The sequence below is a fragment of the Pseudoflavonifractor sp. AF19-9AC genome (assembly GCF_003478995.1).
Taxonomy (GTDB): domain Bacteria; phylum Bacillota; class Clostridia; order Oscillospirales; family Oscillospiraceae; genus Lawsonibacter.
On record NZ_QUGI01000004.1, the window covers coordinates 1 to 108496 of the forward strand.

General features: G+C 58.6%; 102 protein-coding genes, 1 tRNA gene, 1 pseudogene and 1 riboswitch. Of the genes and pseudogenes, 80 read left to right on the forward strand and 24 right to left on the reverse strand.

The window, feature by feature from the left end:
- Positions 1-193, forward strand: a pseudogene (locus tag DWX58_RS15470) (hypothetical protein); the annotation flags it as partial.
- Between the two features lie 469 nt (positions 194-662).
- Here the strand turns inward: DWX58_RS15470 and DWX58_RS07730 are convergent.
- From DWX58_RS07730 to DWX58_RS07745, 4 genes are all read right to left on the reverse strand, one after another.
- Positions 663-1319: an RloB domain-containing protein gene (locus tag DWX58_RS07730; RefSeq protein ID WP_118642621.1), complete on the reverse strand. Its 657-nt coding sequence runs from the start codon at positions 1317-1319 to the stop codon at positions 663-665.
- Positions 1312-2625, reverse strand: a complete 1314-nt coding sequence (locus DWX58_RS07735; RefSeq protein WP_118642623.1) for an ATP-binding protein — start codon at positions 2623-2625, stop codon at positions 1312-1314. Before DWX58_RS07735 ends, DWX58_RS07730 begins: the two co-directional genes overlap by 8 nt.
- A 514-nt stretch (positions 2626-3139) precedes the next feature.
- A complete protein-coding gene (locus DWX58_RS07740) occupies positions 3140-4009 on the reverse strand; it encodes a hypothetical protein (protein ID WP_118642625.1) in 870 nt (289 codons plus the stop codon).
- Positions 3999-7076 (reverse strand): hypothetical protein, encoded by a 3078-nt coding sequence (locus tag DWX58_RS07745; protein WP_243093332.1) that lies wholly within the window; start codon positions 7074-7076, stop codon positions 3999-4001. The genes DWX58_RS07740 and DWX58_RS07745 overlap by 11 nt, the downstream gene beginning before the upstream one ends.
- Before the next feature lie 96 nt (positions 7077-7172).
- On the opposite strand from DWX58_RS07745, the gene DWX58_RS15890 reads away from it, so the two are divergent.
- The 6 genes from DWX58_RS15890 to DWX58_RS07770 all read left to right on the forward strand — a co-directional run bounded on the left by DWX58_RS15890 (position 7173) and on the right by DWX58_RS07770 (position 11996).
- Positions 7173-7295 carry a hypothetical protein gene (locus tag DWX58_RS15890; protein WP_279229859.1) on the forward strand — a complete coding sequence of 41 codons (123 nt, stop codon included), beginning with the start codon at positions 7173-7175 and terminating at the stop codon, positions 7293-7295.
- Positions 7292-7753, forward strand: coding sequence for a helix-turn-helix domain-containing protein (locus tag DWX58_RS07750; RefSeq protein ID WP_118642627.1), 462 nt, complete (start codon positions 7292-7294; stop codon positions 7751-7753). Before DWX58_RS15890 ends, DWX58_RS07750 begins: the two co-directional genes overlap by 4 nt.
- A 305-nt stretch (positions 7754-8058) precedes the next feature.
- Positions 8059-8493 carry a hypothetical protein gene (locus DWX58_RS07755; protein ID WP_118642629.1) on the forward strand — a complete coding sequence of 145 codons (435 nt, stop codon included), beginning with the start codon at positions 8059-8061 and terminating at the stop codon, positions 8491-8493.
- Positions 8481-10421, forward strand: coding sequence for a MobP3 family relaxase (gene mobP3, locus DWX58_RS07760; RefSeq protein ID WP_118642631.1), 1941 nt, complete (start codon positions 8481-8483; stop codon positions 10419-10421). Before DWX58_RS07755 ends, mobP3 begins: the two co-directional genes overlap by 13 nt.
- 69 nt (positions 10422-10490) lie before the next feature.
- Positions 10491-10709, forward strand: a complete 219-nt coding sequence (locus DWX58_RS07765; protein WP_087188798.1) for a helix-turn-helix domain-containing protein — start codon at positions 10491-10493, stop codon at positions 10707-10709.
- A 57-nt stretch (positions 10710-10766) separates the two neighbouring features.
- Positions 10767-11996: a site-specific integrase gene (locus DWX58_RS07770; RefSeq protein WP_118642633.1), complete on the forward strand. Its 1230-nt coding sequence runs from the start codon at positions 10767-10769 to the stop codon at positions 11994-11996.
- A gap of 76 nt (positions 11997-12072) precedes the next feature.
- Here DWX58_RS07770 and DWX58_RS07775 read toward each other — a convergent pair whose 3' ends face one another.
- Positions 12073-12606 carry a helix-turn-helix domain-containing protein gene (locus DWX58_RS07775; protein ID WP_347559162.1) on the reverse strand — a complete coding sequence of 178 codons (534 nt, stop codon included), beginning with the start codon at positions 12604-12606 and terminating at the stop codon, positions 12073-12075.
- Between the two features lie 324 nt (positions 12607-12930).
- Here DWX58_RS07775 and DWX58_RS07780 point away from each other — a divergent pair, with 324 nt between their 5' ends.
- A complete protein-coding gene (locus DWX58_RS07780) occupies positions 12931-13572 on the forward strand; it encodes a hypothetical protein (protein ID WP_118642635.1) in 642 nt (213 codons plus the stop codon).
- Positions 13573-13933: 361 nt separating this feature from the next.
- On the opposite strand, the gene DWX58_RS15970 is transcribed toward DWX58_RS07780, so the two are convergent.
- Together DWX58_RS15970 and DWX58_RS07790 are read right to left on the reverse strand one after the other, a co-directional pair.
- Positions 13934-14272: a helix-turn-helix transcriptional regulator gene (locus tag DWX58_RS15970; RefSeq protein WP_347559163.1), complete on the reverse strand. Its 339-nt coding sequence runs from the start codon at positions 14270-14272 to the stop codon at positions 13934-13936.
- A gap of 1003 nt (positions 14273-15275) precedes the next feature.
- Positions 15276-15351, reverse strand: a tRNA-Pro gene (locus tag DWX58_RS07790).
- Positions 15352-15607: 256 nt separating this feature from the next.
- On the opposite strand from DWX58_RS07790, the gene trmB reads away from it, so the two are divergent.
- On the forward strand, positions 15608-16348 hold the full coding sequence (gene trmB / locus DWX58_RS07795) for a tRNA (guanosine(46)-N7)-methyltransferase TrmB (RefSeq protein WP_118643188.1): 741 nt from the start codon (positions 15608-15610) through the stop codon (positions 16346-16348).
- 292 nt (positions 16349-16640) lie between these two features.
- Here trmB and DWX58_RS07800 read toward each other — a convergent pair whose 3' ends face one another.
- Positions 16641-17075: a MarR family transcriptional regulator gene (locus DWX58_RS07800; protein ID WP_118642637.1), complete on the reverse strand. Its 435-nt coding sequence runs from the start codon at positions 17073-17075 to the stop codon at positions 16641-16643.
- Between the two features lie 187 nt (positions 17076-17262).
- Between DWX58_RS07800 and DWX58_RS15675 the strand changes: the two genes are divergently transcribed.
- The 18 genes from DWX58_RS15675 to mgtE all read left to right on the forward strand — a co-directional run bounded on the left by DWX58_RS15675 (position 17263) and on the right by mgtE (position 36165).
- Positions 17263-17484, forward strand: coding sequence for an MFS transporter (locus tag DWX58_RS15675; RefSeq protein ID WP_243093334.1), 222 nt, complete (start codon positions 17263-17265; stop codon positions 17482-17484).
- Between the two features lie 12 nt (positions 17485-17496).
- A complete protein-coding gene (locus DWX58_RS07805; protein WP_347559164.1) occupies positions 17497-18444 on the forward strand; it encodes an MFS transporter in 948 nt (315 codons plus the stop codon).
- A 550-nt stretch (positions 18445-18994) separates the two neighbouring features.
- Entirely contained in the window at positions 18995-19843 is an 849-nt protein-coding gene (locus DWX58_RS07810; protein WP_118642639.1) for a F0F1 ATP synthase subunit A, read from the forward strand.
- A gap of 180 nt (positions 19844-20023) precedes the next feature.
- Positions 20024-20245 (forward strand): ATP synthase F0 subunit C, encoded by a 222-nt coding sequence (gene atpE, locus DWX58_RS15975; protein ID WP_347559166.1) that lies wholly within the window; start codon positions 20024-20026, stop codon positions 20243-20245.
- A gap of 13 nt (positions 20246-20258) precedes the next feature.
- Positions 20259-20759: an ATP synthase F0 subunit B gene (locus DWX58_RS07820; protein WP_118642641.1), complete on the forward strand. Its 501-nt coding sequence runs from the start codon at positions 20259-20261 to the stop codon at positions 20757-20759.
- Complete coding sequence (atpA, locus tag DWX58_RS07825; protein ID WP_118642643.1) at positions 20743-22503, forward strand: F0F1 ATP synthase subunit alpha; 1761 nt, start codon at positions 20743-20745, stop codon at positions 22501-22503. The genes DWX58_RS07820 and atpA overlap by 17 nt, the downstream gene beginning before the upstream one ends.
- Positions 22504-22508: 5 nt before the next feature.
- The gene (gene atpG, locus DWX58_RS07830; RefSeq protein ID WP_118642645.1) at positions 22509-23420 is read left to right on the forward strand and encodes an ATP synthase F1 subunit gamma; all 912 of its coding nucleotides are present in this window, start codon (positions 22509-22511) and stop codon (positions 23418-23420) included.
- Positions 23417-24817, forward strand: a complete 1401-nt coding sequence (gene atpD, locus DWX58_RS07835; protein WP_118642647.1) for a F0F1 ATP synthase subunit beta — start codon at positions 23417-23419, stop codon at positions 24815-24817. The genes atpG and atpD overlap by 4 nt, the downstream gene beginning before the upstream one ends.
- The gene (gene atpC / locus DWX58_RS07840; protein ID WP_118642649.1) at positions 24817-25227 is read left to right on the forward strand and encodes an ATP synthase F1 subunit epsilon; all 411 of its coding nucleotides are present in this window, start codon (positions 24817-24819) and stop codon (positions 25225-25227) included. The genes atpD and atpC overlap by 1 nt, the downstream gene beginning before the upstream one ends.
- Before the next feature lie 297 nt (positions 25228-25524).
- Positions 25525-26430: a UDP-N-acetylmuramate dehydrogenase gene (murB, locus tag DWX58_RS07845; protein ID WP_118643192.1), complete on the forward strand. Its 906-nt coding sequence runs from the start codon at positions 25525-25527 to the stop codon at positions 26428-26430.
- A 40-nt stretch (positions 26431-26470) separates the two neighbouring features.
- Positions 26471-27334, forward strand: coding sequence for an RNase adapter RapZ (gene rapZ, locus DWX58_RS07850; protein WP_118642651.1), 864 nt, complete (start codon positions 26471-26473; stop codon positions 27332-27334).
- Positions 27335-27367: 33 nt separating this feature from the next.
- Positions 27368-28408, forward strand: a complete 1041-nt coding sequence (locus DWX58_RS07855; protein WP_118642653.1) for a gluconeogenesis factor YvcK family protein — start codon at positions 27368-27370, stop codon at positions 28406-28408.
- Positions 28409-28411: 3 nt separating this feature from the next.
- Entirely contained in the window at positions 28412-29308 is an 897-nt protein-coding gene (gene whiA / locus DWX58_RS07860; protein ID WP_118642655.1) for a DNA-binding protein WhiA, read from the forward strand.
- Positions 29305-29991 carry a restriction endonuclease gene (locus tag DWX58_RS07865; RefSeq protein WP_118642657.1) on the forward strand — a complete coding sequence of 229 codons (687 nt, stop codon included), beginning with the start codon at positions 29305-29307 and terminating at the stop codon, positions 29989-29991. The genes whiA and DWX58_RS07865 overlap by 4 nt, the downstream gene beginning before the upstream one ends.
- A gap of 64 nt (positions 29992-30055) precedes the next feature.
- Entirely contained in the window at positions 30056-30541 is a 486-nt protein-coding gene (locus tag DWX58_RS07870; protein WP_118642659.1) for a GNAT family N-acetyltransferase, read from the forward strand.
- A 13-nt stretch (positions 30542-30554) separates the two neighbouring features.
- Entirely contained in the window at positions 30555-31148 is a 594-nt protein-coding gene (locus DWX58_RS07875) for a hypothetical protein (protein ID WP_118642661.1), read from the forward strand.
- Positions 31149-31199: 51 nt separating this feature from the next.
- The gene (locus tag DWX58_RS07880) at positions 31200-34676 is read left to right on the forward strand and encodes a DNA polymerase III subunit alpha (protein ID WP_118642663.1); all 3477 of its coding nucleotides are present in this window, start codon (positions 31200-31202) and stop codon (positions 34674-34676) included.
- Between the two features lie 61 nt (positions 34677-34737).
- Positions 34738-34900, forward strand: a riboswitch (M-box (ykoK) riboswitch).
- A gap of 239 nt (positions 34901-35139) precedes the next feature.
- On the forward strand, positions 35140-36165 hold the full coding sequence (mgtE, locus tag DWX58_RS07885) for a magnesium transporter (protein WP_118642665.1): 1026 nt from the start codon (positions 35140-35142) through the stop codon (positions 36163-36165).
- 35 nt (positions 36166-36200) lie between these two features.
- Here mgtE and DWX58_RS07890 read toward each other — a convergent pair whose 3' ends face one another.
- The gene (locus DWX58_RS07890) at positions 36201-36716 is read right to left on the reverse strand and encodes an ECF transporter S component (protein WP_243093346.1); all 516 of its coding nucleotides are present in this window, start codon (positions 36714-36716) and stop codon (positions 36201-36203) included.
- A 135-nt stretch (positions 36717-36851) separates the two neighbouring features.
- Here DWX58_RS07890 and DWX58_RS07895 point away from each other — a divergent pair, with 135 nt between their 5' ends.
- Positions 36852-38240 carry a PLP-dependent aminotransferase family protein gene (locus DWX58_RS07895; RefSeq protein ID WP_118642669.1) on the forward strand — a complete coding sequence of 463 codons (1389 nt, stop codon included), beginning with the start codon at positions 36852-36854 and terminating at the stop codon, positions 38238-38240.
- Positions 38241-38293: 53 nt separating this feature from the next.
- On the opposite strand, the gene DWX58_RS07900 is transcribed toward DWX58_RS07895, so the two are convergent.
- The gene (locus DWX58_RS07900) at positions 38294-38773 is read right to left on the reverse strand and encodes a pyridoxamine 5'-phosphate oxidase family protein (protein WP_118642671.1); all 480 of its coding nucleotides are present in this window, start codon (positions 38771-38773) and stop codon (positions 38294-38296) included.
- Complete coding sequence (locus DWX58_RS07905; RefSeq protein ID WP_118642673.1) at positions 38770-39318, reverse strand: DUF4364 family protein; 549 nt, start codon at positions 39316-39318, stop codon at positions 38770-38772. Before DWX58_RS07905 ends, DWX58_RS07900 begins: the two co-directional genes overlap by 4 nt.
- A gap of 219 nt (positions 39319-39537) precedes the next feature.
- On the opposite strand from DWX58_RS07905, the gene DWX58_RS07910 reads away from it, so the two are divergent.
- Entirely contained in the window at positions 39538-40380 is an 843-nt protein-coding gene (locus DWX58_RS07910; RefSeq protein WP_118642675.1) for a hypothetical protein, read from the forward strand.
- Positions 40381-40619: 239 nt separating this feature from the next.
- On the opposite strand, the gene DWX58_RS07915 is transcribed toward DWX58_RS07910, so the two are convergent.
- From DWX58_RS07915 to DWX58_RS07925, 3 genes are all read right to left on the reverse strand, one after another.
- Positions 40620-40847 (reverse strand): hypothetical protein, encoded by a 228-nt coding sequence (locus DWX58_RS07915; protein ID WP_118642677.1) that lies wholly within the window; start codon positions 40845-40847, stop codon positions 40620-40622.
- A 164-nt stretch (positions 40848-41011) separates the two neighbouring features.
- Complete coding sequence (cls, locus tag DWX58_RS07920) at positions 41012-42538, reverse strand: cardiolipin synthase (RefSeq protein ID WP_118642679.1); 1527 nt, start codon at positions 42536-42538, stop codon at positions 41012-41014.
- 31 nt (positions 42539-42569) lie between these two features.
- The gene (locus DWX58_RS07925) at positions 42570-43028 is read right to left on the reverse strand and encodes a YfcE family phosphodiesterase (RefSeq protein ID WP_118642681.1); all 459 of its coding nucleotides are present in this window, start codon (positions 43026-43028) and stop codon (positions 42570-42572) included.
- 44 nt (positions 43029-43072) lie between these two features.
- Between DWX58_RS07925 and DWX58_RS07930 the strand changes: the two genes are divergently transcribed.
- From DWX58_RS07930 to DWX58_RS07940, 3 genes are all read left to right on the forward strand, one after another.
- Positions 43073-43369 carry a hypothetical protein gene (locus DWX58_RS07930; protein ID WP_243093348.1) on the forward strand — a complete coding sequence of 99 codons (297 nt, stop codon included), beginning with the start codon at positions 43073-43075 and terminating at the stop codon, positions 43367-43369.
- A 35-nt stretch (positions 43370-43404) separates the two neighbouring features.
- Positions 43405-43839: a hypothetical protein gene (locus tag DWX58_RS07935; RefSeq protein WP_118642683.1), complete on the forward strand. Its 435-nt coding sequence runs from the start codon at positions 43405-43407 to the stop codon at positions 43837-43839.
- A 181-nt stretch (positions 43840-44020) separates the two neighbouring features.
- Positions 44021-44224: a hypothetical protein gene (locus DWX58_RS07940; protein WP_118642685.1), complete on the forward strand. Its 204-nt coding sequence runs from the start codon at positions 44021-44023 to the stop codon at positions 44222-44224.
- Between the two features lie 46 nt (positions 44225-44270).
- Here the strand turns inward: DWX58_RS07940 and DWX58_RS07945 are convergent, their stop codons facing one another.
- From DWX58_RS07945 to trpS, 4 genes are read right to left on the reverse strand one after another with little or no spacing between them, the layout of a single operon-like run.
- Positions 44271-45023 carry a hypothetical protein gene (locus tag DWX58_RS07945; protein WP_118642687.1) on the reverse strand — a complete coding sequence of 251 codons (753 nt, stop codon included), beginning with the start codon at positions 45021-45023 and terminating at the stop codon, positions 44271-44273.
- A 32-nt stretch (positions 45024-45055) separates the two neighbouring features.
- A complete protein-coding gene (gene wecB / locus DWX58_RS07950) occupies positions 45056-46207 on the reverse strand; it encodes a UDP-N-acetylglucosamine 2-epimerase (non-hydrolyzing) (protein WP_118642689.1) in 1152 nt (383 codons plus the stop codon).
- Entirely contained in the window at positions 46204-47358 is a 1155-nt protein-coding gene (locus tag DWX58_RS07955) for an MraY family glycosyltransferase (protein WP_118642691.1), read from the reverse strand. Before DWX58_RS07955 ends, wecB begins: the two co-directional genes overlap by 4 nt.
- A gap of 33 nt (positions 47359-47391) precedes the next feature.
- On the reverse strand, positions 47392-48390 hold the full coding sequence (trpS, locus tag DWX58_RS07960) for a tryptophan--tRNA ligase (RefSeq protein ID WP_118642693.1): 999 nt from the start codon (positions 48388-48390) through the stop codon (positions 47392-47394).
- A gap of 173 nt (positions 48391-48563) precedes the next feature.
- Here trpS and sigK point away from each other — a divergent pair, with 173 nt between their 5' ends.
- The 8 genes from sigK (at position 48564) to spoIIR (ending at position 54908) form a co-directional block, all read left to right on the forward strand.
- A complete protein-coding gene (gene sigK, locus DWX58_RS07965) occupies positions 48564-49259 on the forward strand; it encodes an RNA polymerase sporulation sigma factor SigK (protein WP_118642695.1) in 696 nt (231 codons plus the stop codon).
- A gap of 237 nt (positions 49260-49496) precedes the next feature.
- Positions 49497-49976, forward strand: a complete 480-nt coding sequence (locus DWX58_RS07970; RefSeq protein WP_118642697.1) for an Lrp/AsnC family transcriptional regulator — start codon at positions 49497-49499, stop codon at positions 49974-49976.
- Positions 49973-51160, forward strand: coding sequence for an aminotransferase class I/II-fold pyridoxal phosphate-dependent enzyme (locus DWX58_RS07975; protein ID WP_118642699.1), 1188 nt, complete (start codon positions 49973-49975; stop codon positions 51158-51160). The genes DWX58_RS07970 and DWX58_RS07975 overlap by 4 nt, the downstream gene beginning before the upstream one ends.
- A gap of 23 nt (positions 51161-51183) precedes the next feature.
- Complete coding sequence (thrH, locus tag DWX58_RS07980) at positions 51184-51783, forward strand: bifunctional phosphoserine phosphatase/homoserine phosphotransferase ThrH (RefSeq protein ID WP_118642701.1); 600 nt, start codon at positions 51184-51186, stop codon at positions 51781-51783.
- A gap of 40 nt (positions 51784-51823) precedes the next feature.
- A complete protein-coding gene (locus tag DWX58_RS07985) occupies positions 51824-52039 on the forward strand; it encodes a hypothetical protein (protein WP_118642703.1) in 216 nt (71 codons plus the stop codon).
- Positions 52029-53327 (forward strand): DUF1015 domain-containing protein, encoded by a 1299-nt coding sequence (locus DWX58_RS07990; RefSeq protein ID WP_118642705.1) that lies wholly within the window; start codon positions 52029-52031, stop codon positions 53325-53327. The genes DWX58_RS07985 and DWX58_RS07990 overlap by 11 nt, the downstream gene beginning before the upstream one ends.
- Before the next feature lie 27 nt (positions 53328-53354).
- Positions 53355-54206, forward strand: a complete 852-nt coding sequence (gene ispE / locus DWX58_RS07995) for a 4-(cytidine 5'-diphospho)-2-C-methyl-D-erythritol kinase (protein ID WP_118642707.1) — start codon at positions 53355-53357, stop codon at positions 54204-54206.
- A gap of 81 nt (positions 54207-54287) precedes the next feature.
- Positions 54288-54908 carry a stage II sporulation protein R gene (gene spoIIR, locus DWX58_RS08000; protein WP_118642709.1) on the forward strand — a complete coding sequence of 207 codons (621 nt, stop codon included), beginning with the start codon at positions 54288-54290 and terminating at the stop codon, positions 54906-54908.
- 91 nt (positions 54909-54999) lie between these two features.
- Here spoIIR and DWX58_RS08005 read toward each other — a convergent pair whose 3' ends face one another.
- Positions 55000-55509, reverse strand: a complete 510-nt coding sequence (locus DWX58_RS08005) for a hypothetical protein (RefSeq protein ID WP_158579236.1) — start codon at positions 55507-55509, stop codon at positions 55000-55002.
- A gap of 282 nt (positions 55510-55791) precedes the next feature.
- On the opposite strand from DWX58_RS08005, the gene DWX58_RS08010 reads away from it, so the two are divergent.
- Positions 55792-56520, forward strand: coding sequence for a TIGR01906 family membrane protein (locus DWX58_RS08010; protein WP_118642713.1), 729 nt, complete (start codon positions 55792-55794; stop codon positions 56518-56520).
- Positions 56521-56590: 70 nt separating this feature from the next.
- On the opposite strand, the gene DWX58_RS08015 is transcribed toward DWX58_RS08010, so the two are convergent.
- The 4 genes from DWX58_RS08015 to DWX58_RS08030 all read right to left on the reverse strand — a co-directional run bounded on the left by DWX58_RS08015 (position 56591) and on the right by DWX58_RS08030 (position 60830).
- Positions 56591-57031, reverse strand: a complete 441-nt coding sequence (locus DWX58_RS08015; protein ID WP_199648733.1) for a GtrA family protein — start codon at positions 57029-57031, stop codon at positions 56591-56593.
- A complete protein-coding gene (locus DWX58_RS08020; RefSeq protein ID WP_118642715.1) occupies positions 57003-57974 on the reverse strand; it encodes a glycosyltransferase family 2 protein in 972 nt (323 codons plus the stop codon). The genes DWX58_RS08015 and DWX58_RS08020 overlap by 29 nt, the downstream gene beginning before the upstream one ends.
- Before the next feature lie 3 nt (positions 57975-57977).
- The gene (locus tag DWX58_RS08025) at positions 57978-59573 is read right to left on the reverse strand and encodes a glucosyltransferase domain-containing protein (protein ID WP_199648735.1); all 1596 of its coding nucleotides are present in this window, start codon (positions 59571-59573) and stop codon (positions 57978-57980) included.
- Positions 59574-59783: 210 nt separating this feature from the next.
- On the reverse strand, positions 59784-60830 hold the full coding sequence (locus DWX58_RS08030) for an aldose epimerase family protein (RefSeq protein WP_118642719.1): 1047 nt from the start codon (positions 60828-60830) through the stop codon (positions 59784-59786).
- 134 nt (positions 60831-60964) lie between these two features.
- On the opposite strand from DWX58_RS08030, the gene DWX58_RS08035 reads away from it, so the two are divergent.
- The 35 genes from DWX58_RS08035 to DWX58_RS08205 all read left to right on the forward strand — a co-directional run bounded on the left by DWX58_RS08035 (position 60965) and on the right by DWX58_RS08205 (position 100882).
- Positions 60965-62002 (forward strand): LacI family DNA-binding transcriptional regulator, encoded by a 1038-nt coding sequence (locus tag DWX58_RS08035; RefSeq protein ID WP_118642721.1) that lies wholly within the window; start codon positions 60965-60967, stop codon positions 62000-62002.
- 129 nt (positions 62003-62131) lie between these two features.
- Positions 62132-63433 carry a galactokinase family protein gene (locus DWX58_RS08040; protein WP_118642723.1) on the forward strand — a complete coding sequence of 434 codons (1302 nt, stop codon included), beginning with the start codon at positions 62132-62134 and terminating at the stop codon, positions 63431-63433.
- 35 nt (positions 63434-63468) lie between these two features.
- Positions 63469-64458 carry a UDP-glucose 4-epimerase GalE gene (gene galE / locus DWX58_RS08045; protein WP_118642725.1) on the forward strand — a complete coding sequence of 330 codons (990 nt, stop codon included), beginning with the start codon at positions 63469-63471 and terminating at the stop codon, positions 64456-64458.
- 30 nt (positions 64459-64488) lie between these two features.
- Positions 64489-65979 (forward strand): UDP-glucose--hexose-1-phosphate uridylyltransferase, encoded by a 1491-nt coding sequence (galT, locus tag DWX58_RS08050; RefSeq protein ID WP_118642727.1) that lies wholly within the window; start codon positions 64489-64491, stop codon positions 65977-65979.
- A gap of 410 nt (positions 65980-66389) precedes the next feature.
- The gene (gene aroF / locus DWX58_RS08055; RefSeq protein ID WP_118642729.1) at positions 66390-67403 is read left to right on the forward strand and encodes a 3-deoxy-7-phosphoheptulonate synthase; all 1014 of its coding nucleotides are present in this window, start codon (positions 66390-66392) and stop codon (positions 67401-67403) included.
- Between the two features lie 2 nt (positions 67404-67405).
- A complete protein-coding gene (aroB, locus tag DWX58_RS08060; protein ID WP_118642731.1) occupies positions 67406-68482 on the forward strand; it encodes a 3-dehydroquinate synthase in 1077 nt (358 codons plus the stop codon).
- Positions 68483-68487: 5 nt separating this feature from the next.
- On the forward strand, positions 68488-69723 hold the full coding sequence (locus tag DWX58_RS08065) for a 3-phosphoshikimate 1-carboxyvinyltransferase (RefSeq protein ID WP_118642733.1): 1236 nt from the start codon (positions 68488-68490) through the stop codon (positions 69721-69723).
- Positions 69713-70825, forward strand: a complete 1113-nt coding sequence (aroC, locus tag DWX58_RS08070) for a chorismate synthase (protein WP_118642735.1) — start codon at positions 69713-69715, stop codon at positions 70823-70825. Before DWX58_RS08065 ends, aroC begins: the two co-directional genes overlap by 11 nt.
- A 36-nt stretch (positions 70826-70861) precedes the next feature.
- Positions 70862-72013, forward strand: coding sequence for a prephenate dehydratase (gene pheA, locus DWX58_RS08075; protein WP_243093350.1), 1152 nt, complete (start codon positions 70862-70864; stop codon positions 72011-72013).
- Positions 72013-73245, forward strand: coding sequence for a shikimate kinase (locus tag DWX58_RS08080; RefSeq protein ID WP_243093352.1), 1233 nt, complete (start codon positions 72013-72015; stop codon positions 73243-73245). The genes pheA and DWX58_RS08080 overlap by 1 nt, the downstream gene beginning before the upstream one ends.
- Entirely contained in the window at positions 73242-73685 is a 444-nt protein-coding gene (gene aroQ / locus DWX58_RS08085) for a type II 3-dehydroquinate dehydratase (protein ID WP_118642737.1), read from the forward strand. The genes DWX58_RS08080 and aroQ overlap by 4 nt, the downstream gene beginning before the upstream one ends.
- A gap of 209 nt (positions 73686-73894) precedes the next feature.
- Positions 73895-75379, forward strand: coding sequence for a threonine synthase (gene thrC, locus DWX58_RS08090; protein WP_118642739.1), 1485 nt, complete (start codon positions 73895-73897; stop codon positions 75377-75379).
- 4 nt (positions 75380-75383) lie between these two features.
- Positions 75384-76070, forward strand: a complete 687-nt coding sequence (locus DWX58_RS08095) for a metallophosphoesterase (RefSeq protein ID WP_118642741.1) — start codon at positions 75384-75386, stop codon at positions 76068-76070.
- A 141-nt stretch (positions 76071-76211) separates the two neighbouring features.
- Positions 76212-77567, forward strand: a complete 1356-nt coding sequence (tig, locus tag DWX58_RS08100) for a trigger factor (RefSeq protein ID WP_118642743.1) — start codon at positions 76212-76214, stop codon at positions 77565-77567.
- Between the two features lie 171 nt (positions 77568-77738).
- Positions 77739-78320 (forward strand): ATP-dependent Clp endopeptidase proteolytic subunit ClpP, encoded by a 582-nt coding sequence (clpP, locus tag DWX58_RS08105; RefSeq protein WP_118642745.1) that lies wholly within the window; start codon positions 77739-77741, stop codon positions 78318-78320.
- A 36-nt stretch (positions 78321-78356) separates the two neighbouring features.
- Positions 78357-79673, forward strand: coding sequence for an ATP-dependent Clp protease ATP-binding subunit ClpX (gene clpX, locus DWX58_RS08110; RefSeq protein WP_118642747.1), 1317 nt, complete (start codon positions 78357-78359; stop codon positions 79671-79673).
- 106 nt (positions 79674-79779) lie between these two features.
- The gene (lon, locus tag DWX58_RS08115) at positions 79780-82197 is read left to right on the forward strand and encodes an endopeptidase La (protein ID WP_118642749.1); all 2418 of its coding nucleotides are present in this window, start codon (positions 79780-79782) and stop codon (positions 82195-82197) included.
- Between the two features lie 10 nt (positions 82198-82207).
- The gene (yihA, locus tag DWX58_RS08120; RefSeq protein WP_118642751.1) at positions 82208-82804 is read left to right on the forward strand and encodes a ribosome biogenesis GTP-binding protein YihA/YsxC; all 597 of its coding nucleotides are present in this window, start codon (positions 82208-82210) and stop codon (positions 82802-82804) included.
- 257 nt (positions 82805-83061) lie between these two features.
- Positions 83062-84411 carry an MATE family efflux transporter gene (locus DWX58_RS08125; RefSeq protein WP_118642753.1) on the forward strand — a complete coding sequence of 450 codons (1350 nt, stop codon included), beginning with the start codon at positions 83062-83064 and terminating at the stop codon, positions 84409-84411.
- A gap of 283 nt (positions 84412-84694) precedes the next feature.
- Positions 84695-86026 carry an MBOAT family O-acyltransferase gene (locus DWX58_RS08130; RefSeq protein WP_243093386.1) on the forward strand — a complete coding sequence of 444 codons (1332 nt, stop codon included), beginning with the start codon at positions 84695-84697 and terminating at the stop codon, positions 86024-86026.
- Between the two features lie 3 nt (positions 86027-86029).
- Positions 86030-87553, forward strand: a complete 1524-nt coding sequence (locus tag DWX58_RS08135) for a hypothetical protein (protein ID WP_118642757.1) — start codon at positions 86030-86032, stop codon at positions 87551-87553.
- A gap of 171 nt (positions 87554-87724) precedes the next feature.
- Positions 87725-88525: a segregation/condensation protein A gene (locus DWX58_RS08140; protein WP_243093354.1), complete on the forward strand. Its 801-nt coding sequence runs from the start codon at positions 87725-87727 to the stop codon at positions 88523-88525.
- A gap of 19 nt (positions 88526-88544) precedes the next feature.
- Positions 88545-89180 (forward strand): SMC-Scp complex subunit ScpB, encoded by a 636-nt coding sequence (scpB, locus tag DWX58_RS08145; RefSeq protein ID WP_118642759.1) that lies wholly within the window; start codon positions 88545-88547, stop codon positions 89178-89180.
- On the forward strand, positions 89177-89812 hold the full coding sequence (locus tag DWX58_RS08150; protein ID WP_147382249.1) for a DUF2953 domain-containing protein: 636 nt from the start codon (positions 89177-89179) through the stop codon (positions 89810-89812). Before scpB ends, DWX58_RS08150 begins: the two co-directional genes overlap by 4 nt.
- Before the next feature lie 2 nt (positions 89813-89814).
- The gene (gene ytfJ, locus DWX58_RS08155) at positions 89815-90240 is read left to right on the forward strand and encodes a GerW family sporulation protein (protein ID WP_118642763.1); all 426 of its coding nucleotides are present in this window, start codon (positions 89815-89817) and stop codon (positions 90238-90240) included.
- Positions 90241-90339: 99 nt separating this feature from the next.
- Positions 90340-91440 carry a D-alanyl-D-alanine carboxypeptidase family protein gene (locus DWX58_RS08160; protein ID WP_243093388.1) on the forward strand — a complete coding sequence of 367 codons (1101 nt, stop codon included), beginning with the start codon at positions 90340-90342 and terminating at the stop codon, positions 91438-91440.
- A 26-nt stretch (positions 91441-91466) separates the two neighbouring features.
- Positions 91467-92186 carry a pseudouridine synthase gene (locus DWX58_RS08165; RefSeq protein ID WP_118642765.1) on the forward strand — a complete coding sequence of 240 codons (720 nt, stop codon included), beginning with the start codon at positions 91467-91469 and terminating at the stop codon, positions 92184-92186.
- A 128-nt stretch (positions 92187-92314) separates the two neighbouring features.
- The gene (locus DWX58_RS08170) at positions 92315-93178 is read left to right on the forward strand and encodes a MurR/RpiR family transcriptional regulator (protein WP_118642767.1); all 864 of its coding nucleotides are present in this window, start codon (positions 92315-92317) and stop codon (positions 93176-93178) included.
- Positions 93175-94449 carry an NAD(P)/FAD-dependent oxidoreductase gene (locus DWX58_RS08175; RefSeq protein ID WP_279229860.1) on the forward strand — a complete coding sequence of 425 codons (1275 nt, stop codon included), beginning with the start codon at positions 93175-93177 and terminating at the stop codon, positions 94447-94449. Before DWX58_RS08170 ends, DWX58_RS08175 begins: the two co-directional genes overlap by 4 nt.
- 23 nt (positions 94450-94472) lie before the next feature.
- Positions 94473-95150 carry a (d)CMP kinase gene (gene cmk, locus DWX58_RS08180; RefSeq protein WP_118642769.1) on the forward strand — a complete coding sequence of 226 codons (678 nt, stop codon included), beginning with the start codon at positions 94473-94475 and terminating at the stop codon, positions 95148-95150.
- A complete protein-coding gene (locus DWX58_RS08185; protein WP_243093357.1) occupies positions 95147-95794 on the forward strand; it encodes a lysophospholipid acyltransferase family protein in 648 nt (215 codons plus the stop codon). Before cmk ends, DWX58_RS08185 begins: the two co-directional genes overlap by 4 nt.
- Positions 95791-97758, forward strand: a complete 1968-nt coding sequence (locus DWX58_RS08190; protein WP_118642771.1) for a bifunctional 4-hydroxy-3-methylbut-2-enyl diphosphate reductase/30S ribosomal protein S1 — start codon at positions 95791-95793, stop codon at positions 97756-97758. Before DWX58_RS08185 ends, DWX58_RS08190 begins: the two co-directional genes overlap by 4 nt.
- A gap of 329 nt (positions 97759-98087) precedes the next feature.
- Positions 98088-99449 carry a potassium transporter TrkG gene (locus tag DWX58_RS08195; RefSeq protein ID WP_243093358.1) on the forward strand — a complete coding sequence of 454 codons (1362 nt, stop codon included), beginning with the start codon at positions 98088-98090 and terminating at the stop codon, positions 99447-99449.
- Positions 99450-99476: 27 nt separating this feature from the next.
- Complete coding sequence (locus tag DWX58_RS08200; protein WP_118642773.1) at positions 99477-100127, forward strand: TrkA family potassium uptake protein; 651 nt, start codon at positions 99477-99479, stop codon at positions 100125-100127.
- Positions 100124-100882, forward strand: a complete 759-nt coding sequence (locus tag DWX58_RS08205) for an RNA methyltransferase (protein ID WP_118642775.1) — start codon at positions 100124-100126, stop codon at positions 100880-100882. Before DWX58_RS08200 ends, DWX58_RS08205 begins: the two co-directional genes overlap by 4 nt.
- On the opposite strand, the gene DWX58_RS08210 is transcribed toward DWX58_RS08205, so the two are convergent.
- Positions 100879-102117, reverse strand: a complete 1239-nt coding sequence (locus DWX58_RS08210; RefSeq protein WP_118642777.1) for an MFS transporter — start codon at positions 102115-102117, stop codon at positions 100879-100881. The two genes, DWX58_RS08205 and DWX58_RS08210, sit on opposite strands and share 4 nt — an antisense overlap.
- An 87-nt stretch (positions 102118-102204) precedes the next feature.
- Between DWX58_RS08210 and dprA the strand changes: the two genes are divergently transcribed.
- The 4 genes from dprA (at position 102205) to plsX (ending at position 108440) form a co-directional block, all read left to right on the forward strand.
- On the forward strand, positions 102205-103428 hold the full coding sequence (gene dprA / locus DWX58_RS08215) for a DNA-processing protein DprA (RefSeq protein WP_118642779.1): 1224 nt from the start codon (positions 102205-102207) through the stop codon (positions 103426-103428).
- 92 nt (positions 103429-103520) lie between these two features.
- Positions 103521-105920, forward strand: a complete 2400-nt coding sequence (gene topA / locus DWX58_RS08220; protein ID WP_243093359.1) for a type I DNA topoisomerase — start codon at positions 103521-103523, stop codon at positions 105918-105920.
- A 119-nt stretch (positions 105921-106039) separates the two neighbouring features.
- A complete protein-coding gene (trmFO, locus tag DWX58_RS08225; RefSeq protein ID WP_118642783.1) occupies positions 106040-107344 on the forward strand; it encodes a methylenetetrahydrofolate--tRNA-(uracil(54)-C(5))-methyltransferase (FADH(2)-oxidizing) TrmFO in 1305 nt (434 codons plus the stop codon).
- Positions 107345-107396: 52 nt separating this feature from the next.
- On the forward strand, positions 107397-108440 hold the full coding sequence (plsX, locus tag DWX58_RS08230) for a phosphate acyltransferase PlsX (RefSeq protein ID WP_118642785.1): 1044 nt from the start codon (positions 107397-107399) through the stop codon (positions 108438-108440).
- Positions 108441-108496 lie beyond the last annotated feature (56 nt).

The following is a 108496-nucleotide window of genomic DNA, read 5'->3' on the forward strand; positions in this document are numbered from 1 at the left end:
ATGTCTCTTTTTATCCACTTTTCAATTTGCGAAACTTATTCTACCTTATCAAACCTCCCTCGACAGCTTTATCGCCGGATTTGAACTGGCGTGGAGGCTTTCGGCGGAAGTACACAACGACGAAAACGAGCGCTCAGTCTCCTGTCGAACCAGGAGAGCGGGCGCTCGTTTCGTATCTGAGGAGTCTGAATGAAAAAATGAATGCTCATAGCTGCTCAGGGGTGCGAGAACTCGATCCCCGGGCATCCTTTTTCCAAGCAGCTGGGCTAAAATTTTTCGGGTACTTTCTAATGGCTTTTAACTATTTCCGCTCCATTTCAATTACTCTTTGACGCACTTAATCCCATTGGTTTCAAGTGCTCCGGTGCCGCCTGTTCAGAAGGACTCTTTTCAGGTTTAGATTCGGGCTATTGTACCTCTGTCAAAACCTAAATACAAGTTACAAGTTATTTCTGTTCCTCGAGTACATCAGTTTTAGCACGCCTAAACAAAGAACTTAACGCTCTCTTATGAGTTGAAAATTTGCTTCTAACATAAAATGGAGATACTTCTGTCAGAATATCCAAAGGTTACATAAGTTTTTAAATTACATCATAATATGTAGTTATTAATTAGCCGCACTATATAAGCGATGAGTTTCATTAGTGGTTTAAATAAATTCTTTAACAAATCGCACAGTCTTTCAAAATTTGAGCAATAGGTTCCCAAATTGTAAGGGCCGGGTTATCCGGATAGTATTTAAATCTACAATGCTGTATTTCGCGTTTTTCATCTTCTCGATTCTTTTTCATAATTGCTTGAGCCCTTTGGATGGCATCGCGGACGTCTGCTAATGTTAATTTACTTAGGCAACGCTTAAACTTACGTTCTTCTTTGTATTCCTTCAAACTGTCAAAGTCTTCTCCAAAAATTCTATTGATTCGGGGAAGATACTGTGTTCGGTCTACAAGCGCACCATTGCAATTCTCTTTGTGTAGAATTATCCAAAGTTCAAAGGTAAAATTGCTATACCCAAGAGAATATTGAATTTTTTTCGATTTTTTAACTTCAGCCATCTCAGAAAGAATATTTTTGAATTTGTTTATATGCTCACATTCGTTACTTTCTATATCACAGAGATGGGTTATATTTGGAGTTGATTTTGCGTTAACAGTTTTGGAGTAACTCCTTGGGCTTTGCTGCACAGATGCAACGATGGAAACATTATATGTTGCTTTTTCACAAGCATTAATTTGATCCCTAAGCCAGTATAAATACCATTGCTCTGTTTCACCTTCAACCGTAAAAATATATTTTTTTGTTTCTTTTCTATCAGCCATTATTTTTCACCTCATTTTCATGGATAATTTCTTTCAAAATGGATGAAAAATCGACCTCTTCAATGGCTCCGTATCTGCTAACAAAATAATTTTTCATGTAATCTTCGCCTTTTCGCACACCGTTAGCTGTTTTAAAATCAGATAGTGCATAATGAATACTCCGATTTGTTGCCTTATTCCGTTCAACAAATTTGATTTCATCTCTTCTGAACAAAGATGCATCCAAAAAAATGGGGTTATGAGTATTGAAAATTAATTGTGCGTGATTAATATTGATCTCATCGTTGTGAAAGATGTTAATAATACTCATGAGTGCCATAGGATGAATCGATGCATCAAATTCATCCATTATTAGGGTGGCCCCTTGGAGTAAGGCTCGAATAATCAATGGAAATTCGTTGATAAATCTAATTGTTCCATAAGACTCAAAATCTTCCGCAGGAATAGCAATTTTTTTATCATCAAAAACTGAACATAAGACAACATCATCTTCATCTGCTCTATATCCCAATGCGTTTGCAGTAATACCAAATTCTTTAGCTACTTCAGTGAGAGTTTTTTCCACATAAATAGTATGATCTGCTGGATTCGCAAATTTGCGCATGGATTGAATAGAATCGGCACGATAAATTACGATAAACTTATTTTCAAACCAATCAAGAATAGTTGAAACAAGTTCTTTTGAAAAAATGGATTTGAATCCGTTGCACAGGAAAAGTTCGTCAGCGCTTAAACTATCAAGAGCAATTTCAACTGAAGAAGATATATTTTTAGAAAAAGAGGAATTAATATAGTTTTTTATAACTTTAGGTGTATCTAACTTTAATCCGTCATTGTCTCTTTCAAATACTAATTTCTCATTAATATATAAACTCTCTCTGAGAATCCATCGCTTGCAATCTTTTTCTAAAAAATTTCCGAATATAGCGGAAAAAGAATAGTTAAAAACCATACCTTGGTCAAGGAAACAGACAGAAAAACTTACAGGAATATCTATGGCGTCGCAATTTGGGATTAACTCCAACATAAACGCAGCTTGGTTGGGCGAAGAAACAATATTCGAATTTTTAATATTTCCACGCAATACAATTGCTCTCATAGTATCCATCGCACCAATCAAATTGGTTTTTCCCGATGCGTTAGGACCATATATAACAGCGGAGGACAAACCGCGATATTTTTTTGCTCCAATTTTTTCGGATAAAATGCTATAGTCCAAACCCGTCTGCTGAGGGGCAGGCGTCATAGAAAAATTCGTTTCATCGTAAAAGGATTTATAATTGCTAAACTTAAAATCAAGTAGCATAATAAAAGCCCCCTTCTGCAGTAAAATGTAACTCCATTATAGTAGTATATAAAAAGCTTTGTCAACATTATACCCGCTCTATTTGCGAGATATTCGCAAATAGAGCGGGTATAATGTTGAACAATATATTTCAAGAGATGCTGTGCATACAACAGATATGAATAAAGATTGGATTTGCTTCTTTAGAGGCAGCTAAAATTGTTTTTATGCGTAATTTCCTTGCGACTTTCTCGTAAATGTGCCACTGTTTGGGATATCTTGGAAGCTCCTTGAATCGGTCACTGCCTCACGTTTGTAGAATCCGAAAGGTTTGTTCGCCTGACCGGACACTGCAATCTCAACAATACCGTCCTCTGCTTGAGGTTGATTTCATACACGCAAATGGATGTATGTCATTCCTTCCCTCTTTTAAGTATTTGCGAGAGTAGAAAGCACAGCAGGAATGATTAGATGCTAAAATATGCGCCGCCTAAACAAAGAATACGGGACTGGCCGCACTGGCCAGTCCCGTCGCTTATTTTGGCAGATATTCCTCCCTGACCCGGTACCGGCTGATGCCGAAACTGTTGCTTCGCTCGATGACCTCTTGGGGAAGCTGGTTCAGATATTTTCGGCCAAAATTGGTGTTGCCGAAGTAGCAGTCGAAATTGGTCACAGGGAGCACCACCCAGTCGCTGTCTTCCGGGCGGTTGGCCAGGTAGTAGGCAACCAGGGTGGGCAGGATATTGGAAGGCACTTTCTCAGGGCGGATCTGCTCAAGCCGTTCCGCCAGTTCCGCCGGCAGCTCCGGATCCGTGCAGCGCAGGGGGCCCAGCTCCAGGGCGTCGGCAATCATATCGTCAAAGCGGATCGTCCACGCGCCCTCTGTCAGGGTGGAGAGGCTCTCCGTCTGATACTGAAGCACTTTGCTGCGCCACTCATGGCCAAACAGCTTGTCCAGCTTCCCGGCGGAAGCTGCGTAGTTCTTATGGACTAAGTCCGGGTGCGCCAAAGCAAACTGCATGGCCCTGTGAAAGTGGCGGCTGAACCAGCCCCAGCCCTCTGCGTCCACCAGCTTGGGGAACTGCTCGTGGAGCGGCGCAAAATCGGTGCGGTGCTGCCACTCCTCACGGGGCGTACCGCGGCGCTCGGGAATACTGCACCAGGCGCACAGGCCGTCGTAAGCAAAACCGATCCGCTCCCTCGGGTCGCCGGGCAACAGGGTGCCGTCCGGAGCGTGAAATAAAAGGCCACGGGCCAGGATGGTCAGAATGCGGTTCATGCCGCTGAAGTCCCGCAGGGCCTCGAAGGTGAACCGCCCCAGCCAGGCGGTGTCCTTTTTGCCGGAAGCCCGATATGCTACCGGCTCCGTATAGTCCAAAAACTCCTGCCATTCATTCAGCATGGCGCACCTCCAACACATTGGGCTCGAGTGCATCCAGCAGCAGATCCCACAACAGGTTCCGCTTGCCCAGGGCCTCCACATAGCGCACCGCAGTCTGCGGACGAACGATCTTGTTCATCAACTGGCGGCACCGGGCGGATACCGCCTTCCGGTAATGCTGGGAATTCCGCTTGCTGAGATACGCATCCATCAGGTCATCAAATGTCGCCGAGTCTCCGGGGCGGTGCAGCTGTCGCTTTCTCTGCTGTTCATTCTCCTGCTGGATATCAAAGAGCAGGTCGCTCAGGACCCGGTATCCACCGCTGCGGAAATCAGGAAACAGGTCAAAGAGCGGTTCAAACTCCGGCAGCCAGGTGAGAAGAAATTGCATCCGTTCATCTTCCCGCAGAAACTGCCACCTGGCCTCATTCAGCGCCGCCCAGATCTCTGCCACCCGCTCCGGAGGCAGGCTTCCCAGCTGGGCGTACAGCTCATCGGTGTCCCAAAGCTCCTCCTGCCCCCGGGCAAAGAGGATGCGGGCGATGTCGCTCTTTCGTTTCTTTTCGCTGGGCTCCACCCGGCAGGCCCGGATGCGGGACAGGCAGGCTTCATAGTCCCGCAGCAGGGCGGAGATCTGCTCTAAAATTTCCCCGTCGAGATGTTCCTTCCAATCGGGCTGCTGGGCGAAGGTGAAAATCTCGTGATCCCTGGCGGGCTTGGCTCTGGCGGCCGGCGTGTGCTTTTTCAGCTGAAGCGCCAGATAGGGCAGGCGCTCCAGATTGGAGTCTACCTTGTCCCAATCGATTTTTTTGAAAAAGGCTTTGATGCGCTGCTGGTGGGTCTCCTCATACCAGGCCCGGCGTGTCTCCTCAGCGTCCTCCACCAGATTTTTATACTGTAGGAAAGGCGTCCGCCGCACCCGCCGCTTTTTCAGATACTCATCCAGATCCGGGCGGATGCCGCTCTTGGCCGAGTCGATCTCCAGCCCGGTCAGAATGGCCAGCACTTCGGTCTCGTCCTGAAGGCGTTTGCGCTCCTCTGCGTCTGAGTTTTCGTTGTAGGCGATGATGCTGCGGTCCAGGGCGGCGTTGCAGATCTGCCCCACCCGGGAGGAGAAGGTGCCCCGCACCACTTCAAACCGGGCTTCCCAATCCTCTGCGCTGCGGATCAGGGGTGTTGCGGATGGGATCATCAGCAGCGGGATGTTTGCCTCGTTGGAAAGCGCATCGTCCGCGCTACCGCGCGATGCCTCATAGTTTCGGCGGACGCACTCGTTCAAAATGGGGTCGGCGATGGTCTTGACCATATCTCCGTCATAGTCCGCGCCGCCCAGCCGCTCCGCCGCCAGCATGGTGGAGTCCACCATGACCAGATCGGTGAGATGCCGGAAATAGAAATGCCGCATCTGCCGCTTTTCTTTCTTGGCGTCGTAGGAGGAGAGTTGCAGTTCCTCATTTCTCGCAATATGGGGATTGCGCAGCAGGGTGCAGGTGTCTCCGGGCTGATAGGCCGCGCCGGGAGCGTAGAAGGCGCTGGTTTTGAATCGTAAGCTTTTGGTCACATCATAAAATGCCTTGTTCCGCTTCTTCTGCGGAAGCGTCTCCAGCAGATAGCTTAAAAAGTCCATCAGGTCGCCGGAGAGATAGCGGTTGTCCCCGGCCACGATCAGCCGTCCCAGAGAGTAGTTCTTCAAAATCTGTTTCGCCCTGCCGGCCAGCTCCTGCTGGTAGATCGGTTCGCCGATCATGCGCGGATTTTTGCGCAGGATCTCGCCCAGCAGATGCTCCCGGTTTTTGCGAAAGGGCAGGATGCCCCAGCGGTTCATCCGCTGCAGAAAGTATTTCTGCTGGAAGGCCCTGTTGGCGCAAAAATTGTAGTAGGCTACCTCGGTCTGCTTGGTGAGCCAGTTCCGCTCGTCCTCCTCCGGGCTGTGATCCCAGCCGTCGGGCAGATCCCGGGGACGGAACTCCTCCTCCCGGATGGATACCGTGTTCAAAAACTGGTAGTTCAGTTCGGTGTGGGTCTCCGGTTTCACCTTGCTCACATTGGTGATGTACAGAGCGTGGCGGTAGCGCCGGAACGCATCCCAATAGTCCGCCCAGGTCATCCCGCTGTCCTTCAGCCAGCCAAACCCCTTGAACATGCTCTTGGTGAGAATGATGTCCACGTCCTTGACGTTGTGCTCCTGCCCCCAGCTGTCCCGAATCACGGTCTGACCGCACAGGTCCAGAATCTCCTGGAAGTCTACCTGATGCACCATCCCCTTGATATAGGGCAGACGGATCTGAAAAGAAGTGTGGACGACCGCGCCGCAGAGCGCCCGGTCGATGACCTTGGCGTACTGCTTGGAGATAAGCCCCTCTCCGTCAAAGCAGGTGATGGGAATGTCCATCCGGCGCTCCACCCGGTGATACTTCCGGGTGCTGTTCCGGGTGCCGTCGTCTTCCACCGTGACGACCGGGACGCCCCTGGTCATCACCACCGGGTTGTCCACTACAATGACGCGGTGGGGCTTGTCGATGTCGATCCTGTCCAGCCGTGTGCCGCTGGAAAGCATCAGGCCGTTGTAGGCGTAGAGCTTGCTGAGCTGACAGTCGCCGATGGTCATGTCCATCTGGATGCGGCGGCGCACCTGGTCATACACATCCGCCCGGAGAAAGGACAGCTTGCTCTGGCGGCTCATGCTGCCCGAGCGCTCGAAGGCGAGATAGCGGTGCATCCCCGATCCCAGATCCAGCTGCACACCCTCCGGGCGGAACATATCCCGGGCCTTCTCCTGACGGATCTGCTGGCGGGGCAGTGTGCTGCTGCGGTCAAAGATCCCGGAGAAGTCCATGTAAAAAATCACGTCGGATAATCCGTCAATGGGCCGGTCGTCTGTCGGCTCGAAAAAGTCATCTCCCTGCACGACGCACATGATCTGAAAGAACAGCGCGTTGCCGTCCTGCTCATGAAGAGCGGACACCCGCTTGCACTTTTCCGTCGCCGCACGGTCAAGGGCAAAGTGCCACTGCCCGTTTTCCTGCGCGGCATAACTCATCACTGCCCGGGCGGATAGTTCAAAAATACGGTATTTGCTCTGGCCCATCTTCTCACCTCCGGATGGTCTCATTCTATCACAGAGAAGTGAAAAAAGAAATATAGACACTGCTCCCACAAATTTTGCGGGAGCGTTTTATTTTGTGTGAGAAAGGAGGATGGAAGTGATGAAGATTTGAATCTGTGTTGGTCTGCCGCTGCTCTGCGCGGTGGTGCTCAAAGAGAAATTCGTTCCGTGGAGATGAAAAAGAAAGGTGGTGCAAAATGAAGTTTCAACAGTGGCCCAAACGCGATCCACGCAAAAACTATTTTCTGGTTCCCAACGAAGTGTTTCACATCGGTCTAAGTCACCCGGAGATCTCGATCTACTGCTACCTGCTGAGCATCGAGAACAGAGAAACCTATCAGTGCTGGCCCAGCTACAAGACCATCGGCAAGGCGCTGGGGATGTGCGAAAACACAGTCAGCAAGTATGTGCGCAGCCTGGAGGAGAAAGGTCTCATCCGCACTGAGCCGACCATGATACGGAGCAAAGACGGCAGGCCGCTCAACGGAAACCTGCTCTACACCATCTGCCCCATCCAGGCGGCGGTGGAATCGTTCTACGAGCGGCAGTTCCGGCAGCTGGAGGAGGATGTCGCCCGTCAGAGGGCGGCGGAGCGTCTGGCGGAATCCGCCCGCAGAAGCCCCGAGAACGCCCTGTGTGCGCCTTTGGGGGGAGCGTGAGGGGGGGGATACCCCCTCGAGCGTAGCGAGCGGATTTGGGCCGCTTTCGGGGGCGTTTCCAGATCTGGCTTCTGAATCGCTTCCGGGGGCGGAGGAAAAAGCGGGGACGAAGGAAAAAGCAGGATAAAACCCTGGCGCCGCAAGCGCCGCCCGGCCGGTCACGTCTGCCCGCAGTGCGGGCAGTTTCGGGGAGCGTAGGCTGGCGTCTTTGACGGGCAGAAAAGATGCCGTTGGCGTCAGCTTTCCCCCAAACCCCTGTGTTGCAGGCTTTTTGCCAATGTCTGTTTGGAAAAAAGGAGGATTTTATGGGTAGCGAAACGAAGGAGCGGCTCCCGCTGCGGATGAAGCCGGAAACTAGCCGGAGGCTGGAGCAGTGGTACGCCGCCGACAACTGCCGGAGCAAAAACGAGTTCGTGGAAAAGGCAATCAACTTTTATGTGGACTACCTGGAGGCCCAGGACAGCCAATCCCTGCTGCCCACGGCGCTCCTGGCCGCGCTGGACGGCAGGCTGGGCCGTCTGGAGGACCACATCGCCAGGCGGGAGTTCACCCGGGAGGTGGAACTGGATCTGCTCATCGGGATCATTGCGGACGTGGTGGAGGTAGACCGAGACGATCTGAAGCGCAAACGGGCGCAGAGCGTTCGGAACGTGAAAGCCACCAACGGACTTATCTCGCTGGAGAAGCGGGCACGCTCCGCCGGGGAGCCAGACTGGGACGGTGACGAATGGCAAGACTGATTCTGAAAAGCCCCTACATCAAAAGCACCGGCGGCGCTGCCGGGTACCTCCGCTACATCGCAACCCGAGAGCGGGTAGAGATTCTTCCGGATGATCGTCCGCCCACGCGAAAGCAGGAGCAGCTCATCGCCAAGCTGGTGAAGGACTTCCCGGACACCAAAACCCTCTACGAGTATGCGAGCTACCAGGCCAAGCCCACCAAGGCGGCGGCCTCCGCGTTACTCACGCTGGCACTGGAATCCAACTGGGACGCGCTCCGTCAGTCGGAGCAGTATCTGAAGTATATCGCCACCCGGCCCCGAGCGGAACGTCTCGGTTCCCACGGTCTGTTCGGGGACAGCGACGGCGTGTCGCTGGAAAAAGCGATGAAAGAACTGGAGCAGTACACCGGAAACGTGTGGACGCACATCCTCTCTCTCAAGCGGGAGGACGCGGCGCGGCTGGGCTTCGACAACGCCGCGGCGTGGAGAAATCTCATCCGCGCCCACCGCAATGAGATCGCGGCGGCGATGAAAATACCGCCCGCAGACTTCCGCTGGTACGCGGCCTTCCACGACGAGGGCGAGCATCCTCACGTCCACATGATGGCCTGGTCGGCTAAATCTGGACAGGCCTACCTCTCCAAAGAGGGCATCCGCCAGATCAAGTCCAGGCTGACCAACGACATCTTCCGGGACGAGATGCTCCACCTCTACGAGCAGAAGTCGGCGTCCCGGGACGAGCTGGTGCGGCAGGCGCGGCGGGCCATGCTGGAGCTGGTACAGGCGATGCAGGACGGCCTGTGCGACCACCCGGAGGCCGAGCGGCTCATGCAGGAGCTGGCGGTGCAGTTGGGGACGGTCAAGGGAAAGAAAACCTACGGCTACCTTCCCAAGCGGCTCAAGGGGCTGGTGGACGAGATCGTGGACCAGATGGAGCGGCTTCCTGTCATGCGCCAATGCTACGACCAGTGGCTCTTGCTCCAGGGAAAGGTGGATGGCTACTACCACGACAAGCCCCGTGAGCGGCTCCCACTCTCCAGAGAAAAAGAATTCCGGCAGATCAAAAACGCCGTCATCCGGGAAGCGGAGCGGCTGCGGCTGGGCCAGATCACCTTCGAGGACCAGGACATGGGCCAGTGGGACGAGCCGGAGCAATTCCAAAATGCGCCTCATGCGTACTGGACACTGTGGGAAGTCATCCGCAATGAAGAGCTGACGCTGGAGGAACGGAGCGGCGCGGTATCGGAGCTGGAGAAGCTGGCCAAGGGCGGCGACCGATACTCCCAATACCTGCTGGGCAAGCTCTGGCGGGACGGTCCTCTGCTGATCCCCGATGGGGCAAAAGCTCGGTATTGGTTCGAGCAGGCCGTCCGGCAGGGTCATCCGGCGGCGCAGTATGCCCTCGCCAAGCTGTTTCTTTCTGATGATCTGGAGGTGCGGAACACCGCGCGGGGCGTGGACTTGCTGCGTACGGCCGCGGCAGGCGGAAACAGCTGGGCCATGTACCGCCTGGGCAAAGAGCTGCTCCGCGGCGAGATCATAGAAAAGGATACGGCGGGCGCGGTGGAGTGGTTCACCCGTTCTGCCGAGCAAGAGAATTCCTACGCCCAGTATCTGCTGGACAAGCTGTATCTCACAGGAAAGGAAGTGCCCCGGGATGAGGCGCAGGCTGCTCTCTGGCTGACCCGGTCGGCGGAGCAGGGGAACGAATACGCCCGGTACCTTCTGGACCACAGGGAGGAACAGCGCCCGCCCGATGTGATGCTGGCGGTGACACGGCTGCTCTACCACACGAGCCAGATCTTCCAGGATAACTCCCTGCCCAGGTCCCGCCCCGGCGGCATCCAGATCGACCGCAAGCGGCTCAGAAAGCTGCGGGAGAAGAAGATCGCTCAAGGCCACAAGCCGGATGACCATGAGGAGCAGTGGCCTGAAATGACCGTGTAAGCGGCGCAGAATATGGGCCGCAAAACAAGGAATAAAATCCCTTCCGCGGGAAGGGTGGAAAGGAATCTGATGAAACGATCCAAGTATAACTCGTTCAACGAGCTCCCTCTGATGCTGACCGTGCAGGATGTGGCCGATGTGTTGGGTATCGGCCTGGCCCACGCCTACGAGGTGGCGCACCGGAAGGATTTCCCCACCATCACCCTGGGCAGCCGGATCATCGTCCCCCGGGATAAGTTCATGGCGTGGATCGAGGAGCAGGCGGCTCAAAAGACGGAAATATTTTAGTAGCTATTTCCGGGATTCTGTGGTATTTGTTTGTGTTGCCGAAAGGAGGGACAACCAATGGCAAAGAAACGAGCAAACGGCGAGGGCAGCATTCGCAGAAAGCCCAACGGCCGCTGGGAGGGCAGATACACCCTGGGGATCGACCCCGCCACCGGCCGTGCCATCCAGAAAAGCGTGTCCGCCAAGACGCGGGCCGAGTGCAAGGAAAAGCTGGACCGGGCCATCCGGGACAACCGGGGCATCCCGATGGACCACAACGAGGACTACACCGTGGCGGAGTGGTGCAGGCTGTGGTTCGAGACCTACAGCAAGCCGGTGATCCGCCCCAACACCGCCAAGAACTACAGGAATATCATCGAGAACCACATCGTGCCGGCCATCGGGATGGTCAAGCTCAAGCGGCTCACCGCCATCCAGATCCAGCAGATGTACAACGATTCCAAGGCCCGCGGGCGGGTGCAGCGGTTTGAAACGCAGACCAGCACGGCCCTGTCCGGTAGCACGGTCCGGCGCATCCACATGGTGCTGTCCTCGGCGCTCAAGCAGGCGGTCAAGGAGCGGATTATCCCCTACAACCCCTGCGACAACTGCCGCATCCCGCGCAAAGAGTACCGGGAGATGACCATCATCCCGCCGGAGAAGCTGGGGGTGTATCTCCGCGAGGCGGAGAAGTATGGCGTCCTGCCCATGTTCTTCCTGGAGCTGTCCAGCGGCCTGCGGCGCGGGGAGCTGCTGGCGCTCCTGTGGGATGACCTGAACGTGAAGGACCGTATCCTCTCAGTGAGCAAGCAGGTCACCCGCATCGACGGGGAGCTGGTGGTGACCGAGCCGAAAACCAAGAACTCCATCCGCAGGGTGGCGCTGTCCCAGCAGGCAGTGGACATCCTGGTGCGGGAGCACGAACAGCACCCGGACAACCCCATCCTGTTCCCATCGCCCCGCACCGGCGGCTACTGGAGCCCGGACGCAGTGTCCAGGATCAACCGCAAGCTGCTGGAAATGGCCGGCATCGAGGAGCACGTGCGCTTCCACGATCTCAGGCATACGTTTGCAACCATGGCCCTCTCCAGCGGCGTGGACGCGAAGACCCTGTCCAGCATGCTGGGCCATTTCAGCGCCGGGTTCACCCTCGACACCTATACGCATATCACCAATGAGATGCAGAGGGGCGCGGCGGAGAAGATCGGCGGCTTCATGGAAACGGCTACGGCCAAGCCGGAACCCGAGCCGCCCGACCCGCCGGAGGAGAGCCGGTGCAAGGTGATCCCGTTCGAGAGAGTGGGGTAAAGGAGCTCTATATAAACAGACAGAGTGCATCCCTTGCGGATGCACTCTATCTGCGCTTCGCGTTTATCGCACCTGGTTATCGGATCTGCTTCACCATCAATCCGTGGCGGTTGCAGTAGCAATACAGGTATCCTCGACCCCGGAGACGAAATCTGCACTCTGCGTTTCCTTCCGGGTACAGCTTGATCATCTGAAACTTTTCGGATGTCACATAGGCCAAAAAGGAAATGTAGTGGGATTTTGTCATGGGATGATGGACGGTGATGAAGTGTTCGTCTTCTACCGGCTCGATCTGGATCTCGTGGTGTTCGTCCGGTGCCTCAGCCTCCAAAGCTGGAAGAGACACACCACAGCAGCTGATGACCGTATCCCCCAGGGTGTGGATCACGTTGCCGCAGATGGGGCAGACGTACAGCTTGGAGCGAAGCAGATTGGCGGATCTGTTTTGATTGATGACAGCATCGCCTTTCATCAGTTCCATGACGGAGACACCGAGAGCGGCGGAAAGCGGCTCGAGGAGCGAGATATCCGGCAGCCCTTTGGCGGTCTCCCACTTGGAAATGGTCTTGCTGCTGACATCGATCTTGTCTGCGAGCTCTGCCTGCGTCATTTTTTCTGCTCCCGCAGCTGCTTGATGGTGTTGCCGGTGACATATAAGTTCATGCGTTTGGTCTCCTGTACAAAGATTGTATCGAGATTATAACAGGAGGAGTGCGGCTCCACAACCTACGCAGCGTAGACATGCAGCCAGGAACGGCGGAGAATACCGGTGGCTTCGTGGAAACGGCCACGGCCAAACCGGAACCGCTTATAATGCACGAAAAAGCAAACCTCTCCATATTCAACCAGCAGTTCAATGACAACTGATCAAGTTTGGAGTATGCTTGACCCATCAAATCGTTCCGCCGGGGAGTGATATAGGGAGGTATGATCCATGAATATGAAAGATGCGTTTCGATTCCAGAATAAACTGAAAGGCCTGATGTGTGAGGCCACTGCCATCCTTCAGGACCGGCGCAATATCGTCAAGGTCAAGACCACTCATCTTCGGAGCAAGGTCATGTCCGATACTCAGGATGCCGTAGTGGAGGAAGCTGCTCCCAGTGAGTATGCCGGCCACGCCAACGAGGTAGCCGCCTTCCTCATGTCCCTGCTGGAGGAGCGGGAGAAATTGTGCCGGGCTATCCACGCCGCCAAGAACGCATTGGATTTGGATATGGACAGCGAGGTGGGCCTGAACCGGCAGCGTCAGGAGTTGGCTGAGGTATTCCGCCACATGACTATGCTCCGTAACAGTGAAAAGACCATTGCCGGCGGAGGCTCCGGCTTCCGATTCAACGGCGAGGGAAACCAGGTCTCCTACCGCTGTGATGCCACGCAGGTCACCACCATCGACTTTGACCGGAACAAGATCCGAGGTATGGCCACGGCGCTCAGCAAGAGGGCCGACGAGATCTCCATGTCCCTGGACAAGTGTCTGGTCAACACCGAGGTATCCTATGAGCCGCCCTTTGACATGAATGACAGCTTTGAGGACATCCTCAGCGACTTTATCGAAAAGAGCACGGCCGCATAAATGCCATCACCACACCTTTAGGTGTGGTGGGCGTGGCAGAATGGATAGGCAGTGATGATCGGTTCAGGCGCAGATGAATTATGATGCTGCGCATCCCCCGGCAAAGAATGGACTGCATCTGATGAATGCAACATGAGCTCATAACTCATTGTGAAAGGCTCGTCAGTCGCCTCCATCCTCGTCCACCGAAATACTGCCATTTCTAACACACATCCATTATCAAAAGCAGGATTCGACCTTACGCTTCTCTGATACTTGCCATAATGGCGTGATATTCTATTTATGAAGTCGCTTGTTCACCCAAGGGCTGCGGCCGTCCAGCAGGATCGCGGCAGGCCTATGGACACAGGCGGATAAGGATCTAAGCGGTTTTGAAATTCTGCCATGCCCACTGTACCTGAAGAAAGTTCCCCATAAAAAGACCTGAGCAGCAGGCGGCTGCCTGCTGCTCCCAAGAAACAATATGAGAAGTGGAGATGATGATCTCGTTCATTGGCACCTGGAGCAAAGCGCTCAGTGCATAGAGGTTATCTACACTGGGAAGGCTCTGGCCCCGCTGCCATTTGTAGATGGCTTGCGGCTCCTCAAATCCGAAATAGTGCTGGAGATCTCGGACTGTCAGGCCGCGATCCTTCCGGAGCCGGCAGATATTCGCCCCGGTAGCCACAGGATCGATGACAGGAAACTGAATCATGGACATATGGATCGCCTCCATTCATCAGGATGATCTCCGCCTCAGCGGAGTACTTCAGCATACCTGATATGTTCTGAAATAGCAAGCGATCTTTGACATTTGTAATGAGATTGTTATAGAGGAGTCTACAATCTGAACATCCTCGGTGCCATCCGTATATCAGCCAGCGAATGCTGTGCTGTGCCCTCTGGGGTGCTCATACCAAGACAAAAGAAGGAGATGATCAGCTGTGACGCAGTTGGTTCCATTGGACAAACGCAGTAAGAAAGCCCGGCGGGAATACCACGCGAAACAGCGTGGCTCCTGGCACGGGGTCAACCCAATCACCCGAACCGTACAGAGCAGGAAGACTTATGACAGAGCAAGAGTTAAACAAGCGGATCGCCGAGATCTTGGGATCTACTAAAAACGAGCCCGGATGCGGCCGGCGTTCCGGCCGCCAATATCGCCGTACCCAATGTGTCAAGCACTCAGACCATCTTCTGTTTCTCATTCAGCACAGCAGGTATGCACCAAACATGGGGTATATCAGGGGAGACTATGAGGGATTAAGAACATTACTTCATTCCGGACTGCACATTCAGTATATGAAGTCCAGCAATTGTCAACGGTATCTGAAGCGAAGATCCAATCGAAAGGTCCGTAAGTATTTCGGCCTATCGAAGAAGGGCAACCAGTATCGCAAAGTGTTCGAATACTGGTGGACGCTCTATTGAATTTAAGATTGGTCAAAGATCGACTTATAGCAAGAGAAATCCTGCTTCACGACCTACGCAGCGTAGACATGCGATCAGGAGTAGCCGACAACGGCACCGATATAACGGAAAAATGCGGAAGTTTCCCCGTTAGGGATGGGTTAGGGATTTGGCGTTTTCGGTGGCTATCCTCGCTCATGCGCCTGCCGCTGTTCTGCCCCTGGGATCGCCGCAAAACAGCAATCAGCAAAACCTCAAAAATCAAACCAAAAACGCAGAAAAACCGCCTATTTAGGCGGTTTTTCTAAGGAAAATGGTCCGAGTGACAGGATTCGAACCTGCGGCATCCTGCTCCCAAAGCAGGCGCGCTACCAACTGCGCTACACCCGGATATGAAGTTGTGGGGTGGCCTGGGCGGATTCTCCCAAAGCAGGCGCGCTACCAACTGCGCTACACCCGGATATGAAGTTGTGGGGTGGCTTGGGCGTACTCTCCCAAAGAGTGGATATACCAACTGGATGGGAAAAGGAAAGTATGACTTTGATAGTATAGTATATTTTTGAAAGGATTGCAAGTATTCCTTTGGTATGGTAGGATAAGAATCTAGTTGGAAACAGAGTCTAAGGATGGAGTGATTCCTGTGAGAATGAGAAAAAAGCCAAACCTGGATCTGCGCATGGAGCAATGTGCCGATTTTTTAATTCAGAATCCGAAGGAGTATCGTGGACGGTGGAGAACACTTAAGCCGGATGCGAAAGAGGTGCGGCTGGAACTTGGCTGCGGTAAGGGACGATTTACGGCTGAGACAGCCCGCCAGAACCCTCAGGCCCTGTACATAGCGGTGGAGCGAGTGCCCGACGCCATGATTGTCGCGATGGAACGAGTGCGGGATCTTGGTTTGAACAATGTCTATTTTATTGATGGGGATGCTGCGCAGCTTCGGGACTATTTTGCACCGGATGAAGTAGATTTGCTGTACATCAATTTCTGTGATCCGTGGCCGTCCAGCCATCACGCCCGCCGCCGGTTGACCCATGAGAATTTCCTGGTGTTATACCGGGGAATTTTGCGGGAGGGAGGCGAGATTCACTTCAAGACGGATAACAAACCTCTGTTTGAGTACTCGCTGTTCCAATTTCCAAAGGCAGGCTATGAACTCTCGCAAGTCACAAGAAATCTGCATGAATGTGGGATCCAGGGCGTTATGACGGACTACGAAGAGAAATTCCACAGCATTGGAACTCCCATTAACCGCTGTGTGGGCACGAAGCTGGCCATGGATCCGGAGCCTGAGTTTAAGCCTATTCCAGGTCCAGATCGTTCCAGACGCATTCCTCGGGAGGCGGAAGAACAAGATACTCCAAAGGAATCGGATAAAGAAGACTGAGCTGCTGGGTAAAGAAGAATGTGGCACACAAGTAAGGGAAAATGTGAGCGCATTTAGGATAGTTTAGAGATGTGCATACTGCGAACCAGTAAATGAAGAAATAGGAAGTATCCAATGCGATAACAGGCGTCGGCACAAAGTGGTGCCGGCGCCTGTTTTTATATCCGCCAGAGGTAAGAACAAAAAATTCCGATAAATAGTGGGAAAGTGTTGGAATGCTTTGGGGGCTGCGGTATGGAAGAAAAGGGGAGAAGACCAAAGAGGCTCGAAATATATGGAGTACAGGTCTGGTTTAATCGTCCTGGTCGATTGTGGATTCAGCGGCCAGCAGGAGAAGACGTTTAAACTCGGCTCGTTCCATGTCAGTCATGCTTTGGGTCATGCGCTGGAAGCATACGTCAATTTCTTTTTTTACAGACGGATAGACGGTCCAGGATTTCTCAGTAGGCTGAATCAGATAAGTTCGCTTGTCCTTGGCGTTGGTGGTGCGCACCAGAAACCCTAGATCCTCCAATTTGGTGACAGTTTTGGCGATGACGCTTTTGTCCAGACCAAGGCGTTTAGTAATGTCGTCCTGGGTAAGGGCCTCGAAATCACAGACAATCAAAATCACCACAGCCTGTGCAGCAGTGAGAGCATACTGGGCACAGCTGTTGTTAAGCCAAATATGCGACTTTCGATACAAGATTGAGATGGATTTAAAGGGGCTGTTCATAATATCGGCCATAACGCGCGCCTCCTTTTGCGATAAAACTATTATAGTCTAACAGGGAGAGCTTTGCAAATTCGTTTGGGCTACAAAAAGAAAAGGTGGCAATTGCAACTTGATATTGACGGGGTGGATGCCTTGCGCTATATTTAAAAGGTGGCAATTGCTACTATTTTATTGCCGAAATAAAGGAGCCTTGTTTAATATGGAAAAGATTGAAAAAATTTGGAACAGGAGATTCGTACTTCTGTTTATCACAAACCTGCTGGTATTAGCGGCATTTTACGCTTCCATTCCCATCATTCCGGTCTATTGTGAGGAGATTGGGATTACGGGGGCCAAGGTAGGCATTGTTTTGACTGCAATGTCGGTGGCTACGGTTCTGTTTCGGCCAGTGGCCGGTTACTTGTTGGATAATTTCAACTGATACCACGTATATTTGCTATTTTTAGCTATGTTTTGTCTGTCTTTCCCGGCGTTCATTGCCTTTCCTGTGTTTGGCCTGCTGATCCTGGTGCGCCTTTATATGGGAGCGGTTTATTCGGTATGTGCTTCTGCCACCATGACTATGGCGGGGGATGTGCTGCCTGTGACTAAGATCACTGAGGGCATCAGCCGCTTTGCGTTCACTGTATCCATCGGTATGGCGGTGGGCCCCTATGTTGGACTGCAGGTGCAGAGCAACATGAGCAGTAAAGCATCCTTCCTTACCATCTTCGGCATTACAGTGGCAGCCTTGATCTGCGTGTCCTGCTGTCGCCTGAAGTACCCCAAGGTGGAGCGAAAGAAGTTTTCCCTCAAAGAATCTCTCTACGGCCCTGCCGCTCCCTTTATGCTGAACATGATGTTCTTGATGATCCCCTATGGTGCGGTTATTGCTTACTCCTCCATCCTGGCACAGGAAAAGGATATTATGGGGTATCTGCCTTATTTCTATATCTGCCTTGTGGTGGGGATGCTGTTGTCCAAAACCTCTACACAGAAGGTCATCGACGCGGGAAAACACGGCCCGCTGGTCTATGTCAGTCTGGCAGTGCTGATTGTCACTATGCTTAGCTTCCTGTTTTTGACCTCGGGTGTGCACCTGCTCATTGCGGGGTTTTTCTTTGGCCTGGGTTACGGCATTCTCCAGCCGCTTTTTCAGTCCTTTGTTACCGGCACCACGCCAGCGCCTCAGCGGGGCGTAGCCAATTCCACTTATATGCTCTCCTATGACATTGGCATTGGAATTGGCTCCCTGCTTATGGGTTTTATGCAGGAGTCCATTGGTCTGACCAACGGCTTTGCGCTGACCGCCATTTTCTATGTAGTGGGCGGTGCAGTGTATCTTGTCTATGTGGACCATTATTACTGCAGATTGAAGCGGGATGCTGACCACAGGGGATAATCTGTGCAGGGTCGAAAACAAAACGGAAGGCAATCTGAAATTCAGTAAAGAGGGAGAAAATCCCAATAAATTTCAGGTGCGATCAAATAAACTGTACACGGGGCGGTGTGGAGAGTAGAGAGGGGAAAATGTTAGGAAATTCCTTGGCTAGAGAGGGCTCGATGCAGGAAATGCTGCATTTTTGGTGAGGCGTGAAATAAATTTTGTGTCAAAAAAAGGGATTAATCTTTGACTTTCCCTTTTATGAAGCTTATAATCTAGGCACGCGTGGCCCATCCATTATTTGCAAGGCGTGTCATGACTATAGTGGGGATGACACGTCGTTTCTTTTTCAGGGAGGATGGAGCCAAGTTGCCAGAGGGAGAGAATAAGGAAAGGGGGCGGATCCCGAGCCGAAGCGGCTCCTTCTGCCAGAGGCGGATGAACCTGGTTTTATCAAATGCGGACACTGGATTTGTGTGAAATTTGATTGGCTGCCTCGGGGGTGAGCCGCCCATACTCAGACGGACAGAGTGGCCGTCTTACATTTCAGAGATGAAGAAGGGATGACATGAAACAGAACAAAAAGCGCTTTCTTCTGCTTTGGCTGTGCATCTGTGTGGTACTGCTGGTGAGTGCTTTGGTGGTACCGGGAGGAGGAGAGAGCGAGACCATACAGGAGGCTATGCGGGATGCGGTGCTGCATGAGACCAATCCAATCAGTCTATTTGGTCTGTGCACGGTGAATCCGGGCTATATCTCCTCGCTGGTGGTGACTGTGGTGCTGCTGGTGGCTGCACTGCTCATCCGTGTCTTTTTCATTCCCAGGTTTCAATATGTGCCAGGGAGGTTCCAGATGCTGCTGGAGCAGGCAGTGGGCATGTTTGATGGCCTGGCTAAATCCAACAGCCCCTGGCGCAACGGCTTTTTGGGGGCTTATGTCTTTGCCGCCGGTGCTTACATTTTTACGGGGACGCTGTTTGAACTCTTTGGGTTTCAGGCCATTGCTACAAATGGCAACTCCGTTACGCTCCCCGCGCCCCTGTCTGATGTGAACGGGGCCATTATGCTGGGTGTGCTGTCCTATCTGGTCATTTTCTCCGGCGCCATTGCTGGAAATGGTATTCGGGGAATCGGCAGCGCCCTGAAGGAAATTTCCCTGCTCATTTCCATGAGCTTCCGTCTGTTCGGCGCTCTGCTCAGCGGTCTTTTAGTGACGGAGCTGGTTTACTACTATATTCAGCTCAGCTTTGTCCTGCCGGTGCTTGTGGGAGTGCTGTTCACACTGCTGCACGCGCTCATCCAGAGCTACGTGCTGACGATGCTGACTGCGCTGTTTTACGGCGAGATGTCTGAACGCAAGGAACGCCGCCCCAAGGCCGGGAAAAAACAGGCCGGGGAGCCGCTGCAGAATGTTTAAAATGATTTGGAGGTCTTTCTCATGCGTTTCGTAAAAAAGGTTCCGGTAGTACTTCTGATTCTGATGCTGACTGTGGCTCTGGCGGCACCTGCCTATGCCGCCGGCAGCGACCAGACCGCTGAGACCACTCAGACGACTGCCGCCGAGAATAATACAGCCTCGAGTGACAAGAGCGCTTCCGTGGGCCTGAAGGCGATTGCCGTGGGCATTGCCATCGGACTGGCCGCTGCCGGCGGCGCCGTGGGCATGGGTATTGTGGGCGGCAAGGCGGCCGACGGTATCTCCCGCCAGCCCGAGATGGAGGGCAAAATCCGTACCACACTGATGCTGGACCTGGTATTTATTGAGACCGCTATTATCTATGCGCTGCTGGTAGTCATTCTGGTCATCTTTGTTCTGTAAAGGTGGTGTGGTTATGAGTATTCCACTGAATATTGACTGGCAGCAGATTCTGCTGCATCTGTTCAATTTCGCGATTCTGGCCGGTGGGCTGTATCTGCTTTTGTACCGCCCGGTCAAGAATTTTATGGAACAGCGCCAGAACCACTATGAGAGCATGCATCAGCAGGCCCAGCAGGACCGGGAGCAGGCGGAGAAGCTGAAGGCGGAGTATGAGGACAAGCTGTCCCAGGTTGAGGCCGCTATCACCCAGCGCAAGACCGAGGCGGAGCAGGAGCTTAGCCAGCTTCGGAGCCAGAGGGTAGCCGAGGCCAAGCAGGAGGCGGAGGCCATTCTGGCCAAGGCCCGGGAGAGCGCAAAGCGGGAGCAGGAGGAGCTGGTGTCCAGCGTCTCCAAGGAACTGGTAGATATGGCGGTCACCGCGGCGGAGAAAATTGCTCTGGGCGCTGACGGCGATCCCTACGAACAGTTCCTGAACCTGGCAGAGAGGAGGACCTCCCATGAGCAATCCCGGTGAAAGAATCGCGGTTCTCCGGGGCGGAACACCGCCCAGTGAGGAGAACCGGAAGCGCCTTCTGGACTTTTTGCAGCAGACCTATCATCAGGAATTTGACCTGAAGTGGGAACAGGACGATGCCCTGGCCGGCGGGTTTACCCTGCAGGTGGGTACCGATGTGTACGACTGGAGCATCGAGGGACGGCTGCGTCAGTTTGAAGAGCGGATGCGGCAGCTCAAGCCCTCCCGGGAGAATCTGCTCCCCCTGATTCGGGAGACCATGGTCAACTGGTCGCCGGAGGTGTCTGCCCAGGAAGTGGGGCAGGTGCTGACAGTAGGTGACGGAATTGCCACCGTGTCCGGCCTGGAACACGCCGTCTACGGCGAAATCCTGCTGTTCTCCTCCGGAGTCAAGGGCATGGTGCAGGAGCTGCGGGAGGACGAGCTGGGCTGTATCCTCTTCGGAGACGAGGAGGAAATCGTCCAGGGCAGCGAGGTGCGCTGCAGCGGGAAAATGGCCGGCACCCCGGTGGGTGACGCATTTCTGGGCCGGGTGGTGGACGCGCTGGGCACGCCCATCGACGGCAAGGGTGAGATTGCCGCCAAGGAGTACCGCCCCATTGAGACTCCCGCTCCCTCCATCATTGACCGCCAGTCGGTGAATCGCCCCATTGAGACGGGTATTCTGGCGATCGACTCCATGTTCCCCATCGGCCGGGGTCAGCGTGAGCTGATCATCGGCGATCGCCAGACCGGCAAGACAGCCATCGCCCTGGACACCATTCTGAACCAGAAGGGTAAGGATGTGATCTGCATCTATGTGGCCATCGGTCAGAAGGCCAGCTCGGTGGCTCAGGTGGTGCAGACGCTGGAGAAATTCGGCGCTCTGGACTACTCCGTGGTGGTCAGCGCCTCGGCCAGTGACTCGGCCACCTTGCAGTACATCGCCCCCTATGCCGGCTGTGCTCTGGGGGAATATTTTATGGACAAAGGCCGGGACGTGCTGATTGTGTATGACGATCTCAGCAAGCACGCCATCGCCTACCGGGCGCTGAGTCTGTTGCTGGAGCGGTCCCCCGGACGTGAGGCCTATCCCGGAGACGTCTTTTACCTCCACTCCCGTCTGCTGGAGCGCTCCGCCCATCTGTCACAGGAGCGGGGGGGCGGCAGCATGACCGCCCTTCCCATTGTGGAGACCCAGGCCGGCGACGTGTCTGCCTATATCCCCACCAACATCATTTCCATCACCGACGGGCAGATCTTCCTGGAGAGCGATCTGTTCTTTGCCGGCCAGCGCCCGGCCGTCAACGTGGGCCTGTCCGTGTCCCGTGTGGGCGGCGACGCCCAGACCAAGGCCATGAAGAAGGCGGCGGGCTCCCTGCGTCTGGATCTGGCCCAGTTCCGGGAGATGGAGGTGTTTACCCAGTTCTCCAGCGATCTGGACGACCTGACCCGCAGTCAGCTGACCTATGGCCAGGGGCTTATGCGCCTTTTGCGTCAGCCTCAGTACCACCCCATGAGCCAGCACCAGCAGGTCATCCTTCTGGTGGCGGCCCTCAGCCACGCCTGCCAGGACATCCCGGTCCGGCAGATGGACCAGTTCCGGAAGGAGTTTTTGGACCATATGGAGAAGAACGCGGGGGCGCTGTGCCACGGGATTGACCGGACCGGACAGCTCACGGATCAGGACATCGCGTCCATTCAGGATCTGGCCCGGGCTTTTGTGAAGCAGTATCAGAGCACCGGGTCCGCGGCGGAGGAGTAAGCACCATGGCAAGTACCGCGGAAATCAAAAGCAGAATTGACAGCATCATGGAGACCCGGAAAATCACCAATGCCATGTACCTCATTGCCTCCACCAAGCTGCGCCGGGCCCGCAGCGAGCTGGAGCAGACCCGGCCCTATTTCGCCGCCCTGCGCAGCGAGATCAAGCGGGTATTCCGCACAGCCAACGATGTGGACAGCCACTACTTTTATCCTCCCGACCAGGAGCCGGAGATGCCCGGCACCTACGGCTGTCTGGTCATTACGGCGGACAAGGGTCTGGCGGGGGCCTACAACCAGAACGTGCTGAAAAAGGCCCAGCGGCTGCTGGAGGCCCATAGTGACACCAAGCTCTTTGTAGTGGGGGAGTACGGGCGGCGCTTTTTTACCCAGCACCACGTCCCCATCGAGCAGATGTTTCTTTACACGGCCCAGAATCCCACTCTGGACCGGGCCCGGGAAATCAGTTCCCTGCTGCTGGACCAGTATGACCGGGGCCTTCTGAAGAAAATCTTTGTCATTTACACGGACATGGAGAACGGGCTGACCGCCCGTGTCCGTTCCACCCGGCTGCTGCCCTTCCACAGAACCTATTTCGCGCCGCCGGAGAAGGAAAAGAAGATCATGGTGCCCTTTGAGTTTGAACCCTCCGTCTCGGCGGTGCTGAACGGCATGATGCACAGCTATCTCACTGGGTTTATTTACAGTGCCCTCATTGACAGCTTCTGCAGTGAGCAGCAGGCCCGGATGACGGCCATGGATTCGGCCAACCGCAACGCGGAGGAGCTGCTGGCGGACTTGTCCCTGCAGTATAACCGGGTGCGCCAGGCGGCCATTACCCAGGAGATCACCGAGGTCACCGCCGGGGCCAAGGCCCAGAGGAAAAAAAGGAGAAAAAAAGAGGTGCAGGTATCGTGAAATACGGAAGCATCGTTCAGATATCCGGCCCGGTGGTGGATGTGCGGTTTGAGGCCGGCAGCCTGCCCCGAATCCGGGAGGCGCTCACTGTCTGTGTGGACGGGGAGAAGCGGGTCATGGAGGTTGCCCAGCACATAGGGAGCGACATGGTGCGCTGTGTCCTTCTGGCGGGCAGCGAGGGGCTGTGCCGGGGCATGGAGGTCAGCGCGCCGGGCAGCAGCATCACCGTTCCGGTGGGCACCGCTACCCTGGGGCGCATGTTCAACGTCCTGGGCGAGGTCATCGACGGGGGAGAGCCCCTGACCGAGCCGGTGGAACGCCACAGCATTTACCGCAAGCCCCCTGCCTTTGAGGAACAGCGCCCCATGGGCGAAATTCTGGAGACAGGCATCAAGGTCATTGATCTGCTGGAGCCCTACCCCAAGGGCGGCAAAATCGGCCTGTTCGGAGGCGCCGGCGTGGGCAAGACCGTGCTCATTCAGGAGCTCATCCACAATGTGGCCATGGAACACAACGGCTACTCCGTGTTCACCGGCGTAGGTGAGCGGAGCCGGGAGGGCAACGATCTGTGGAATGAGATGCGGGGCAGCGGCGTGTCGGACAAGACCGCCCTGGTCTTCGGACAGATGAACGAGTCTCCCGGCGTGCGGATGCGGGTGGCTCTGGCGGGCCTGACCATGGCCGAGCACTTCCGGGACCAGGAGCACAAAGAGGTGCTGCTGTTCATCGACAACATCTTCCGCTTTGTTCAGGCGGGCAGCGAGGTCTCCACCCTGCTGGGGCGGATGCCTTCCGCCGTGGGTTACCAGCCCACTCTGGCCAATGAGATGGGCGAGCTGCAGGAGCGGATCACCTCCACTCAGAACGGCTCCGTCACCTCGGTCCAGGCGGTGTATGTCCCGGCCGACGACCTCACCGACCCGGCTACCGCCACCACCTTTACCCATCTGGACGCCACCACTGTTCTTAGCCGAAAGGTGGCGGAGCAGGGCATCTACCCGGCGGTGGATCCCCTCCAGTCCAGCTCCCGTCTGCTGGAGCCGGACAAGGTGGGGGAGGAACACTACCGCATTGCCCGCAGCGTCCAGGAGATTCTGGAGAAATACAGCGAGCTGCAAGATATTATCGCGATTCTGGGTATGGACGAGCTCAGCGACGAGGACCGGACCACGGTCATGCGTGCCCGGAAGATCCAGCGTTTTCTGGCCCAGCCCATGCATGTGGCGGAGAAATATACCAATAACCCCGGCGTCTATGTCCCCCTGAAGGAGACTCTGCGGGGCTTCGCCGCTATTGTGGACGGCGAGATGGACGAATATCCCGAGATGGCCTTCTTCAACGTGGGTACCATTGACGACGTGAAGAAGAAGGCGGAGAGCATGGAGGCGAACAGCTGATGGAGCCATTTCAGGTCCATATCCTGGCCGCAGACCACCCGTTCTATGAGGGGCCATGTTATTCTCTGGTGCTGCCCACCTCCGATGGCATGCGTGGGATTCAGGCACGCCACAGCAATATGATTACCGCTCTGGTCCCTGGCACCATGTACTATCAGATCGAGGAGAACGTCTCTCTGGAGGCGGCGGTCTCCCATGGCCTGGCCAAGGTGGAAAACGGCGAGGTCTTGATTCTGGTGGATACGGCGGAGCGCCCGGAAGAGATTGACGCCAACCGTGCCAAGCGCGACGCGGATGCCGCCAAGGAGGCCCTTCTCCAGAAAAAGAGCATCCAGGAGTACCGCGCAGCCCAGGCTACGCTGGCCCGGGCGGTCAGCCGTTTGCGAGTCAAGCACCATTATGATCTGTAAGACAGGCGGAAGTGGGGGACCCCACTGTCCCCTGAACGGAGAGAGGACCTCCGGCGGAACGGCCGGGGGCCTCTCTCTTTTTTGCGCGGGAGCGGAAAAAAGCGGATGATTCAAAGGGGCAAGAACCTGGACCGCAGAATGGAGCACCGCAGACAAGAAAGCTGGTGGGCGGATTTTCTGTTTCAGACTATTCTATTTCCAAGAGAAATTTGCTATAATTATATTCTGCTGAATAATACCCATGCTGTCCCCTGGGCCGCTCTGGAACACGGACAGCAAACTGTGGGAGGTCTATATATGGATCACTTTGTACACCTGCGGGAAAAGCTGTCCCGCTGCTGCCCCTCTCTGGAGCTGCGCATTCAGGAGCCCATGGCACGGCACACGTCCTTTCGAATTGGCGGTCCGGCGGCGCTGATGGCTCTGCCCCGTACAGAGGAGGAGGCTGTTGCTGCCGTAAAAACGGCGGCGGAGCTGGACATTGAGCCCTTTTTCATGGGCAATGGGTCTAATCTGTTGGTCGCTGATGAGGGCGTGGACCGTTTTCTGATCAAAACGGTGCCGGGTCTGGAGACCTGTCGGCTGCAGGGACAGGAGATCTGGGCGGACAGCGGTGTGCCCCTGGCCCGTCTGGCGGTCTTTGCCCGGGACCGGGGGCTGAGCGGGCTGGAGTTTGCTCACGGCATTCCCGGTTCCCTGGGGGGCGCGGTGACCATGAACGCCGGCGCCTATGACGGTGAGATGGCTCAGGTGGTCCGGAGCGTAACCTGTCTGACGGCCCGGGGAGCGGTGGAGACGGTGACGGACTGCGGCTTTGGCTACCGCAGAAGCTGCTTTTCCGATGGAAAACGGCTGATTTTAGGGGTGAAGCTGGCCCTGAAGCCGGGAGATACCGAGGAAATCCGCAGTAAAATGGAGGAGCTGTCTGCCCGCCGACATGATAAGCAACCCCTGGAATACCCCAGTGCCGGGTCCATGTTCAAGCGTCCGGAGGGCTACTATGCCGCTGCACTGATCGACCAGTGTGGTCTGAAGGGGCTGACGGTGGGCGGAGCCCAGGTGTCGGAAAAGCACGCGGGCTTTGTGGTCAACCGTGGAGGAGCCACCTGCCGGGATGTACTGGAGCTGGTGGAGCAGGTCCGCACCCGGGTGCTGGCACAGACCGGTGTGGAGCTGGAGATGGAGGTACGTGTACTGAAGTAATGGCCCCGTGGCGCGGTGCGCCGGAGGAGAGGAAGAGAGAATGGAATTTGTAATTATCTCCGGCTTGTCCGGAGCTGGCAAGAGTAAAGCAGCCTCCATCATGGAGGATCTGGACTTTTTTTGTGTGGATAACCTGCCCGCCCCTTTGATTACGAAGTTTGCTGAGCTGGGCATGGCGGGCGCCGGGGAGTACGACCGGGTGGTGCTGGTCACCGATGTCCGGGGCGGAACCAACTTTGAAAGTTTGTTCCAGGCCCTGGAGGACTTAAAAACCATGAAGTGCTCCTACCGCATCCTGTTTATGGAGGCCTCGGACGAAGTCATTATCAAGCGCTACAAGGAGACCCGCCGGAGTCATCCTCTGGCGGAGTCCTGCGACAGCCTGGAGCAGGCCATCGATCTGGAGCGGAAAATGCTGGCGCCTCTGCGGGAGCGGGCGGAGTACATCATTGACACCTCCAACCTGTCCACCGCCAAGCTGAAAGGGGAACTGCGCCGCCTGTTTGCCAAGAGCGGAACGCTGGAAGGGCGGATGGACGTGCGGGTGACATCCTTCGGCTTCAAGCATGGGGTGCCCATGGAGGCGGATCTGGTCTTTGACGTGCGGTTTTTGCCCAATCCCTACTATGTGGCGGAGCTGAGGCCCCTGACCGGCCTGGACCAGGGGGTGCGGGACTACGTGTTTTCCGGCGGACAGACCCAGGAATTTTTAAACCGCCTGGGGGACTTTGTCACCTGGCTGCTGCCCCGGTATGAGGAGGAGGGCAAGACCGCTCTGGTCATTGCCGTGGGCTGTACCGGCGGACACCACCGATCGGTGGCCATTGCCCACGCGCTCACCGGCATCATTGGGGAGAAGGGCTACCCGGTCTCCGAGAGCCACCGGGATTTAGGACGCAATTAGGCCGCGGAATTCTCCGCGGGAAAGGAGCATACCATGTCAACTACCCTGCCCAGTTTGCAGCAGTGGGAGCGAGGTCCGAAGATTGTGGCCGTCGGCGGCGGCACCGGGCTGTCCACCATGCTGCGGGGTCTGAAAAAGTACACCAAAAATCTGACGGCTGTGGTCACCGTGGCCGATGACGGCGGCGGGTCGGGAATGCTGCGCCGGGACATCGGTATGCCCCCGCCGGGGGACATCCGCCACTGCATGGAGGCTCTGGCCAACACCGAGCCCATCATGGAGCGCCTTCTGACTTACCGGTTTACCGAGGGGTCACTGGCGGGGCAGTCCTTCGGAAACCTCATCCTGGCCGCCCTCAACGGGGTGACCGGCTCCTTTGAGGAGGCGGTGAGCCAGATGAGCCAGGTTCTGGCCATTACCGGACGGGTCATCCCCGTCACCAGCGCGGATGTGCAGCTGGAGGCGGTGTTTGAAAACGGAGCCCGTGTGGTGGGAGAGTCCAAAATATATAACTGCAAGAAGGAGCAGGACTGCCGCATCGACCACGTCAACCTGATCCCGGAGAACCCGGAGCCGCTGCCCGCCGCCCTGGAGGCCATTGGGGAGGCGGATTTGATTTTGCTGGGTCCGGGCAGCCTCTATACCAGTGTCATTCCCAATCTGCTGGTGCCCGGAGTGGCCCAGGCCATTGCCAAGTCCCAGGCACCCAAAATTTATGTCTGCAACATCATGACCCAGGAGGGGGAGACGGAGGGCTATACCGCCGCCGACCACGTGGAGGCGCTGCTCACCCACGGGGTGCCGGATATGGTGGACCTTTGTCTGGCCAACTCCGCCCCGGTGCACCCCGGCCTGGTGGAGCGCTACCGTCAGGAGGATGCGGCGCCCCTGGTAATGGACCGGGAGCGCATTGCCGCCATGGGCCTGGAGCTGGTGGAGCGGCCGCTGGCCTCGGAGGGAGGCAACTATGCCCGTCACGACCCGGATAAGCTGGCTGAGGCCATTCTGGACATCTACCGCCAGCGGGCCGTCCGAATTTTCCGGGGTGCGCGGCGGTACATACTGGAGGAGTAAACCATGTCCTTTGCCGGAGAGGTTAAAAATGAGCTGTGCCGCACCGCACTGAGCCGAAAGTGCTGTGCTCAGGCGGAGTGTTATGGAATATTACTTTACAGCAATACCTACACCGCGGAGGAGATCCGCATCATTACGGAGAACGATGCCTTTGCTCAGCGGCTGCCCGCCCTGTTCAAAAAGGCCTTCAAGCTGACCTTTGACCGGTTGCCGGAGGGGGAGGGGAAGCATATTTTCTCCATCACCCAGCCCAGAAAGCTGGAGGCCATCCAGCAGGTCTTCGGAGGCGATCCCAGCGCACTGGCGCTGCACATCAATTTTGCGGTGCTGGAGGAGAGCTGCTGTCGGTTTTCCTTCCTGCGTGGCGCCTTCCTGGCGGGTGGGTCGGTGACCGATCCCAGGAAGGGGTACCACCTGGAACTGGCTACCTCCCACCTCAGCGTCAGCCGGGAGATGCTGGCCCTTATGCGTGAAATGGAGCTGGAGCCCAAGGCGGCCCAGCGCAAGGGCAACGCAGTGATCTACTTCAAGCAGAGCGACCGGATTGAGGATTTCCTTACCTCCATCGGGGCGCCTCTGTCCGCCATGGAGATCATGAACGCCAAGCTGGAGAAGGACCTGCGGGGGAGTGTGAACCGGCGGGTCAATTGCGACGCTGCCAACCTGGACAAGGCCGTGGAGGCGGCCATGGCCCAGCTGGGAGCAATCCGCCGTCTGGAGGAGAGCGGAAAGCTGGCCCTGCTCCCGGACAAGCTGCGGGAGGCGGCGGCCCTGCGCCTGGCCCACCCGGAGGATACCTTGTCCCAGCTGGCGGAGCAGTGCGATCCTCCTGTGACCAAGTCCGCCCTGAACCACCGGCTGCGGAAGCTGGTGGAGCTGGGGAAAGGAGAAGGAAAATGAAACTGTTGAAAGGCTCCTCTGATGATAAGATATCCAAGCTGGTTATCGGTGAAAAAGGTTTAAGAATAATACTTATTGCTTTTGGATCGTTGTTTGTCTCAGTTTGTATTTTTTTCCCAGCGATAGTATTGGCCGGATCAGAGAATCAGACTGTACTTTATTTTCTTGTCCCACCTATATACGGAGTAGCTGCGCTGATATTCTTTATTCTGTACAGGCGCGATAAGAGAAAAAATACAGCGATTTATAGTCAAACATTTTTTAAGAGAATTCAGTGTGCGCAAGTTGAGAGTGATAACAAAAAGCAAATGAGCAGTCAAATTACTTACACTTTGACGAATGTAGATGATATGGACGGACATAGTTTTGAAAAATTTTGCGCACTAGTAATGGAGCGTAATGGCTTTAAAGATGTCATAGTAACTCCTGGTTCTGGGGATCAAGGAGTAGACATTGTTGCAAAAAAAGACGGAATTCAATATGCAGTGCAATGTAAATGCTATTCTAGTAAATTGGGCAATACACCCGTACAGGAGGTCTGTGCGGGAAAGTTTATGTATGGTTGCCAAATTGGTGTAGTAATGACAAATAGTTATTTTACGGAGAACGCTCGGGCACTTGCTGAGAAAACAGGAGTATTACTTTGGGATCGCAATGTGCTTGCTGGGATGATGCAAAAATAGTTAATCCAATTACACAACACGTTGTATTCAAATTGCTTAACCAGTAGTGATAGGAGAAAAAATTATGGAAAACTGTACCTTTCGCCTGGCCCAGCCGGGAGACGAAGCGTTGATTTTATCCTTTATCCGCGCTCTGGCGGAGTATGAGCACATGGCCGACCAGGTGGTGGCTACGCCTGAACTTCTGCGGGAGTGGATTTTCGAGAAAAAGAAGGCAGAGGTCATCTTTGCCCAGGCAGGAGAGAAGACGGTGGGCTTTGCCCTGTTCTTCCACAATTTCTCCACCTTTCTGGGCCGGGCGGGCATCTACCTGGAAGACCTGTTCGTTCTGCCTGAGGAGCGGGGCCACGGCTATGGCAAGGCCCTCTTGAAGCACCTGGCCCACCTGGCGGTGGAGCGAGGCTGCGGCCGGCTGGAGTGGTCCTGTCTGGACTGGAACACCCCCTCCATCGAGTTTTATACCAAAGGCATGGAGGCCGTTCCCATGGACGAGTGGACGGTGTACCGCCTGACGGGGGAGACGCTGGAAGCGGCAGCTAGTGAAGAATGAGGTAGGCTAGGGTATGAAGCGTATCTTAGCCGTAATGCTGGTGCTGATGCTGCTCATGGCGGGTTGTTCCATAGGAAACGACACAGCGGACACCTCGGAGGAGGCGGCGAATCCGCTGGGGGGCCAGCCCCTGGAGTTCTATTATTCCAACGGAGCGGGGGGCTGGAGCACTCAACTGGTGCTCCAGCCGGACGGCTCCTTTACCGGTCATTACGAGGACCGGGACCTGGAAGCGACGGGGGAGGAGAACCCCAACGGCACCCTCTACTACTGTGACTTTTCTGGTAGCTTTGCTGCACCCGGAGAGGTGAATGAGTACCAATGGACCATGGTGCTGGAGTACCTGCAGACGGAGCAGGAGGCCGGAGTGATCCACTATGAGGACGGAGTTGCCTGTGTCTCCACCGGGCCGGTGGGGCTGGAGCACGCCGGAGAGGTATGGTTGTATCTGCCCGGGACGGAGACTGATACACTGCCGGAAGAGTTTCTGGCCTGGACCACCTCAGCCTTTTCCGGGGAAATACCCGACCAGCTGCCCTTCTACGGCCTTTACAGCCCCGGGGACGAGAGCGGCTTTGTGGGCTATCCTCAGCAAGAGCAGGGATAAGGCGTCGTTCGCCGACATCTGTGCCTAGTAAAAATAAGAAGGAGGCTTCTTATGTCCTTTGTCCACTTACATCTGCATACGGAATTCTCCCTGCTGGACGGAGCCTGCCGCATCAAGAAGCTGGTGGAGCGGGTAAAGGACCTGGGCCAGGAGGCGGTGGCCATCACCGACCACGGGGTCATGTACGGGGTCATTGACTTCTACCGGGCCTGCAAGGCGGCGGGCATCAAGCCCATCATCGGCTGCGAGGTGTATGTGGCCCCCCGGGGCCGCACCCGGTTCCAGAAGGTCCACGAGTTTGACGCCGAGTCCCGCCACCTGGTGCTGCTGTGCCGGAATGAGGAGGGCTACCGCAACCTGTCCTACATGGTGTCCCAGGCCTTCCTGGAGGGATTTTACATCAAGCCCCGCATCGACATGGACCTGCTGCGGGAGCACTGCGGCGGCCTCATTGCCTGCTCGGCCTGCCTGGGCGGCGAGCTGCCCAAGCTGCTGTTGGCGGGGGAGTATGAGCAGGCCAAGGCGGTGGCCCTGGAGATGCGGGAGCTGTTCGGCGAGGACGGTTACTACCTGGAGCTGCAGGACCACGGCATCGCCGCCCAGCAACAGGTGAATGCTGGACTCATGCGCCTCCACGATGAGACGGGGATCCCCCTCATCGCCACCAACGATGCCCACTACCTGCGACGGGAGGACGCGGAGACCCAGGACATCCTCATGTGCATCCAGATGGGCAAGACGCTGGACGACCCGGGGCGGATGAAGTTTGAGACCCAGGAGTTCTACGTGAAGAGCGAGGAGGAGATGGCCGCCCTCTTCCCCAACTGCCCCGAGGCCCTGGAGAACACGGCGAAAATTGCAGAGCTTTGCAATGTGGAGTTTGAATTCGGCAAGTATCACCTGCCCCACTTCCAGCTCCCTGATGGCTACACCGACGGGGACGCCTACTTCGAGAAGCTGTGCATGGACGGCTTTGCCCGGCGCTACCCGGATGGCCCCGAGGAGTATCTCAAGCAGCTGCGCTATGAGATGGCCATGATTCGGAAGATGGGCTTTGTGGACTACTTCCTCATTGTCTCCGATTTCATTGCCTTCGCCAAGGGGAACGGCATTCCCGTGGGCCCGGGCCGCGGTTCCGCTGCCGGCTCCATGGTGGCCTACTGTCTGAACATCACCGACGTGGAGCCCATGAAGTACAGCCTGTACTTTGAGCGATTCCTTAACCCGGAACGGGTATCCATGCCGGATATCGACATTGACTTCTGCATCCGCAGGCGGCAGGAGGTCATTGATTACGTAAACCGGAAGTACGGAAACGACCACGTGGCCCAGATTGTTACCTTCGGTACCATGGCTGCCCGGGGTGCGGTGCGGGACGTGGGCCGGGTGCTCAACTTCCCCTACGCCGAGGTGGACGCTCTGGCCAAGCAGATCCCCAGCGGGCCCGGGGCCCTGCACATCACCCTGGAGGAATCCCTGAAGCTGTCCAAGCAGCTGCGGGAGTCCTACGAGGGAGATGAGCGCATCAAGAAGCTCATCGACACTGCCATGGCCATCGAGGGCATGCCTCGGAACACCTCCACCCATGCCGCCGGCGTGGTCATCACCAGTCGGCCGGTGTGTGACTATGTCCCTCTGGCCACCAACGACGGTCTGCCCGTCACCCAGTACATCATGACCACGCTGGAAGAGTTGGGCCTGCTGAAAATGGACTTTTTGGGCCTGCGCAACCTGACTATCCTGGATGACGCAACAAAAATGGTTCAGAGCAAGGAACCTGGCTTTACAGTGAAAAACATTCCGGAGAACGATCCAGAGACCATGGCTATGCTGTCGGAGGGCCGCACGGCGGGCGTGTTCCAGATGGAGTCGGCGGGTATGACCGGTGTATGTCTCAGTCTGAAACCCCAGAACATTGAGGACATCACCGCTATCATCGCCCTCTATCGCCCGGGCCCTATGGAATCCATTCCCCGGTTCATCGCCTGCAAGCAGAACCCGGACAAGATCACCTACAAGCACCCTGCTCTGGAGCCCATTCTGTCCAACACCTACGGCTGCATCGTTTACCAGGAGCAGGTCATTCAGATCTTCCAGCAGCTGGGCGGCTATTCCCTGGGTCAGGCCGACATGGTGCGCCGGGCCATCTCCAAGAAGAAGGCCAAGGAGATCGAGAAGGAGAAAAACACCTTCATCCATGGCGATCCCGAGCGGAATATCGCCGGCTGCGTGGCCAATGGTATCCCGCAGGTCACGGCCGAGGCCATCTACCAGGAGATCTACGACTTTGCCAATTACGCCTTCAATAAGGCCCACGCCGTGTGCTACGCCGTGGTGGCCTATGAGACCGCCTGGTTCAAGTGCCACCATCCCAAGGAGTACATGGCCGCTTTGCTCACCTCCGTGTTGGACTCCACCGAGAAGGTGGCCGAGTACATTGCGGAGTGCCGGTCCATGGGCATCCAGCTGCTGCCTCCCGATGTCAACGAGTCCCACGCCGACTTTACCGTAGTGGGGGAGGGCATCCGCTTTGGCCTGGTGGCCCTGAAGGGAGTGGGCCGATCCTTTATTAACGGCCTGCTCACAGAGCGTGAAAAGGGAGGACCCTTTACAGATTTTATGGACTTCTGCGACCGGATGTTCGACCAGGATCTGAACCGCCGGGTGGTAGAAAGTCTCATCAAGTCCGGCGCCTTTGACCGCATGGGCTGCCGCCGCTCTCAGCTGATGCAGGTCTACGGGCAGGTGCTGGACGGCATCGCCGCCAGCCGCAAGCGCAACGTGGAGGGGCAGCTGGACCTCTTCGGCTTTGGCGGGGGAGAACAGGAGGCAGCTGCCGCCCTGCCTGCCCTGATCTTGCCTGACCTGCCGGAATACACCCCTCAGGAGCTCATGAGCATGGAGAAGGAGACCACTGGGCTCTACCTCTCCGGCCATCCAATGGACCAGTACCGGGAGATGGCCCGGCTGAAGGGGGCTGTGCCCATCGGCTCCATCCTCACCGACTTCGACCGGGAGGACGGTCCCCGGGAGTACCGGGACAACCAGCGTGTATCCATCGCAGGAGTGATCTCCACCTATAAGACCCGCACCACCCGGAACAATACGCTGATGGCTTATGTCAACCTAGAGGACGACACCGGCGGCATGGAGCTGCTGTGCTTCTCCCGGGTGCTGGAGGAGAGCGGCAGCTATATCCGGGAGAATAATGCGGTCCTGGCCACAGGCAAGATCTCGGTCCGGGACGAAAAGGAGCCTCAGCTGATGGTGGATTCCATCCGTCCCCTGGGAGAGGCCGGGGAGGCGCCTGCTCAGCACCAGCAGACCCTGTATCTGCGCCTGCCCAGCCGGGAGGACCCGCGCCTGCGGAAGGTACGTCTGGCCCTGTCTTTCTTCCCGGGGGAGAGCCAGGTGGTGCTCTACTTTGCCGACTGCAAAAAGCGGGTGGGCTCCCGGTGCCAGATTCATCCTGCCCTGCTGGAGGATTTGCGGGTGCGCCTGGGGGAGGAGAACGTGGTTTTAAAATAATCTTAAGAATTCCCATGCAAGTTTCAGGGTTGACGAACTGCAAATAAGCAGGTATAATAACCTTGTAATCCGGTAGGTAAGGCTACCACAGGGATATGGGTCGCTGCCGCAAAGAGATGGAGACATCTCACGTTGGTTTGAACAGGTCCTGTCGAAAAACAAGGCAGAATCTAACGCGACTTCACCGCCCTGTGATGCTAAAGCTTGAACGGTGGCATGAAAAGGGCGTAACTGACACGCGTGCCGCTGTTCGGCACGCGTGTTTTTTTGCTAATCTCAGCAAAATTTTGAAAAACGAGTGAGGTGAACATTCCATGGACAGCGGCAGTCGAGGTTCCGGCAAATCAGACTATGACCCTGGCATCGGTGTCCATAGGAGTGGACGCTGAGCTCCGGCGTGGTCTGCCGGACCTCCTGTCACGAAGGGCAAACCCCATACTTCGACGACAAGGAGGAACCAAACATGATGAACAACATGACCAACCTGAACAAGGATACCATTCAGGCTGCAAAGGCGGCCATTCCCCAGACCGTGGGGGCAATCATGTCCCGGGAGCCCATGATGCTCGCGCCCAAGATGCGGGCCCGGGAGGCACTGGTGCGGTTGCGCCAGGTGGGCGTGCCCAAGGACTTTATGACCAACTGCTATGTGGTGGACGAGGACTACACCCTGCTGGGAATCATCACCGTCCGGGATCTCATTATGGCCCAGGAGAGCACCCGGCTGGAGCAGGCCATGAGCAAGCCTGTGGGGGTGCTCTCGCCCCGGGATGACCAGGAGGAAGCAGTGGCCCTGATGGACCGGCTGGACCTGGTGGAGCTGCCGGTGGTGGACGACGAGAACCGTCTGGTGGGCACGCTCACTGCCGAGGATGCCATGGACGTGCTTCAGGACGAGGCCACCGAGGATATGGAGCGCATGGCGGCTATGGCTCCCTCGGAGCGTCCCTATTTTCAGACTAAGATCTGGGACGTATATAAGAACCGGGTGGTATGGCTGCTCCTCCTGATGGTGTCCGCCAGCGTGACCGGCGCTATCATCACCCACTATGAGGCGGCTCTGGCTGCCCAGGTGGTGCTGACCGCCTTTATTCCCATGCTCATGGACACCGGCGGAAACTGCGGCAGCCAGTCCTCTGTGACGGTCATCCGTGGACTGTCCCTGGGAGAGATCCGTTACTGTGACTGGCTGCGGGTGGCCTGGAAGGAGATCCATGTAGGCCTGCTGTGCGGCGTCACTCTGGCAGTGGTCAATCTGGCCAAGCTGATGCTCCTCAACCACCTGGAGTTCCAGGTGGCCTTGGTGGTGAGCCTGACGCTCATTGTCACTGTAGTGGTGTCCAAGCTCCTGGGCTGCTTCCTTCCCATTCTGGCCAGCCGGATCCATCTGGACCCCGCCGTCATGGCCAGCCCCCTTATCACCACCATTGCCGACGCCATCTCTCTGGTCGTCTATTTCCGCATCGCAGTGGTGCTGCTTGGCGTATAAGAAAAGCGTGCGTTCCATGGGGAACGCACGCTTTTTTACAGATGGGCCAAAGCGCGGCTGCGGCTGAGCAGGGCGTAGACCGTGATGGCGGCGGCTAGGCCAAAGACTCCCTGCACCACGTTACCGGGAATGGAGGCTGCAGCGGCCAGTCCGTTTCCCAGCAGGAGCCCGGCGTAGCCGAAATAGCCCACAACCATGATCGTCTCTCCAACCGCCGCGCTGATGAGCTGGGCGGGCAGCAAGGAGCGGGTGTGGTCCTTGATGCCTTCAAAGAGGAGGCCGGCTGCTGCGGCCATAGCCAGCTTGATGAGAAGGGTTCCTGGGGCATAGTGTGCATAGCCGGATAGAAGATCAGCCAGCATAGAGCCGAGCCCGGCGGCGCCCGCCCCATAGACAGGCCCCAGAATCCAGGCGGAGAGCAGAACGCCGCAGTCCCCCAAATTGACGTACCCCTGCATGGGGGAGGGAACCTGAATCACCAGTGTCAGGATGGTGCACAGCGCTGCAAACAGGGCACCCAGAACTAATTTGTGTATCCTTTGATCGGCCATCGCCATTCGCTCCTTTGCGCGGAGGGGCTCCGCAAAACTTTTGCTTGCTTTTTCGTCTGAACTGTATTTTAATCATATCTGGTATGAAGAAAAGAACCAATTTAAAACTTTTTTACCAGACCAGATGGAGGGGCCATGCTGACCTATGCGATGAGCGGTCGGGGAAACCTGACACTATATGCGTACTTGTACAAATGCATCAAAGAGGATATCCTGGAGGGGCGGATTCAGGCGGGGGAGCGGCTTCCGTCCAAGCGGACGCTGGCGGAGCATCTGCAGGTCTCGGTGGCAACGGTGGAAACCGCCTACGCGCAGCTGGCCGCGGAGGGATATTTGGATGCCAGGGAGAAGCGAGGGTATTTTGTGAACCCGGTGGAGGTCCGCCGGGCGGCGGCTGAGGCCCCCGAACCGGCAGAGGGGCACCATCAGGAGCAGAATTGGTTGCTGGACCTGAAGGGCAGCGGCAGCGGAACGGAGGGATTCCCGTTCTCCGTCTGGGCACGGCTGATGCGGCGGGTTTTGACGGAAGAAGGGAAGCAGCTGCTGCAGGCGACGCCTCACAACGGGGCCCTGTGCCTGCGGCGGGCCATTCAGCGCCATTTGTATCAATTTCGAGGGATCTCTGTCTCTCCGGACCAGATTGTGGTAGGGGCGGGGACGGAGTATCTCTATAACCTGGTGGTGCAGCTGCTGGGGCGGGAGCGGTGCTACGGGGTGGAGGACCCGGGCTACTCCAAGGCGGCAAGGATTTATCAGCTCAACGGAGCAGGGGTGGAGCCTATCCGGGTGGACGCCCAGGGACTGGTCCCGAAGCTGGTGGAGCAGTCGGGGGTACAGGTCATTCACAGCTCGCCAAACCACCAGTTCCCCACAGGTTCCGTCATGCCCATTGCCCGGCGTCAAAGCCTGCTGCGATGGGCGGCGCAGGAGGAGGGACGGTATCTCATTGAGGATGACTATGACAGTGAATTTCGCTTTACAGGCCTTCCCATTCAGACGCTGAAGAGCATTGATACCATGGAACGCGTGCTCTATCTGAACACCTTTTCCCGCACGCTGGCGCCATCGTTTCGTATCAGCTATATGGTGCTGCCCGCTCCGCTGCTGAAGGAGTATCGGCAGCGCCTGGGGTTTTATTCCTGTACTGTTCCGGCCATTGAGCAGTACACATTGGCCAAATTCCTGGATGAGGGACACTTTGAATCCCACGTAAACCGAATGCGCGTGTACTATCGGGAGCAGCGGGACGCGGTGCTGGCGGCCCTGCGGAGCAGCGCGCTGGGCAGCCGCTGCCAGGTGCTGAGAGAAGAGGCAGGCCTTCATTTTCTGCTCCGACTGGACACAGAGCGGGGGGATCGGGAGCTGGCAGAGCAGTGTGAGAAGCTGGGAATCCGGCTGTCCTTCCTCAGCGACTATCAGCTTGAGCTGGGGTCTGCGCCCAGTCATATGCTGGTACTCCATTACCCGAGTATATCCGTAGAGCAGCTGTCTCAGGCGCTGGAACTGCTGGCGGGCTGCATATAAGAAGAGGGAGGAGGGACCCATGTCGGGTTCCTCCTCCCTCTTGTTGGGTAATCTCAATCGTGAAGCTTGGCCTTAGCTGTAATTTCCTCCATATCGATACGCCAAACACCGGTGGCGGCCAGACTGCCGGCCATCGCCCGCTCAAAATTATCCCCGGTCATACCCTCGGGCGTCATTTTCGTGCACAGGGCCCGCAGTGCTTCCAGCTTTTCGTCCTCCTCCAGCACTTCAACGGCGGTGCCGGTCACCATGGCGGACTGGAAATAATCGGTGTACATATTTTTCTCTGCCACGTAGGCAGGTTCACTGGCACCCACAAAGGTGACACACACTCTGGGATTGCGGCGCAGCAGGTCCAGCTTGCGGCCCGCCTTGGCGCAGTGAAAGTAGAGCCGGTTGTCTACCCGCACCAGGGAAAGGGGCAGGCAGTAGGGGGTATTCTCTCCGGTGGAGATGGAGACCACGCCGTAGGTGCAGCGATCCATCAGCTCCAGGGCAAATTCCCGGCTCTGGGCCCGGTCGGAACGTCTCACTTCAAGTCCTCCTTTGCTTTGGAAGGTGTTTGAGATTGGAGCAGGGCAATGACGCCGTGGTAGACACTGGCCGGATCTGCCCGGAAGGTCTCCGCCATGGAAAGGGCCATGGCCCGGTCAGGAACCAAAAGGCTGAGGTTCAGCAGGGGGCTGGCCGAGTCGCTGAAGTGCAGGGTGAGGGTACAGGTGCCGTCCTCCCGGTCCTGGACAAAGGACTGGACCTGGGCCTCACGGCGCAGGGCGTCATTGGCCTTGACCAGGTTTTCATCGCAGTGCATGCGCACGGAGTAGGGGAGACTGCTCTGGCAGATCTCACTGTTTCGCTTGCCCTTTTCCGTGATGGAGTAGCGCTCGCCATCCTTGGCCAGCTGCCCGGTGGCCACCATGTGATCCACCGCCTGCGTCAGAGAAAAATAATCCACGCCCGCATCACAAAGCGCCAGTTCCAGCAGTTGGGGGAAGGTAACCGGCTGGGCAACCCGGGCCATAATATAAAGGACCAGCAGCTTCAGGTCCAGTTCATTTTGAATAAAGCCGACGGACATAAGGTCCTCCTTTCATGTTAGGGAAAACAGGTTGTGAGGCGCAGGACAGAATGACCTCAACAGAGGATATTATAGCCAGAAATTTCGCAAAGAGCAAGAGTGATTGTCAGAAAAGAGCCATGCACCAAACCCGAGGCCGGTCATATGATAGGGGTGTAAGCAAACCCAGAGTGGCTTAACACGCCGCTCACGTTACCCAAATATTTAGGAGGGAGCCATATGCCAGAAATGGTCACGCCCGGCCCCGTCTGCAATGCAGAGCGCAGCATCCGGGAGGCCGTGTGCATACACACCAGTAAAATTTTTGATTCCTGCAAAGACAAGGACTGTATTGAAGACCTGAGAGTCTATCCCACTCGGGGATCTCAGGAGGCCATTGATCGGGCCACGTCTGTCAAGGCGGGCTGTGCGGAGCTTCTGTACGCGTACATCGATGTGGAGCCGGTGAGCTTTAACCGCGGCTGCTACACTGTGGATGTGCGATACTTCTACCGCATTACTGCCGACGCCTTTGTAGGCGCCGCCCGGCCAGTGGAAATCAGCGGTCTTGCCGTGTTTGACAAGCGGGTTGTGCTCTTCGGCAGCGAGGGAAGCGCCAAGGTCTTTACGTCCACCGGAACCAAGTGTGGTCCCGATCCCCAGGGCCTGCCCGGCACCACCGCGCCCACCGCTGTGGTGGAGGCGGTGGACCCCATCATTCTCAATCTGAAGCTGGTGGATGTGTGCCAGTGCCATCCCTGCGAGTGCGGCTGTTCGGAGATCCCCTCAGCGGTGGCCGCCTGCTTCCCCGAGGAACTGATGACCAGTGGAGACGTCCACCGTCTCTATGTGACCCTGGGCCAGTTCTCCATCATTCGGCTGGAGCGGGATACTCAGCTGCTCATGCCGGTGTACGACTACTGCATGCCCGAGAAGGAGTGCACCTGCGGCCATGATGACTGCAAGGAAGATCCCTGCGACTTGTTCCGCAAGGTGCAGTTCCCCGTCAACGAGTTCTTCCCGCCCAACTGCATCGACCGCAAGGATAGCTATCAGGAAGTGCGCTCCGGCTGCTGCCGCTGAGCGCTCAAATGGAACAGGAGGCTCCCGGAGAGAGAGCCTCCTGTTCAGAAGAGATAATTGCTCCAATGAGGTTTTGAAAGCCGCCTGGAAAGGGCGGCTTTCTTTGTGTCCGATTTGGACACATGAGCAGGAGACCTTTGCAGGCTGTGGCATTCCGTTAAAAAATGCGGAGGAGCCATTGGCTCCTCCGCAAGAGGGGAGGGATAAGTAGGGCCCACCTTCCGGCAGGCCCCGCGGTCTTAGCCGCACATCCGGGAAATACACAGAGCGGTGATCTGAGGCGGAAGACTCATGGACATCATGCCGCTGTACACAATCCGCACCCGATCGTCGCAGGAAAAGCAGCAGGCCTGGTCTGTGTGGACCAGTACCTTCTGCTGTGTGCTGCAGTCGCAAACCATCAGGCTGGAGCTCTGTACACACAGGACCACGGCGCACATGCTGGTGGTCATATTGGTGTTCTCCAAAGGAATCCCTCCTCTCCAAACTCAGTGTATGCTGCATGAGGGAAGAGGGTGCAAAAAGAGAATGCGTTTCACGGGCCAGGCGGAAAGGTACCTGTTAAGCGTGAAGTGAGAGGACAAAAAGAATGCCGCCTGACCAGGCGACATTCCCTTTGCAATTAAAATGGTTACATCAGAGGAGCAAAGACGCGGAGAATGCTCCGATAGAGCTGGAGCAAGATGTTAAGGTGCTTGAACCGGCGCAGCGTAATGGGCTCACATACCCGCAGAGTCTCCTCAAAGTCCCGGCGGATGTCCTGAATGCAGGGGGCCTCGCACATCCAGATGCCGTTTTCAAAGTGGAGGAACAGGCTGCGGTAATCCAGATTGACAGTGCCCACGGTGGCAAAGCGGTCATCCACCACAAAGTTTTTGGCGTGAATAAAGCCGGGGGTGTACTCATAAATCTGGACGCCGGCGTTGAGCAGGGGAGGATAGTGGGCGCGGGTCACTTCAAACACATAGCGCTTGTCAGGAATGTGTGGAGTGATGATGCGCACGTCCACACCCGCTTTTGCTGCGTTACACAGGGCGGTGTTGGTGGCCACGTCAATGACCAGATAGGGAGTGGTGATATAGATATAGTTCCGCGCCTTGGCAATCATGTTGAGGTAGACCGCCTGGCCCACGGTTTCATAGTCCAGAGGAGTATCCGTGTAGGGCTGGACATAGCCGGTCCAGGGCCGTACGGGCGCTGCAGGGGGACGGAACCGGTCAAAGTCCTCGTCCCAGCCGCAGCAGTGGTCCCACATGGTGAGGAACATCACCGTCATGGACCACACCGCGTCCCCCTCCAGGAAAATGGCGCTGTCCTTCCAGTGGCCGAAGCGCTCCCGCATATTGATATACTCGTCGGCCAGATTGATGCCGCCGGTGAAGCCCACCTTGCCATCAATGATCATCAGCTTGCGGTGGTCACGGTTATTCAGGCGCAGGGACATGACGGGTACAAAGCGGTTGAAGACCCGACACTGGATGCCCTTGGCAGTGAGCTGCTCGTCATAGTCACGGGGCAGGGTGAACATGCAGCCCATATCGTCATAGATTACCCGGACCTCTACACCCTGAGCCGCTTTTTCCTCCAGAATGGCCAGAATACTGTCCCAGAAGGTGCCAGGCTGGATGATAAAGTACTCCAGGAAAATATAGTGTTCCGCCTTTTTCAGCTCCTCCAGCATCCGGGGGAAGGCGGCGTCGCCCAGTGGGAAGTACTGGGTCTCCGTGTTGGTGTAGGCGGGGCAGGCGGCGTATTGTTCCAGATAGTGGGCCTGGCCGGCGGCGTCCCCTCCCAGGGGGAAGAGGTCGTCGGCCTTAAAGTCCTCCCGCAGGGTGAGGGCAGACTTGTCCAGAATGCCTTGCATCCGTTTGCGCAGCCGCCTTGGAATGTGTCCGCCGCCAATGAGCAGATAGAAGATGCCTCCGAAGACGGGGAAGGGGAGGATCACCAGCAGCCAGGCGATTTTGTAGCCGGGCTCCATCCGGCTTCCCACAATGGCCAGAGCGGCGGCCACGCTGAGCAGGATGCAGCACCAGTAGAAGGTGTCCATGTGCTCGGAAAAGGTGGCGACCATAAACAGCAGCGTGCCGATCTGGGCCAGCAGAGAAAGTCCCACAAAGACGGAGCGGTGGAAGAGAAGGTATAGTAGCTTTTTCAACCGGGATCAGGCTCCTTTCCGGAAGGAATGCTCATTCCTGGGGCAGGACGGTGCAGTGAATCTGCCCGTTTTCCAGCTCAATGAGGCCGTAGCTGGACCGGCTCATCCCCGGGTTCATCACCCACAGCCCATCCTCCAGCTGTTCGCACAGGGCCTTGTGTGTGTGGCCGAAGAGCAGAATCTGGGCGCCGCAGGCCCGGGCGTCGGCGTAGGCGGCATGGTAGCTCTGTTTGACGCCCCACACATGTCCATGGGAGAGGAGAATGGAGACGCCCTCCAGCGTAATCTGCTTCTTGAGCGGCTCCATGGTCCAGCCGTCGCAGTTGCCGGGCACCATGCAGAAGGGGAGCTTGGGGTAGGCGTAGGCTACCTCTTCGGCGTCCTCCATCAGATCGCCCAGATGAATGATCTGTTGGGGCTGTTGGCGCTCAATGGCGTGATACATGCCGGCCAGCGAGCGGTGAGAGTCGGAAAAAACAAGGATTTTCAAAATTGTCACCTAACCAATCCGTTTGCATATACTGGAGTGAAATCATGTTGGGAGTGATTGCTGTGCAGAACAAGCAGGAACCGGAAAACCCCATGAAGCGGGCCGCCCGGGAGCTCAATCAGAACCGTGACGCCATCACCCGCATGGCCCGGTCCGAGGATGCCCAGAAACTGATGGAGCTGCTGGGAGAGAGGGGGGGCGTGCAGCAGGCCGCCAAGGCGGCCGCGGCCGGAGACCCCAGTCAGCTGATGGCCATGATGAATCAGCTGATGCACACCAAGGAGGGGGCCGAGCTGGTGGAACGAATTGAGCACCAGGCAAAGAAGGCGGGGCTGCAGTAAAAGCGGTTCCGCATGGGACATGACAGGGGGCGCACATGGCAGAATTTGAGGAAAAATTAAACTCGATCCTGGGCAATCAGGAGGCCATGGGACAAATTATGGCGCTGGCGCGCTCCCTGTCCGGAGAAGGGAAGGACACCGCTCCAACGGCTCCGCTCTCTGAGGAGAACAGCGGCGAGGCGGAGGAGGCCGTCACACGGGATGTCTCCGAAACCAGCGCCCAGGGTCCCGACCTCACCCAGCTCCTTGGAGAGGTAGACCCAGGTATGCTGCAGATGGGAATGCGCCTGTTCCGGGAGTATCAGAGCACCGACGACCGAAACGCAGCCCTGCTCCAGGCCCTCCGCCCCTTCCTGAAGGAGGAACGGCGGGCAAAGCTGGACAAAGCGGTTCGTCTGGCCCGTATGACCCGGCTCATCCGGGCAGCGCTGGGGAGCATCGGGGAAAAGGGGGATGGGGAGGGTGTATAACCGCTATATTCCGGAGGAGACACAATACGTTCCGGCAAACAGCACAGAAAAGAGCGATTTCTCCGGACCGGGACAAACAGGCGGCGGTCCTCATCCTTCCGCGCCCCACCCAAATGGGATAGGGGGAGGGGGCAGTACAGGTTTTTCCTCTCTGTTTGGAGGGAAAGAAGGGGTTCTGTCCATGCTCACTGGACAGAGCGGGGGAAAGGGCGTAACCTCTGCCTTAAAATCTCTGAAGCTGGGGGACTGGGACAGCGGGGACCTGCTCCTGCTGCTGATCGTCCTGCTGCTGCTCTCCGAGGGGGATGATCTGGAATTGGTCATTGCCCTGGGACTTGCCCTGATGATGGGGCTGGGAGATGGAAAGAAGGACTCCGGTACATAAAAGCGCAGGGAGCGGCAGACGGCCGCTCCCTGAAAGACAGAGAAATTTACTTCGGGTCGGTGCCGTCCGGCAAAGCGAAGGAGGCGTCCGAGGGGCAGGGGCTGGGATTGGAGCCCGTCATGCGGTAGACCAGCTGGCCGTCCTGTTCCTCCTCGGCACTGACCAGCAGGCCGCTGTCCACCCCCACCCAGTAGCGGGCCAGGTGGCCTTCCTCATAGGTGACTTCCACATAGATGCAGGGAGTGTCGCCCCGCAGGTCATAGCCGGCAGAGGTGATATCCTCCTGGTCCAGATCCAGCACTGTCTCATAAGTGGGAATATGCTGAGAGAGATCAGAGGCGTGTCCCTCCGCAGGAATGGAGAGCCACTGGGAGGAGCCCTCATACCAGTAATAGAGGGTGCCGTCCCTCACCAGATTGTGGCGGACGACCCCAGAGCTCAGCACCAGGCGGGTGTGGGTCCAGCCGCCGTCCGCCCAGACCTGGACGGGGATGGAGGAGCTGCCCTCGGCCCAGAAGGTCTCAATGGTCAGTTCCCGGTAATAGCTGTCCGAGCGCACCAGGGTTTTTCCAATGACATTCTGTACAGTCTCTGGGGTGATGGATACCGTCTGATAGGGGTCAGAGGCAGACTGAGAGCTGGAGGACACATCGCTCCCGACGCCGGAGCTTGCGCCGCTGGGCAGCTCCACCGAGGGGGTGTTGAGCACGAAAAGGCTCCGTCCGAAGCTGGTGAACATGGCGCCCACAATCAGAACAGTGACAGCTATGGCGATAAAAAGCCGGTTTTTCGGGTCCATGTACACACCTCACAGTCAACCCGGAGAAAAAATTACGTGCCGGAGAAGGGCTCCGGAGGCTGGGAGCGCAGGCCGAAATGCCACTCGATGGCGTCGGCAATGCGGCGGCAGGCCTGACCGTCGCCGTAGGGGTTGACGGCGTGAGCCATCTTCTCATAGGCGGCGGGGTCACAGAGCAGCTCCTCGGCCAGAGCCACAATGTCGTTGTAGGATACGCCCGCCAGCTTCACGGTGCCGGCGGCCACTGCCTCGGGGCGCTCGGTCTCCTTCCGCAGGACAAGCACCGGCTTGCCCAGGGCGGGGGCCTCTTCCTGCAGACCGCCGGAGTCGGTCATCACCATATAGCACCGAGCCATCAGGTTGTGCATCTCCTCCACGTTCAGGGGCGGGATGAGATGGACATTGGCAATGCCGTCCAGATGGCGGTGGGCACACTCCTGTACCACGGGGGACAGGTGGACGGGATAGACCAGCTCTGCCTCGGGGTGCGTACGGGCAATGTGGGCCAGGGCAGACATGATGTCCTCCATGGGCTGGCCGTAGTTTTCCCGGCGGTGGCAGGTGACCAGAATCACCTTTTGCTTCTCATAATCCAGCTGATTGAGCACATCCTCTGCAAAGGTAAATTCCTTTACGACCGTTGTCTGGAGCGCATCAATCACGGTGTTGCCCGTGAGGAAGACGCCCTTTGTGATGTTCTCACGGGCTAAGTTATCCCGGTTGGCCGTGGTGGGGCAGAAATGGAGGTCCGCAATGGCCCCTACCATCTTCCGGTTCATCTCTTCCGGGAAAGGGGAGTACTTGTCATAGGTGCGAAGGCCGGCCTCCACATGGCCTACAGGGACCTGGTGGTAGAAGGCGGCCAGAGCCCCGGCGAAGGTGGTGGAGGTGTCGCCGTGGACTAGGACCAGATCGGGCTTGGCCTCATCCAGCACGTCGTCCATACCCAGAAGGCACTTGGAGGTGATGGTGGACAGGGTCTGCCGGGGCTGCATGATGTTCAGGTCATAGTCGGGGCGGAGCTGAAAAATATTCAGAACAGAGTCCAGCATCTCACGGTGCTGGGCGGTGACGCAGCACAGGGCGTCAATCTCCGGGCGCCGGGCCAACTCCAGGGCCAGGGGAGCCATCTTGATGGCCTCCGGCCGGGTGCCGAAAATGGTCATTACCTTAATTTTGCTCATTTTTCCGACCGGTCCTCCTCGCCGAAAAAGTTATCGTTGCCCGCAATTTGAGTTTTGGAGTGGTCAAGCGGAGGGGAAGAAGACTTTTTTCCGCTGCCATTGTTGTTATTGTTGTTGTGGTTGAGGAAAATCATGCCCGCCATGCCGCCGGCCACGCACAGGGCCACCAGAAAGAGCATGGCCCGGACGGTGCCGTTGGTGGTGAGCACCACAGCGGACAAGCCCAGAATGGCGCTGATGACATACAGCACAGCCACCGCCTGCTTCTGGGAGAAGCCCATGTCGATAAGCCGGTGGTGGATGTGGCCCCGGTCGGGGGCCATGGGAGACTGCCCCTTGGACACCCGGCGCAGGATGGCGAAACAGGTGTCAAAGATGGGCAGAGCCAGCATCAGGAAGGGGACCGCGAAGGAGAAGATGGTGTAGAACTTGAACAGTCCCTGGATGGACACCGTGGCCAGCACGAAGCCCAGGAAGGTGGAGCCGGTGTCTCCCATGAAGATTTTGGCGGGGTTCAGGTTGTAGGGGAGAAAGCCGATGCAGGCGCCGGCCAGGGCAGCGGTGAGCACGGCCACGTCGGGCTCGGAGACGTTGAGGGCGATGACCAGCAGGGTCATGGAGCTGATGGTGGACACGCCGCAGGCCAGTCCGTCCAGGCCGTCAATGAGGTTGACGGCGTTGGTGATGCCCACAATCCAGAAAATGGTGATGGGGTAAGAGAGCCAGCCCAGCTCCCAGTAGGGCTCGCTGCTGAAAATGTTGATGTTGGACAGCATCATAATGCGATTGCCGCCCATCACCGCCAGCAGAGCGGCAAAAATCTGCACCGCGAACTTCAGCTTGGCCGACAGGGCGTAGATGTCATCAAAGATGCCCAAAATCACAATGACGACGGCTCCCAGCAGCATGGAGCGGAGCTGAGGCGTCAGGGGCAGAAAGACGAGCACGCTGAGCACAAAGCCAAAGAAAATGGCCAGGCCGCCCATCCGGGGGATGGGGTGGTCGTGCATTCTTCTTCCGTCTTTGGGCACATCCACCGCGCCGATGCGGAACGCCAGGGAGCGCACCACAGGGGTGGAAATCAGGGCGACGACAGCGGCGACGAACAGGGCCGCCGCCGCTGTGCCCACCACAGGTAATTGTATCGGCATATCCAATCCTCTTTACTGTTGCAGGCCGGGACGTCAGCGCGCCACAAAGCCAATCTTTTTGTATACCTTCCGGAGGGTCTTATTGGCCACATAGGAGGCCTTCTCAGCGCCCGCCTTGTAGACGGATTCCAGGTAGGCCTTGTCGCCGAGAATGCGGGTGGCCTCCTCCCGGATGGGACGCAGGGTCTCGATGACCGCATCGCCCACAGCGGGCTTGAACTTTCCGTAGCCCTGGCCGGCAAACTCCGCTTCGATTTCCTCGAAGGTCTTGCCCGTCACGGCGGCATAAATATTCATCAGGTTGGCCACGCCGGGCTTGTGCTCCGGGTCGTAGCGCACGCAGTTCTCGGTGTCACTGTCCGTGATGGCCCGCTTGAACTTGCGCTGGATGTCCTCAGGCTTCTCCATGAGGAAGACGCAGCCTTCGGGGATGGACTTGGACATCTTGGAGTCGGGGGTGGTGAGACCCATCACCCGGGCGCCGGTCTTGGGGATGTAGGGCTCGGGCATTTTGAAGACCTCACCGTAAATCCCGTTGAAGCGCTGGACAATGTTACGGGTCAGCTCCACGTGCTGCTTCTGGTCCTCGCCCACGGGGACAAAGTCGGGCTGATAGAGCAGAATGTCCGCCGCCATGAGGGCGGGGTAGGTGAAGAGACCTCCGTTGATGTTGTCCTTGTGCTTGGCGGACTTGTCCTTGAACTGGGTCATGCGGCTGAGCTCGCCGAACATGGTGTAGCAGTTGAGCACCCAGCCCAGCTCCGCGTGAGCGGGGACGTGAGACTGGATAAACAGAGTGTTCTTTTCCGGATCCAGGCCGCAGGCAATGTACTGGGCCAGCTGCTCCAGGGTGCGGCGGCGCAGATCGGCGGGAGTTTGGCGCACCGTGATGGTGTGCATATCGGCCATAAAATAGTAACAGTCAAACTCCTCGGCCCGAGCGGCCCAGTTTTTGATGGCGCCCAGGTAGTTGCCCAGGTGCAGATCACCGCTGGGCTGAATGCCGGAGAGCATTACTTTTTTCTCATCCATGGTTATCAGAAGACTCCTTTATACACAGATACCGCATAAAACGGACCTGCATGATATCGCTTGATTATACCACAGACCGGATGGTGAATCAACAATCAGCTTGGAAAAGAGGAAATTTCCCGGGGAATAGGGACTTGCGTAGACGGAATACAGTAGTGCGGAGGTGTTGCGGTATGCTGTCCCCGGTGATTTATCTGGTGATGAACGGACTGTTCTTCACCCTCCGCCTGTCTGGGGGAGGCGGGTCCTTTCCCCGGCCGCTGAAGGCGGCGGAGGAACGGGAGTATCTGGAAAAATGCGCCCAGGGCGATTTGGAAGCGCGCAACATTCTGGTGGAGCACAACCTCCGCCTGGTGGCGCACATCGTAAAGAAGTATTATGCCCAATACGGAGAGCAGGATGACCTGATTTCCATCGGGACCATCGGGCTGATCAAGGGAATTTCCACCTTCAAGGCGGATAAAAATGTGCGTCTTGCCACCTATGCAAGTCGGTGCATCGAAAACGAGGTGCTGATGTATTTCAGGTCACAGCGGAAGCTCCAGGGAGAGGTCTCCCTGGCGGACACGCTGGAGGCGGCAGGGGAGAGCGGCTCACTGTCGCTGATGGATGTCATCGCGGTGGATGACAACATGCTGGAGGAACTGGATACCCGGGACGCCTGTCAGAAGGTGCGGCAATGCGTGGAGCAGTGCCTCACCCCCCGGGAGAAAAAGATCATCGTTTTGCGCTATGGCCTGGGAAATCGTCCCCCACTGACCCAGAGGGAGATCGCCGCCCAGTGCGGTATCAGCCGCTCCTATGTATCCCGCATTGAGAAGCGGGCACTGGAGAAGCTGGAAGAGGCCATGGGAGACTGGAGACCCTGACGCGGGGGCGGCGGGCAGCACGGGGAACCGTGACTGCCCGCATTTTGCCGTTTGGGTCAGAGGGGCTGGAAAGTCCGGGATTGTTTTTCCAGAATAATCTGTGTATAATAAGGACTGCTGAACATTTTTCTGTGGCTGGCTTCCGAATGAAGGCAGGCGCAGAGTGCAGGTGAAAAGAGCTAAGAGAAACAACCTGCAATGGGTAGAAAATACGAAAAGAAGTGGAGGAAACCGTCCATGGAAAAGCTGTTGGAATTGTTGGAACAGGACTGCAGCATGAGCGTGGCCCAGTTGGCAGCCGCCGCAGGTGTCTCCCAGGCAGAGGCAGAGCAGGCCATTCGGAACTATGAGGAAGAGCGAGTGATTCTGGGCTATAAGGCAATTATTGACTGGGATCGGGTGCGCAAGGAGACGGTGACCGCACTGATTGAAGTGAACGTGGTGCCCCAGTCCATTGACGGGTTTGACCGGATTGCGGAGCGGATTTACCAGTATGATGAGGTGGAGAGCATGTACCTCATGAGCGGCTCCTTTGATTTGACGGTTATCATTTCGGGGCGGACCCTTCGGGAAGTGGCTCAGTTTGTCAGCGAGCGCCTGGCTCCCATCCAGGGCGTCACCGGCACTGCCACCCACTTCATTTTAAAGAAATATAAGGAAAAGCACCTGGTGTTCCGTCCCCAGGATCCGGAGGAAAGGGAGTACATCTTCGTATGAATTACGACCAGATCTTAAATGACAAAATTCAGGGCATCAAGCCCTCTGGCATCCGTAAGTTTTTTGACATTTTGGAGGAGATGACCGACGCCATCTCCCTGGGCATCGGGGAGCCGGACTTCGTGACCCCCTGGCACATCCGGGACGCGGGTATTTATTCCCTGGAGCGGGGCCACACCAAATATACCTCTAATGCCGGTATGCTCCAGTTGCGGCGGGAGATTTCCTCTTATCTGAACCGGCGCTTTGATCTGCACTACGACTATAACGGACAGATCCTGGTCACCGTGGGCGGCAGCGAGGCCATTGATCTGGCCATGCGGGTGCTCATCAACCCCGGGGACGAGGTGATCGTGCCCGTGCCCTCCTTTGTGTGCTACGGTCCTCTGGCGGAGATGGCTGGGGGTGTTCCCGTGTACGTAGAGCTGAAGGCGGAGAACGAGTTCCGGCTCACCCCGGAGCAGCTGAAGGCCGCCATTACGCCGAAGACCAAGATTCTGGTGCTGCCCTTCCCCTCCAACCCCACCGGAGGCATCATGGAGCGCCGGGATCTGGAGGCCATTGCCGACGTGCTGCGGGGCACGGACATCATGGTCATCTCCGATGAGATCTATGCGGAACTGACCTACGGCCAGCGTCATGTTTCCATGGCCAACCTCACCGACATGTATGAGCGCACCGTGGTGGTCAACGGCTTTTCCAAGAGCCACGCCATGACCGGCTGGCGCATGGGTTACGTCTGCGCACCCAAGCCCATCATCGGCGCCATGACCAAGCTCCATCAGTTCGGCATCATGTCCGCTCCCACCACCAGCCAGTATGCTGCGGTGGAGGCTATGCGCAACGGCGATAAGGATATCGAGCACATGCGGGAGGAGTACGACCGCCGCCGCCGCTACCTGGTGGAGAACCTGAACCGCATCGGCCTGGAGTGCTTTGAGCCCAAGGGCGCCTTTTATGTCTTCCCCTGCATCAAGTCCACCGGCCTGAGCAGCGAGGAATTCTGTGAGCGCTTCCTGAAGGAGGAGAAGGTGGCCGTCATTCCCGGCAATGCCTTCGGCCCCGGCGGCGAGGGCTTTGTCCGCGCCTGCTATGCCGCCTCCATGAAGGACATCGCTGAGGCAATCAGCCGTATGGACAACTTCCTCACCAACCTGCGGCGCAAGCAGGGCAGGGAATCCTGAGGATTGGAAAAGGAGTATTTGTGATGAATGTCGTCTGTTTGGATATGGAGGGCGTGCTGGTTCCGGAAATCTGGATCGCGTTTGCCCAGGCCAGCGGGATTCCCGAACTCAAGCGTACCACCCGGGACGAGCCCGACTACGATAAGCTTATGACCTGGCGCCTGGGCATTCTGAAGGAGCACGGTCTGGGACTCAAGGAGATTCAGACCACTATCGCCACCATTGACCCTCTGCCCGGAGCCAAGGAGTTCCTGGATAAGCTGAGAAGCGAGACTCAGGTCATCATCCTCAGCGATACCTTCGAGCAGTTTGCCAAGCCCCTCATGGAAAAGCTGGGCTGGCCCACCATTTTCTGCAACACCCTGGAGGTGGCGGAGAATGGGGAGATCACCGGCTATAAAATGCGCTGTGAGAAGTCCAAGCTCACCACGGTGAAGGCGCTGCAGTCCTGCGGCTTTGACACCATTGCCGCCGGTGACAGCTTCAACGACCTGGGCATGATACAGGCCAGTAAGGCAGGCTTCCTCTTCAAGAGCACTGAGGCTATCAAGGCGGCCCACCCGGAGCTGCCCGCCTTTGAGGAATTTGACGATCTGCTTCACGCCATCGAGGAGGCCCTGTAAAAAAGAGCCCATTTGGAGAGAATGGTCGGGAGGACCTGATATGTTTATCACGTATTGGATCCTGCTTGCATGCGTCCTGGCCTTTGCCCTCCTGCTGGGCGGCTCCCTTGGCGGGATGACCGCAATCTATATTTTGGGGCTTTTGGCCCTTGCCGCGGTTTTTGCCGCGCTGGCTACCACTGTGACGAAGCTTAGGGATCTGGAGAAAAAGATCGATCCGCTTCGGAACGAAAAGAAGGATGAACATGAAGAATAATTTTCCCTTTCAAAGCGCTGACATCCTCCTGCCTCAGAGCTGTGATCTGAGCCTGTGGAGCGTGGTGGCCTGTGATCAATATACCTCCCAACCGGAGTACTGGCAGCGGGTGGAGGAGCGGGTGGGGCGCGCTCCCTCATCTCTGCGGCTGATTTTGCCCGAAAGCTGTCTGGAGGGCCCCGATGTGGAGACGGACATCATGGAGATCAACAACACCATGACCCGTTATCTCCGGGAGGGGCGGTTTGCCGAGTACCCGGACAGCCTCATTTATGTGGAGCGCACCCTGGACAACGGCCGGGTCCGCCGCGGCCTGATGGGCATGGTGGACCTGGAGCAGTATGACTACGAGCCGGGAGCCGTTACGCCAGTCCGTGCCACCGAGGGGACGGTGCTCTCCCGCATTCCGCCCCGTGTGGCAGTGCGGAAAAACGCCCCCATTGAGCTGCCCCACGTGATGCTGCTGGCCGACGACCCCAAGGAGACGGTCATTGAGCCTTTGGCCGGGCAGACGGGGGAGATGGAGCTGCTGTATGACTTCGACCTCATGGAGCGCGGCGGCCATATCAAGGGCTGGCGCCTGGGGGAGAAGCAGATAGAGCAGGTCGCCCGGGCCATGGAGGCTCTGGCTGACCCGGAGACCTTCCACCGCCGCTATGACCTAACGGAGGACACGCCGGTGCTGCTCTTCGCCGTGGGAGACGGCAACCACTCTCTGGCAACCGCAAAGGAGTGCTATGAGCGGCAGAAGCGGGTTACCCCGCCGGAACAGTGGAACAGCCTGCCCGCCCGATACGCCCTGTGCGAGCTGGTGAACCTCCACGACCACTCCCTGGAGTTTGAACCCATCCACCGGGTGGTGTTCGGGGTGGATCCTCGCTTCCTGGTGGACGAGCTGGCGCGCTATTACCCCAATACCCTGCGGGGAGAGGGACCGGCCACAGACCAGCGCCGCCATGTGCTGCGCTATGTACATGCCGGGGAGGAGGGGGTGGTCACGGTCCTGACCCCCAGAGCTCAGCTGGCCGTGGGAACCCTCCAGACCTTCCTGGACGAATTCCTGGCGACCCATCCCCAGAGCCGGATTGACTATGTCCACGGGGACGACGTGGCCCGGAGCCTGGCCTGTGAGCGGGAGGATGCCATTGCCTTCCTGCTGCCCGCCATGGGCAAGGAGGAACTGTTCCCCACCGTCATCCACGACGGTGTGCTGCCCCGGAAAACCTTTTCCATGGGAGAGGCTCATGACAAGCGCTTTTATCTGGAGGCCCGGCGGATTCGCCGCTGAGGTTTAGAGAAAGAAGGAGGGACCGGCATGGAAGTGCAGGCGCCCGCAAAACTGAATCTGACCCTGGATGTGTTGGGGAAACGGCCGGACGGCTACCATGACCTGCGTATGGTGATGCAGACCATCACCCTGGCGGACCGGGTGGTGCTGGAGCCCACCCAAGGAGGTGAGGTGCGGGTGCAGTCCGACCTCTCCTTCCTGCCCGGCGGGGAGAAGAACCTGGCCGGGGCGGCTGCCCTGCGGTTTTACGAGGCCCTGGGCAGGGACTGCGAAGGATTGGACATCGCCCTCACCAAGCGTGTGCCGGTGTGTGCCGGTATGGCGGGGGGGAGCAGTGACGCCGCCGCCGTCCTCCGGGCGCTTAACGAGCTGGAGGGGACTCCCTTTACCCGGGAGCAGCTGTGCCGCATTGGAGAGCAGGTGGGCTCCGACGTGCCCTACTGCGTGATGGGCGGCACCGCTCTGGCCGAGGGCCGGGGAGAGGTACTTACTCCGCTGCCTGCCCTGCCTCCGTGCTGGGTGGTGGTGTGCAAGCCCGATTTTCCCATCTCCACACCGGAGCTGTTCGGCCGTATCGACAGCTGCCGGGTGCGCTGCCGCCCCGACACCGAGGGGGTGCTGGCCGCTCTGGCGGCGGGAGACCTGGGTGGTGTAGCCCGGCGGATGTATAACGTCTTTGAGGACGTGCTGTTGCCCAGACAGCAGAGTGCGGTGGGAGAAATCAAACATATCCTCATTGAGTGCGGCGCACTGGGTGCCAACATGAGCGGCACCGGCCCCACGGCCTTCGGCCTCTTTGACCGGGAGGCGGCGGCCCGGGAGGCCTTTGAACGCCTGCACATCCGCTATGCAGATACCTTTTTGGCCCAGACGGTTTAAAAAAGCCAAAGGCCGTCCATACTGTAAGTGCAATTTACTTAACAGTATGGACGGCCTTTTTTGGCCTTGGAGGTAGAACATATGGACAGAAAACTGAAGCGTTGGGAATTGGCTGTGCTGCTGGGAGTGTTGGTAACCCTTTGTACGGGGGCCTGGCTGAACCGGGAACAGACAGAGCTGGCGGGGCAGGTCATTCGCCTGCATGTCATCGCCAATTCGGACAGCCAGGAGGATCAGACGCTGAAGCTGGAGGTGCGGGACCGGATTCTGGAGCGGGCCCAGGAGCTCTATCCGGAGCATGCCACGCTGACAGAGGCACGGGCGGCACTGGAGGAGAGCCTGCCGGAGCTGTCCCAAATCGGAGAGCAGACCGTGGAGGAGGCGGGATACGACTACCCGGTCACCGCCCAGATTACCCAATGCTGGTTCCCCACCAAGGAATATGAGGACTTTGCCCTGCCCGCCGGGGACTACACCGCCCTGCGCATTGTCATCGGCGAAGGGGAGGGGCAGAACTGGTGGTGCGTGGCTTTCCCGCCTCTGTGCCTGGGAGCGGCCAGCCAGAGCGTGGAGGAGGCTACTCAGGCCGGATACTTTGATGCCGACCAGACCGCCCTGATCACCGGAGCGTCAGAGGGCTATGTGCTGAAATTTAAGGGGATGGAACTGCTGGGGGAACTGAAGCGGGCTCTGGCAGGATGAGATAACTCAACAAGAAAAAGACTGCCGCCGGAAAAGAAGCTCCGGCGGCAGCGCTGCGTGGTTGGTCAAACGTGAGTGCGGGGGGAGTACATTATGGGCACGGTTCCGAGTCCACAACGAAATTGACCCGATGTTCTTCTTCTGAGAAGGTAATGGTAAACAGATAGCTGTGTCCGTCCTCATAAACGGCCCGGAAGGATACAGCGCCGTTCCCAAGATAAGTCAAATCGGGCTCTTCCGCCGGCTGAGCACGGATGCCGCATAGGGCGAAGTAGCCGTCTGCGTCGAAAAAGGCGGTGTTGCAGGTGCCGTCGTCTGGATCCTGAAACAGCACAACACCTACACGGTCAAAAGCTTTGTCAGAGAACAAAGCGCAGTCCAGATATTCCCAAGTTTCTTCCTGCTTTTGGGAGAAAAGCGTCTCAAGCATTTTCTCCGACCAGACGACTTCTTCCTCGGGATTTGGAAGGGATAAGTCGCCGCTGCTGGATTGACTGGATTGAGAAGAAGCGGGGAGAGAGGCGGAACTCGGTTCGCTCTGACAGCCGCATACGCTCAAAAAAGAGAGCATAAGAACCGCAAGGGGGAGAATCCGTTTCACGGCAAGACCTCCTTAAATTTCGACACGCCATTTCCTTCTGGTGTATTCGCTTCTGCCTCCATGATATGACAGGTTTTCTGCATATTCAAGTTTTTTGAAAGGAAATCCGGGGACGGGAAGAATGTCTGCCCGTGGGATGGGGCGTTGCCATGCAGAGCGGCTTGTGGTATGATAAAAAGATACCAGAGTGTATGGCGGCGTCTGTACTGCTGATAAAGCGGGGGAGGCCTCCCTGTTTCAGACGGTCGTTGCCTTCAAGCGCGAAATTTGGAGGAATCTAACATGAAAGAGAGCCGCCTGTTGTCAGCGGTTACCGCATTGTTCACTGCTTTGGCGGTGCTGTCTGGGGCCATTGCGGTCCCTCTGCTGTGCCGCCCCTTTTACTACGCCCATATCGGCCCCCTTGGGCTGGAAAATCTGACCGGCCTGACCCGGGAGGAGATCCGGCAGGCCTTTGACCAGGTGATGGACTACTGCCTGGGTCTGCGGGAGGACTTTGCCGCGGGAATCCTTCCGTTTTCTGAGTCGGGTGCCAGCCACTTTGCGGATGTGCGAGTGCTGTTTCTGCTGGATCTGTGGGTGCTGGGATTGTCCCTCCTGGGCCTGATTGTACTTTTTGTGTTGTGCCGGAAAAAGCGGCTGCGCCCCAGCCTGCTCCTGGGCCATGGCCCTGGCTTCTGGGCAGCCAGCGGTCTGGGCGCAGTGTTTCTGGCGGTAGGAGCCTTCGCTGCCACCGATTTTAACCGGGCTTTCGTGGTGTTCCACCATCTGTTTTTCCCGGGAAAAGATAACTGGCTCTTTAACTGGTGGGAGGACCCGGTGATTCTCATCCTGCCGGAGACCTTTTTCCGCAACTGTGCCATTCTGATTCTGGGAATGCTGCTGCTGTGGTGCGCTATTTTAATTGTCTCCGACCTGTGGGCTGCCCGGAGACGAAAAAAGGCCCGTCAAAGCGGTTCCTCTGCGCCCACCTGCGGCGGGAACTGTGAAGGCTGTTCCGGCTGCGGCTGAGCTGGAAGAAGAACGGACATAAAAACTGCCCCGTCGATTTACAAATCGACGGGGCAGTTTGTTTCTAAAATTACCGGGTCTTGAAGGCAAAGAAGCGCTGGCCGAAGTAGTTGAGCAGGACGAACAATCCAGAGCCGAAGAGCATGGTCAGGTTGCCCTGGAGCTGCTCGCTCAGTCCCATGCCGCCCAGAGCCCAGCTCACTGCGGGCTTGGCCAGGCCATAGGCCAACAGGTAGCACACGGAGATGTTGACCACAAAGCGGAGGACCACACCGGCGCCCTTTTCCTGATTGCGGAAGGTGAAATGCTTGTTGAGGAAGAAGCTGACGATGCTGCCCACCACATAGTTGGCGGCGGAGGAGATCCAGTAGCCGGTATCGCCCCACCGATGCAGCCCCGCCAGGTTGTAAAGGCCAAACATGACGCCGTAACCCACCAGGGTGTTGATGACGCCCACCACAATGAAGCGGAAGAAGATGGGATCAAATATCTTTTTCAGCTTGTCCATCATTCTTGGGTCCCTCGCAGCGCTCGGCCACGATGTACCGGGGCCGGTCCTTTACTTCCTCATAGATTTTGGCGATGTAGTAGCCGATGATCCCCAGACAAATCATCAGAATGCTGCCGATGAGCAGCTGGAGCAGGATGACCGTGGTAAAGCCCTCCAGAGCCTGACCGGAGATCTTCTGCCACAGGGACCAGATTCCCAGCACCACCGAGCAGACAAACACCACCACGCCCAGAAGGGTGACCAGCTGCAGGGGGGCAGCGGAGAAAGAGGCAATGTTGGTGAGGGCATAGCGCACCAGGCTGCGGATGGACCACTTGGACTCACCCTCCAGCCGGGGCTGTACCTCAAACTCCACCTGGGTGGTGGAGAACCCAATCCAGGAGGAGAGTGCCCGGAAGAAGGCGTTTTTCTCCCGCATGGCCAGCAGGGTATCCACCGCCCGGCGGTCCAGCAGCTTAAAGTCGGAGGCACGGGACATGTCAATGCCGGTGGCCTTGCTGATCATGGAGTAGAAACCTTTTGCAGCAAATGTGTGCAAGGGATTTTCCTTGCCACGGCTGGTTTTCACACCCTCAATGACCTGATAGCCCTGCTGCCACAGGCGGTACATATCTACCACCTTTTCCGGCGGGTGCTGCAGGTCGCAGTCCATGACCACCACGCAGTCGCCGGCGGCCTGGGCCAGGCCCGCAAAGATGGCAGCTTCCTTGCCGAAATTTCGGGAAAAGCGAACCCCGCGCACCTGGGGGTGAAGATGGGATTGTTCCTCCACAGCCCGCCAGGTGCCATCCTTGGAACCGTCATCCACAAAGATAATTTCATGGGGGATGGCGGCCTGGGTCAAAAGTCCGGTGATGGTGTCTGCGGCCCGGGGAATGGAGCCCTCCTCATTGAAGGAGGGAAGTACCACGGACAGCAGACCCTGTTTTAACTCGTCTGCCATAGCTTATCTCCTGTTTTCGTACGCGATTTCAAAGTCCGATTTGGGGGTGTAGGTCTCCTGAACCTTGACCACCAGCTGACCGTCCAGGACCTGAATGGAGCCCTCCTGGGGATAGAGGGGCATTTGGGCAAATTCCGGGGAGGCGGCGGCTTCCGTAAGGACGGATTCCTCCGGCTCCTCCACAGGGATGTTCAGCCAATCGCTGAGGTAGTAATAGATGTGTTTGTTCAAGGGGGCCACCGTGTCGGTGGAGAGGCTATAATGGGCCACCTGACGGTAGCTGGGGATGTCCGCCCGGAGCGCATCGGTGGAGATGGCACCTACAATAACAATCTCCATCCCCGGCTCATAGCCAGGGCAGCTCTCAATGCGGGTCATCAGCCGGGTGGCGTAGCTCTCGGTGGCGCGGTGGGCCTGAGCCGAGGCGGTGTAGAGCAGATTGTTGGTGTTCAGGCAGAACAGCAGCACCCCGGCGCACCAGAGCGCGGTGCAGGAGAGGGCGGCTTTTTGAAGCCGCGCCGGTTCGGGGATGGCGTCTGCCTGGTCCGCCAGCAGAAATACCGCCAGATAGACGCACACAAAGGCGTACTTCATCAGCGGGGTGGGGATGGAGTAGGGGGAGAGGACCTGCATAAAGTTCATGCCCAGGGGGAGCAGGGCCAGCATGGCCAGGGCACCAGCCACACGCCAAAGATCCTTATGAAGCCCGCGCTTTCGGAAGCAGCTGACCAAAAAGACAAGGCCAAGAAGTCCAGCCACCAGATCCAGCACAGCCATGAAGGGGGAACAGAAGGCATCCCCGGAGCCGGGAACGAAGAAGAAGGCTACCACCTGCTTGTAGGAGCGGAAGATGAGGCTGGGCAGGCTGCCGAAGGGGTAGCCCGAGCTGGCCGCATCCATGCCCAGGTAGGACAGAAGCTCCAGGTCCTTCACCTTCAAAAAGACCATCAGAATGCTGTAATAGAGGGCCGCGCCCACCGCCAGATAGGCCACCAGGGAGAGTCCCAGACGGAAAGTACCCCGGAAGTCGGCGTCCGGGTTCAGGGTCTCCCGGAAGAGAACCAGCAGGGACAGGGAGATGGCCAGGGTCACATAGGCCTGATAAGTGCCCATAGAGAGGGCCAGCAGCACCACGCCGGCCACCCAGCCCAGCTTGCCCCGCCGGGCCAGCCACACAGATAGCACTGCCAGCAAAATGGCCAGACAGTAGGCGCTGGCGGTGAACATGTAGAGGAAGGTGTAGCCCATGCAGGGGAAGGCAGCTATCACCGCTCCGGTCAGACCGGCCAGAACCTTGCTGCGGATGGCCAGCAGGTCCACTGCAAATGCGGCGGCCAGAGCAAGAAAGAGCAGGGACAACAGGCCAATGACCGCCGGCATCTGAGTAAAGTCATTCAGCGCCGAGGCGTAGTGAAGAAACCACCGGCCGGAGACGGTCATCTGCTGGGTGTCGAAGACCCGGCTGAGGCCGTCGGAGTTGGGGATGATGTTGGTAAAGGCGTAGAGGTGGACCAGATAACCGGTCACCAGACAGCTGAAGAAGGCAGATTTGTGGGCTGGAGCCAGTCGCCGCCACAAAGTCTGACCTTGCGAATCCATAAACATAGCATTCCTCCCGAAAAATGGGCATAAAAATCCAGCACATATTATAGGCCTTTTTTCTCGGTAATGCAAGGCGAAACCGCCCTTTTTGGCAGGAGAGCACAGAACTTTCCATCATTTACGCGCTGTGGAGCCAAAGAAACCGAGCTGCCCCCTTTATTTTAAAGAGAAAGGGAAACGCCGTGGGCGTTTCCCTTAATGGATCGATTATTCCGTGTAGAAGACAAAACGTGTGGTGTGATCGTACCGATCTCCCGCCCGCAGAACCGTGGAGGGGAAGGCGGGCTGGTTGGGGGAGTCGGGGAAGAATTGGGTCTCCAGGCAGAAGGCGTGGCGGGGACCGTAAGATGCGCCGCCCTTGCCCGGACAGCCCTCCGGGAGGAAGTTGGCCGTATAAAGCTGCATCCCGGGCAGGGTGGTCTCCGCCTCCATCCCAATGCCGGTTTTGGAGGAGAATGCCCGGGCGGCAGGGCGGAGGGTGCCCACAGGGCCGTCCACCACATAGTTGTGGTCGTAGCCGTGGCCCAGCTTCAGCTGCTCAAAGTCATCCTCGATGCGGGCGCCGATGGGGGTGGGGGTATGGAAATCCATGGGAGTACCCTCCACAGGCTCCAGGGTGCCATAGGGGATGCTGGTCTCGTTGGCGGGGGTGTAGCGGGAGGCGGAGAGGGAGAGTGTCTGGTCCAACACCGGACCGGAGCCCTGTCCCGCCAGGTTAAAGTAGCTGTGGTTGGTCAGATTGCAGACGGTGTCCCCGTGGGCCAGGGCCTCGTAGTGAAGGGAGAGGGCGCGGTCCTCCAGAGCATAGGTGACCCGGAGGGAGAGAGCACCGGGGTAGCCCTCCTCGCCATCGGGGCTCTCCAGGGTGAGAACCGCCTTTTGCGGGGTGAGCTCCTCCACCGTCCACACCCGGTAGGAGTAACCCACAATGCCGCCGTGGAGGTGGTTGGGACCGTTGTTGACCGCCAGGGAGTAGGTCTTGCCGTTGAGGGAGAACTGTCCCTTGGCGATGCGGTTGGCGTACCGGCCCACCACGGCGCCCAGATAGCCGTCCCGGGTCTCGTAGTCGGACAGGTGGTCATAGCCCAGCACCACGTCTACTGGCCGACCCTCTTGGTCTGGGACGGTCAGGGTGCGCAGGGTGGCGCCAAAGGTGAGGATTTCACAGGAGATGGTACCGTTGTCCAGGGTGAGCAGCTCCACTGGCTCGCCACTGCGGGTGGTGCCAAAGGGGGTGCGGGAAGGCTGATTCATGGCGGGGGCCTCCTTACAAAAAATAGATTATAGCTAGTGTAGCAGATTTCCCTCCAAAAGGGAATCTTTCCCCTTGCCAAAGCGGGACAAATATGGTAGTTTAATTTTAGTAAAAATTATGGAGGAGAGGCGCTGTGGCAACCTTAAAGGAGTTGGCGGACCGGACGGGCTATTCCCCCGCCACCATTTCCCGCATTCTCAGCGGGGATCCCGCCCTGTCGGTGACGCCGGAGGCCCGACGGAAGGTGCTGGAGGAGGCGGGGCGGCTGAACTACACCGCGACCCGCAGCCGCCGGGGCCGGACGCCCAAGGGGGTGCTCCGGGTGGGGGTGGCGGAGATGCTTACCCCAGTCCAGCAGCTGGACGACCCCTACTATTTGTATCTGAGCAATTTCGTGCGTCAGGGCTGCATGGACAAAAAGTACACCTGCCTCACGCTGGAGAGCAGGGGAGAGGGCTTCCTTCCGCCGGAGGGGGAGAAGCTGGACGGCATTGTGGCCATCGGCCTCTTCACTCCAGCACAGATCGAGTCCCTGGCTGCCCTCACCCCCAACGTGGTGTTTGTGGACTCCTCCCCCTTTGAGCAGCGGTTTGACTCGGTGGTACTGGGGTATGAGCTGGGCATCTCTCTGGCTCTGGAGCATCTGACCCAGCTGGGCCACCGGCATATCGGCTACATCGGGCCGGTCTATAAGCTGGACGACTACCGCCGCCGGGCTCCCGAGGTGCGCCGGCAGCTGTTTTTGAAGATGATGGAGCGGCAGAATCTGATGGAGGGGGCCCGTCTGCTGGACTGCCCCATGGAGGCTCAGGCCGCCGCCCGGGCGGTAGGGGAGCTGCTGGCCTCGGGGGAGCCGTGTCCCACCGCCTTCCTGTGCGCCAACGAGGAGAGTGCTATCGGCGCTCTGCGGGCGCTGAACGAGGCGGGGCGGCGGGTGCCCCAGGAGGTATCGGTGGTGTCCTTCAACGATACCCCCCGTTCCTCCCTAGTGGACCCGCCTCTCACCTCCGTATCCACCCACGTGGAGGAGATGGCGCGCACTGCTTTGCGCATGCTGAGTGAGCGGGCCGTGCTGCCCGGTAAGGAGCCTGTCCGCACCTTGCCACTGAAGGTGGTGGTTCCTCCCTCCCTGGTGGTGCGGGGGAGCAGCGCCCCGGTGGCAGAGCGGTAAAAATCACCAGAAAAACAGAACCGTTTCTGTGCACAAAGCCAAAGTTTGTAAAAGGAAAAAATAGTGGTTGAATTTTTAGTAAAAATTAAATATACTGAACACAACAGAATGAAAATGAGGTGACTGCCCATGTATTCCTGTCAAGCGCTGCGCCGCTCCCTGTCCGCCGGGGAGCATGATCAGGTTCTTTCCCAGCTGTACGCCCTGGACGGGGCGGACAGCAGTCTGGCTGCCGCCCGGGCCCGGGCCCTGCGGGTGGTGGAGGCTTTCCAGGAGCACTTCGCCCCCAAGGAGGATACCCCTGCCGCCCTGTTCAGCGGCCCCGGCCGCACGGAGATCGGCGGCAATCACACCGACCATCAGCATGGCCGGGTGCTGTGCGGCAGCGTGGATTTGGATATGCTGGCCTGCGCCGCTCCCAACGGCCTGAACGTCATCCGGGTGGTGTCCGAGGGCTACCCCGTGTTGAAGGTGGAGCTGGACAAGCTCATCCCCCGGAAGGAGGAGCGCAACACCTCCGCCGCTCTGGTGCGGGGCGTGGCCGCCAAGATTCAGGAACTGGGCTACCCCCTGGCCGGCTTTGACGCCTATGTGACCTCCAGCGTCCTGTCCGGCTCCGGCCTGTCCTCCTCGGCGGCTTATGAGATTCTCATCGGCAATATCATCAACCACTTCTGCTGCGGCGGGGCCCTGGACCCCATCTCTCTGGCCAAAATCGGCCAGTACGCGGAGAACGTCTACTTCGGCAAGCCCAGCGGCCTCATGGACCAGATGGGCTCCTCCGTGGGCGGAGCGGTGGCCATCGACTTTGCCGACCCGGCCGCCCCGGTGGTGGAGAAGGTGGAGTACGACTTCACCCGCTCCGGCCATGTGTTGTGCATTGTGGACACCGGCTCCTGCCACGCCGACCTTACCGACGACTATACCGACATTACCCGGGAAATGGGCGCGGTGGCCGCTCACTTCGGCAAGCAGTACCTGCGCCAGGTGGAGGAGGCGGAATTCCTGGCCGCCATTCCCGCTCTGCACGACGAGTGCGGCGATCGGGCGGTGCTGCGGGCCCTCCACTTCTTTGAGGATGACCGCCGGGCGGCGGAGGAGACCAAGGCCCTGAAGGACGGGGACTTTAACCGCTTCCTGCAGCTGCTGAGGGCCTCCGGCCTGTCCTCCGCGCTCCATCTGCAGAACACCTGGTCCATCGCCGACCCCAAGCAGCAGGCCATTCCCATGGCGCTGGCTATGGGTGAGCGGCTGCTGGAGGGGACCGGAGCCATCCGGGTCCACGGCGGCGGCTTTGCCGGCACCATCCAGGCCTTTGTGCCCCAGGAGAAGCTGGCTGCCTTTAAGGAGGGCATGGAGGCCCTGCTGGGCAGCGGAAAATGTCACGTGCTGCACATCCGTCCCGTGGGCGGCTGTGTGGTCATCAAATAATGTAGGGAACAGGGTAAGAAAGGAAGGAACTTCACATGGCAATTCTGGTTTTGGGCGGAGCCGGCTACATCGGCTCCCACACCGTGTATGAACTCATTGAGGCCGGCCGGGACGTGGTAGTGGCCGATAACCTGCTCACCGGTTTCAAACAGGCCGTTCACCCCAAGGCCCGCTTCTATCAGCTGGACATCCGGGACCGGGGCGCTCTGGACACCCTCTTCCAAGCCGAGCACATCGAGGGCGTCATCCACTTCGCCGCCTCCTCCCAGGTGGGCGAGTCCATGTCTGACCCCCTGAAGTACTATGACAACAACCTCTACGGCACCATGGTGCTGCTCCAGTCCATGGTGGCCCACGGCGTGGACAAGATCGTTTTCTCCTCTACCGCCGCCACCTACGGTGAGCCCGAGCGAGTGCCCATTCTGGAGAGCGACAAGACCGTGCCCACCAACTGTTACGGCAACACCAAGCTGTCCATGGAGCAGATGATGAGCTGGGTGTCCAAGGCCCACGGCCTGAAGTATGTGGCTCTGCGCTACTTCAACGCCTGCGGTGCCCACCCCTCCGGCGCCATCGGTGAGGCCCACAACCCTGAGACCCACCTTATCCCCATCATTCTCCAGGTACCCAACGGCCAGCGGGACCATGTGGGTATCTTCGGCGACGACTACCCCACCCCCGACGGTACCTGCATCCGGGACTATATCCACGTCACCGACCTCGCTCAGGCTCACATCCTGGCCCTGGACTACCTGCTGAAGGGTGGAGACAACAACGTCTTCAACCTGGGCAACGGCGTGGGCTTCTCCGTCAAGGAAGTCATCGACGTGGCCCGGAAGGTCACCGGACACCCCATCCCCGCCGAGGTTTCTCCCCGCCGGGCCGGCGATCCCGCCCAGCTCATCGCCTCCTCCGAGAAGGCGATCAATGTCCTGGGCTGGAAGCCCCAGTATGCCGATCTGGAGACCATCGTCTCCTCCGCCTGGGCCTGGCACAAGAGCCATCCCCACGGCTTTGAAGACTGAGCCGGGAAGAAACAGACGAGGTGAATTGCTATGATTGACGCCGCTGTGTCCAAACTGGCCACCTACGCCCTGCGTACCGGGCTCATTGAGGAGAACGAGTACACCTGGGCCATCAACACCATTCTGGATACCCTGAAACTGGACAGCTATACCGACCCCGGAGAGGAGTGGGGAGAGATTCAGCTGGCTCCCGTGCTGGACGAACTGCTGGACGACGCCTATGCCCGCGGCGTGCTGACGGAGAACTCCGTGGTCTACCGGGACCTCTTTGACACCGAGCTTATGGGCCGGCTCACCCCCCGGCCCGCCCAGGTGATTGAGAAGTTCCAGGCCCTGCGGGCAGAGGCCCCCAAGAAGGCCACCGACTGGTACTATAAGTTCAGCCAGGACACCAACTACATCCGCCGGGACCGCATCGCCAAGGATATGCAGTGGAAGGCTCCCACCGAGTACGGGGAGCTGGACATCACCATCAACCTGTCCAAGCCGGAGAAGGATCCCAAGGCCATCGCTGCCGCCCGGAACCTGCCTGCCTCTGCCTATCCCCGCTGCCAGCTGTGCGCGGAGAACGAGGGTTACGCCGGCCGGGTGAACCACCCCGCCCGGCAGAACCACCGCATCGTTCCCATCACCATCAACGGTTCTCCCTGGTTCCTGCAGTACTCTCCCTATGTGTACTACAACGAGCACTGCATCTGCCTCAACAGTGAGCACACTCCCATGAAGATTGACCGGGCCTGCTTTGGGAAGCTGCTGGACTTTGTGAGCCAGTTCCCCCACTACTTTGTGGGCTCCAACGCCGACCTGCCCATCGTGGGCGGCTCCATCCTGGCCCACGACCACTTCCAGGGCGGGCGGTACACCTTCGCCATGGAGAAGGCTCCCGTGGAGACTCCCTTCACCTTCCCGGGCTACGAGGATGTGAAGGCGGGCATCGTCAAGTGGCCCATGTCCGTCATCCGACTGACCTGCGCTGACCGGGAGCGGCTGGTGGACCTGGCCGACCGGATTCTGGGCCTGTGGCGGAGCTATACCGACGAGAGTGCCACCATTCTGGCCGAGACCGACGGGGAGCCCCACAACACCATCACCCCCATTGCCCGGAGAAGGGGAGAGGACTACGAGCTGGATCTGGTGCTGCGCAACAACCTGACCACTCCGGAGCACCCCCTGGGTCTCTACCACCCCCACGCCGAGCTCCACCACATCAAGAAGGAGAACATCGGTCTCATCGAGGTCATGGGTCTGGCTGTCTTGCCTGCCCGCCTGAAGACGGAACTGGCCGCCGTGGCCGATGCCCTGGCCTCCGGCGCTGACCTGCGGGCCGATGAGCTTACCGAGAAGCACGCCGACTGGGCGGAGGGCTTCCGGAGCAAGTACCAGATTACCCGGGAAAACGCTCTGGACATCGTCCAGAAGGAGACCGGTCTGGTCTTTGCCAAAGTGCTGGAGCACGCCGGTGTCTACAAGCGGGACGAGGCGGGCCGACAGGCCTTCCTGCGTTTCCTGGCCACCGTATAATCCAAAAAACAAGCCGCATGCCCCGCCGGATTGTCCGGCGGGGCATGTTTCTATGTGGCCTGTCAAATGGAAGCCAGAGGGACGGGGTCTGGGAGAGAAGTTTTGAAAAAGTTTCGAAAAAAACGGTTGACAGTGTCCGGCCCCGGTGCTATCATGCGAACTAGGATTTTAGAACCACAGAGGAGTCTACCATGAAGAATCTGTTTGCAGCTTTCTTTTTTAACTACTTTTACTTTTTTGGCTTCAGTGCTGACAAGGTAAAAGTGCTTTTTGCTGCAAATAATGGTGCGACCACCTTTGCGTAAGTAAGGGATCGAATCGAAGGCCTGCGGTGAAAAACACTTCACCGCAGGTCTTTTTTGTGGCCTGTGGTGAGGCCGCGGGAATCCACAGGAAAGGAACGAATTGCTATGATTATCATTGTGAAGCAGGGCACAAAAGAGGAGCGTGTACAGGATTTGATTCACTGGATTGAGTCGCAGAATCTGCGGACCCATGTCTCCACCGGAGACTACTCCACGGTCATCGGTGTCATCGGTGATACCAGCAAGCTGGACGGGGACCTCATTTCCGGCCTGGACATTGTCCAGGGGGTCAAGCGGGTGTCCGAGCCCTTCAAGAGCGCCAACCGGAAGTTCCATCCCGAGGATTCCATCATCGAGGTGGGGGAGCAGAAGCTGAAGGTAGGCCACGGCAACTTCGCCCTCATCGCCGGCCCCTGCTCGGTGGAGAGTGAGGAGCAGATCATCTCCGTGGCCAAGAGCGTTAAGGCCGCCGGGGCCACCATGCTCCGGGGCGGCGCCTTCAAGCCCCGCACCTCCCCCTACGACTTCCAGGGCCTGAAGGCCGATGGCATTGAGCTGCTGCTGGAGGCCAAGCGGGAGACCGGCCTGCCCATCGTCACCGAGATCATGAACGCCAACCACCTGCCCCTCTTCGAGGATGTGGACGTCATCCAGGTGGGGGCCCGGAACATGCAGAACTTCGAACTGCTGAAGGAGCTGGGCAAGACCAAGAAGCCCATTCTTCTCAAGCGCGGCCTGGCCAACACCATCAAGGAGCTGCTGATGAGCGCCGAGTACATTATGGCTGGGGGCAACGAGAACGTCATCCTCTGTGAGCGGGGCGTCCGCACCTTCGAGACGGCCACCCGCAATACCCTGGACCTGTCCGCCGTGCCCGTCCTCCACGAGCTCACCCATCTGCCCGTGGTGGTAGACCCCAGCCACGCCACCGGCGTGGCCCGGTACGTCAAGCCCATGGCCCTGGCGGCGGCGGCCTGCGGGGCGGACGGCCTCATCATCGAGGTCCACAACGATCCGCCCCACGCCCTGTGTGACGGCGCCCAGTCCCTGCGGCCCGAGCAGTTTGAGGACGTGGCCAAGGCGGTGCGGGCCGTCCGTGCGGCCGTTCAGGAGGGTTAACCATGAAGACACTGGCGGTCAATACCTCCCGGCCCTATGAAATTCAGATTGAGCGGGGCGCCCTGGACCGGGCGGGGGAGCTGTGCGCTAAGGCACTTCCCCGGGCCAAAAAGCTGGCGGTGGTCACCGACAGCAACGTGGAGCCCCTGTACCTGGACCAGACGGTGGACAGCCTGAGCAAAGCGGGCTTCCAGGTCCAGAGCTTTTCCATCCCCGCCGGGGAGGCCTCCAAGAACGCCGGGCAGCTGGTTCGTCTGTGGGAGGAGCTGATGGCCTTCGGCATGACCCGTACCGACGCTGTGGTGGCCCTGGGCGGCGGGGTGGTGGGAGACCTGGCGGGCTTTGTGGCCGCCACCCTCCTGCGGGGCGTGGACTTTGTCCAGATTCCTACCACTCTTCTGGCTCAGGTGGACTCCTCAGTGGGGGGGAAGGTGGCCATTGACCTCCAGGCGGGCAAGAACCTGGCCGGGGCCTTCTGGCAGCCCAGCCTGGTGATCATCGACCCGGACTGTCTCAATACCCTGCCCGACCGGACCTTCTCCGATGGCATGGCCGAGGTCATCAAATACGGCTGCATCCTGGACGACGACCTGTTTGAGCTATTGGACCGGTGCGGTAGCCGGGCAGGGGTGATGGAACACATTGAGGACGTGGTCTACACCTGCTGCGACCTGAAGCGCCGGGTGGTGGTGGAGGACGAACGGGACACCGGCGCCCGTCAGCTGCTGAACTTCGGCCACACCATCGGCCATGCCTTTGAGCTGGCTGGACACTATGAGACCTGGACCCACGGCCAGGGGGTGGCCGCCGGCATGAACTGGGCGGCCCAGCTGGGTGTTGGCCTGGGCGTGACGCCCCCGGAGGCGGTAGAGCGCATTCAGGAGATTTTGAAGAAGTACGACCTGCCTCTGGACATTCCCTGTCCCTGGGACACCATGACCCGGGCGGTGAGGCTGGACAAAAAACGGACGGGTGACAGCATCCACCTGATTCTTCTGGAAAAGCTGGGCAGGGCAGTGCGCCGGAAGATGACCCGGGACGAGCTTCTGGGCCTGCTGGAGCCCATGTGCGGGAGATGAGCAGTATGAACGTCAAAATCCAACCGGGCAAACTAAAGGGGGCGGTGACGCCGCCTCCCAGCAAAAGCCAGGCCCACCGGGTCATTCTGGCCGCCGCCCTGGCAAAGGGGAAAAGCCGGCTGGAGAACGTGGCCTTTTCCCAGGATATCCTGGCTACTCTGAGCTGTGTCCGGGCCCTGGGAGCCCGGTGGGAGCAGAAAGGGGAGCGGACCCTGGAGATTACCGGCATGGGGGGCGTCTTCCGACCAGGTAAGGAGCTGCCCCGCTTTGACTGCGGGGAGTCCGGTTCTACCCTGCGTTTTCTCATCCCCATCGCCCTTGCAGTGGCCGGAGGCGGCGTGTTTACTGGCCGCGGACGGCTGATGGAGCGGCCCCAGGAACCCTACATGAACCTGTTCCGTGAGAAGGGAATTGCGTGGGAGCAGGAGGGCGACACCTTAACAGTGCGGGGACGGCTGGGGGCGGGGGAGTATGCGCTCCCGGGCAACGTGTCCAGCCAGTTTTTCACTGGACTTCTCTACGCTCTGCCCCTGGTGGAGGGGGAGTCCCGCATTGTGCCCACCACTCCGGTGGAGAGCCGGGACTACATCGCCATGACGCTGGACGCTCTGGCCGGGGCGGGTGTCACAGTGACTGAACCGCATATGAATGTAAAGTGCTTTCGCATGACGGGAAAAATGGATTATCAGGCGGGCAACCGCACCGTGGAGTCCGACTGGTCCCAGGCCGCTTTTTGGTACGCGGCCAACTTCCTGGGCAGCGAGGTCACCATTCAGGAGATGAACCCCTACTCCGCCCAGGGGGACAAGGCGGTGTCTGCTTTTTACTGGAAGCTGGCCCGACCGGGGGACGTGGAGCTGGACGTGTCCCAGTACCCCGACCTGGTGCCTCCGCTGGCAGTCATGGCGGCGGTGCGCCGGGGGACGGCACGGCTCACCAACGCGGCCCGGCTGCGGATGAAGGAGAGCGACCGCCTCGCCTCGGTGACAGCAGCCCTCACCGCCCTAGGAGCGGATATGGAAGAGGGACCGGACAGCCTGACCATCCACGGCCTGGACCACCTGGCGGGGGGCGGCGTGGTGGACAGCCACAACGACCACCGTATCGCCATGATGACCGCCGTAGCCGCCGCTGCCTGTGAGAATCCCGTCACCCTGGAGGGGGCGGAGTGTGTGGCCAAGTCCTACCCCGAGTTCTGGGACCACTATCAAAAGCTGGGAGGGAGCGTAAATGTCCTCTGAATTTGGAAAGAATATCCATGTATCCATTTTCGGCCAGTCACACGCCCCTGCCATTGGAGTGTGCGTGGACGGACTGCCCGCCGGAGAGCGGGTGGACCTGGAGGAACTGGGCCGGTTTTTGAGCCGCCGGGCCCCTGGACACAGCGACGTGTCCACCCCCCGGAAGGAGGCGGACCTGCCCAAAATCCTGTGCGGCCTGGTGGACGGGGTGACCTGCGGAGCCCCGCTGGCGGCGGTGATTGAAAACACCAACACCCGCTCTCAGGACTACGACAATCTGAAGGACGTGCCCCGGCCCGGACACGCCGACTATACCGCCCAGGTGCGGTACGGAGGTTGGCAGGACGCGGCGGGGGGCGGCCACTTCTCCGGGCGGCTTACAGCCCCCCTGTGCATTGCCGGAGGCATCGCGCTCCAGATTCTGTCCCGCCGGGGCATCCGGGTGGACGCCCACATCCAGAGCATCGCAGGGATTCAGGATAAACCCTTCTGCCCGACGGGTGAGAAAGGAGAACTCCTTGATAGTATAAAGACTGCCTCACTCCCGGTGTTGGACCCAGAGGCTGGGGAGAAGATGCACCAGAAAATTCTGGAGGCCAGAAGTCAGTGTAACTCAGTAGGGGGCGTGGTGGAGTGTATGGTCACCGGCCTGCCCGCTGGGCTGTGCGGCCCCCTCTTCGGCGGAATGGAGAGTCGCATGGCGGCGGCCATCTTCGGCATCCCGGCAGTGAAGGGCGTGGAATTTGGCGCCGGTTTTGAGGCAGCGGAGATGCTGGGCTCGGAGCACAATGACCCCTTTGTGGTGGAGGACGGGCAGATCCGCACCGCCACCAACTACGCCGGGGGTATCCTGGGGGGGATCACCACAGGAATGCCGCTGGTGTTCCGGGCGGCCTTTAAGCCTACGCCCTCCATCGCCCGGGAGCAGGACAGCGTGTCCCTCCGACGGATGGAGCCTGCCAAGCTGCAGGTAAAGGGCCGTCACGACCCCTGTGTGGTGCCTCGGGCGGTGCCGGTGGTGGAGGCCGCTGCGGCACTGGTGGTGCTGGACGTCCTGCTGGACGCGCCGGCCCGTCTGCCCGATACAGCAGACAACAAGTAATGGTTTATCGATCGATTGAATAGGAGGCTGAAGAACATGAGTGAAGAGCTGGAAGTACTGCGGGAACGCATTGACAACATTGACAAGCAGATGGTGGAGCTGTTCAAGCAGCGCATGGAAACCGCCGGTGAAATTGCGGACTACAAGCTGGCCAAAAGCCTGCCGGTCTACGCCGCCGCCCGGGAGCGTGCCCTGCTGGGCAAGGTAGGAGAGCAGGCGGGGGAGGAGCTGGCTGACTACGCCCAGTCGGTGTACCGCAGCATCCTCTCCGTCAGCCGTTCCTATCAGTACGGACGGGTGGGCGGTACTTCCCGGGTCTATGACAACATCCACAAGGCGTTGGAGACAACCCCGTCCCTGTTCCCCCAGCGGCCCACGGTGGCCTGCCAGGGCATTGAAGGGGCCTACTCCCAGATCGCCTGTGACCGCCTCTTCAAGGCGCCTACCATCATGTACTTCCAGACCTTCGACCACGTGTTCAAGGCGGTGGAGAGCGGCATGTGCCAGTACGGCATCCTGCCCATCGAAAACAGCACCGCTGGCTCCGTGAAGGCGGTGTACGACCTGATGCTGCGGCACAACTTCTACATTGTCCGCTCCGCCCGGCTGAAGGTGAGCCACAACCTGCTGGCCAAGCACGGCACCGACCTGTCTCAGGTGAAGGAGATTTTCTCCCACGAGCAGGCCATCAACCAGTGCGCCGGCTACCTGGCGGGGCTGAAGGACGTGAAGGTTACCGTGGTGGAGAATACCGCCACCGCCTCCCGCATGGTGGCCGAGTCCGACCGCACCGACGTGGCCGCCCTGTCCTCCCGGTTCTGCGCCGAGCACTACGGCCTGAACATTCTCCAGGAGAACGTCCAGGACCAGGACAACAACTACACCCGGTTCATCTGCATCTCCAAGAAGCTGGAGATCTACCCCGGGGCGGATCGCACCTCCCTCATGATCACTCTGCCCCACAAGCCGGGTACTCTTTATAATGTACTGGCCAAGTTCTACGCCCTGAACATCAACCTCCAGAAGCTGGAGAGCCGCCCCCTGCCTGAGCGGGAGTTCGAGTTCATGTTCTACTTCGACATCGACGCCTCGGTGTACGCCCCCGAGGTGGAGAAGCTGTTCCGGGACCTGGAGGCGGAGAGTGAACAGATGCGCTATCTGGGCACCTATAACGAGGTCATCTGCTGATGGAGGGCGGCTTGGAGTACGGGCTTATTGGGGAGAAGCTGGGCCACAGCTTTTCCCCGGCCATCCACCGCCGCCTGGCGGGCTATGACTACCGCCTGGTGGAGCTGCGGCCGGAGGAGCTGGGCCCCTTTCTGGAGAGCGGGGCCTTCTGGGGCCTGAATGTGACCATACCCTATAAAAAGGCGGTCATTCCCTACTGCCAGGAGCTGACTCCACAGGCCCGGCGCATCGGCAGCGTCAACACCATTGTCCGCCGGGCAGACGGCACCCTGCTGGGCCACAACACAGACTACGACGGCTTTGTCTGGATGCTCCGTTCCGCCGGGGCCCAAGTGGCGGGGAAGAAGGCCCTGATTCTGGGCACCGGCGGCGTGTCCCTTACGGTGAAAACGGTGCTGGAAGACCTGGGGGCGAGAGAGATTGTATTCATTTCCCGCTCCGGTGAGGACAATTACGAAAATCTGGACCGTCACGCCGACGCCCAGATCGTCGTCAACGCTACCCCGGTGGGGATGTATCCCAACACCGACGCATCCCCGGTGGACCTGTCCCGCTTCCCTCGGCTGGAGGGGGCCTTTGACCTCATCTACAACCCTGCCCGGACCCGGTTCCTGCTCCAGGCGGAGGAACGGGGCCTGTGCCGGGCCAATGGTCTGGGCATGCTGGTGGCCCAGGCCAAGGCGGCGGCGGAGCTCTTCCTGGGGATCCGTCTCCCCGACAGCAAGGTGGAGGAGATTACCCGGGAGATGGAGAGAGAAACCTGCAACTTGCTGCTCATCGGCATGCCCGGGTGCGGCAAGAGCACCGTGGGCCGGGCGCTGGCCGAGCGTTTGGGGCGGCAGCTGGTGGACCTGGACGAGCTCATTGAGCGGGAGACGGTGCGCTCCATTCCCGACATCTTTGCCCGGGAGGGGGAGGTGTACTTCCGCCGTCTGGAGCACGACGCCCTGTGCCGGGTGGGCCGGGAGTCGGGGCTGATCATCGCCGCCGGCGGGGGCATTGTGACCCAGCCGGACAACCTGGCTCCCATGCGGCAGAACTCCACTGTCATTTTCCTCAAGCGGGACGTGAGCCTGCTGCCGGTGGAAGGACGGCCCGTGTCCCAGGCCAATAATCTGCAGGAGCTCTACCGCCGCAGACTGCCCCTCTATGAGGCGGCCAGTGACCTGGAAGTAGAGAACCACCGGGTAGAGGACTCCGTGGAGGAAATCATCAGGAGGCTTGGCTTATGAAGCTGCTTGTCATTAACGGACCCAATCTGAATATGCTGGGCATCCGGGAGCCGGACATCTACGGCCGGCAGGATTATAAGGCTCTGATCGCCCTGATTGAGGAGACCTGTGCCCGTCTTGGGGTGGAGGTGGAGTGCTTCCAGTCCAACCACGAGGGGGCCATTGTGGACCGCATCCAGGCCGCCTATGGCCGGGAGGATGCCATCGTGATCAATCCCGCCGCCTATACCCACACCAGTGTGGCTATTCTGGACGCGCTGAAGGCAGTAGGCCTGCCGGCGGTGGAGGTCCACCTGTCCGACGTGAAGAGCCGGGAGGACTTCCGGCAGATCTCCTACGCCGGAAAGGCCTGCGAAAAGACCATCATGGGCAAGGGCTTCCAGGGCTATGTAGAGGCCATTGAATATCTGGCTGGGCGCTGCGGCGCATCCCAAAACTGATTGAAAAAGCCGCGCGGTATCCGCGCGGCTTTCCCCTTTTTAGGCAGAAAAGGAGGGGCAGGAAACGATCAGGGAGGGCGGCAGAGCGCCGCAGATTGGTTTTTCGGTGGAATCCCTTGACCTTCCCAGGGGAAACTGGCATAATATAATATCAAGTGTATGCGCTGCCCCCGGGCAGCTTCAGTTTGACACAGATGGGAGATTTTACGATGCAATACACCAGCACAAGAGATACTTCCGTCCGCTTCACTGCCTCCCAGGCCATTTCCCAGGGCCTGGCGTCAGACGGCGGCCTGCTGACCCCCTGTTACATCCCCAAGCTTCCGGGCAGCGCCCTAGAGGATCTGAAGGGTATGTCCTATCAGCAGCGGGCCATTTACATTATGAAGCAGTTTCTGGAGGAGTTTTCCGTCAAGGAGCTCACGGACTTTGCCGGCGCCGCCTATGGTCCGGCGAAGTTTGATACCCCTGCGGTGGCTCCGGTGCGGACGCTGAACGATAACACCCACTGCCTGGAGCTGTGGCACGGCCCCACCTGTGCCTTCAAGGACATGGCCCTGCAGATGCTGCCCCATCTGCTCACTGCCTCCCTCACCAAGACGGAGGAGTTCAAGACCGTGTTCATTCTGGTAGCCACCTCCGGTGACACGGGTAAGGGCGCTCTGGCCGGCTTCCAGGACGTGCCCCGGACCAAGATTCTGGTCTTCTATCCCAAGGATGGCGTGTCCCAGGTGCAGCAGCTGCAGATGATCACCCAGGAGGGAGACAATGTGGGCGTGGCCGCCGTCCAGGGCAACTTTGACGATGCCCAGACTGGCGTCAAGCGCCTCTTCTCCGACGAGAAGCTGCGCCAGACCCTGGCAGAGAAGGGCTATTTCTTCTCCTCGGCCAACTCCATCAACTGGGGCCGGGTGCTGCCTCAGATCGTGTACTATGTCTCCGCCTACTGCGACCTGCTGCGGGACGAAAAGATCACTGCCGGCCAGCCCATCAATGTCTGCGTGCCCACTGGCAATTTCGGCAACATCCTGGCCGCCTACTATGCCCGGGAGATGGGCGTGCCCATTGCCAAGCTGATCTGTGCCTCCAACAGCAACAACGTCCTCACCGACTTCATCTGTACCGGCACCTACGACCGGAACCGTACCTTCTATAATACCATGTCTCCCTCCATGGACATTCTCATCTCCTCCAACCTGGAGCGGCTTCTGCTGGCTATGACCCAGGATGTGGACGAGGTAAAGGGCTACATGGAGCAGCTGAACGCCACCGGCCGCTACCAGGTTAGCGATGTGGTGCGGGAGAAGATCCAGAAGCTGTTCTGCGGCTACTGCTGCGACGACCAGGAGACCCAGAAGGTCATCGGCCAGGTGTACGGCAAGTACCAGTACCTCATTGACCCCCACACCGCCGTGGCTGTGTCCGCCCTGGAGCAGTATCGGGCCGAGACCGGGGACAACACCCCCTGCGTGGTGGTGTCCACCGCCAGCCCCTTCAAGTTCTGCGACAGCGTGCTGGAGGCCCTGGGAGAGAAGGAAATTGCCCCTGGCCTGGACGCCCTGGATCAGCTGGCGGAAAAGACCGGCCTGCCCGCGCCCGCTCCTCTGGCCTCTCTGCGGAACAAGGCGGTCCGCTTCACCCAGGAGGTGGACAAGGAGCGCATGGAGGACGCGGTGCTGTCCATGCTGGAGTGAGCCTATGGCCCTCTATGCCATTGGAGACACCCACCTCTCCCTGAGCAGCGACAAGCCTATGGATGTCTTCGGCGGCGGCTGGACCGGCTACGTGGACAAGCTGCGCCGGGGCTTTGAGGCGGTGGAGCCGGAGGACACCGTGGTGCTGTGCGGGGACCTCTCCTGGGGCATGAGCCTGGAGGAGGCCCGGGAGGACTTCGCCTTTCTGGACAGTCTGCCGGGGCGGAAGCTGCTGATGAAGGGAAACCACGACTACTGGTGGACCACCGCCCTGAAGATGCGCCGCTTTTTCCAGGAGAATGGGTTTTCCACCCTGGAGCTGCTCCATAACAACTGCCATTTTTACGGCGACATTGCCCTGTGCGGAACCCGGGGCTGGTTCTACGAGGAGGACCGGGGCGAGCACAGCGCGAAAATCTTCAACCGGGAGCTCATCCGTCTGGAGGCATCCCTGAAGGCCGGGGGAGAGAAGGAGAAGTTCTGCTTCCTCCACTACCCGCCCCTGTATCAGGGCTACCGCTGTCAGGAGATCATTGACCTTCTGGAGCGGTACGGCGTGACGCGCTGCTATTACGGCCATCTCCACGGCGGAAGTCACCGCCTGGCGGTGTCCGGACAGCGGGGAAAGGTGGAATATCACCTGGTCGCGGCGGACTATTTGGGCTTCCAGCCGGAAAAAATTCTGCCGTGAAGAAAAATTCATGGAAATTTCTTAAAATTACTCTGGTCAAACAGAGACAAATCTGATAAAATATCGTGGCGAAAGTAAAAACAAGCGGCGACTGGCTGCCTCAGTGGCAGGCGGTCGGTGCCGACAGGAGGAAATTGACAAATGAAGGTCACCAGTGTTGAGAAGAAAGAAAAGAGCACGGTCGAGCTGACCATCGAGGTTGGAGCCGAGGAGTTCGAGGCTGCTGTTCAGCAGGCCTACCTGAAGAACCGCGGCCGCATCTCCGTTCCCGGCTTCCGTAAGGGCAAGGCTCCCCGGAAGATCATCGAGGGAATGTACGGCGCCGGCGTGTTTTATGAAGATGCCATCAATGCCGTCTATCCCGGCGCCTATGAGGAGGCCGTGAAGGAGCAGAACCTGGACGACGTGGGTTACCCCAAGATGGAGGTCGTCGAGGTGGGCAAGGATGGCTTCACCTTCAAGGCTCTGGTTTCTGTCCGTCCCGAGGTCAAGCTGGGCACCTACAAGGGCCTGACCGCTCCCAAGGAGGAGGCCAAGGTCACCGAGAAGGACATCGACAATGAGCTCAAGCCCTACATCGAGCGCGCCACCCGCCTGGTGAGCGTCAAGCGCAAGGCCAAGAAGGGCGACACCGCCGTCATTGACTTTGAGGGCTTTGACAACGGCACTCCCTTCGAGGGCGGCAAGGGCGAGAACTACGAGCTGAAGCTGGGTTCCGGCACCTTCGTCCCCGGCTTTGAGGAGCAGGTCATCGGCATGAAGGCCGGTGAGGAGAAGGACCTGGACATCACCTTCCCCGAGGACTATCACGCCGACCTGGCCGGCAAGGCCGTGGTCTTCCACGTGAAGGTCAACGAGGTCAAGGAGCCCCAGGCTCCCGAGGTGGACGACGAGTTCGCCAAGGACGTGTCCGAGTTTGAGACTCTGGAGGCCTTCCGCAAGGACCTGGGCGAGAAGCTGGCCGACCGCCGCAGCAAGCAGGCTCAGGCCGACTTCGAGAACGGCGTCATGGAGCAGCTGGTGGCCAACATGGAGTGCGAGATCCCCGACGGCATGGTGGAGGTCCAGCTGGACAAGCTGATGGACGATTACGCCATGCGGCTGCAGAGCCAGGGCATCTCCATGGATGACTACATGAAGATGATGAACATGAACGGCGAGATGGTCCGGGCCTCTGCCCGTCCCTCCGCTCTGCGTCAGGTTCAGATGGAGCTGGCCCTCACCGCCGTGGCCGACGCTGAGAACCTGGAGGTCACCCAGGAGGAGATCGACGCCGAGATCAAGCGTCTGGCCGAGCAGTACGGCCTGGCTGAGGAGCAGGTGAAGGCCGCTGTTCCCGCCGAGGATCTGAAGCGTGACCTGCGCCTGAAGAAGGCCAACGACCTGGTCCTGGCCGAGGCCAAGCCCGGCAAGGCCAAGAAGGCTGCTGCCAAGAAGACCAAGAAGAAGGAAGAGGCTGCTGAGGAGCCTCAGGCCGAGGAAACCAAAGCCGAGTAACTTCATTACGTCCCGGGGCGGCAAAAGCCGCCCCGGGCGCCTGTATCTTGACGGAGAGGGAGATACCGGAGCCGATACGGGTTTTGTGTGTGCCCGGAACCGGGACGGGAGGAATGATTTCCCACGGTTTGGGTATAATTTGGTATCACGTCTCGAAAAGGAGTATTGATCATGAGTTTAGTTCCCTATGTAGTAGAGCAGACCAACCGGGGCGAGCGCTCCTACGACATCTTCTCCCGTCTGCTGAACGACCGTATCATCATGCTGTCCGAGGAGGTCAACGACACCACTGCCTCTCTGGTGGTGGCCCAGCTTCTGTATCTGGAGGCCCAGGACCCCGACAAGGACATTCAGTTCTACATTAACAGCCCCGGCGGGTCTGTGACTGCCGGTATGGCCATCTATGACACCATGCAGTACGTCAAGTGTGACGTGTCCACCATCTGCATCGGTCTGGCCGCCTCCATGGGAGCCTTCCTGCTCTCCTCCGGAGCCAAGGGCAAGCGCTTCGCCCTGCCCAACGCGGAAATTATGATTCACCAGCCCTCCGCCGGTACCCAGGGCCAGATTACCGACATGGCCATCCATCTCAAGCGGCTGGAAGTCGTGAAGAAGCGCATGAACCGCATCCTGTCTGAGAACACGGGCAAATCCATTGAGGTGGTCACCGCCGACTGTGAGCGGGACAACTTCATGACCGCCCAGGAGGCTGTGGAGTACGGCCTCATCGACCGGGTGATCGATAAGCGCTGAGACAACAGGTCTCGGCGGATTCTATGAGGTGTATCCATGGCAAAAAATGACGATAAGAAGAACATTCGCTGTTCCTTCTGCGGCAAGCACCAGGACCAGGTTCGCCGGATGATCGCCGGCCCCGGGGCCTATATCTGCAACGAGTGCGTGCAGCTGTGCATGGGAATTCTGGATGAGGGCTATGACCCGGTGGAGGAGCCTGTGGATGACAGCATCCCCGATGTCATCCCTACCCCCAGAGAGATTCACGCCGTACTGGATCAGTATATCATCGGCCAGGAGAAGGCCAAGATGGCCCTGTCCGTGGCGGTATATAATCACTATAAGCGCATCTACTTCGGCGGCGGCGAGGACGTGGAGCTGCAGAAGAGCAACATTCTGCTCATGGGTCCCACCGGCTGCGGCAAGACCCTTTTTGCCCAGACCCTGGCCCGGGTGCTGAAGGTGCCCTTTGCCATTGCCGACGCCACCACCCTCACCGAGGCCGGCTACGTGGGTGACGATGTGGAGAACATTCTGCTGCGTCTGGTGCAGGCCGCCGACTACGATGTGGAGCTGGCCGAGCGGGGCATCATCTATATTGATGAGATGGACAAAATCGCCCGGAAGAGCGAGAATACCTCCATCACCCGTGACGTGTCCGGCGAGGGCGTGCAGCAGGCCCTGCTGAAAATCCTGGAGGGTACTGTGGCCAACGTGCCTCCCCAGGGCGGCCGCAAGCATCCCCACCAGGAGTTCATCCAGGTGGACACCAAGAACATTCTGTTCATCTGCGGCGGTGCCTTTGACGGCATTGACAAGATCATTGAGAACCGCCTGGATAAGCGGTCCATGGGCTTCGGTGCGGAGGTTCAGAGCCGCAAGGAGCGCAACGTGGGCCAGCTGATGGCAGAGATCCAGCCCCAGGATCTGCTGAAGTTCGGTATCATCCCCGAACTGGTGGGCCGTCTGCCGGTGATCACCACGCTGGAGTCCCTGGATCGGGACCAGATGGTGAAGATCCTCACCGAGCCCAAGAACGCCCTGGTGAAGCAGTACCAGAAGCTGATGGAGTATGACCAGGTGGAGCTGGACTTCACCCGGGAGGCTCTGGAGGCGGTGGCAGACCGGGCCGTGGACCGCGGCATCGGCGCCCGCGGCCTGCGCGCAGTGCTGGAGGAGGTCATGAACGGCGTCATGTACGACGTGCCCTCCGATCCCACCATTGTGAAGGTGGAAATTACCGGGGATTCCATTGTGAACCATACCCAGCCGGAGCTGACCCGGGACCCGGAGCGGAAGCAGCGGGTGCGCCTTGGAAAGGCGTCCCTCCATGCAGAGCGGGGCGGACTGCCCGGCACCAACGTGGGCTGAGATTGCCCATAGAACAGATAATTAATACGGACGCCCCGCGGTGCCCCCGGAACGGCGGGCTCTGGGGGCGTCCCTGTCATTTATCCCTGAGAGGAAGTGAATTTTTATGAGCAAAGAGAAGAGTACGGCCGCGTCCAGCACCATGCCGGTGATTGCCCTGCGGGGTCTGACGGTATTTCCCAACGTCCTTATCCACTTTGAAGTGGCCCGGGATGCCTCGGTGAAGGCGCTGGAGGAGGCCATTACGGCGGGAAGCTCCGTCTTTCTGGTGGGTCAGAAGGATATTTCCGTGGAAGTGCCGGAGCAGAAGGACTTGTATGCCGTGGGCACCATTTCCAACATCCGGCAGATTCTCCGCATGCCCGGGGACAATGTGCGGGTAATGGTGGAGGGCCAGAAGAGGGGACAGCTGGTGGAAATCCGGCAGAAGGAGCCTTATCTGGAGGCTGAGGTGCTGGAGATCGAAGAGAGCCCGGCTCCCCGGAGTACCCCCAAAGTAGAGGCCCTGATGCGCTCCACCTATGAGCTGTTTCAGCACTATACTGAGCTGGCGCCCAAGATCTCTCCCGACTTGCTGGTCCATGTGCTGGCCAGTCAAGACCCGGGCTATATCGCCGACTACATTGCCCAGAACATTGCCATGCGCAACAGCGATAAGCAGGCGGTGCTGGAGGAGCTGCGCCCGGTCCGTCGTCTGGAGAAGCTGCATCGCCTGCTGGAACGGGAGGTGGAAATTCTCTCTCTGGACATGGAAATTCAGAACAAAGCCCGGGAGCAGATTTCCGACCACCAGCGTGACTACTACCTGCGGGAGCAGATGAAGGCTATCCAGAACGAGCTGGGGGAGGGGGACTCCGACGACGAGATCGGGGAGTACCGGAAGAAGATTGCCCAGCTCACCCTGCCTGACGGAGTACGGGAGAAGCTCAACAAGGAGCTGGACCGGCTGAGCAAGCAGCCCTTCGGCTCCTCGGAGTCTACCGTACTGCGCAGCTACCTGGATGTGTGCCTGGAGCTGCCCTGGGGCAAGACCACCAAGGAGAAAATCAGCGTCGCCGCCGTGCGCAAGGCGCTGGACCACGACCACTTCGGCCTGGAGAAGGTCAAGGAGCGGATTCTGGAGTTTGTGGCGGTGAAGCAGCTGGCTCCGGAACTGAAGGGGCAAGTGCTTTGCCTTGTCGGTCCTCCTGGCGTTGGCAAGACCTCCATCGCCATGTCCATGGCCCGGTCCATGAACCGAAAGCTGGCCCGCATCTCCCTGGGCGGCGTCAGTGATGAGGCGGAAATCCGCGGCCACCGCAAGACCTATGTGGGCGCCATGCCTGGCCGTATCATCAACGCCATCAGCCAGGCGGGCAGCTGCAATCCTCTCGTTCTGCTGGACGAGATCGACAAGCTGGGCCACGACCACCGGGGCGACCCCGCCTCCGCGCTGCTGGAGGTGCTGGACGGGGAGCAGAACGCCACTTTCCGGGACAACTTCCTGGAGGTGCCCTTTGACCTGTCCCAGGTGCTCTTTGTTACCACGGCCAACACCACGGACACCATTCCCCGTCCTCTGCTGGACCGGATGGAAGTCATTGAGCTGTCCAGCTACACCGACGAGGAGAAGCTGCAGATTGCCAAGCGTCACCTGCTGCCCAAGGAGCTGAAGCGCCACGGTCTGAACCGCACCCAGCTGAAGCTGACGGACAACGCCATCCGGGAGGTCATTGCTTCCTATACCCGGGAGTCGGGGGTGCGTGTGCTGGAGCGTAAGCTGGCTGCCATCTGCCGCAAGACGGCTATGAAAGTGGTCTCAGAGGATGTAAAGTCTGTCCGCATTACAGAAAAAGACCTGGAAGAGTATCTGGGTGTGCCCCGCTATTACCCCGAGCGCCAGGCGCTGGAGGAGCGTGTGGGTGTGGTCAACGGCCTGGCCTGGACCAGCGTGGGCGGCGAGCTGCTGGAGGTGGAGGTCAACGTAGTGCCTGGCTCCGGTAAGGTAGAGCTCACCGGCAACCTGGGCGACGTGATGAAGGAGTCGGCCCAGACCGCCCTCACCTATATCCGCAGCCAGGCCGACCGGCTGGGCATCGCCCCCAACTTCTACAAGGAGAAGGACATCCACGTCCACTTCCCCGAGGGCGCCGTGCCCAAGGACGGTCCCTCTGCCGGTATCGCCATCACCACCGCCATGGTCTCCGCTCTGACGGAGACCCCCGTTCGCCGTGGCCTGGCCATGACCGGTGAGGTGACCCTGCGTGGCCGGGTGCTGCCCATCGGCGGCCTGAAGGAGAAGACCATGGCTGCCTTCCGAAACGGCATCAAGACGGTGATTATCCCCGCCGATAACAACAAGGATCTGGAGGAGATCGACCAGACCGTGCGGAAGGCCCTCCAGTTCGTGCTGGTGGAGCGGGCGGACCAGGTGCTGTCTACCGCGCTGCTGCCCCATGCCGCCGCGCCTGCGGAGCGGACGGATGCCTCCGTCCCGGTGCTTCCGCCGGTAGAGGGCCGGACTGCGGTCCGAGTGCGTCAGTGAGGTGGAGGGAATGGAAGTCAATCTGCATCAGGCGGAGTTTGTTCTCTCCGCGGCTTCTGAACGGGACTTTATTCGGGACGAGCTGCCCCAGGTGGCCTTTGCCGGCCGCTCCAATGTGGGGAAGTCCTCGTCCATCAACCGGCTGCTCAACCGGAAGAACTTTGCACGGGTGGGTGCCGCACCGGGGAAGACCATCCATATCAACTACTTTAAAATTGACCGGACCTTTTATCTGGTGGATCTGCCCGGTTATGGGTATGCCAAGGTGGCCAAAAGTGAGCGGGACCGCTGGGGCCGGCTGATGGAGCGCTACTTTGCCCATCCGGAGCTGATGACCCTGGGGGTGCTCATTGTGGATGCCCGACACAAGCCCACGGCGGACGACCGTACCATGGCCGACTGGTTCAAGGCCACCGGCCGTCCTCTGGTGGTGGCCGCCAACAAGCTGGACAAGCTGAAAAAGAGCGAAATTGAACCCAATCTCCAACAGATTCGGGAAGTCCTGGAGCTGGGGGAGGAGGTCCCGGTGATTCCCTTCTCGGCGGAGAAGGGGACCGGTCGTGAGGAGCTTTTGAGAACGATTCTCTCCGGCATCCAAGCGCCGTAATGGGACGCCCTGGTGGTACAGCGACAGCGCAGATAAGATTTTTTAGTATTTGAAAAGGAATAAGGCTTTACAGAAAAGATTTGATGTGCTATAATAGCGACGCTTCATCGGAGGGCAATTAACACGTAAGTTATGAGCCGGATAAGATGGCGGGTGGAATTCCCGTTTTCTTATCCGGCTCATTTTTTCGCCTGCCGATGGGAAAGTTGCGCTGGGCACAGGAAGTGCTCAGCTGCCGGAAGGAGAGAACCGATAGGATGAGAGAGGAACAGACACTGACGCAGGGTTCCATTTTAAAGACACTGATTACCTTTGCGTTTCCCGTGGTGCTGGCCCTGCTGCTGCAGGCGGCCTATGGGGCGGCGGATCTGATTATTGTGGGCCAGTTTGCCGGGACCGGGGAACAGTCGGGGGTGGCCTCGGGCAGTCAGTTTTTTCACTTGGTGACTATGATGATCACCGGACTAACCATGGGCGTCACGGTGTTTGTGGGAAACGCCATTGGGGCAGGACGCACGGAGCGGGCAGGCCGGGGAATCGGAACGGGAATTGTTCTGTTCACTGGCATTGCGTTGGTGTTGACAGTCCTGGTGGTGCCCGGCAGTACCATGCTGGCCCGCTTCCTCCATGCCCCGGAGGAGGCCTTTGCCCAGACCAGCGCTTACATCCGGATCTGCGGCATGGGCAAGGTGTTTATTGTGGCCTATAATGTGATCGGCGCAGTGTTCCGGGGCATAGGGGACTCCAAAACGCCCCTGTTTACGGTTTTTGTGGCCTGTGTCATCAACATTGTGGGGGACCTGGTGCTGGTGGCGGGCTTCGGCATGGGAGCGGCAGGGGCCGCACTGGCCACAGTCAGTGCCCAGGCGGTGAGCGTGGTGTGTTCCTTGTACCTCATCGGAAGGAAGAAGCTGCCCTTTTCCTTTTCCAGATCCTTCATCCGCCTGGATCCGGTATGCGTCCGGGGAATCCTGTGGGTGGGTGTTCCCATCGCCCTGCAGGAGATGCTGGTACAGTTCTCGTTCCTGTTTATCCAGATCATCGTCAACGGCATGGGGGTCACAGAGTCTGCCGCTGTGGGTGTGGCGGAAAAGGTGTGCGTCTTTTTGATGCTGGTGGCCTCTGCCTACATGCAGTCCATTTCCGCCTTTGTGGCTCAGAATAACGGTGCCGGGCTGCCCCAGCGCTCCAGAAAGGCTCTGCTTTACGGCATTGTGACCGCGCTGATGGCGGGGGCGGTGATGGGGACCCTGGCGCTCCTGGGCGGGTCCGTTCTGTCGGCTGTCTTTTCCCGGGAGCCGATGGTCATTGCGGCCTCCCACCAATACCTCAAGGCCTACGCCATTGACTGTCTGCTCACTGCAGTGCTGTTTTGCTTTATCGGCTATTTCAACGGCTGCGGCCGGACGGTGTTTGTTATGGTGCAGGGAGTGGTGGGAGCCTTCTGCGTACGGATTCCGGCGGTTTATTTGATCAGCCAAATGGAGCATATAACCTTGTTCCACATCGGGCTGGCCACGCCCCTCTCCTCTGTGGTTCAGATCTTTCTTTGTATCGGCGCGTACCATCTGTACCGACGGAGGGAACGCCCCGTGGACCTTTGCTAGGCGGTTGTGGCTGAAATTGCCGGGCATGCTCCGACCGCAGGCGGGCTGCTTGCTTTTGAGGGGGAGCGAATATATAATAAAATGAAATGCTAAGGGTTAAGTCCGGTCGGAATACCAAAAGGGCGGTTGGTTTTTTATGTCTGTTGTTTCCTTTCGGTTCTTTATATTTACAGCGATTGTGGTTGTGCTCTATTATGTGTGCCCACGGCGAGGCCGCTGGTTTATTCTGCTGACGGGGAGTACCCTATTTATCATCGCTGGGAGCAGCTTGAGCTTGTATCTGATGTTTGCCCTTCAGGTTCTTCTGGTCTATGCGGGCGCGCGGCTGCTTAGCAGATATTCGGACTGGGCAAAGCTGATCTGCGCAGCGGTAATTGGCTTGGAGATTGCCGCGCTGATTGTGATGAAGGAGAGCTCATTCTTCGTCATGAACGTCAATTTCCTGTCGAGGCTGTTTGGATGGTCACTACATTTGGAGTACCTGAGCTGGGCGGCGCCGCTGGCCATGTCCTATTACACCCTCATGCTGGTCAGCTATGTGGTGGATGTGTACCGGAAGAAGATCGCAGCGGATCGAAATCCCCTGCGTCTGCTCCTCTATGCGGGCTTTTTCCCTCAGATGATGTCCGGCCCGATCACGCGGTACAGCGAGACCGCAGCCGCCCTGTGGGAGGGGCATCGGTTTGACTATGAGACGTTCTGCTTTGGCCTGCAGCGGTTTCTCTGGGGGCTGTTTAAGAAGCTGGTCCTTTCGGAGCGCTTGGCGGTCCTCGTTGATACCATTTATAACGGCGGCCTGGAGGGAACCTGGACGCCCACGGGTGTCTACGTCTGGGTGGGAGCGATTGCCTATACGCTCCAGCTCTATACGGAGTTCAGCGGCGGAACGGACATCGTGCTGGGGACGGCTCAGCTGTTGGGCATAGAGCTGCCGGAGAACTTCCGCACCCCCTTCTTTTCCACCACTATGGCGGAGGTCTGGAGACGGTGGCACATCACCCTGTCCTTCTGGTTTCGGGACTACATCTATTTCCCACTGGGAGGAAGCCGGGTGGACGCCCGGTGGAAGCACATCCGCAACCTGCTTGTGGTGTGGCTGTGTACCGGCTTTTGGCACGGAGGAAATTATCGCTGGATTTTCTGGGGGATAGCTACCTTTGTGGTGCTTGCCGGGGGAATTCTCTTTAAGCCATTGTTTGAAAAGCTGACGATCCTCCTCCGCATCAATACACAGGCGGAGAGCTGGACGGTGCTGAGGCAGCTGAGAACCTTCTTCCTGTTTGTCATCGTATTTTCCGTCCAGCCCGCGGCAAGCCTGACCTCTGCCCTGACCATGTGGAAGAACGCTTTTGTTTTTAATCCGTGGGTGCTGATGGACGGCTCTCTGCTCCGGCTGGGACTGGATTGGCGAGAAATGGCGATTTTAATTTTTGGACTTCTGCTGCTGTTTGTCATTTCCAAGTATCAGCAGAAAGGTTCGGTGCGGGCCATGATTGCCCGGCAAAACCTGGTGTGCCGCTGGTTTTTGTGGCTGGCGCTCTTCGCTGCGGTCCTGATTTTCGGAAAGTACGGGGAAGGGTATAATCCATCAGACTTTATCTATGGAGGATTCTGATCCATGGGAAAGGCAGGAAAGTGGAAGCATTTGGTGCAGGCAATTGCCTTTTTGTGCTGCCTGCTGATTCTTTGGTCGGGCATAAATAGTGTGCTGTCGCACTCGAAGGATATTGCATTTTGGGCAAATACATATCGGGCCAGGGATTTTCTTTCTCTGGAAGACAATACCATTGACGTGTTGGCGCTGGGTTCCAGCCAGACGATTCGCAGCTTTTCCCCTATGGAGCTGTATGAGGACTATGGAATCAGCTCATATTGTGCGGGCTTTGAGCAGAACCCGGTGATGTGCTCCTATCTTTGGCTGGAGGAAGCCGTAAAAAAGCAGCAGATTAGCGTTGTTTTATTTGAAGTATATGAGTTGTTTAAAGAGCCGGGTGAGGCGTACTACAGAAAGACCATTGACAGTTTGAGCAGCCCGTCGGCGAAGAAAGAAGCCATTCAGCTTTGCGAAGACGGATATCTCCAGGATTCCAAGCTGAGTTATATGTTTCCCATTCTAAAGTATCATTCGCGGTACACGGAACTCTCGGAGTTTGATTTTATGCACGGTCATACCGATTTTTTCCGAGGGTACGTCCTGGTGGCCGGGAAGTATTTGCCGGCGTCTCCGGCCCAGCCGTTGCCGACGGATGACGAGACGATTGCACCCGTTGAGTTTGACCCGCTGGCCTTGGAATACCTAGAAAAAATCCGTGAGCTCTGTGAAGAAGAAGGCATTGAACTGGTTCTCTTTAAATCGCCCGTTGATTGCGCGGTGGAAGATTGGCCGGGAGCCTATAAGACGATCAGTGCCTGGGCCGCTCAAAACGGGATTCCTTACATTGACTTTAATCTGCCGTCGATGGTAGAAGAAATCCAACTGGATTACACCACCGATTTATATGAGTTCAACCACACCACGTTTAAGGGAGCAGAGAAAGTAAGCGCCTATTTGGGAGAATATCTGTGGGAGCATTATAACCTGCCTGACCGGAGGGGCGATCGGGAATATCAGGATCTGGATCAGTTGCTGGAAGCGTACAATCGGAAAAAGCAAAATAAGGAGCTCTGGTACGCCCAGAATTTGACGGATTATCTGTCTGAGATCCAAGCAAACCAGGACGGATACACGGTCATCCTTTCTGTAAAGGACGAGGCGACAAAGGCATTTGATGCCCAGCTTCAAAATCAGCTTTGCGAGATGGGATTCCAGAGTCAACTGACCGGGCAGGATGCTTATGGAAAAAGCTTTCTTGGAATCTGGCAGGACGGAACCGTGGTCTATGAGGCGCTGGCCGGTGAAGGAGACCACCCGGACGGGGATGCTTTGGAATTTCGAGGAACGCTTCCGGATGGGGTAAACTACTATGTGAAAAGCGCGGGTTACAGCGCCGGCAATACCAGCAGCATTGTCATCAACGGGGAGGAGAAGAGCGTAAACAGCCGCGGACTGAACATCGTCGTATATGACAGTCAATTTGGGGAAGTGGTAGATTCCGTCTGCTTTGATACGTTTCTGGATGCCGGGTTGACCTATGCGAGATAGAAAACCGGTCCTGGGAATCCCTCAGGTCGGCAAAAGACGGAGACTGATTCAGTCGGGAGGAAATCCCCGCGTTCTGCCTGGACCTGCAAGGCGGAAGGGAAATTGCGGCTTGTGTTTTACCCCCCAAACTGATATAATATTTTGACAAAATTGTTGAGGTGGGGTGAATCGTTGGATAGTCCCATTTACCACCTGACTGGTGTGGTCAAGGCCAGAGAAGAGAATATGGAGGACTTTGTGGGTCCTCTGGATTTGATTTTACACTTGCTCAGCAAGAACAAGATGGAGATCAAGGATATCCAGATTTCCCTCATCCTGGACCAGTACCTGGAGTGGATGAACAAGCGCAAGGAGCTGGATCTGGAAGTTGCCAGCGAATTTGTGACCATGGCCTCCCACCTCATATACATTAAGACCAGAATGCTGCTGTCCATCCACGACGAGGAAGTCCTCAGTGAGATGGAACAGCTCATTGCCACCTTGGAAGCTCACCAGCGAAACGAGAACTACCTGAAAATCAAAGAGATCATTCCGTCTCTGGACGATCGCTATCGCTATGGCCGGGATTATCTTACCAAGGTGCCCGAGCCCATTACCCCGGACAAGACCTACCGCTACGTCCACGACAAAGAGGACCTGCGCCGGGCCATCACCGCTGTACTCAGCCGTTCGGACAACAAGCTGCCCCCTCCCATGACTGCCTTTCAGGGCATTGTGGGCCGGGAGCCCTATCCGGTGGCGGATAAGGCGGGAGAGATCCTGCGCCGTCTGGTGCAGTTTGGAGTGACCCGATTCCGGGCATTATTTAAGGGAAACCGCAGCCGCTCTGAGGTGGTGGCCACCTTCCTGGCGGTGCTGGAGCTGTGCAAGGCCCGACGGGTGCGTCTGGCGGGGACGGAGGAGGACTGTACCGTCACCTATACCCAGACGGAGTCGGAGGAGCCTACGGAATTTACCACAGACCGCTACTGAGAGAGGGGAGACAGAGAACTTGGAAATCAAGGAATTGGAGTCTGCCCTGGAGGGCGTACTCTTTGCGGCGGGTGAGCCGGTGCCGGTGGAACGGCTGTGCCTGGGTCTGGAGGTGGACCGCCCCACTCTGGACGCGGTAGCCCAGCAGCTGATGGACAAGTACAGCTATGAGCGCCGGGGTATCCGCCTGCTGCGGCTGGAGACCAGCTACCAGCTGTGTTCGGCTCCGGAGTACGCGGACTACATCCGGAAAACCCTGGAGAGCCGCAAGCCCGCCCGCCTGTCCCAGCCCGCTTTGGAGGTGCTGGCGGTTATCGCCTACTACCAGCCGGTGACCCGGGCCTATGTGGACCAGGTGCGGGGCGTAGACAGCTCCTACACGGTAGGTCTGCTGCTGGAGCGGGAGCTCATTGAGGAGGCGGGCCGCCTGGCGGTGCCCGGCCGCCCGGTGCTGTTCCGCACCACCAAGAATTTTCTCCGTTCCTTCGGGCTTTCCAGCCTGGAGGAGCTGCCCGAGCTGCCCAACTCCTCCCAGGAGGGCAGCCAGATGACTCTGGAGCTGGAGGCCGCGGTGGCCAGGCTCCGGGAGGAGGAAAACGGCAGCCAGACGGAGGAGGCTGACGCCCGGCCCGATGCCGGGAAGGAGGAGACATGAGAGGACTTATGATCCTCATCCTGATCCTGGCCGTATTCTGGCTGCTGGGTCAGATTCAGCTGGGCGTGGGGGCGGAGTACCGGGCTGAGGGCCTGCGGGTATGGCTGCGAGCGGCGGCCTGGCAGATTCCGGTGTATCCCCTGAAGAAGAAAAGCAAGCCTGCCAAGCCCGCCCATCCGCCCAAGGAGAAAGAGCCCAAGGAGAGCGGGCCGGAACCCAGCTTTCGGGAACAGGTGGGGGGAGCGCTGGACTATGCCCAGGCGCTGCTGCCCATTTTGTTGGAGGCGGCCGGGCAATTCCGCCGCAAAATCCGGGTGGACAAGCTCCGGTTAAAGGTCACTGTGGGCGCAGATGACCCGGCGGATGCGGCCATGCGCTACGGACAGGCCAATGGAGCGTTGGGTGTCCTGTGGGGCACCCTAAACGAGACCTTCGATCTGCGGGATGGCAAAGCTGTGGCTCAGGTAGACTTTGACGCCCGGGAGATCACCATATATGCTCTGGCTTCCCTGTCCCTGAAGGTGGGGCAGATGGTGTGGCTGGGGCTGTACTTTGGATGCAGAGCCCTGAGGACATTCCTCCGGGTGCGCGGCCGGAGAAAACAGGAACAACAGCAGAGAAAGGCGGCCTGATTATGGAAAAGAACAACCCCTTGAGTGAGCTGATGCGGACCACGCTGGAGAGCGTGCGGGCCATGGCGGACGCCAATGCCGTGGTGGGCACTGCCATTGAGGCGGACGGCGTCACCCTTATTCCCATTTCCCGCCTGTCCTTCGGCGTGGCCGGAGGAGGAACCGAATTTTCCACCAAGAAGCAGCAGATGGGAGGCGACAACGCCTTTGGCGGCGGCAGCGGAGCCAGCGCCAAGCTGGAGCCGGTGGCCTTCCTGGTGATTCGGGATGGCAATGTGAAGCTGCTGCCCGTGGCGCCTCCTCCTGCCACCACGGTGGACCGGGTTATTGACACGGTGCCCGAGGTCGTGGATAAGGTGACGGATTTTATTTCCAAGCAGCAGGAGAAGAAGGAGCAGCAGGCGGCTCAGGGCGAGTTCGCTGACTGAAAGCCGCTGAATTTCCGAAACCTTCCGGGAGAGGGAAGGGGAAATGAATCGCATACTAACGTCATCTGAAGCTCAGGAAGGTGACGGAAGTTGAAGCGAGTGATTGCTGCGGCGGTGGCCGCGTTTCTGATTCTGAGTCCCGTTCCCCGTGTTCAAGCGGCGGAGATTTCCGCGGCCAGCGCCATCCTTATGGACGGAGAAACCGGGACGGTGCTGTATGAGAAAAACGCCCATGAGCCGCGGCTCATTGCCAGCATTACCAAGCTGATGACTGCTCTGGTCGTGTTGGAATCGGGCCACGATCAGAAGGAGGAGATCACCGTTCCGTCCGATTGGGCCGGAGCGGAGGGCTCCTCCATCTATCTGCGCCCCGGGGAGCAGGTGACTCTGGAGGCGCTGCTCTACGGCATGTTGCTCCAGTCGGGCAACGATGCCGCCACCTTGGCGGCCGTGGCGTGTGCCGGAAGTGTGGAGGCATTTGCGGAGAAGATGAATGCCAAGGCAGCGGAACTTGGTATGAAGGATAGTCACTTTACAAATCCTACCGGACTTAATGATGAGGGCCACTATTCCACGGCCTACGACATGGCTCTGCTGGCCCGGGCCTGTCTGGAGAACGATACCCTTGCCAAGATTGTGGCCACCAAGTCGGTGGCTCTGGGAGGACGGGTCTTTACCAACCACAATAAGCTGCTCTGGCAATATGAGGGCTGTGTGGGCATGAAAACCGGCTATACGGAAAAGGCCGGGCGTACGCTGGTGTCTGCGGCTGAGCGGGACGGGATGACCCTCATCTGTGTTACTCTAAATGCACCCAACGATTGGGCAGACCACGCCGCGCTTTTTGACCGGGGATTTGCCGGGTATGAGAGTTGCCTGCTGGCCGAGGAGGGAGAAGTCCTGTGCCGGCTGCCTGTCTCGGGTGGGCTTGCACCTTTCTGCGGGGTGTCTGCCGGGGAAGCGGCCAGGCTCTGCGTCGCTAGGGGAGAGGAGATCCAGCGGGAGCTGGTATTGGACCAGACTGCCCTTACCGCGCCGGTGGCACAGGGTACCGTATTGGGTGAGGCTGTGTACCGGGTGAACGGGGAGGAGAAGCTGCGGATTCCTCTGGTGGTCATCACAGATGTGGACTGCTGCCTGCGAACCCCCAGCGGATGGGAACGATTTTGGGATAAAATAGCCGGAATGCTGCCCGGTTAGGAATAGGAGAAGGGAGAGGGCCGAGCGTGGAAGAGCGGCTGCAAAAATTGATTTCCGCCTGTGGCCTGGCCTCCCGGCGGACGGCGGAGGAGTGGATTGCCGCTGGTCGGGTCACCGTCAACGGGGAGAAAGCCCACCTTGGGGACCGGGCGGACCTGGACCGGGATGACGTGCAGGTGGACGGCCGAAGCCTGCGGCCGGGGGGAGAGCGGACCTATCTCATGCTCCATAAGCCCCGGGGCTATGTGACCACCCTATCCGACGAGAAGGGAAGAAAGACGGTGGCTGATCTGGTGGCCGGATGCCCGGCACGGGTGTGGCCGGTGGGACGGCTGGATCTGGACTCTGAGGGACTGCTCCTGATGACGGATGACGGAGAACTGACCAACCGCCTGCTTCATCCAAGCTACCGCATTGAAAAGGAGTATCTGGTGTGGGTCACCGGCGACGTGAAGCGGGCCCTGCCGATCTTGTCTGGTCCCATGGAACTGGACGGGGAAAAGCTGGCCCCTGCGCGGGTACGGCGGGGGCGAACCACTGGCGGTGTCTCTCAGCTGTCTGTGGTCATTACCCAGGGAAAGAACCGCCAGGTGCGCCGCATGTGCGCCCAGGCGGGACTGGAAGTGTTGCGCCTTAAGCGGATTCGGGAGGGCGAGCTGATGCTGGACCGGACCCTGTCGCCAGGCCAATGGCGGGAGCTCACCAGCCAGGAGATCCTGGCGCTCTGGGGCGAAACTGGTCCGTGAAAAAAGCGCTTTCTGCAAGAGATGATGAAATTCTTGCAGAAAGCGCTTGCATTTTTTGCGGGGACAAGGTATGATATATCAGTGAGTTTCTTTGCCGCAGACAAATTTGGCTGGGAGATGATGGAAAGATGAATCGTGACATCCTCACCGTGATTCAGGAGAATATGGCCACCTTTTCCAAGGGGCAAAAGAGGATTGCCAATTATATTTTGAATTCTTATGACAAGGCTGCCTTTATGACAGCCAGCCGTCTGGGAAAGAAGGTTAACGTCAGCGAATCCACCGTTGTGCGCTTTGCCGCCGAACTTGGTTACGACGGCTACCCGGACATGCAAAAATCCCTGCAAAAGATGATTCGGAACCGGTTGACCTCGGTGCAGCGCATTGAGGTGACCAATGACCGGATCGGGGATCAGGACCTTTTGTCCATGGTGCTGCAGTCGGACATTGAGAAGATTCGGCTGACCCTGGAGGAGTTGGACCGGGAGCACTTTGAGAAGGCGGTGGACGCCATCGTCTCCGCACGAAAGGTGTACATTATGGGCGTGCGCTCCTCCACGGCGATTGCGACCTTCCTCACCTTCTACTTGAAGCTTATTTTGGACAATGTGGTGGAGGTAACTGCCAATACCACCAGCGAGGTGTTTGAGAGCCTTTTGCGGGTAGGCGAGGGCGACGTGGTGCTGGGGGTCAGCTTCCCCCGGTACTCCAGCCGCACTGTCCAGGCCATGCGCTTTGCTCAGGACCGGGGAGCCACCACGGTGGCCATCACCGACAGCGACGCCTCGCCCCTGGTGCCCTGCTCCAAGTACACCCTGAAGGCTCGCAGCGACATGGCGTCCTTTGTGGACTCTTTGGTGGCGCCGCTGTCCCTGGTGAACGCCCTGCTGGTGGCGGTGAGCCGGAAGAAGAACGACGATTTGACCCATACCTTCCAGATGCTGGAGCAGATCTGGGATGAGTACGGCGTCTACGAGAAGGTGCAGGAGTGACAGAGAGAAAAGAGCCCCTGCTGGTGGTGGGCGGCGGAGCCGCGGGCATGATGGCGGCCATCACCGCCGCCCGGCAGGGAGCGCAGGTGGAGCTGTTGGAGCGCAACCCCAAGGTGGGGCGGAAGCTCTATATTACGGGGAAGGGCCGGTGCAACGTGACCAACCACTGCACGGTGGAGGAGGCGCTGGCCAGCATTCCCCGCAACAGCCGTTTTTTATACAGTGCCATGAGCCGTACCACGCCCGAGGACGTGGAAGGCTTTTTCACCAAGCTGGGGGTCCCCCTGAAGGTGGAACGGGGAAATCGGGTCTTTCCTCAGTCGGATCATGCATCGGATATTATCGACGCTTTGTTCCATGAGCTGAGGCGGCTGAAGGTCCCTGTCCGGCAGGAGCGGGCCCTCTCTCTCTGCTGTGAAGAGGGTGTGGTGACAGGCGTACAGACCGAGACGGGGAGAGTTTTCTGTAAGGGAGTTATCCTTGCCACCGGAGGCGCTTCCTACCCCGGCACCGGTTCCACCGGAGACGGCTATGAGATGGCAGCCCAGGTGGGACACACCATTGTGGAGCCCCGCCCCTCCCTGGTTCCCCTGGAGTCGGAAGAAGAATTTTGTGGGGCAATGCAGGGACTGGCCCTGAAAAATGTGGTCTTGACGGTGCGAAACCGGAAGGGTAAAATCATATATCGGGACCAGGGAGAGCTGTTGTTCACCCATTTTGGCCTGTCTGGCCCGCTGGTGCTGTCGGCCAGCGCCCATATGCGGGACTTCCAGAAGGATCAATATACCTGCCTCATTGACCTGAAACCGGCACTGGATGAGCCCACTTTGGATGCCCGTCTGGTGCGGGAGCTGACGGAAAACGCCAACCGGAATATGGACCATGTGCTGGCGGCGCTGGCGCCCCGGCTGCTGATTCCTGTGCTGCTGGCGCGGGCGGAGATTCCGGCTGAGCGGAAGGCCCATGATCTGACCCGTGAGGAGCGGAGAAGGCTCCTGGAGCTGTTCAAGCGGTTTTCTGTGTCCATCCGCGGACCCCGGCCCATTGCAGAGGCCATCGTGACCTCAGGCGGTGTAAAGGTGAGCGAGGTGGATCCCAAGACCATGGCCTCCAAAAAGGCGGAGGGGCTCTATCTGGCGGGCGAGCTGCTGGACGTGGACGCCTACACCGGCGGATTCAACCTGCAGATTGCCTGGGCTACCGGCCGGGCGGCAGGGGAGAGCGCGGCGGCGTTCTGGAGCGGTCAGGGCCAGGAACAGGTCCCGGAATAAATGGAATTGGAGCAGCGGAAGGTATGGAATTTAAAAGTGTAGCCATTGACGGCCCGGCTGGGGCGGGAAAGAGTACTCTGGCCCGCCGTGCGGCCCAGGCCCTTGGCTTTTTGTACGTGGACACGGGGGCAATTTACCGCACCGTGGCCCTGAAAGCGCTGCGCTCCGGTGTAGATCCGGAGCAGGCGGAGCAGGTAGTTCCCCTTTTGGAAGGGCTGAACATCCGTATGACCTACGGCCAGGACGGAGAGCAGAAAATGTATCTGGACGGGGAGGATGTGACCCAGGCCATTCGGGAGCACCGAATTTCCGGAGTGGCCTCCAAGGTTTCTGCCATTCCTCAGGTCCGGGCGTTCCTTCTGGACTTTCAGCGGCAGCAGGCCAGAGAGCACAATGTGATCATGGATGGCCGGGATATCGGCACGGTGGTGCTGCCCCAGGCGGATGTAAAGGTGTTCCTTACCGCGGCAGCGGAGCTGCGGGCCAAGCGCCGGCTTCTGGAGCTGGAGCAGCGGGGCCAGCAGGGCACCTATGAGGAAATTCTGCGGGATATTGTCAAGCGGGACGAGTTGGACCGCAATCGTCCCATTTCGCCTCTGCGCCAGGCGGAGGATGCGGTGTGTCTGGACACCTCCCAGCTGGATCTGGAGCAGAGCCTCCAGGCCCTGCTTTCTATTATAAAGGAGAAGATTGAGCTGTGAGTGTGGAACAACGTGAGACCGAGGGCCAGACAGAGGAGCAGCTGGACCGGAAACGGGACCGATGGTTTCATTTCCTCTATGCGGTCATCTGGCCCTTTTTTAATTTGTTTCGGCCGGTGCGCGCCGTTGGACGGGAGAATATCCCCCAGGGCGCGGCGGTGCTGTGCCCCAATCATACCACCATTGGGGATCCTTTTTATGTGGTGTTTGCCTTTGGCCGGCACTATCCCATGCGGGCCATGGCCAAGATTCAAATTATGCAGGTGCCCGTGATTGGCTGGATTTTGGGAAAAGCCGGTGTGTTTGGCGTTGACCGGGGCCATGCGGACATGAAGGCCGTGAAAACGGCGCTGAAGTTTTTGAAGAACGGAAATAAGCTGCTCATGTTTCCTGAGGGAACCCGGGTCCATGAGGGAGAGGATGTGGCGGCCAAGACCGGGGCAGCTATGTTTGCCACCCGTACAGGGGTGCCCCTGGTGCCCATCTATATTCAGCCCAAGAAGCGCCTGTTCCGGCGCAACCTGGTGGTGATTGGTGAGCCCTATTACCCCACCTTCCAGGGCAGGAAGCCCACCGCGGAGGAGCTGGATGAAATTACCGAGGAGCTGATGCGGCGGATTCACAGCCTGGAGGTGAAGGGATGAAATTGGAGCTGGCCCAGTCGGCCGGATTTTGTTACGGCGTACGCCGGGCGGTGGAGCTGGCGGAAAGCTGTGCGGCCGGAGCGGAACGCCCCTGCGTGATGCTGGGCTCCATCATTCACAACCAGGATGTTATTGACCGTCTGGCCCAGCAGGGGCTCCAGATGGTGGAACGCCCTGAAGATGTTCCCGAGGGCTGTGGGGTCATCATCCGCTCCCACGGGGAAAGCCGGGCTGTCTATGAGGTTTTGGAGTCGCGGAATGCGCGGATTCTGGATGCCACCTGTCCCAACGTCAAGCGGATCCATGAGATCGTGGCCCAGGCGGAGGAGCAGGGACGCCAGCCTGTGGTCGTCGGAACCCCCGATCATCCTGAGGTGACCGCCATTGCCGGCTGGTGCCGGCACGCGGTGGTTTTGTCCGGGGAAGAGGACCTGGAACAGTGGCTGGCGGAGGACCCGAAACGCCGGGATCTGCCCTTGACCTTTGTGTCCCAAACCACGTCTACGCGGAAAATTTGGGAAGGGTGCCTAAAAAAAGCAAAAAAAGAGTGTACAAACGCTGAATTTTTTGATACAATATGTGGAGCGACGTCCAAACGCCAGAATGAGGCACGTCAACTGGCTCAGCGGTGCGGGATGATGGTAGTCATCGGTGACCGGAAAAGCTCCAATACGAAACGCCTGGCGGAGCTTTGCAGGGAGGTATGTCCCCACGTTCAACTCATTGAACGGGCGACGGATCTGGATCTGAGCCAAATGCCGCAGGCGGAAATGGTCGGCATCACTGCGGGTGCGTCCACACCCGCGTGGATAATAAAGGAGGTCTATGACAAAATGAGCGACGAAATCATGGAGATCGAAAAGTCCTTTGCGGAACTGCTGGAGGAGTCGATCAAAACTTTAAATACGGGGGATAAGGTTACTGGTACTGTTGTTGACATCACGCCTACCGAGATCCAGGTTGAACTGGGCATCAAGTATCCCGGTTACATTCCTCTGTCTGAGTTGAGCGATGATCCCACCGTGAAGCCCGAGGACGTGGTGAAGGTGGGCGATGAGATCGAGACCTATGTTATGCTGGTCAGCGATCGTGACTGCCTGGTCAAGCTGTCCAAGAAGCGTCTGGACATGGTGAAGGGCTGGGAAGAGATTGAGGCCGCCAAGGACGATGAGACCGTCATGGAGGGCTTTGTCACTGAGGATAACAAGGGCGGCGTCGTGGTGTCCGTGAAGGGCATCCGCGTGTTCGTGCCTGCTTCCCAGACCGGTCTGCCCCGTGAGACTCCCATGAGCGAGCTGCTGAAGAAGAAGGTTCGCCTGGTGATCACCGAGGTCAACCGTGCCCGCCGCCGCGTGGTGGGCTCCATCAGCAAGGTGACCCGTGCCGAGCGGGCCGCTGCTGCTGAGAAGGTCTGGGCTGAGATCGAGGACGGCAAGCGCTACACCGGTACCGTCAAGTCCCTGACTTCTTACGGCGCTTTTGTGGACATCGGCGGCGTGGACGGCATGGTCCACATCTCCGAGCTGTCCTGGTCCCGCATCAAGCACCCCTCTGAGGTGGTGAAAGTGGGCGATACCGTGGAGGTGTACGTCATTTCTGCCGACAAGGAGAAGAAGAAGATCTCCCTGGGCATGAAGGATCACAGCCAGGATCCCTGGTCCGTGTTCACCAGCACCTATCAGGTGGGCGATGTGGCCAACGTGCGCATTGTTAAGCTGATGACCTTCGGCGCCTTTGCCGAGGTTGTGCCCGGTGTGGATGGCCTCATTCACATCTCCCAGATCGCCGATCATCGCATCGAGAAGCCCGGCGACGTGCTGGCTGAGGGCGATAAGGTGGACGTGAAGATCACCGACGTGGATATGGAGAACAAGAAGATCTCCCTGTCCATCCGCGCCCTGCTGGAGGCTTCCGCTGAGGAGGCCCAGGAGGAGACCGAGGCTCAGGACGAGACCGAGGCCTGATGAAATGAATTTAAGCGGTCCGGTTGCATTCAGCAGCCGGACCGCTTCGTCTCATTTCAGCCCCGCGGCGGATGGGATCGGAACAGTTGGAGGTGGGAGATTCTCTGCCAGGCAAGAAAACCGTTGACTTAAGACCTGACCGAGGGTATCCTATACTTGCTTTACCCGTCCGGTGTTGACGGGTACTGTTGGGAGCAGATGATGGGACATATGGAAGTTGAGAAACTTCACGGGTATGTCCTTTGCCTGTGTTTGTGTAATTGGATGTGTTTCGGCGGGTTCTCTGAAAAGAAAACCCGGAAGATCAATGAAGAGGAGCGACATACGCTTTGAATCTACCCTTTTTTCCACGCGGCGGCAAGCGTCTGAACCCCACTCGTCTGATCGTTGTGGGGTTTGGTACCATTATTTTACTGGGTACTCTGCTGCTGCATCTGCCTCTGTCCGCCAAAGATGGACAGGCCACCCCGTGGCTTATCTGTCTCTTTACTGCCACTTCCGCCACTTGTGTGACCGGTTTGGCTCAGGTGGACACTTTTCTCCATTGGAGCGGTTTTGGCCAGGGTGTGATCCTGGTTATGCTCCAGCTGGGCGGTTTGGGCTTTGTGTCCCTGGTCACCCTGCTGTTCCTGGCCTTGAAGCGGCGCATCGGTATGACCCAGCGGGTGGTAATGGCCTCTGCGCTGAACATGACCCGGACGGCTGGCGTAGTGCGGGCCACCCGGCACGCCCTGATGGGCACCTTCCTGCTGGAAGGCACAGGGGCTCTCATTCTGGCCACCCGGTTTGTTCCCATATTCGGATGGGGCCGCGGCCTGTGGTTTTCCGTGTTCCACAGTGTGTCAGCCTTCTGTAACGGCGGATTTGATCTTATGGGCGAATACTCCGGCGAGTACTCCAGCCTGGTGGCTTACACCAAAGACCCGGTGGTGCTGGGCGTCATTATGGTGCTCATCGCTGTGGGCGGCATCGGGTTTTTTGTATGGGAAGACATCGCTGAGCATCGGAACTGGCGCGGTCTCACGCTGTATTCCAAACTGGCCCTGTCCATTACCGGCGGCCTGATTCTCTTCGGCTGGCTGTTTTTCCTGCTGGCAGAATGGAACAATCCGGCTACCTTTGGGACCATGACTCCGGGGGAGAAGGCCCTAAATGCCCTCTTTCAGTCGGTTACCCTCCGAACAGCTGGCTTTTCCACCATCAATCAGGGTGCCCTGACGGAGAGTTCGGCGGCCATGTCGGCGCTGCTGATGCTGATTGGAGGCTCCTCCGGCTCCACCGCAGGCGGTATCAAGACAGTGACGGCGGGAATTCTGCTGCTTACCCTGTGGGACAGCCTGCGGGGACGGGAGCAGGTGATCATCCGGGGCCGGACCATTCCCCAGCGCCGGGTACTGGACGCGCTGACGCTGGTCATGGCGGTGCTGCTGCTGTTCGTGGCGGGTTCCATTGCTCTGTCTATGCTGGATGGAGTGCCCATTCTGACCGCCAGTTATGAGACGGCTTCAGCCTTGGGCACTGTGGGGCTATCCATGGGCATTACCCCTGAGCTCAGTCCGGCCAGTTCTCTTATCTTAATTTTATATATGTATCTGGGACGAGTGGGAATTTTGTCCTTCTCCATTGCCTTCCTCATTCGCCCGGCTGAGAGCAAGCTGCGTTATCCCACATCGGATATGCTGATTGGATAAGCCGTTCTCAGGAAAGGAGCAGAAAAAATGAAAAGTTTTGTGGTCATTGGACTGGGACGATTTGGAATTTCCCTGGCCAGGGAACTGTGTGATCAGGGACATGAGGTGCTGGCCATTGATATGCGGGAGGAACAGGTACAGGCGGTGGCCGATGTGGTGACCCAGGCAGTGGCTGCCGACGCCCGTGACCCGGAGGCCATGCGGGCCTTGGGAGTACGGAACTATGACTGTGCTGTGGTGGCCTTTTCTGCGGAAGTAGGAGACAGTGCCCTCATCACGTTGAATATGAAAGAGCTGGGCGTACCCCGGGTGGTGAGCAAGGCCAGCAGCGCCGTGCACCGCAAGGTGCTGGAGAAGATCGGGGCCGATCAGGTGGTGTTCCCCGAGCAGGAGATGGCCATCCATCTGGCCCGCAATTTGAGCGATGTGGATGTGCTGAACTTCATTGAGCTGTCCAAGGACTTTTCGGTGGTGGAGCGCCGCTGCCCCATGCAGTGGGTAGGCGGCACACTGCGAAGTCTGAATATCCGGGCAAAATACCATTTGAATGTGGTCGCCATTCACCAGGAGAGCGGGGAGATGGTCATTTCTCCGGAGGGCGACTACGCCATTCAGCCCGGCGACTGTCTGGTGGTGCTGGGCAGCAACCAGGATATTGAGAGGATGGAGAAGCTGTGACCGAGCAGATTACCAGCCGAAAAAATCCCCGTCTGGCGGAGTTGCGCAAGTTGACCGCCCAGCGGAGCTTCCGCCGGGAGCGTGGGTTATTTGTAGGCGACGGCACCAAACTGCTGGAGGAGGCGGTGCGGTGGCAGGCCCCTCTGGATACTGTGGTGGTGACCCCAGACGTGCCGGTGCCTGTCCTCCCAGAGACAGTATCCCTTCTCCAGGTGCCGGAGGATGTGATGGAGTCCATTTCTCCCATGCGCTCCCCCCAGGGAGCACTCTTTTCCTGCCGGATTCCCGCTGCTGGGGTACCTGAGACCTTGCCGGGCAGCCGATATCTGGTCCTGGACGGACTGCAGGACCCGGGCAACGTGGGGACCATCTGGCGTACGGCGGATGCACTGGGAGCTGACGGACTTATTTTGGTCAACTCCTGTGCCGATCCCTGGAACCCCAAGACAGTGCGGGCCACTATGGGGGCCTGCTTCCGGCTGCCGGCCTATGAGATGGAGCCGGAGGAGATGGGGAACCTGCTGGAGCGGTCGGGGCTGCCTCTTTATGCCACGGCTCTGCGGGAAGATACCGTAGACATCAGAACAGCGGACCTTGGCAGGTCCGCTGTGGTGATCGGAAATGAAGGAAAGGGGGTCTCGGAGCGGGTTCTGGAGATGAGCCGGCGCACCCTGAAAATTCCCATGAATCCCAGATGTGAGTCCCTGAACGCAGCGTCGGCTGCCGCTGTGGTGCTGTGGGAGATGGGACGTTAGACCTTGCGTTCCGTCTTGGGCCGTCCGCCTAGATGCAGGCGGTGGTACAGGATCTGGAGCAGTGCCAGCGCTGCCGCCGTCATGAGGGAGAACAGGGCATAGGCCGGGACATAGCTGTCAAACCGGTCCGCCAGAATGCCGGGCAGAGGTCCCAGAACCAGAACGCCTACCATATAGACCAGGGAGTTCACCTGAACGGCCCGGGCGTAGCCCTCGTCACTGTACAGGTCGGAGGCCCAGACGGTGGGCGAGAGGGAGGAGAGGGGCAGACCCAGCCCGATGAGCGTGATGGCCAGGAAGGGGAGCCAGAGGCTCTGCAGAGGGGCCAGGCAGCACAGCAGCAGCCCGCCGATGGTGGCGCCGAAGGCGTAGCAGTTGCCCCAGCGGCTGCCCATTCGGTCATATACCTGCCCGCAGATGATCTTGCCCAAAAAGATGACAAAGCCCGCATAGGACATGAGCAGGGCCAGCAGGCCGCTGTCATAGCCCTCCTTGGTGTACAGCACCGTCAGATGGGAGAAGCCGGGTCCCCCCGGACCTCCCACCAGGAACGCGGCAATCAGCAGCAGGAGAGTATAGCGGGGCGTCATACCAGCAGGGGCCTTCTTGGGTGGAGAAACCGGAGCTTGTGTGCCTCCCAGATGGTAGGGCTCCAGACCAAGCTGGGCGGGACTGTTTCGGATCAGGGCCCAGGCCAGCAGAGCTGTGATCAGCACTACACCGCCCTCCCACAGAAACGCAGCTCGCAGCCCCTGGCTTTGGATGAGCCGGGTGATGAGGGTGGGGGCAAAAATGGTGGAGATTCCGCTGCCCGCGGAAGCCAGCCCCAGGGCCAGCCCCCGGCGATCCCGGAACCAGGAGCCGATGACCAGAGACAGGGGCACCATTCCGCCATAGCAATAGCCGATGCCCGCCAGAGCGGCGGCACAGCCGTAGACAAAGAAGCTGGATGCCAAGGCAAAGCACAGGCAGGACAGGGCCATAAGGGCGGTGCCCAGGGTCATCACCAGCCGTACGCCCAGCCTGGCGCACAGGCGGTTGACGGTAAACAGGGAGAGCAGGATCATTAGACTGCGAATGGTGGTGATCCAGGACCCCTGAGCATTGGTAAAGTCATTGACCCGGATGATTTCCGGCTGATAGATGGTAAATACGTTGACTCCAAGCCCCACGGTGGAAAACAGAACCAGCGCACCTCCCAGACAGACCAGCCAGGCGTAGTGCGGACGTTTCATACAAACGCTCCTTTCTCCTGCCTCTAACGATACGGCCTTTTGGGGGATTTGTAAAGGGAAATTTGCCCATGGAAGGGAGGCAGAGCAATGTCCGGATTAAAATACTGGCTGTGGCTGACTACCCGGCAGGGACTGGACTCAGCCGGCGTGCTCACAGTTCTGGACTACTTTGTCACGCCGGAGCGGGCTTACTATGCCGACCGGGAGGAGTATGACCAGCTGCCCCTCTCCCCAAAGGCCCGGGCGGGGCTGTGCAGCAAGGAACTGGAGGGAGCGGACCGGATCCTGGCCGACTGCCAGCGGCTGTCCCTCCGGATCATGACCTTGCGGGACGGAGATTACCCCGAACGCCTGCGCCAGATCAGTGCCCCTCCCGCCGTGCTGTACATCCGTGGGCGTACCTTTGATTTTGATGAGGAGGCCGCCATTGCCGTGGTAGGCAGCCGGAATCCCTCTCAGTATGGGGAGATGGCGGCGTCCAAGCTGGGTATGGAGCTGGCCTCCGGCGGTGCCCTGGTGCTGTCCGGCATTGCCGAAGGGCTGGACACCTGCGCTATCAAGGGTGCACTGAAGGCGGGCGGTCCGGTGGTCAGTGTGCTGGGCGGCGGCGTGGACGTCCCCTATCCGGCGGTGAACCGGTATTTATATGAGGATGTGGCGGCGGCAGGTGCTCTGATTTCCGAATACCCTCCGGGGACGGAGCCAAAGGGCTTTCACTTTCCCCGGCGCAACCGGATCTTAAGCGGCCTGGCACTGGGTGTGCTGGCGGTGGAGTGCCAGCTCCACAGCGGCACCATGAGTACCGTGCGCCATGCCATGGACCAGGACCGGGATATCTTCGCCATCCCAGGCGCCATCGACGCGCCCATGAGCGAGGGGACCAACTGGCTCATTCAGCAGGGGGCCAAGCTGGTCACCCGGGGCGAGGACATCCTGGAGGAATACCGCAGCCGGTTTCCGGGCAGGCTTGGCCGGAGGGAGCTGCTCTCAGCCCAGGCAGCCCAGCAGCGCCTGGAAGATCTGGAACGGGAGAAACCGGCAGCTCCGATGGAGAAGGCGAAACCTGTGGAAGAGAAGCAGCCGCCTCTGGAGCGGGTGCCAAAGGCTGAACAGGCAGATCGCTTTACAGATGATCAGCTGGCAATCCTCCGGGCCTTGGGAGAGGAGAGCCGTTCGGCGGAGGAGCTGGTGGAACAAACTGGAATTCCGGCCCGGCGGATTTTGTCCGCCCTCACAATGCTCCAGGTGTCCCGGGCGGTGGAAGAGGGGCCCGGAAGGCGATTTTTTGCGCTTTTACGGCTTGAGACATAAAAAACACTTGAAATTTTCTGAATTTTACGATATTGTCATAAGTCGGCACGATGAAAACAAGGGCGCCAGTGTCGGCGAGGAGGTTTCACCAAGTGGCAAACAAGACAGACCTGGTAATTGTAGAGTCTCCGTCCAAGGCGAAGACCATTGGAAAATATCTTGGTCCCGGCTATGAGGTAAAGGCATCCATGGGGCATGTGCGGGACCTGCCCAAGAGCAAAATCGGTGTAGACATCGAACAGGGCTTTGTGCCCAACTACCAGCCCATTAAGGGAAAGGAGGATGTCATTGCCGATCTGAAGAAGGCGGCCAAGAAGAGCGGAAAAGTCTATCTGGCCACCGACCCGGACCGGGAAGGCGAGGCCATCTCCTGGCACCTGAAGGAACTGCTGGATATTCCCGATGACAAGACCTATCGGGTTACCTTTAATGAGATCACCAAAAACGTCGTCAACCAATCCATCGCCGCCCCCCGGGCCATCGATCAGAACCTGGTCAATGCCCAGCAGGCCCGGCGGATTTTGGACCGCATTGTGGGCTATCAGCTCTCGCCCTTGCTGTGGCGCAAAATCCGTCGGGGACTGTCTGCGGGGCGTGTGCAGTCGGTGGCGACCCGCCTGGTGGTGGAGCGCGAGGAGGAGATCCGCGCCTTCCAGCCCCAGGAGTACTGGACTATCGAGGCCAATCTGGCCCGGATTTCCCCCAACCAGGGTTCCTTCCAGGCCCAGTTCCACGGACGGGAAAAGAAGATGGAGCTGCACTCCAAGGAGGAGGCAGAGGCCATCATTGCCCAGGTGCAGCAGGGGAGCTTTGCTGTCTCTAAGGTAAAGCGGCAGGAGAAGAGCCGCCAGCCCGCGCCTCCCTTTACCACCTCCACCCTCCAGCAGGAGGCCTCCCGGAAGCTGAATATGACCCCCGCCCGCACCATGGCCATTGCCCAGCAGCTTTATGAAGGCGTGGACATCTCCGGCGAGGGCACCGTGGGTCTTATCACCTATATGCGTACCGACTCCCTGCGTCTGTCAGAGGAGGCGCTGGCCGCTGCCAAGGGCTTTATTCAGCGGCGCTACGGTGAAGAGTATTACCCCGCCCAGACCCGCCGCTTCAAGGCCAAGGGAAATGCCCAGGACGCCCACGAGGCCATCCGGCCCTCCGACGTGAACCTGGTGCCCGACGAGATCAAAAAGGACCTCACCGGGGAGCAGTACCGGCTTTATAAGCTCATCTGGAGCCGCTTTTTGGCTTGCCAGATGGCGCCTGCCCTCTATGACAGCCTGTCTATCGAGGTGGAAAATTCCGGCTACACTTTCCGGGCCAGCCACTCCTCCCTGAAGTTCTCCGGCTTTACTGCCGTGTACGAGGAGGGCAAGGACGAGGAAGAAGAGGAGAAGAACTCTCCACTGCCCGACCTGAAGGAGGGCGAGGGGCTCAACTGTCAGGGCCTGAAGCAGGACCAGCACTTCACCCAGCCCCCTGCCCGTTACTCTGAGGCCAGCCTCATCCGGGCCCTGGAGGAGAAGGGCATCGGACGACCCTCTACCTACGCCCCCACCATTTCTACCATCCTGAACCGGGAGTACGTGGTAAAAGAGGGCAGAGCCCTCCGGCCCACCGCCCTGGGTGAGGTGGTTACCGGCCTTATGAAGGACAAGTTCCAGGATATTGTGGACCCCACCTTTACCGCCCAGATGGAGGAACAGCTGGACAAGGTGGAGGAGGGCAGCGTGGACTGGAAAAAGGTGCTGTCTGAGTTCTATCAGGACTTTGATGCGGAGCTTCACAAGGCCGAACAGGAGCTGGACGGAGAGCGCATCAAGGTACCCGACGAGGTTTCCGAGGAGATTTGCCCCCAGTGCGGACGCAATCTGGTGGTCAAGTCCGGCCGCTTCGGCCGATTCCTGGCCTGCCCCGGCTGGCCGGAGTGTGACTTCACCATGCCCCTGGTGGTGGAGATGCCGGGCAAGTGCCCCAAGTGCGGCGGCCGGCTTTTGAAGCGCACCGGAAAGAGCAAGAAGACGGGCAAGCAGTACACCTACTATTGCTGCGAGAATCTGACCAGCAAGGACGAGAGCCGGAAGTGCGACTTCATGACTTGGGACGTGCCGGTGAAGGACAACTGCCCGGTCTGCGGCCAGACGATGTTCAAGAAGGCGGGCCGCGGGGCCAAGAAGGCCTTCTGCATCAACGAGGACTGCTCCAACTTCACCCCTGAGGAGAAGCGGGGCGGCTGGCGGAAAAAGCCGGAGACCGCTGAGGGCCAGACAGAGCCGGAGGAGGCCCAGAACGCTCCGGCAGAGGCTGCAGAGGAAAAGAAGACGGCCAAAAAGACCGCCGCCAAGAAGCCGGCAGCCAAGAAAACAACGGCCAAGAAGGCTGACACGAAAAAGACTGCGGCCAAGAAAACCACGGAAAAAACAGCCGCTGCAAAGAAAACGGCTGTAAAGAAGACCACGACGAAGAAGAGTACTGCCAAGAAGACGGAAGAGGCGTAACGGGGCATCCTTTGTGCTCATGCGGGCGCCTGTGTACCATGGAAGAAATAACAGGATGTGAGAAGCGGAGCGGGAGAGGACCCCGCCTGCTTCCCACACTGGGACCTGAGGAGAGAACTATGGAACCTGTGATTGTGATTGGGGCGGGCCTTGCGGGCAGCGAGGCAGCCTGGCAGCTGGCCCGGCGGGGCATTCCCGTGGAGTTGCGGGAGATGAAGCCGGAGAAGATGACCCCCGCCCACCACAGTCCCAGCTTTGGGGAGCTGGTGTGCTCCAACTCCCTGCGCTCTGACCAGCTGGAGAACGCGGTGGGCCTGCTGAAAGAGGAGCTTCGCCGCTGCGGCTCGCTGATCATGGCCTGCGCCGACGCCCATCGGGTGGAGGCGGGTGGAGCTCTGGCTGTGGACCGGGAGGCCTTTGCCGCCGCCATTACGGAGCAGATCCGAAATCACCCCAACATCACGGTGAAGGAGGGGGAGGTCACTGAGATTCCCCGGGAGGGCCAGGTAATTATCGCCACCGGCCCCCTCACCTCCGAACCCCTGTCCCAGGCCATTGGCGGCTTGTTCCCCGACAGCAAGTACCTCAATTTCTTTGATGCCGCCGCTCCGCTGGTCACCTTTGAGAGCGTGGACATGGATAGCGCCTGGTTTGCCTCCCGGTATGACCGGGGCACCCCGGACTATGTGAACTGCCCCCTCAGCCAGGAGGAGTACGAGGCCTTCTGGCAGGCCCTGACCACCGCCCAGGAGGCGGAGGTCCACGGCTTTGAGGACTCGGGTGTGTTTGAGGGCTGCATGCCCGTGGAGGTAATGGCCCGCCGGGGTGTGGACACCCTGCGCTACGGCCCCCTCAAGCCTGTAGGCCTGAAGGACCCCAAGACGGGGAAGGAGCCCTACGCCGTGGTGCAGCTGCGCCGGGACAATGCCCAGGGGTCCATCTACAACATTGTGGGCTTCCAGACCCACCTGCGCTGGCCGGAGCAGAAGCGGGTGTTCTCCATGATTCCCGCCCTGAAGAACGCCCAGTACGTGCGTTACGGCGTCATGCACCGCAACACCTTCCTGGATTCTCCCCGTCTGCTGGACCGGTACTACCGGGTGCGGGGCCAGGAGCGGCTGATGTTTGCCGGGCAGATCACCGGCGTGGAGGGCTATGTGGAGTCCACCGCCTCCGGATGTCTGGCGGCTATGGAGTTGGCTCGGCGGCTCAGCGGCCGGGACCCCGTCAATTTCCCCAGAGAGACGGCCATTGGAGCTATGGCTCTTTACATTAGTGACGAAAGTGTGGTAAACTTTCAACCGATGAATGTGAACTTTGGCCTGATTCCCCAGCTGGGCTATCGGGTCAAGGGCAAGCGGAACAAAAACGCTGAGATTTCCAAGCGCGCTCTGGAGAAGCTGGGCGAGCTGGATTTGACCTGAGCACCGGAAATTCGGACAGGTACCGAGGGTACGGAAGGGAAGGATTGCAACGATGAAAATTATTGTAGATGCCATGGGCGGGGATAATGCTCCTCAGGCCCCTGTAATGGGCGCCATTCAGGCCAGCCAGGAGTATGGCGTGGACATCATTCTGGTGGGCCGTGGGGAGGAGATCCTGAAGGTGCTGGAGCAGAACGGCATCCAGGACCTGCCCGCCGGGGTGGAGATTGCCCACGCCAGCGAGGTAGTGGAGATGTGCGACAATCCTGCCACCGCCTTCCGGGAGAAGAAGGACTCCTCCCTGACCGTGGGCCTGAACCTGCTGAAAAGCGGGGCAGGGGACGCATTTGTGTCCGCCGGCTCCACCGGTGCTCTGCTCTCCGGCGCTACCCTGGTGGTCAAGCGCATCCGGGGCATCCGCCGGGCCGCTCTGGCCCCTGTGGTACCCACCGGCGGCGGCGGAGCCGTGCTCATTGACTGCGGCGCCAACGCTGAGTGTCCCCCGGAGTACCTGCTGCAGTTTGCCTACATGGGTTCCTACTACGCTGAGCATGTGCTGGGCCGCCCGGAGCCCAAGGTGGGCCTGCTGAACATCGGCGTGGAGCCAACCAAGGGCACCAGCCTCCAGACCACCGTTTACGGCATGCTCAAAGAGGCCGGCGAGGCCGGCCGCATCAACTTTGTGGGTAATGTGGAGGCCCGTGAGGCCGTGGAGGGTGCGGTGGACGTCATTGTCTCCGACGGCTATTCCGGCAACATCTTCCTGAAGACCATGGAGGGCACCGGCCTGTTCTTGGCCCGGGAGATCAAGAAGCTCTTCATGAAGAATCTCCTGACCAAGCTGGCCGCCGTGCTGGTGTCCGGCGGACTGAAGGAGTTCAAGAAGCTGATGAGCGCCGACGAGGTGGGCGGCACTGCCCTGGTGGGCATCTCCAAGCCGGTCATCAAGGCCCACGGCTCCTCCGACGCCTATGCCATCAAAAACGCCGTTCGTCAGGCCAAGCAGTATGTGTCCTCCGGCATCATTGAGAGCATTGCGGAGAACATCGACGTTATGCGCCTGGATGCTCCCTCTCACGCTGGCGAGGAGAACTAAGCCAGTCGGAACTGAAATCAGAACCCAAAGGGGGGAGACCTGTGGTCCCGCCCCTT

Excerpts from the sequence above, each read along its gene's own strand:
- aroC (WP_118642735.1), top strand. The coding sequence starts at position 69,713 with ATGTCCTCTGAATTTGGAAAGAATATCCATGTATCCATTTTCGGCCAG.
- DWX58_RS07875 (WP_118642661.1), top strand. The coding sequence starts at position 30,555 with ATGAAGCGTATCTTAGCCGTAATGCTGGTGCTGATGCTGCTCATGGCG.
- DWX58_RS07955 (WP_118642691.1), bottom strand. The coding sequence starts at position 47,358 with ATGCCGATACAATTACCTGTGGTGGGCACAGCGGCGGCGGCCCTGTTC.
- wecB (WP_118642689.1), bottom strand. The coding sequence starts at position 46,207 with ATGAGCAAAATTAAGGTAATGACCATTTTCGGCACCCGGCCGGAGGCC.
- DWX58_RS07800 (WP_118642637.1), bottom strand. The coding sequence starts at position 17,075 with ATGGCCGATATTATGAACAGCCCCTTTAAATCCATCTCAATCTTGTAT.
- DWX58_RS07740 (WP_118642625.1), bottom strand. The coding sequence starts at position 4,009 with ATGCTGAATGAATGGCAGGAGTTTTTGGACTATACGGAGCCGGTAGCA.
- lon (WP_118642749.1), top strand. The coding sequence starts at position 79,780 with ATGAGCAAAGAGAAGAGTACGGCCGCGTCCAGCACCATGCCGGTGATT.
- DWX58_RS08040 (WP_118642723.1), top strand. The coding sequence starts at position 62,132 with ATGTATTCCTGTCAAGCGCTGCGCCGCTCCCTGTCCGCCGGGGAGCAT.
- DWX58_RS07780 (WP_118642635.1), top strand. The coding sequence starts at position 12,931 with ATGAATATGAAAGATGCGTTTCGATTCCAGAATAAACTGAAAGGCCTG.
- aroQ (WP_118642737.1), top strand. The coding sequence starts at position 73,242 with ATGAAGCTGCTTGTCATTAACGGACCCAATCTGAATATGCTGGGCATC.
- DWX58_RS07985 (WP_118642703.1), top strand. The coding sequence starts at position 51,824 with ATGTTTATCACGTATTGGATCCTGCTTGCATGCGTCCTGGCCTTTGCC.
- DWX58_RS07880 (WP_118642663.1), top strand. The coding sequence starts at position 31,200 with ATGTCCTTTGTCCACTTACATCTGCATACGGAATTCTCCCTGCTGGAC.
- DWX58_RS15675 (WP_243093334.1), top strand. The coding sequence starts at position 17,263 with ATGGAAAAGATTGAAAAAATTTGGAACAGGAGATTCGTACTTCTGTTT.
- whiA (WP_118642655.1), top strand. The coding sequence starts at position 28,412 with ATGTCCTTTGCCGGAGAGGTTAAAAATGAGCTGTGCCGCACCGCACTG.
- DWX58_RS07890 (WP_243093346.1), bottom strand. The coding sequence starts at position 36,716 with ATGGCCGATCAAAGGATACACAAATTAGTTCTGGGTGCCCTGTTTGCA.
- trmFO (WP_118642783.1), top strand. The coding sequence starts at position 106,040 with ATGGAACCTGTGATTGTGATTGGGGCGGGCCTTGCGGGCAGCGAGGCA.
- DWX58_RS07750 (WP_118642627.1), top strand. The coding sequence starts at position 7,292 with ATGAAGTTTCAACAGTGGCCCAAACGCGATCCACGCAAAAACTATTTT.
- DWX58_RS07775 (WP_347559162.1), bottom strand. The coding sequence starts at position 12,606 with ATGACGCAGGCAGAGCTCGCAGACAAGATCGATGTCAGCAGCAAGACC.
- DWX58_RS08170 (WP_118642767.1), top strand. The coding sequence starts at position 92,315 with ATGAATCGTGACATCCTCACCGTGATTCAGGAGAATATGGCCACCTTT.
- DWX58_RS08030 (WP_118642719.1), bottom strand. The coding sequence starts at position 60,830 with ATGAATCAGCCTTCCCGCACCCCCTTTGGCACCACCCGCAGTGGCGAG.
- sigK (WP_118642695.1), top strand. The coding sequence starts at position 48,564 with ATGCTGTCCCCGGTGATTTATCTGGTGATGAACGGACTGTTCTTCACC.
- DWX58_RS08150 (WP_147382249.1), top strand. The coding sequence starts at position 89,177 with ATGAGAGGACTTATGATCCTCATCCTGATCCTGGCCGTATTCTGGCTG.
- DWX58_RS07990 (WP_118642705.1), top strand. The coding sequence starts at position 52,029 with ATGAAGAATAATTTTCCCTTTCAAAGCGCTGACATCCTCCTGCCTCAG.
- DWX58_RS08130 (WP_243093386.1), top strand. The coding sequence starts at position 84,695 with ATGTTTGCCCTTCAGGTTCTTCTGGTCTATGCGGGCGCGCGGCTGCTT.
- atpA (WP_118642643.1), top strand. The coding sequence starts at position 20,743 with ATGAGCAATCCCGGTGAAAGAATCGCGGTTCTCCGGGGCGGAACACCG.
- DWX58_RS07940 (WP_118642685.1), top strand. The coding sequence starts at position 44,021 with ATGCTCACTGGACAGAGCGGGGGAAAGGGCGTAACCTCTGCCTTAAAA.
- atpG (WP_118642645.1), top strand. The coding sequence starts at position 22,509 with ATGGCAAGTACCGCGGAAATCAAAAGCAGAATTGACAGCATCATGGAG.
- DWX58_RS08080 (WP_243093352.1), top strand. The coding sequence starts at position 72,013 with ATGGAGGGCGGCTTGGAGTACGGGCTTATTGGGGAGAAGCTGGGCCAC.
- DWX58_RS08015 (WP_199648733.1), bottom strand. The coding sequence starts at position 57,031 with ATGATGGACAAGCTGAAAAAGATATTTGATCCCATCTTCTTCCGCTTC.
- rapZ (WP_118642651.1), top strand. The coding sequence starts at position 26,471 with ATGGAATTTGTAATTATCTCCGGCTTGTCCGGAGCTGGCAAGAGTAAA.
- DWX58_RS07855 (WP_118642653.1), top strand. The coding sequence starts at position 27,368 with ATGTCAACTACCCTGCCCAGTTTGCAGCAGTGGGAGCGAGGTCCGAAG.
- murB (WP_118643192.1), top strand. The coding sequence starts at position 25,525 with ATGGATCACTTTGTACACCTGCGGGAAAAGCTGTCCCGCTGCTGCCCC.
- dprA (WP_118642779.1), top strand. The coding sequence starts at position 102,205 with ATGTCCGGATTAAAATACTGGCTGTGGCTGACTACCCGGCAGGGACTG.
- DWX58_RS08025 (WP_199648735.1), bottom strand. The coding sequence starts at position 59,573 with ATGGATTCGCAAGGTCAGACTTTGTGGCGGCGACTGGCTCCAGCCCAC.
- trpS (WP_118642693.1), bottom strand. The coding sequence starts at position 48,390 with ATGGATGAGAAAAAAGTAATGCTCTCCGGCATTCAGCCCAGCGGTGAT.
- DWX58_RS07745 (WP_243093332.1), bottom strand. The coding sequence starts at position 7,076 with ATGGGCCAGAGCAAATACCGTATTTTTGAACTATCCGCCCGGGCAGTG.
- DWX58_RS08200 (WP_118642773.1), top strand. The coding sequence starts at position 99,477 with ATGAAAAGTTTTGTGGTCATTGGACTGGGACGATTTGGAATTTCCCTG.
- mgtE (WP_118642665.1), top strand. The coding sequence starts at position 35,140 with ATGATGAACAACATGACCAACCTGAACAAGGATACCATTCAGGCTGCA.
- DWX58_RS07870 (WP_118642659.1), top strand. The coding sequence starts at position 30,056 with ATGGAAAACTGTACCTTTCGCCTGGCCCAGCCGGGAGACGAAGCGTTG.
- trmB (WP_118643188.1), top strand. The coding sequence starts at position 15,608 with ATGAGAAAAAAGCCAAACCTGGATCTGCGCATGGAGCAATGTGCCGAT.
- DWX58_RS07865 (WP_118642657.1), top strand. The coding sequence starts at position 29,305 with ATGAAACTGTTGAAAGGCTCCTCTGATGATAAGATATCCAAGCTGGTT.
- thrH (WP_118642701.1), top strand. The coding sequence starts at position 51,184 with ATGAATGTCGTCTGTTTGGATATGGAGGGCGTGCTGGTTCCGGAAATC.
- DWX58_RS07735 (WP_118642623.1), bottom strand. The coding sequence starts at position 2,625 with ATGCTACTTGATTTTAAGTTTAGCAATTATAAATCCTTTTACGATGAA.
- aroF (WP_118642729.1), top strand. The coding sequence starts at position 66,390 with ATGATTATCATTGTGAAGCAGGGCACAAAAGAGGAGCGTGTACAGGAT.
- DWX58_RS08135 (WP_118642757.1), top strand. The coding sequence starts at position 86,030 with ATGGGAAAGGCAGGAAAGTGGAAGCATTTGGTGCAGGCAATTGCCTTT.
- DWX58_RS07755 (WP_118642629.1), top strand. The coding sequence starts at position 8,059 with ATGGGTAGCGAAACGAAGGAGCGGCTCCCGCTGCGGATGAAGCCGGAA.
- thrC (WP_118642739.1), top strand. The coding sequence starts at position 73,895 with ATGCAATACACCAGCACAAGAGATACTTCCGTCCGCTTCACTGCCTCC.
- DWX58_RS07935 (WP_118642683.1), top strand. The coding sequence starts at position 43,405 with ATGGCAGAATTTGAGGAAAAATTAAACTCGATCCTGGGCAATCAGGAG.
- plsX (WP_118642785.1), top strand. The coding sequence starts at position 107,397 with ATGAAAATTATTGTAGATGCCATGGGCGGGGATAATGCTCCTCAGGCC.
- DWX58_RS08065 (WP_118642733.1), top strand. The coding sequence starts at position 68,488 with ATGAACGTCAAAATCCAACCGGGCAAACTAAAGGGGGCGGTGACGCCG.
- ispE (WP_118642707.1), top strand. The coding sequence starts at position 53,355 with ATGGAAGTGCAGGCGCCCGCAAAACTGAATCTGACCCTGGATGTGTTG.
- tig (WP_118642743.1), top strand. The coding sequence starts at position 76,212 with ATGAAGGTCACCAGTGTTGAGAAGAAAGAAAAGAGCACGGTCGAGCTG.
- galT (WP_118642727.1), top strand. The coding sequence starts at position 64,489 with ATGATTGACGCCGCTGTGTCCAAACTGGCCACCTACGCCCTGCGTACC.
- DWX58_RS07730 (WP_118642621.1), bottom strand. The coding sequence starts at position 1,319 with ATGGCTGATAGAAAAGAAACAAAAAAATATATTTTTACGGTTGAAGGT.
- yihA (WP_118642751.1), top strand. The coding sequence starts at position 82,208 with ATGGAAGTCAATCTGCATCAGGCGGAGTTTGTTCTCTCCGCGGCTTCT.
- DWX58_RS07810 (WP_118642639.1), top strand. The coding sequence starts at position 18,995 with ATGAAACAGAACAAAAAGCGCTTTCTTCTGCTTTGGCTGTGCATCTGT.
- clpP (WP_118642745.1), top strand. The coding sequence starts at position 77,739 with ATGAGTTTAGTTCCCTATGTAGTAGAGCAGACCAACCGGGGCGAGCGC.
- DWX58_RS15970 (WP_347559163.1), bottom strand. The coding sequence starts at position 14,272 with ATGTCCATGATTCAGTTTCCTGTCATCGATCCTGTGGCTACCGGGGCG.
- galE (WP_118642725.1), top strand. The coding sequence starts at position 63,469 with ATGGCAATTCTGGTTTTGGGCGGAGCCGGCTACATCGGCTCCCACACC.
- DWX58_RS07820 (WP_118642641.1), top strand. The coding sequence starts at position 20,259 with ATGAGTATTCCACTGAATATTGACTGGCAGCAGATTCTGCTGCATCTG.
- DWX58_RS08210 (WP_118642777.1), bottom strand. The coding sequence starts at position 102,117 with ATGAAACGTCCGCACTACGCCTGGCTGGTCTGTCTGGGAGGTGCGCTG.
- cmk (WP_118642769.1), top strand. The coding sequence starts at position 94,473 with ATGGAATTTAAAAGTGTAGCCATTGACGGCCCGGCTGGGGCGGGAAAG.
- atpC (WP_118642649.1), top strand. The coding sequence starts at position 24,817 with ATGGAGCCATTTCAGGTCCATATCCTGGCCGCAGACCACCCGTTCTAT.
- DWX58_RS07910 (WP_118642675.1), top strand. The coding sequence starts at position 39,538 with ATGCCAGAAATGGTCACGCCCGGCCCCGTCTGCAATGCAGAGCGCAGC.
- DWX58_RS07895 (WP_118642669.1), top strand. The coding sequence starts at position 36,852 with ATGCTGACCTATGCGATGAGCGGTCGGGGAAACCTGACACTATATGCG.
- aroB (WP_118642731.1), top strand. The coding sequence starts at position 67,406 with ATGAAGACACTGGCGGTCAATACCTCCCGGCCCTATGAAATTCAGATT.
- DWX58_RS08095 (WP_118642741.1), top strand. The coding sequence starts at position 75,384 with ATGGCCCTCTATGCCATTGGAGACACCCACCTCTCCCTGAGCAGCGAC.
- DWX58_RS07945 (WP_118642687.1), bottom strand. The coding sequence starts at position 45,023 with ATGGACCCGAAAAACCGGCTTTTTATCGCCATAGCTGTCACTGTTCTG.
- mobP3 (WP_118642631.1), top strand. The coding sequence starts at position 8,481 with ATGGCAAGACTGATTCTGAAAAGCCCCTACATCAAAAGCACCGGCGGC.
- DWX58_RS08125 (WP_118642753.1), top strand. The coding sequence starts at position 83,062 with ATGAGAGAGGAACAGACACTGACGCAGGGTTCCATTTTAAAGACACTG.
- ytfJ (WP_118642763.1), top strand. The coding sequence starts at position 89,815 with ATGGAAAAGAACAACCCCTTGAGTGAGCTGATGCGGACCACGCTGGAG.
- DWX58_RS08190 (WP_118642771.1), top strand. The coding sequence starts at position 95,791 with ATGAAATTGGAGCTGGCCCAGTCGGCCGGATTTTGTTACGGCGTACGC.
- DWX58_RS07765 (WP_087188798.1), top strand. The coding sequence starts at position 10,491 with ATGAAACGATCCAAGTATAACTCGTTCAACGAGCTCCCTCTGATGCTG.
- DWX58_RS07930 (WP_243093348.1), top strand. The coding sequence starts at position 43,073 with ATGTTGGGAGTGATTGCTGTGCAGAACAAGCAGGAACCGGAAAACCCC.
- spoIIR (WP_118642709.1), top strand. The coding sequence starts at position 54,288 with ATGGACAGAAAACTGAAGCGTTGGGAATTGGCTGTGCTGCTGGGAGTG.
- DWX58_RS08010 (WP_118642713.1), top strand. The coding sequence starts at position 55,792 with ATGAAAGAGAGCCGCCTGTTGTCAGCGGTTACCGCATTGTTCACTGCT.
- DWX58_RS08020 (WP_118642715.1), bottom strand. The coding sequence starts at position 57,974 with ATGGCAGACGAGTTAAAACAGGGTCTGCTGTCCGTGGTACTTCCCTCC.
- clpX (WP_118642747.1), top strand. The coding sequence starts at position 78,357 with ATGGCAAAAAATGACGATAAGAAGAACATTCGCTGTTCCTTCTGCGGC.
- pheA (WP_243093350.1), top strand. The coding sequence starts at position 70,862 with ATGAGTGAAGAGCTGGAAGTACTGCGGGAACGCATTGACAACATTGAC.
- DWX58_RS07975 (WP_118642699.1), top strand. The coding sequence starts at position 49,973 with ATGAATTACGACCAGATCTTAAATGACAAAATTCAGGGCATCAAGCCC.
- DWX58_RS07905 (WP_118642673.1), bottom strand. The coding sequence starts at position 39,318 with ATGTCCGTCGGCTTTATTCAAAATGAACTGGACCTGAAGCTGCTGGTC.
- DWX58_RS07770 (WP_118642633.1), top strand. The coding sequence starts at position 10,767 with ATGGCAAAGAAACGAGCAAACGGCGAGGGCAGCATTCGCAGAAAGCCC.
- DWX58_RS07970 (WP_118642697.1), top strand. The coding sequence starts at position 49,497 with ATGGAAAAGCTGTTGGAATTGTTGGAACAGGACTGCAGCATGAGCGTG.